General features: G+C 42.8%; 93 protein-coding genes, 3 tRNA genes and 1 other annotated feature (2 of these 97 cut by a window edge). Of the genes, 87 read left to right on the top strand and 9 right to left on the bottom strand.

What is annotated here, in order from left to right; all coding sequences use genetic code 11:
• The 25 genes from feoB to BM294_RS01975 form a co-directional block, all read left to right on the top strand.
• Nucleotides 1-2,083, top strand: the 3' portion of a protein-coding gene (gene feoB, locus BM294_RS01855; protein ID WP_091204352.1) for a ferrous iron transport protein B. 83 nt of this gene lie to the left of the window's left edge; the window shows 2,083 of its 2,166 coding nt (coding positions 84-2,166); the start codon falls outside the window, past its left edge; the stop codon is at nt 2,081-2,083.
• 201 nt (nt 2,084-2,284) lie between these two features.
• Nucleotides 2,285-2,671 carry a heavy-metal-associated domain-containing protein gene (locus BM294_RS01860; RefSeq protein WP_091204354.1) on the top strand — a complete coding sequence of 129 codons (387 nt, stop codon included), beginning with the start codon at nt 2,285-2,287 and terminating at the stop codon, nt 2,669-2,671.
• An 86-nt stretch (nt 2,672-2,757) separates the two neighbouring features.
• The gene (locus BM294_RS01865) at nt 2,758-3,003 is read left to right on the top strand and encodes a FeoB-associated Cys-rich membrane protein (RefSeq protein WP_091204356.1); all 246 of its coding nucleotides are present in this window, start codon (nt 2,758-2,760) and stop codon (nt 3,001-3,003) included.
• Between the two features lie 929 nt (nt 3,004-3,932).
• Nucleotides 3,933-5,015, top strand: coding sequence for an ABC transporter ATP-binding protein (locus tag BM294_RS01870; RefSeq protein ID WP_091204357.1), 1,083 nt, complete (start codon nt 3,933-3,935; stop codon nt 5,013-5,015).
• Entirely contained in the window at nt 4,987-5,835 is an 849-nt protein-coding gene (locus BM294_RS01875) for an ABC transporter permease (protein WP_091204359.1), read from the top strand. The genes BM294_RS01870 and BM294_RS01875 overlap by 29 nt, the downstream gene beginning before the upstream one ends.
• Complete coding sequence (locus tag BM294_RS01880) at nt 5,835-6,626, top strand: ABC transporter permease (protein WP_091204360.1); 792 nt, start codon at nt 5,835-5,837, stop codon at nt 6,624-6,626. The genes BM294_RS01875 and BM294_RS01880 overlap by 1 nt, the downstream gene beginning before the upstream one ends.
• Nucleotides 6,627-6,717: 91 nt before the next feature.
• Nucleotides 6,718-7,869, top strand: coding sequence for an ABC transporter substrate-binding protein (locus BM294_RS01885; RefSeq protein WP_175494418.1), 1,152 nt, complete (start codon nt 6,718-6,720; stop codon nt 7,867-7,869).
• Between the two features lie 306 nt (nt 7,870-8,175).
• The gene (locus BM294_RS01890; RefSeq protein WP_091204362.1) at nt 8,176-9,252 is read left to right on the top strand and encodes a lactonase family protein; all 1,077 of its coding nucleotides are present in this window, start codon (nt 8,176-8,178) and stop codon (nt 9,250-9,252) included.
• Between the two features lie 113 nt (nt 9,253-9,365).
• Nucleotides 9,366-10,580, top strand: a complete 1,215-nt coding sequence (gene aroC, locus BM294_RS01895; protein ID WP_091204364.1) for a chorismate synthase — start codon at nt 9,366-9,368, stop codon at nt 10,578-10,580.
• A gap of 268 nt (nt 10,581-10,848) precedes the next feature.
• Nucleotides 10,849-12,285: a proline--tRNA ligase gene (proS, locus tag BM294_RS01900; RefSeq protein WP_091204366.1), complete on the top strand. Its 1,437-nt coding sequence runs from the start codon at nt 10,849-10,851 to the stop codon at nt 12,283-12,285.
• 106 nt (nt 12,286-12,391) lie between these two features.
• Nucleotides 12,392-14,635 carry an AAA family ATPase gene (locus BM294_RS01905; protein WP_091204368.1) on the top strand — a complete coding sequence of 748 codons (2,244 nt, stop codon included), beginning with the start codon at nt 12,392-12,394 and terminating at the stop codon, nt 14,633-14,635.
• Complete coding sequence (locus BM294_RS01910) at nt 14,626-16,122, top strand: SH3 domain-containing protein (RefSeq protein WP_091204370.1); 1,497 nt, start codon at nt 14,626-14,628, stop codon at nt 16,120-16,122. The genes BM294_RS01905 and BM294_RS01910 overlap by 10 nt, the downstream gene beginning before the upstream one ends.
• A gap of 27 nt (nt 16,123-16,149) precedes the next feature.
• Nucleotides 16,150-17,487: a CCA tRNA nucleotidyltransferase gene (locus tag BM294_RS01915; protein ID WP_091204371.1), complete on the top strand. Its 1,338-nt coding sequence runs from the start codon at nt 16,150-16,152 to the stop codon at nt 17,485-17,487.
• A 244-nt stretch (nt 17,488-17,731) separates the two neighbouring features.
• Nucleotides 17,732-19,414 carry a phospho-sugar mutase gene (locus BM294_RS01920; RefSeq protein WP_091204373.1) on the top strand — a complete coding sequence of 561 codons (1,683 nt, stop codon included), beginning with the start codon at nt 17,732-17,734 and terminating at the stop codon, nt 19,412-19,414.
• Between the two features lie 260 nt (nt 19,415-19,674).
• On the top strand, nt 19,675-20,754 hold the full coding sequence (locus tag BM294_RS01925) for an acyltransferase family protein (RefSeq protein WP_091204375.1): 1,080 nt from the start codon (nt 19,675-19,677) through the stop codon (nt 20,752-20,754).
• Nucleotides 20,755-20,789: 35 nt separating this feature from the next.
• A complete protein-coding gene (locus BM294_RS01930; protein ID WP_175494420.1) occupies nt 20,790-22,049 on the top strand; it encodes a putative ABC transporter permease in 1,260 nt (419 codons plus the stop codon).
• Nucleotides 22,050-22,707: 658 nt separating this feature from the next.
• Nucleotides 22,708-23,691: a nucleoside/nucleotide kinase family protein gene (locus tag BM294_RS01935; protein ID WP_242944388.1), complete on the top strand. Its 984-nt coding sequence runs from the start codon at nt 22,708-22,710 to the stop codon at nt 23,689-23,691.
• Nucleotides 23,692-23,789: 98 nt separating this feature from the next.
• Nucleotides 23,790-25,454, top strand: a complete 1,665-nt coding sequence (locus tag BM294_RS01940; RefSeq protein WP_091204379.1) for an alpha-amylase family protein — start codon at nt 23,790-23,792, stop codon at nt 25,452-25,454.
• Between the two features lie 243 nt (nt 25,455-25,697).
• Nucleotides 25,698-27,077 carry an ABC transporter substrate-binding protein gene (locus tag BM294_RS01945; protein WP_091204381.1) on the top strand — a complete coding sequence of 460 codons (1,380 nt, stop codon included), beginning with the start codon at nt 25,698-25,700 and terminating at the stop codon, nt 27,075-27,077.
• 191 nt (nt 27,078-27,268) lie between these two features.
• Nucleotides 27,269-28,159: a carbohydrate ABC transporter permease gene (locus BM294_RS01950; protein WP_091204382.1), complete on the top strand. Its 891-nt coding sequence runs from the start codon at nt 27,269-27,271 to the stop codon at nt 28,157-28,159.
• Complete coding sequence (locus BM294_RS01955; protein ID WP_242944389.1) at nt 28,156-29,058, top strand: carbohydrate ABC transporter permease; 903 nt, start codon at nt 28,156-28,158, stop codon at nt 29,056-29,058. The genes BM294_RS01950 and BM294_RS01955 overlap by 4 nt, the downstream gene beginning before the upstream one ends.
• Nucleotides 29,059-29,225: 167 nt before the next feature.
• Complete coding sequence (locus BM294_RS01960; RefSeq protein WP_091204383.1) at nt 29,226-30,206, top strand: LacI family DNA-binding transcriptional regulator; 981 nt, start codon at nt 29,226-29,228, stop codon at nt 30,204-30,206.
• Between the two features lie 117 nt (nt 30,207-30,323).
• The gene (locus BM294_RS01965; protein ID WP_091204384.1) at nt 30,324-31,328 is read left to right on the top strand and encodes a rod shape-determining protein; all 1,005 of its coding nucleotides are present in this window, start codon (nt 30,324-30,326) and stop codon (nt 31,326-31,328) included.
• A gap of 92 nt (nt 31,329-31,420) precedes the next feature.
• Nucleotides 31,421-33,814 carry an SF1B family DNA helicase RecD2 gene (recD2, locus tag BM294_RS01970; protein WP_091204385.1) on the top strand — a complete coding sequence of 798 codons (2,394 nt, stop codon included), beginning with the start codon at nt 31,421-31,423 and terminating at the stop codon, nt 33,812-33,814.
• Nucleotides 33,804-34,634 (top strand): ComF family protein, encoded by an 831-nt coding sequence (locus BM294_RS01975; protein WP_242944390.1) that lies wholly within the window; start codon nt 33,804-33,806, stop codon nt 34,632-34,634. The genes recD2 and BM294_RS01975 overlap by 11 nt, the downstream gene beginning before the upstream one ends.
• Nucleotides 34,635-34,830: 196 nt before the next feature.
• On the opposite strand, the gene BM294_RS01980 is transcribed toward BM294_RS01975, so the two are convergent.
• Complete coding sequence (locus tag BM294_RS01980; RefSeq protein WP_091204387.1) at nt 34,831-35,745, bottom strand: LysR family transcriptional regulator; 915 nt, start codon at nt 35,743-35,745, stop codon at nt 34,831-34,833.
• Between the two features lie 240 nt (nt 35,746-35,985).
• On the opposite strand from BM294_RS01980, the gene rpmG reads away from it, so the two are divergent.
• From rpmG to BM294_RS15780, 12 genes are all read left to right on the top strand, one after another.
• On the top strand, nt 35,986-36,135 hold the full coding sequence (rpmG, locus tag BM294_RS01985) for a 50S ribosomal protein L33 (protein WP_036606748.1): 150 nt from the start codon (nt 35,986-35,988) through the stop codon (nt 36,133-36,135).
• Nucleotides 36,135-36,332: a preprotein translocase subunit SecE gene (gene secE, locus BM294_RS01990; RefSeq protein ID WP_091204388.1), complete on the top strand. Its 198-nt coding sequence runs from the start codon at nt 36,135-36,137 to the stop codon at nt 36,330-36,332. The genes rpmG and secE overlap by 1 nt, the downstream gene beginning before the upstream one ends.
• Before the next feature lie 11 nt (nt 36,333-36,343).
• The gene (gene nusG / locus BM294_RS01995) at nt 36,344-36,874 is read left to right on the top strand and encodes a transcription termination/antitermination protein NusG (RefSeq protein ID WP_091204390.1); all 531 of its coding nucleotides are present in this window, start codon (nt 36,344-36,346) and stop codon (nt 36,872-36,874) included.
• Nucleotides 36,875-36,938: 64 nt separating this feature from the next.
• The gene (rplK, locus tag BM294_RS02000) at nt 36,939-37,364 is read left to right on the top strand and encodes a 50S ribosomal protein L11 (protein ID WP_036606756.1); all 426 of its coding nucleotides are present in this window, start codon (nt 36,939-36,941) and stop codon (nt 37,362-37,364) included.
• 18 nt (nt 37,365-37,382) lie between these two features.
• On the top strand, nt 37,383-38,075 hold the full coding sequence (gene rplA, locus BM294_RS02005; protein WP_091204391.1) for a 50S ribosomal protein L1: 693 nt from the start codon (nt 37,383-37,385) through the stop codon (nt 38,073-38,075).
• Between the two features lie 43 nt (nt 38,076-38,118).
• Nucleotides 38,119-38,255 (top strand) — a sequence feature (ribosomal protein L10 leader region).
• Between the two features lie 38 nt (nt 38,256-38,293).
• Nucleotides 38,294-38,788, top strand: coding sequence for a 50S ribosomal protein L10 (rplJ, locus tag BM294_RS02010; protein ID WP_091204393.1), 495 nt, complete (start codon nt 38,294-38,296; stop codon nt 38,786-38,788).
• Between the two features lie 145 nt (nt 38,789-38,933).
• On the top strand, nt 38,934-39,308 hold the full coding sequence (gene rplL / locus BM294_RS02015; protein ID WP_091204395.1) for a 50S ribosomal protein L7/L12: 375 nt from the start codon (nt 38,934-38,936) through the stop codon (nt 39,306-39,308).
• 363 nt (nt 39,309-39,671) lie between these two features.
• Entirely contained in the window at nt 39,672-41,669 is a 1,998-nt protein-coding gene (locus tag BM294_RS02020) for a flavocytochrome c (protein WP_091204396.1), read from the top strand.
• 472 nt (nt 41,670-42,141) lie between these two features.
• Nucleotides 42,142-42,639: an FMN-binding protein gene (locus BM294_RS02025; RefSeq protein WP_091204398.1), complete on the top strand. Its 498-nt coding sequence runs from the start codon at nt 42,142-42,144 to the stop codon at nt 42,637-42,639.
• A 416-nt stretch (nt 42,640-43,055) separates the two neighbouring features.
• Nucleotides 43,056-43,514 (top strand): FMN-binding protein, encoded by a 459-nt coding sequence (locus tag BM294_RS02030; RefSeq protein ID WP_091204399.1) that lies wholly within the window; start codon nt 43,056-43,058, stop codon nt 43,512-43,514.
• A gap of 18 nt (nt 43,515-43,532) precedes the next feature.
• Nucleotides 43,533-44,819, top strand: coding sequence for a replication-associated recombination protein A (locus tag BM294_RS02035; RefSeq protein ID WP_091204610.1), 1,287 nt, complete (start codon nt 43,533-43,535; stop codon nt 44,817-44,819).
• A 271-nt stretch (nt 44,820-45,090) separates the two neighbouring features.
• Nucleotides 45,091-46,002, top strand: coding sequence for a hypothetical protein (locus BM294_RS15780; RefSeq protein WP_091204400.1), 912 nt, complete (start codon nt 45,091-45,093; stop codon nt 46,000-46,002).
• A 76-nt stretch (nt 46,003-46,078) separates the two neighbouring features.
• Here BM294_RS15780 and BM294_RS02045 read toward each other — a convergent pair whose 3' ends face one another.
• On the bottom strand, nt 46,079-47,206 hold the full coding sequence (locus BM294_RS02045; protein ID WP_091204402.1) for a cation diffusion facilitator family transporter: 1,128 nt from the start codon (nt 47,204-47,206) through the stop codon (nt 46,079-46,081).
• Between the two features lie 465 nt (nt 47,207-47,671).
• On the opposite strand from BM294_RS02045, the gene dtd reads away from it, so the two are divergent.
• A complete protein-coding gene (gene dtd, locus BM294_RS02050) occupies nt 47,672-48,127 on the top strand; it encodes a D-aminoacyl-tRNA deacylase (protein ID WP_091204403.1) in 456 nt (151 codons plus the stop codon).
• 60 nt (nt 48,128-48,187) lie between these two features.
• On the opposite strand, the gene BM294_RS02055 is transcribed toward dtd, so the two are convergent.
• Nucleotides 48,188-48,364: a DUF4250 domain-containing protein gene (locus BM294_RS02055; RefSeq protein WP_091204405.1), complete on the bottom strand. Its 177-nt coding sequence runs from the start codon at nt 48,362-48,364 to the stop codon at nt 48,188-48,190.
• 266 nt (nt 48,365-48,630) lie between these two features.
• Between BM294_RS02055 and BM294_RS02060 the strand changes: the two genes are divergently transcribed.
• The 3 genes from BM294_RS02060 to BM294_RS02070 all read left to right on the top strand — a co-directional run bounded on the left by BM294_RS02060 (nt 48,631) and on the right by BM294_RS02070 (nt 51,065).
• On the top strand, nt 48,631-49,044 hold the full coding sequence (locus tag BM294_RS02060; protein WP_091204406.1) for an HIT family protein: 414 nt from the start codon (nt 48,631-48,633) through the stop codon (nt 49,042-49,044).
• 16 nt (nt 49,045-49,060) lie between these two features.
• Nucleotides 49,061-50,146, top strand: coding sequence for an undecaprenyldiphospho-muramoylpentapeptide beta-N-acetylglucosaminyltransferase (locus BM294_RS02065; protein ID WP_091204613.1), 1,086 nt, complete (start codon nt 49,061-49,063; stop codon nt 50,144-50,146).
• Between the two features lie 226 nt (nt 50,147-50,372).
• Nucleotides 50,373-51,065, top strand: a complete 693-nt coding sequence (locus tag BM294_RS02070; protein WP_091204408.1) for a 5'-methylthioadenosine/adenosylhomocysteine nucleosidase — start codon at nt 50,373-50,375, stop codon at nt 51,063-51,065.
• 135 nt (nt 51,066-51,200) lie between these two features.
• Here the strand turns inward: BM294_RS02070 and BM294_RS02075 are convergent, their stop codons facing one another.
• The gene (locus tag BM294_RS02075) at nt 51,201-51,467 is read right to left on the bottom strand and encodes a hypothetical protein (RefSeq protein ID WP_091204410.1); all 267 of its coding nucleotides are present in this window, start codon (nt 51,465-51,467) and stop codon (nt 51,201-51,203) included.
• A 289-nt stretch (nt 51,468-51,756) separates the two neighbouring features.
• Here BM294_RS02075 and BM294_RS02080 point away from each other — a divergent pair, with 289 nt between their 5' ends.
• Nucleotides 51,757-52,863, top strand: a complete 1,107-nt coding sequence (locus tag BM294_RS02080; protein WP_091204411.1) for a hypothetical protein — start codon at nt 51,757-51,759, stop codon at nt 52,861-52,863.
• Nucleotides 52,864-53,065: 202 nt separating this feature from the next.
• Here BM294_RS02080 and BM294_RS02085 read toward each other — a convergent pair whose 3' ends face one another.
• The 3 genes from BM294_RS02085 to asnS all read right to left on the bottom strand — a co-directional run bounded on the left by BM294_RS02085 (nt 53,066) and on the right by asnS (nt 57,640).
• Nucleotides 53,066-54,988 (bottom strand): ATP-binding protein, encoded by a 1,923-nt coding sequence (locus tag BM294_RS02085; protein ID WP_091204413.1) that lies wholly within the window; start codon nt 54,986-54,988, stop codon nt 53,066-53,068.
• A gap of 2 nt (nt 54,989-54,990) precedes the next feature.
• Nucleotides 54,991-56,070 carry a metallophosphoesterase family protein gene (locus BM294_RS02090; RefSeq protein ID WP_091204414.1) on the bottom strand — a complete coding sequence of 360 codons (1,080 nt, stop codon included), beginning with the start codon at nt 56,068-56,070 and terminating at the stop codon, nt 54,991-54,993.
• Between the two features lie 181 nt (nt 56,071-56,251).
• Nucleotides 56,252-57,640: an asparagine--tRNA ligase gene (asnS, locus tag BM294_RS02095; RefSeq protein WP_091204415.1), complete on the bottom strand. Its 1,389-nt coding sequence runs from the start codon at nt 57,638-57,640 to the stop codon at nt 56,252-56,254.
• Between the two features lie 310 nt (nt 57,641-57,950).
• Between asnS and BM294_RS02100 the strand changes: the two genes are divergently transcribed.
• From BM294_RS02100 to BM294_RS02185, 17 genes are all read left to right on the top strand, one after another.
• The gene (locus tag BM294_RS02100) at nt 57,951-59,225 is read left to right on the top strand and encodes a glucose-1-phosphate adenylyltransferase (RefSeq protein WP_091204416.1); all 1,275 of its coding nucleotides are present in this window, start codon (nt 57,951-57,953) and stop codon (nt 59,223-59,225) included.
• The gene (gene glgD, locus BM294_RS02105; protein WP_091204418.1) at nt 59,222-60,343 is read left to right on the top strand and encodes a glucose-1-phosphate adenylyltransferase subunit GlgD; all 1,122 of its coding nucleotides are present in this window, start codon (nt 59,222-59,224) and stop codon (nt 60,341-60,343) included. Before BM294_RS02100 ends, glgD begins: the two co-directional genes overlap by 4 nt.
• Before the next feature lie 256 nt (nt 60,344-60,599).
• Entirely contained in the window at nt 60,600-60,875 is a 276-nt protein-coding gene (gene spoVG, locus BM294_RS02115; RefSeq protein ID WP_091204421.1) for a septation regulator SpoVG, read from the top strand.
• Nucleotides 60,876-61,103: 228 nt separating this feature from the next.
• Nucleotides 61,104-61,688 (top strand): aminoacyl-tRNA hydrolase, encoded by a 585-nt coding sequence (pth, locus tag BM294_RS02120; protein WP_091204422.1) that lies wholly within the window; start codon nt 61,104-61,106, stop codon nt 61,686-61,688.
• Nucleotides 61,689-61,709: 21 nt separating this feature from the next.
• On the top strand, nt 61,710-65,258 hold the full coding sequence (gene mfd, locus BM294_RS02125) for a transcription-repair coupling factor (RefSeq protein ID WP_091204424.1): 3,549 nt from the start codon (nt 61,710-61,712) through the stop codon (nt 65,256-65,258).
• A gap of 191 nt (nt 65,259-65,449) precedes the next feature.
• A complete protein-coding gene (locus BM294_RS02130) occupies nt 65,450-65,722 on the top strand; it encodes an HU family DNA-binding protein (RefSeq protein WP_091204425.1) in 273 nt (90 codons plus the stop codon).
• Between the two features lie 161 nt (nt 65,723-65,883).
• Nucleotides 65,884-66,123 carry an RNA-binding S4 domain-containing protein gene (locus tag BM294_RS02135; RefSeq protein WP_091204426.1) on the top strand — a complete coding sequence of 80 codons (240 nt, stop codon included), beginning with the start codon at nt 65,884-65,886 and terminating at the stop codon, nt 66,121-66,123.
• A 66-nt stretch (nt 66,124-66,189) separates the two neighbouring features.
• Entirely contained in the window at nt 66,190-66,501 is a 312-nt protein-coding gene (locus BM294_RS02140) for a hypothetical protein (RefSeq protein ID WP_091204427.1), read from the top strand.
• A 120-nt stretch (nt 66,502-66,621) separates the two neighbouring features.
• On the top strand, nt 66,622-67,791 hold the full coding sequence (locus BM294_RS02145) for a tRNA lysidine(34) synthetase (RefSeq protein WP_207648039.1): 1,170 nt from the start codon (nt 66,622-66,624) through the stop codon (nt 67,789-67,791).
• Nucleotides 67,760-68,290 (top strand): hypoxanthine phosphoribosyltransferase, encoded by a 531-nt coding sequence (gene hpt, locus BM294_RS02150; protein ID WP_091204430.1) that lies wholly within the window; start codon nt 67,760-67,762, stop codon nt 68,288-68,290. The genes BM294_RS02145 and hpt overlap by 32 nt, the downstream gene beginning before the upstream one ends.
• Nucleotides 68,291-68,392: 102 nt before the next feature.
• Nucleotides 68,393-70,477, top strand: coding sequence for a glycoside hydrolase family 13 protein (locus BM294_RS02155; protein WP_091204432.1), 2,085 nt, complete (start codon nt 68,393-68,395; stop codon nt 70,475-70,477).
• A gap of 144 nt (nt 70,478-70,621) precedes the next feature.
• A tRNA-Gly gene (locus BM294_RS02160) sits at nt 70,622-70,692 on the top strand.
• 5 nt (nt 70,693-70,697) lie between these two features.
• Nucleotides 70,698-70,770: transfer RNA gene (locus BM294_RS02165), tRNA-Phe, on the top strand.
• Between the two features lie 102 nt (nt 70,771-70,872).
• A tRNA-Gly gene (locus BM294_RS02170) sits at nt 70,873-70,944 on the top strand.
• Nucleotides 70,945-71,278: 334 nt separating this feature from the next.
• Nucleotides 71,279-73,249 (top strand): zinc ribbon domain-containing protein, encoded by a 1,971-nt coding sequence (locus BM294_RS02175; protein ID WP_091204434.1) that lies wholly within the window; start codon nt 71,279-71,281, stop codon nt 73,247-73,249.
• 135 nt (nt 73,250-73,384) lie between these two features.
• Nucleotides 73,385-74,824 (top strand): SH3 domain-containing protein, encoded by a 1,440-nt coding sequence (locus BM294_RS02180; protein WP_175494422.1) that lies wholly within the window; start codon nt 73,385-73,387, stop codon nt 74,822-74,824.
• 495 nt (nt 74,825-75,319) lie between these two features.
• Complete coding sequence (locus BM294_RS02185; protein ID WP_091204438.1) at nt 75,320-75,913, top strand: hypothetical protein; 594 nt, start codon at nt 75,320-75,322, stop codon at nt 75,911-75,913.
• A gap of 958 nt (nt 75,914-76,871) precedes the next feature.
• On the opposite strand, the gene BM294_RS02190 is transcribed toward BM294_RS02185, so the two are convergent.
• On the bottom strand, nt 76,872-78,251 hold the full coding sequence (locus BM294_RS02190) for an MATE family efflux transporter (RefSeq protein WP_091204440.1): 1,380 nt from the start codon (nt 78,249-78,251) through the stop codon (nt 76,872-76,874).
• Between the two features lie 184 nt (nt 78,252-78,435).
• On the opposite strand from BM294_RS02190, the gene BM294_RS02195 reads away from it, so the two are divergent.
• From BM294_RS02195 to BM294_RS02325, 27 genes are all read left to right on the top strand, one after another.
• Complete coding sequence (locus BM294_RS02195) at nt 78,436-78,855, top strand: DUF2752 domain-containing protein (protein WP_242944391.1); 420 nt, start codon at nt 78,436-78,438, stop codon at nt 78,853-78,855.
• A 99-nt stretch (nt 78,856-78,954) separates the two neighbouring features.
• The gene (locus BM294_RS02200) at nt 78,955-80,970 is read left to right on the top strand and encodes a DUF4234 domain-containing protein (RefSeq protein WP_091204442.1); all 2,016 of its coding nucleotides are present in this window, start codon (nt 78,955-78,957) and stop codon (nt 80,968-80,970) included.
• Between the two features lie 82 nt (nt 80,971-81,052).
• Nucleotides 81,053-82,009 carry a nucleoside phosphorylase-I family protein gene (locus tag BM294_RS02205; protein WP_091204444.1) on the top strand — a complete coding sequence of 319 codons (957 nt, stop codon included), beginning with the start codon at nt 81,053-81,055 and terminating at the stop codon, nt 82,007-82,009.
• Nucleotides 81,981-83,045, top strand: coding sequence for an SPL family radical SAM protein (locus tag BM294_RS02210; protein WP_091204446.1), 1,065 nt, complete (start codon nt 81,981-81,983; stop codon nt 83,043-83,045). The genes BM294_RS02205 and BM294_RS02210 overlap by 29 nt, the downstream gene beginning before the upstream one ends.
• A 170-nt stretch (nt 83,046-83,215) precedes the next feature.
• On the top strand, nt 83,216-83,938 hold the full coding sequence (locus BM294_RS02215) for an SDR family oxidoreductase (RefSeq protein WP_175494424.1): 723 nt from the start codon (nt 83,216-83,218) through the stop codon (nt 83,936-83,938).
• Nucleotides 83,939-84,252: 314 nt separating this feature from the next.
• Nucleotides 84,253-85,200 carry a ketopantoate reductase family protein gene (locus BM294_RS02220; RefSeq protein ID WP_091204448.1) on the top strand — a complete coding sequence of 316 codons (948 nt, stop codon included), beginning with the start codon at nt 84,253-84,255 and terminating at the stop codon, nt 85,198-85,200.
• Nucleotides 85,201-85,934: 734 nt separating this feature from the next.
• A complete protein-coding gene (locus tag BM294_RS02225) occupies nt 85,935-87,086 on the top strand; it encodes an NRAMP family divalent metal transporter (protein WP_091204619.1) in 1,152 nt (383 codons plus the stop codon).
• Nucleotides 87,087-87,202: 116 nt separating this feature from the next.
• Nucleotides 87,203-87,931 carry a 5-oxoprolinase subunit PxpB gene (pxpB, locus tag BM294_RS02230; RefSeq protein WP_091204451.1) on the top strand — a complete coding sequence of 243 codons (729 nt, stop codon included), beginning with the start codon at nt 87,203-87,205 and terminating at the stop codon, nt 87,929-87,931.
• Nucleotides 87,932-88,939, top strand: a complete 1,008-nt coding sequence (locus BM294_RS02235) for a 5-oxoprolinase subunit C family protein (RefSeq protein ID WP_091204453.1) — start codon at nt 87,932-87,934, stop codon at nt 88,937-88,939. It abuts the gene before it with no gap.
• A 124-nt stretch (nt 88,940-89,063) separates the two neighbouring features.
• Nucleotides 89,064-89,522: an acetyl-CoA carboxylase biotin carboxyl carrier protein gene (gene accB, locus BM294_RS02240; RefSeq protein WP_091204620.1), complete on the top strand. Its 459-nt coding sequence runs from the start codon at nt 89,064-89,066 to the stop codon at nt 89,520-89,522.
• Between the two features lie 9 nt (nt 89,523-89,531).
• On the top strand, nt 89,532-90,881 hold the full coding sequence (accC, locus tag BM294_RS02245; protein WP_091204456.1) for an acetyl-CoA carboxylase biotin carboxylase subunit: 1,350 nt from the start codon (nt 89,532-89,534) through the stop codon (nt 90,879-90,881).
• Complete coding sequence (locus BM294_RS02250; RefSeq protein WP_091204458.1) at nt 90,878-91,645, top strand: LamB/YcsF family protein; 768 nt, start codon at nt 90,878-90,880, stop codon at nt 91,643-91,645. The genes accC and BM294_RS02250 overlap by 4 nt, the downstream gene beginning before the upstream one ends.
• Before the next feature lie 254 nt (nt 91,646-91,899).
• Entirely contained in the window at nt 91,900-92,778 is an 879-nt protein-coding gene (locus BM294_RS02255; RefSeq protein WP_091204460.1) for a hypothetical protein, read from the top strand.
• A gap of 343 nt (nt 92,779-93,121) precedes the next feature.
• Entirely contained in the window at nt 93,122-94,177 is a 1,056-nt protein-coding gene (locus BM294_RS02260) for an NAD(P)H-dependent flavin oxidoreductase (protein WP_091204461.1), read from the top strand.
• 322 nt (nt 94,178-94,499) lie between these two features.
• Entirely contained in the window at nt 94,500-96,998 is a 2,499-nt protein-coding gene (gene lon / locus BM294_RS02265) for an endopeptidase La (protein ID WP_091204463.1), read from the top strand.
• Between the two features lie 232 nt (nt 96,999-97,230).
• Nucleotides 97,231-97,719, top strand: coding sequence for a thiamine pyrophosphate-dependent enzyme (locus tag BM294_RS02270; protein WP_091204464.1), 489 nt, complete (start codon nt 97,231-97,233; stop codon nt 97,717-97,719).
• A gap of 189 nt (nt 97,720-97,908) precedes the next feature.
• On the top strand, nt 97,909-99,792 hold the full coding sequence (locus BM294_RS02275) for a flagellin (protein WP_091204466.1): 1,884 nt from the start codon (nt 97,909-97,911) through the stop codon (nt 99,790-99,792).
• A gap of 150 nt (nt 99,793-99,942) precedes the next feature.
• A complete protein-coding gene (locus BM294_RS02280) occupies nt 99,943-100,803 on the top strand; it encodes a GDSL-type esterase/lipase family protein (protein WP_091204467.1) in 861 nt (286 codons plus the stop codon).
• Nucleotides 100,804-101,080: 277 nt separating this feature from the next.
• Nucleotides 101,081-102,277 carry a leucine-rich repeat protein gene (locus BM294_RS02285; RefSeq protein ID WP_091204468.1) on the top strand — a complete coding sequence of 399 codons (1,197 nt, stop codon included), beginning with the start codon at nt 101,081-101,083 and terminating at the stop codon, nt 102,275-102,277.
• Nucleotides 102,278-102,432: 155 nt separating this feature from the next.
• On the top strand, nt 102,433-104,094 hold the full coding sequence (locus BM294_RS02290; RefSeq protein WP_091204470.1) for a DUF2201 family putative metallopeptidase: 1,662 nt from the start codon (nt 102,433-102,435) through the stop codon (nt 104,092-104,094).
• Nucleotides 104,095-104,261: 167 nt separating this feature from the next.
• Nucleotides 104,262-105,824 carry an AAA family ATPase gene (locus BM294_RS02295; RefSeq protein ID WP_091204472.1) on the top strand — a complete coding sequence of 521 codons (1,563 nt, stop codon included), beginning with the start codon at nt 104,262-104,264 and terminating at the stop codon, nt 105,822-105,824.
• A gap of 138 nt (nt 105,825-105,962) precedes the next feature.
• Complete coding sequence (locus BM294_RS02300) at nt 105,963-106,520, top strand: 4Fe-4S dicluster domain-containing protein (RefSeq protein WP_175494428.1); 558 nt, start codon at nt 105,963-105,965, stop codon at nt 106,518-106,520.
• On the top strand, nt 106,513-107,703 hold the full coding sequence (locus BM294_RS02305) for an NAD(P)/FAD-dependent oxidoreductase (RefSeq protein ID WP_091204476.1): 1,191 nt from the start codon (nt 106,513-106,515) through the stop codon (nt 107,701-107,703). The genes BM294_RS02300 and BM294_RS02305 overlap by 8 nt, the downstream gene beginning before the upstream one ends.
• Nucleotides 107,704-107,715: 12 nt before the next feature.
• Nucleotides 107,716-110,523: a DMSO/selenate family reductase complex A subunit gene (locus BM294_RS02310; protein WP_091204478.1), complete on the top strand. Its 2,808-nt coding sequence runs from the start codon at nt 107,716-107,718 to the stop codon at nt 110,521-110,523.
• A 100-nt stretch (nt 110,524-110,623) separates the two neighbouring features.
• Nucleotides 110,624-111,226 carry an ECF transporter S component gene (locus BM294_RS02315; protein ID WP_091204479.1) on the top strand — a complete coding sequence of 201 codons (603 nt, stop codon included), beginning with the start codon at nt 110,624-110,626 and terminating at the stop codon, nt 111,224-111,226.
• 90 nt (nt 111,227-111,316) lie between these two features.
• Nucleotides 111,317-112,090: an energy-coupling factor transporter transmembrane component T family protein gene (locus tag BM294_RS02320; RefSeq protein WP_091204483.1), complete on the top strand. Its 774-nt coding sequence runs from the start codon at nt 111,317-111,319 to the stop codon at nt 112,088-112,090.
• Nucleotides 112,091-112,138: 48 nt separating this feature from the next.
• A complete protein-coding gene (locus BM294_RS02325; protein ID WP_091204484.1) occupies nt 112,139-113,818 on the top strand; it encodes an ABC transporter ATP-binding protein in 1,680 nt (559 codons plus the stop codon).
• A gap of 240 nt (nt 113,819-114,058) precedes the next feature.
• Here the strand turns inward: BM294_RS02325 and BM294_RS02330 are convergent, their stop codons facing one another.
• Nucleotides 114,059-114,724 (bottom strand): uridine kinase family protein, encoded by a 666-nt coding sequence (locus BM294_RS02330; protein WP_242944392.1) that lies wholly within the window; start codon nt 114,722-114,724, stop codon nt 114,059-114,061.
• A gap of 170 nt (nt 114,725-114,894) precedes the next feature.
• Between BM294_RS02330 and BM294_RS02335 the strand changes: the two genes are divergently transcribed.
• On the top strand, nt 114,895-115,343 hold the 5' portion of the coding sequence (locus BM294_RS02335; protein WP_175494430.1) for a cysteine hydrolase family protein. It continues 277 nt past the right edge of the window; 449 of the gene's 726 nt are visible here — the first part of the coding sequence; it begins with the start codon at nt 114,895-114,897; the stop codon falls past the right edge of the window.

Below are 115,343 nucleotides of genomic sequence, written 5' to 3' on the forward strand. Positions count from 1 at the left end.
TGTTGGTAACTGGCCTGGAGTTACGGTTGAGAAGAAAGAGGGACGTTTAAGAGGGAATCGTGAGGTCATCATTCAGGATCTTCCGGGAATTTACTCTCTTTCTCCATATACTCTTGAAGAGGTGGTTTCCCGTAACTATCTTGTGAATGATAAGCCAGACGTGATCCTGAATATCATCGACGGAACAAACATTGAGAGAAACCTTTATCTCACAACACAGCTTGTTGAAATCGGTATCCCGATGGTCATCGCTGTAAATATGATGGATGTTGTTCGTAAAAACGGCGATAAGGTTGATATAGAGAAGCTTTCACAGGAACTTGGATGTAAGTTTGTTGAGATCTCAGCACTTAGAGGTGAGGGAATTGACAAGATTTCTGAGCTTTGCCTTGAGGCTGCAAAGAGCGAGAATCGGAATAGCCTTCCATCAGTATTTGATGGCTCAGTAGAGCATGCCATTGCCCATATCGAGGAGCATCTTGAAGGAATGGTTCCCGAGAAAAATCTTCGATGGTTTGCAGTTAAGGTTTTTGAACGTGACTCTGTGGCTCTTGAGCAGATTAGTATTAACGAGGGCACAAAGAAGGATATCGAGGCACACATCGCTGATTGTGAGAAAGAACTTGATGATGATGCGGAATCCATCATTACTAACCAGAGATACAACTACATCAAGAAGCTTGTTGATAAGGCAGTTGTTAAGAAGAGAAAGGCAGGAGAGCTTTCTGTATCGGATAAGATCGATCAGATAGTAACAAACCGGATTCTTGCTCTTCCGATTTTTGCGGTTGTAATGTTCCTTGTTTACTATATTTCCGTAACAACACTTGGAACTGTAGTGACAGACTGGACCAATGATGTATTTGTGGGAGAATGGATTCAGCCGTTCTTCGAGAATCTTCTTACCAGCGCCGGAGCATCTGACTGGGTTATCTCCCTTGTTGTTGACGGTATTATCGGCGGACTTGGCGCACCTCTCGGCTTTGCACCTCAGATGGCTATAGTATTCTTCTTCCTTACAATCCTTGAAGACTGTGGATATATGGCCAGAGTGGCATTCATTATGGACAGACTTTTCAGAAGATTCGGTCTTTCCGGTAAGTCATTCATTCCATTCCTTATTTCATCAGGCTGCGGCGTTCCGGGAATCATGGCAACTCGTACCATCGAGGAGGAAAAGGATCGTCGTATGACCATGATAACAACAACCTCTATTCCATGCGGAGCCAAGCTTCCTGTAATTGCAGTTATTGCAGGCTACCTTATGGGAGGTGCATGGTGGTTCGCTCCGACGATTTACTTTGCCGGTATTGCGATGGTTATCATCATGTGTATCATCATGAAGAAGACAAACATGTTTTCAGGTGATCCTGCACCGTTTGTAATGGAGCTTCCTGCTTACCATATTCCTTCTGCAAAGAATGTTTTCCTTCATGTCTGGGAGAGAGTATGGGCATTCCTTAAAAAGGCCGGAACTATCCTGTTCCTCTGCTGTGCGGTTATGTGGTTCCTTGGAGCTTTCGGTATAGTAGAGGGGGCATTTACACTGGTAGAAAATGTAGAGGATTCCTTCCTTGCTTCCATCGGTAATGTTTTTGCATGGATGTTTGCTCCTATCGGATTCGGCAGCTGGCAGGCAGTCGCAGCATCACTTTCAGGCTTTGTTGCCAAGGAAGGTCTTGTTACCACACTTTCAGTTGTATCCAGTCTCGGAGAAGAGCTTGAGGAGTATGATGAGGCCATGAATGTTGCTTTCCGTGCGTTCTTCCCAACCAGCATGGCAGCAGTATCATTCCTTATCTTCAACATCTTTGATTCACCTTGTCTTGCAGCTATTTCTGCAATGGCTAAGGAAATTGGAAGCAGGAAGTGGTTCTGGTTCGCCATCGCTTTCCAGAATATCAATGCTTACCTTATCTGTCTTATGGTTTACCAGCTTATCGGTTTAATGGTTGGTCAGGTTGCATTCAGCGTATTTACAGTTGCAGCGGTTCTTGTGCTTGCGGGATATCTTTACCTCCTTTTCAGACCGGATCCAAATGCAAGAAAAGCAGTTTCAGGTGTTAAGCCTGCTATGGCTTGATTATAAAATGTTATTATCACAAAACGGGTCGGAGCAGATGCTTCGACCTGTTTATTTATATGAGAAAAGATATCAGATATTCAATCAGAAGTGACTTAAAGTCATTGACATATTTGATTAAGTGCAATATATTAGTCGTTACTAACTTGCGCATACCCCAGTGGGGTATACTCGGAATTGTATTGTCGGAGGATAGATGTTATGGTATCGGATATTCCTTTTAATAAAACTGATATGATTGTGATTGCTATTCTTGCAATTCTTTTTCTGCTTGGAGTCAGAGTCGTGATCAGCTTTTTTCAAAAACCTCAAGCACAGGGACTGCCGCAGAATTTAGATGCTGTTTTTGATGCCGGCAGACGTGTTACGGTTATTGTAGATGGGATGATGTGCGGTATGTGCGAGATTCATGTTAAAGATGCAGTGAGAAAAGCATTGCCTGACGCGAAGGATGTAACAGCTTCTCACGAGTCGGGAAAAGTGAAGTTTACACTCGGTAAAAAAACAGATATGCCGGAGTTGTTGGATGCACTCCATGCTGCCATAGATCCGGAAGGATACAGGATAACAGAAGTTACTTCAAATTAGTGAGTTATATTTATTATTTAGACATGTATTCATGGTCTTTGATTAAGACTATGCGGATAAATGAAGGTTTACAGAAAGAGGTTTAAATGGCAGATTTTATCATTATAACTATACTCATAGTTGTCGCATTACTTATTATAAGAAAGCTTTACAGAGATTATAAAAAGTATGGGACCTGCGCAGGATGTGCAGAGGCACAGTTGGGACACTGCAATCATGTGGGGCATAAGGAACTTGATGAGAGGCGTGCTGAGCTTGACAGAATAAAGTTAAACGAAGTTCAGAAGGCTATACTGGCGAAGCATGCGAGAAATAAATGTAAAAATAAATGATCGGATGATGCATCGGGATGCATCACTTTAGATATAGAAGACATTTTAAAGATGATTTAAAAATGTATGAATTTCTGATTAATTTTCCGTTGACGATATGACTATTTACTGTTAATATCGCAAAGGAAAAATGCGTGAAACAGAGATGTTTTACAAATGATTTTATTGATTGAGTAGCCGGCGGCATGCAAAGGTTCCCCGGGGAACTGGATACATGAAAGGTGGGCCCTGATAGAAAGGTCAGGAGGACTCAAATTTTATAAGTATTTAGCGGTATCTTATAAGGCGTTGCCGATAATCAGGATATCTGTCACCTAATACTTGCTGGGTGTAGATATTGAGATTAACTGCTGAACGGAGCATATATGCTCCATCTTGTGAAACGATCAATAGGGTTGCCTTTGTAAGCACTCTGGGTGGACGAAAAAGAAATTAAACAGAAGATAAGCGGATATTATTTTTTGATATGACCGTTGTTGTCAAGCCGGATAGAAAAGTGTGGCTTTACGATATTCTTCCAGGACAAGAACCTGCTTATACAGGTGAGCATTTTCGTATGAGGTCGTTATACAGGCTGGAGCTTATATAGTTCCAGCCTGTTTTTTTTCGCGATAAGTCCGTCAAGCGGTTCTTGGGCGTTGTGCTCGCACAAAAGACCAAAGTGGCATTTGACGGGCAACGCGGAATCGACCATCACTGATGGGAGATTGCGATAAGTCCGTCAAGCGGTTCTTGGGCGTTGTGCTCGCACAAAAGACCAAAGTGGCATTTGACGGGCAACGCGGAATCGATAATCTCCGATGGGAGATAATGATAAGGCGGTCTTCAGGACATCGTGCTTGCATGATCGTACATATGGGCCGCCAACGTTAAATTTACCATCTTCGATGGTAGATCGGCGATTGATATATATCATGGAGGAAAATGCTTTGAGTAGAAATCTTTTGGAATTACAGAATATCACCAAGTCTTATGACGGACAGTTAATACTTGATGATCTAACACTTGATATACATGAGAATAGCTTTGTTACATTTCTTGGTCCTTCAGGCTGTGGGAAGACCACAACTCTCCGTATCATCGGCGGTTTTGAAAAGCCTGATAAGGGCAGGGTACTTTTTGACGGTAAAGACATTACCAATCTTCCGGCGAACAAGCGTCAGTTAAACACTGTGTTTCAGAAGTATGCACTGTTCCCTCACATGAGCATCGAGGAAAACATTGCCTTCGGCCTGAGGATAAAGAATAAGTCTGAAAGCTATATTAAAGATAAGATAAAATATGCTCTGAAGCTTGTTAACCTTGACGGTTTTGAAAAGCGTTCCATCGACTCTCTTTCCGGTGGACAGCAGCAGCGTATAGCTATCGCGAGAGCTATAGTAAATGAACCCAGACTTCTGCTTCTTGACGAGCCTTTAGGGGCACTTGACCTGAAACTTCGTCAGGAGATGCAGTATGAACTTATCAGACTTAAGAATGAGCTTGGCATCACATTTATATATGTAACTCATGATCAGGAAGAAGCTCTGACTATGTCTGACTATGTTGTAGTTATGAACCAGGGATATATCCAGCAGGCAGGAAGCCCTGAGCAGATCTACAATGAGCCGGAGAATGCTTTCGTTGCGGACTTCATCGGAGATTCCAATATCGTTCCAGGCGTGATGCTTGAGGATTATCTGGTACGTATCTTTGGAGCGGAGTTTAAGTGTATCGATGCGGGCTTCGGAACCAACAAGCCTGTTGATGTTGTTATACGTCCCGAGGATGTTGAGATAGTTGATGACGATGATCCTAGAGCTATTCTTCACGGAGAGATGACACACATCATCTTTAAGGGGGAAATATACGAGATGGAGTGTACAACACCTGATGGTTTTGAGTGGCTCATTCACTCAACGGAACTTCATGAGCCGGGAAAGAAGGTTGGACTTTATGTTAAGCCTTCCAACATCCAGATCATGAACAAGCCTGAATCTGAAGATGAGGAGGCATTGGGAGTTGAAGAATAAATCATCAAGATATCTGGCATCGCCATATATTATCTGGATAGTGGGATTCATAGTTATACCGCTTCTCACCATCGTATATTACGGTTTTACAGATAAAAGCGGAGCATTTACCTTCAGCAATATCGCGGAGATACTTGTATGGGAGAACTACAGACCGCTTTATCGTTCTCTGATTCTTTCTGCTGTAAGTACGCTTGTATGCTTCCTGTTGGCTTATCCTCTGGCGATGATTCTCCGCTGGTACAAGATAGGAAGAGGGTCCATCATAGTGTTTATATTTATCCTTCCCATGTGGATGAATTCACTGCTCCGTATACTTGCGTGGCAGACTCTTCTGGAACGAAAGGGAGTCATTAACGGAATACTTACAGCCATGCATCTTCCGGAGCAGCATCTTATAAATACTACTGCAGCTGTACTTATCGGAATGGTTTACGATTTCCTTCCGTTTATGATATTGCCGCTCTATAACGCTCTTATGAAGATAGATGACAATACCATTAATGCAGCATATGATCTTGGTGCAAGCTTCTGGCAGGTACTTACTAAGATCATGCTACCTCTGACAGTTCCCGGTATAGTATCCGGAGTTACCATGGTATTCGTTCCGGCCCTTACAACATTTGCTATTTCCAATATGCTGGGTGGCGGCAAGATTTACCTTATAGGAAATGTCATCGAGCAGGAGTTCATGCAGGATTCGGACTGGAATCAGGGCTCGGGATTGAGCCTTGTGCTGATGATGTTCGTTATTGTTTCAATGCTTATCGTTAATCATTTTGACGATAAGAAGGATATGGGAAGAGGAGGAGTTATCTGATGACAAAAATAAAAGAAACTCTTTCACAATGTTATCTTGCCTTTATAGTTCTGTTCATGTATGCGCCTATAGTTACACTTGTGGCGCTGTCTTTTAACAGTGGACGTTCAAGAGCGCAGTGGTCAGGCTTTACATTTGACTGGTATGCAGAGATGTGGGCTGATCAGGCTATCATGGCGGCATTGAGAAACACCATAATCATAGCTTTTGTATCGGCTTTTATCGCTACAGTTCTTGGAACTATGGCGGCAATAGGCATTAATAATATGAGATCAGTATCCAGAAATACTGTAATGAGCATTACAAATATTCCGATGCTTAATGCGGATATAGTTACAGGTATATCCATGATGCTGTGCTTTATTGCATTCAGAGTATCACTGGGATTTCATACCATACTTATTGCGCATATTACATTTAACCTTCCTTATGTCATCTTAAGTGTAATGCCTAAGGTGAGACAGGCCAGCAAGGATACTTATGAAGCTGCACTGGATCTGGGAGCGACTCCGGTTCAGGCCTTCTTTAAGGTTGTGCTTCCTGAACTCATGCCTGGAATAACTTCAGGCTTTATGCTGGCATTTACCATGAGTCTTGATGATTTCATCATCACTCACTTCACAAGAGGGGCGGGAATCGACACTATATCAACTCTCGTATATAGTCAGGTAAGAAAGGGAATCAAGCCTACAATGTATGCCCTGTCAACAGTTATCTTCCTGACAGTATTTGTGGTATTGATGATTGGTAATTTTGCTCCGGAATGGTTTAAGAAAAGAAGGAAAGCATAAGTTTGAAGTGAACATTCAGACTTAATTGGTGGGTCAGATACGAGTCCGTATAAATCCGGAGCATGACTGGCTCATGGGGGTAATAACGAAAATGGATGGAAGAGAAAAGACCGGGCTTTTGAGAATCTTTGGAAACAGAGCCATCATGGCAGCGGTTTCTGTGTTTGTCATAGCCGGTGTATCGGCATCTGCGGTAGGATGCGGTACAACAGAGAAAAACATTGAGGAGATACCGACTCCACTCAAGGATACATTATATGTATACAATGCCGGTGAATACATTGATCCCGAGCTTATCGATATGTTTGAAGAAGAGACAGGGATAAATGTTGTATATGATGTCTTTGAGACTCTTGAAGAGATGTATCCGGTTATCGAAGCGGGCGGAGTAATCTATGACTGTGTATGTCCGTCGGATTATATGATTGAGAAAATGCTCCAGAACAATCTTCTGCAGGAAATCAACTATGATAATATACCTAATATTAAGTATATCGGTGAAGATTATATGAAGATGGCTTCAGAGTTTGATCCGGGCAACAAATACGCAGTTCCATATACATGGGGGACAGTCGGAATCCTTTACAATACAAGGATGCTTGATGAACTTGGAGTGCCATACCCTACAAAGTGGTCAGATCTGTGGAATCCAAAACTTAAGAATGAGATACTCATGCAGGATTCTGTGAGAGATGCATTTATGGTGGCTCTCAAGAAAAACGGTTTCAGCTGTAATACAGAGAATCCGGAGGAACTTGATAAGGCAAAGCAGGATCTGATAGATCAGAAGCCTATAGTACAGGCATATGTTATAGATCAGGTAAGAGATAAGATGATAGGCGAGGAAGCTGCTGTCGGAATCATCTATTCAGGTGAGATCCTTTACGTTCAGGATGAACTTGAAGGAACCGATGTTAATGTTGAATATGCTATCCCTGAAGAGGGAACTAATCTTTGGATCGATGCATGGGTTATTCCGAAGAATGCAAGAAATAAAGAATATGCAGAGAAATGGATCAATTTCCTCTGCAGACCTGATGTTGCGGCAAAGAATTTTGAATATATCACCTACTCAACTCCTAATACAGGCGCTCTTGAACTATTGGATCAGGAGTATCTTGATAATAAGGCTGTATTCCCTGACACCAAGGAACTTCTCAAGACTTCTGAGTTCTATCATTATCTTGGACAAGAGGGAGATGCTCTATATAATGACCGTTGGAAGACAGTGAAATCAAGCTGAGAAAATCACGGTTACATTAATCATAAAACACAAGATGATATTTTCAGCATTGACTTTCAAATAAATATTTTTAATAAATCTATCAAATAGAGATAAGACCTCTTTTCCGGATTACATGCCGGTAAGGAGGTCTTTATTTTTATATACAGAAGTACCATAAAGAATAGAAAGTTTGAGGGATTATAATAAGATTTTTATGTCAGCTATTATCTGATAATATTGTAACAATGACATGAAATGTGTTAAAATTGAGAATATTTTATGTAGAAGTACGCCCTTAATTATGGACGTCAGGAGAGGCAGATCATGAAAGAAAAGTATATGGCATATATTGGCTCATACAGCTACACCGGACATGCAAAGGGGATTACAGTATGTGATGTTGATGTAGAGAAAGGAATCCTGACAAAGAGAACAGAGATAGAAGTTAACAACTCTTCCTATCTTGTTGCTTCAAGAGACCAGAGAACCTTATATTCTATCGCAGACGAAGGTATAGTTTCCTTCCGTATCCTTGAGAACGGAGCCCTCAGCAAGCTCAATACAAGGAATATCAGGGGTATGCGTGGATGCCACCTTGCAGTGGATAAGAATGATGAATATCTGATGGTATCCGGTTACCATGATGGAAAGGCGACACTTCTTAAGCTTGAGAAGGATGGTTCAGTAGGCCCTATCGTTGATGGTGTTTATGACAAAGGCATAGGTTCAGTTGCAGAGAGAACTTTCCGTCCTCATGTTTCCTGTGCGAGAATGACAGACGATCAGAAATATATTCTCGTAGCTGATTTGGGAATAGACCAGGTTAAGGTTTTCAGATTTGATAAGGCTGACGGAAAAATGCGTCAGATTGACACTATCAGATGTCAGCTTAAGTCAGGTCCAAGACATTTCCGATTCTCTCCTGACCGTAAATTCCTTTATCTCATGTACGAGGTGAAGAATGTTATTGATGTTTATCGCTTTTCAGAGGGAAAGGGACCTAATGAGATAAGCATTGAGAAGATTCAAGAGATATCAACTTATATAGAAGAGGCAGATTCTTCACTTATTGCGGCAGTTCAGATGAGATTTTCTCCTGACAAGGATGCAAAGCATCTTTTCTGTTCAAACGCAGGAAATGATACGGTCACAATATTTGATCGTGACGTGGAGACTGGCCTTCTGACCATGAAGGGTAGTCTTCCTATCGGTGGCGTTTATCCTAAGGACTTCTGCATTTTCCCTGATGAAAAGCATATTGCAGTTGCAAACCATGAGTCAGGTTCAGTCACATTCTTTAATGTTCATTATGACACCGGTCTTTTGGTTATGAGCGCAAGAGATATACAGGTGGATGAACCAAACTGTATCTGTATGGTTAAACTTCCCGCAAACCGCTGATAAATAGACATACTATCAGGCTTCATATATGATTTTGCAGTAACTCGTATATCATTTTTTAGAGATGATATATGAGTTACTGTACTATTGATTTAATATTTCAAGAGGTTTAAATGGCTGGTAATACATTCGGAAAATTATTTAGGATAACAACATTCGGAGAGTCTCACGGACCTGCATTGGGAGTTGTGATTGATGGCTGTCCCGCAGGACTGGAACTCAGTGAGGCTGACATTCAGCCTTATATGGATCGTAGAAAACCGGGACAGAATGCTAAGACAACTGCAAGAAAAGAAGATGACAGAATAGAGATACTTTCCGGTGTATTTGAGGGGGTCACCACAGGTACACCCATAGCAATGATTGTCAGAAACAGTGACCAGCACAGCAAGGACTATTCCGATATAGCCCATGTTTTCAGACCCGGACATGCGGACTACGGATTTTTCCAAAAGTATGGACTCAGAGACTATCGTGGCGGAGGACGTTCAAGCGGACGTGAGACTCTGGCCAGAGTCGCAGGCGGAGCGGTTGCGGCCAAGATCCTTTCAGAACTTGGCATAACTGTAGACGCCGAAGTTACAGAGCTTGCCGGCATTGATGTAACGACTGAAGCGGGACGTGAAGCTGCCGATGCCAGAATACTTGAACTTAAGGGCGAAGAGGATAGTGCCGGTGGTGTTGTTACTTGCTTTGTGAACAACATGCCTACAGGAATCGGAGAGCCGGTTTTTGACAAGCTTGACGCGAATCTTGCGAAAGCGGTTATGTCTATAGGCGCGGTAAAGGCTGTAGAGATAGGTGACGGTACAAAGGTTGCAAAGATGCGCGGTTCTGAAAATAATGACGGTTTTGAAGCGGTTGCTATTCCAATCGCACCTATGGAGGACGATGAGGATAACGAGGATGTGGAACACCATCCGACACTTTCGGAGATTAATAGCTTCAGAATTTCCGCAGGGCAGGAACCTCTCAGTGAAGAAGAGTATGAGGAGCAGCTGGCAAACGGCGAGTTTGACGGAACCGAAGAGGTATTTCAGGTTACCAGTAACCACGCAGGAGGAATCCTGGGAGGTATGTCAGACGGAGCAGAGATAGTGCTCAGAGCTTACTTTAAACCTACGCCATCTATAGCCCGTCCTCAGGAAACTGCCAATGAAGAAGGTGATAATGTCACAATATCTATAAAAGGCAGACATGATCCGACAGTGGTTGAGAGGGCCAATGTTGTTGTGGAATGCATGGTGGCTGTTACCATACTTGATGCACTTCTTGAGAATATGGGATGCAGGATGGATAACTTAAGAGATATTTATCCTGAAGATTGATGTTCAGCAGCATATTGCACACGAATGTTTGCATTGGCGATAATTTGTGAGTGGCAAATACTTTTGACACTCACGTCATAATATGGATTTTTATTTAATGAAAGCATACCGGATTATACAGGATATATGAGTCTGTATTTTCCTTATAAAGGCTTGTAAAAAAAGGATCACGTTGTTACAATGAACGGGCAAAAGAAACTCGCAGCGGCAAGGCACAACGGAAGTGCGCTGATGTCCTGCAAATTTATAAACAAGAAAGGCTATTATCATGGCAGACAAGAAACTTGTTGAGCAGATAACTCCTATGGAGGAGGATTTTGCCCAGTGGTACACTGATGTTGTTAAGAAGGCAGAGCTTTGTGATTACAGTTCCGTTAAGGGATTTATGGTCATTCGTCCAGCCGGTTATGCTCTTTGGGAGAACTACATGAATGTTCTCGACAAGATGTTCAAGGAGACGGGCGTTCAGAATGTAGCTATGCCAATGCTCATCCCTGAGTCTCTTCTTCAGAAGGAGAAGGATCATGTAGAGGGATTTGCTCCTGAGGTTGCGTGGGTAACTGAGGGTGGACAGAAGAAGCTTGAGGAGAGGATGTGCGTTCGTCCTACTTCTGAGACACTTTTCTGCGATTATTTCGCGAAAGTAGTTAAGTCTTACAGAGACCTTCCTCAGGTTCTTAACCAGTGGGTATCTGTTGTACGTTGGGAGAAGACAACAAGACCATTCCTTAGAACAAGAGAGTTCTTATGGCAGGAAGGTCATACTGTTCATGCAACTGCTGAAGAGGCAGAGGCACGTACAGTACAGATGCTCAACATTTATGCGGATTTCACCGAGAAGTATCTTGCGATCCCTGTAGTAAGAGGACAGAAGACCGAGAAGGAGAAGTTTGCAGGTGCTGTAGCTACATATACAATTGAGGCATTGATGCATGACGGACAGGCTCTTCAGTGCGGAACTTCACACAATTTCGGTTCTGATTTTGCAAAGGCATTTAATGTTCAGTTCCTTGATAAGGATAATCAGCTTAAGCCTGTACATGAGACTTCATGGGGTTATACAACACGTATGATCGGTGCACTTATCATGGTACACGGAGATGATTCAGGACTTAAGATTCCTCCTCGTATCGCCCCTGTACAGATCTGTATTGTTCCTATTCAGCAGAAGAAGGAAGGCGTTCTTGATAAGGCGGCAGCATTAAAGGATCAGCTTATTAAGTCAGGATTCCGCGTAAAGGTGGATGACAGTGACAAGTCTCCGGGATTCAAGTTTGCTGATTGTGAAGTAAGAGGTATCCCTCTTCGTATCGAGATCGGACCTAAGGACATCGAGAACGGTCATGCGGTTCTTGTCCGTCGTGATACAAGAGAGAAGATTCAGGTTCCTTTTGAGAATCTTGATGAAGAGGTTGCAAAGGTTCTTGAGCAGATTCAGAACGATATGTTCGAGAAGGCCAAGCAGTTCCTTGAGGAGCATACTTCAGAGGCTTTGGATATGGATCAGCTGGTTGACATCGTTAACACCAAGCGTGGATTCGTTAAGGCTATGTGGTGCGGATGCCGTGAGTGTGAAGATAAGCTTAAGGATATGTCAGGTATTACATCAAGATGTATTCCATTTGATCAGGAGCAGATCAGTGACAAGTGCGTAGTCTGCGGAAAACCTGCAACCAAGATGGTTTACTGGGGAAGAGCATATTAAGATATGCCCGATGAAGGGTGTATTTTTTTGAAACGGGTTCTCGCTTAGAGAACCCGTTTTTGGTATCATCAGTTTATGAGTTCATGAGTTATGAAAGGGTTTGACAATGAGTCTTGATGAAGGAAAGATTTTACGTTTCCAAAGAGATAAGGTTTTATATAATGCCTTGAAAAAAGAGGATGAAAATCTTAAGGATGCGGGAATCCGTTTTCTGGATGAGCTTCACCGGAATCTGCTCGATGAGTACTTGAAGAAACTGAAAAAGGAAGCTGCCGCTATCAAAACTCAAAGACTTCGTATGCCGTATTGTATCTGCATAGCCACAAGATATGCAGATACAAAAAAAGAATATCTGGATACACTATTTCAGGGGGATATCACTATTCCGACAGTAGCTATGCGTTCTTATGTTATAGATCCGGATATGAAGGAAATGCATCTCTTGATCGGAAGGAGTGAAGGCGTACAGAATGCTTCCTTTTCTGCGGATAAGGATATTGGAATCGACTTAAAGAAGAGAATATTTTCATCCGGAGAGGCAACGGTTTATTTTCATTATCTGGAGGCTTCAAGACTTATAGTTGAAGTTTTTGACGGAGAGAAATGCGTCATTTACGAAGATGTGGAGTTGAAGTCGCAAGAGTCCCGAAGTGGTGCGCATCTTTTGAATACGGTTAAGCCTCAAAAGATCTATCCTGATATCATAGAGAAAGAATTCTACGAAGCTGGAATAGTCGGAATGGACATGGTCAAGGAGGAGTTGGCTAAGTTCTATAGACAGCTTGAGAATGATAAGGTTAGAGGAACCGATACCGCATCGAAAAAGGGATATAACTTTGTTCTTACCGGAAATCCGGGTACAGGTAAAACGACGGTTGCAAGGGTTATAGGGAAAATACTTCATCAAATGGGGCTTCTTCGTTCGGAAGAGATGAAGGAAACAGACAGATCAGGTCTTGTTGCTGAATATATCGGGGGATCGGCCAGGAATACCAGGATTCTTCTTGATGATGTTCGTTCGATGGGAGGAACACTGTTTATCGATGAAGCCTATGAACTATACAAAAACAGTGACAGGGACTATGGAGAAGAAGTCATCACAACTCTTCTTAAAGATATGGAGGATCACAGAGGAGACTATTCTGTAATTATTGCCGGCTATAAAAACAAGATGGAATACATGATGGAAAATGCTAATCCCGGATTCCGTTCACGTTTTCAGTATCATATAAATATTCCTGATTATACCAATGAAGAACTTGTGGCCGCGGGTGAACTGATGATGGAAAGGGAGCAGTATTACATGTCGGAGGGAGCTAAGAAGGCTCTTCTCAGATCTATTGAAAAAGAGCGTCTCGGCGATTCTTTTGCCAATATTCGTACTGTTCGTAATATATTAAGTCGTGCCAGGGAGCGTATGGACGGACGTATAGCAGAGCTTCGTGACAGAGGTGCTGACGTAAAGATAGAGGACTACTACATTCTCACTGATAAAGATTTTGGCAGTGAGGTGGCTAAGAAGAAAACGGATGATCTGCAGACATATCTTGCTGAGCTGGACAGCCTTACAGGTCTTGAATCCGCAAAGCAAAGTGTGCATGAAATGGTTAATTCTGTCCGCATCAATAAACTTCGGATGCAGAGAGGGATATCCGATACTGCGGATGTCGGAACCATGCATCTTGTATTTAAGGGCAATGCAGGTACTGGTAAAACAACTGTGGCGCGTCTCATGGGTAAGATTTATCTTGCTTTGGGAGTATTAAAGCGAGATAAGTTTGTAGAGGTAAGTGCCAGTGATCTGATACAGCCTTATGTGGGACAGTCAGCGACAAAAACCCGTGAATATATAAAGTCGGCTCTTGGCGGAGTATTATTCATTGATGAAGCCTATATTCTCGGGCAGCGTGGAGACTTTAATAAAGAGGCACTTAATGCATTAATTACGGATGTAGAAAACTATCGCAAAGATATGATGGTTATAGTGGCAGGCTATGGAAGAGAAATGGACGAATTCCTTGATGCCAATCAGGGGCTCAGAAGTCGTTTTGCAAATGAAGTTCTGTTTGAGGATTACAGTGATGAGGAACTTCTACTGATAGCAAAGTCATGTATAGCTTCTCAAAAGTTTATACTTGAGGAAGGAAATGATGCTCTGCTTATGCAGCTTATCAGAAATAAGCGTGAAAACTCTAAAGATTTCGGTAACGCAAGGGGGGTAAGAAACATTACAGAGCTGCTTTTAAAATCAGTGAGCAACAGAATTGTACTCATGATGGATGAGGGAAAATATATTTCCGATGATGAAATAGTAACTATAAGAAGGGAAGATATTGAATCATGTCTGTAGATATGAACAGGTGGGCAGAATTTGATCGTAGATATGGGATAACCGCCATGGATGACAAACTGTCCGCAACTATGAAGGTTACGAATTACTGCAACAGTCTTTTGAGTAAGGAAGAACCTTCAGAGGTGGATAAGGAAAATATACAGAGAGCAAAGGTAGCTCTTATGCTCATTAGGGAAAGATCCTTTGACAACACAAAAAGTGATTCAAAATTTCCTGTGGGGGACATGAAACAAGATGGAACTCTCAGTATAACCCGTATGACCAATGACAGGATGTATCTTCTTGCGGTGAATCTGATAAAAAACCGGGAGTATAAAAAAGCAGAGAAGTGCCTTCAGGACCTTGCATCAAAAGGGTTTCCGAAAGCCAACAATCTTCTTGGCTATTTATATGAGAATGCGTTGACAGAGATTAGTGACAGAACTCTTGCAAAAAAATATTACGAGAAGGGAGGATCTGAGGGGCAGTTCCTCCTTGATAACTATGAAATACGTACCGGAGAGCAGAAAAAAGAAGCCGGAACCATGTATGGAGACCAGCTTGAGAAGGTGATGAAAGAAGGCAGCGATTTTTCGCTTCTTGAGAAATTACTGTCCATGATGGGACAGGATGAAGAGTTTAATCTCAGAGCAAAGGCAGAGTTTTTCAGAAATGCAGGTGACGAGAAACAATTCATATATTATCTCAGTGAATTATCTGCAAGAGGTGACGATAAGGCATCTTTAAGACTTGCTGACTTTTACGTTGAAAAGAATGATGCACAGTCGCTTCTCAGGGCAGAGGAAGTGGTTAAAACTCTTCGTAAGAGGAGGCTTTCAGTTGCTGATTTCATTCAGGGAGAGTGCTATATAAGCAAAAAAAGCACAAACTATAATCCGGATAAAGCTCTAAAGTTCTTTAAAAAATATCTGTCTGACAACAGTGACGATAAATCAGACGAGAGGTACATCATTGCGGCCCATTACAGTGCATTGATCATTTTCAACAATCCTAAAGCTGACTCTTCTGCTCTTAAAGGGGCATTGGAATTTGCACAGGATGTTAAGAGAAAAAAGCCTGCGGATGCTAATGTTGCAGGACTGATAAATGATATTAATGACCGCATTACACGTGTGGGTGATGCCGAAAGAAAGAGACTGATAAAGAGAGCTGTGATTTTGGCAATTACAGTTATCGCCTCCCTTTTTATTTTTATCCATATTAAGAAAAGCATAGACATACATGGCGGTGCATCTTCGGTAGTCGGGATTTCCTCAAGTGCCGGTGGTTTGAATGAAAAGATTCTCACGATAAGTGTGGATGCGGCAAATGTCAGATCCGGACCGGGGAAAAATTATGATGTTGTAGACACTGTGAAACAGGGAAAAACATTTACGGCTACAGGAAATAAGGATGATTCGTCCGGTACTGTCTGGTATGAGATATACCTTGATGAAGCAAGGAAAAGGACAGGATGGGTCAGCTCAAAGGTTGTGTCTGAGTGATGTTTAGCAATTTGACAAGAGGATGATATGAACAGGATAACATTACCGGTAAATGTAAAATATATTATTGAATGTCTGGAAAAGGCTGGGTATGAAGCTTATGCTGTGGGAGGGTGTGTCAGAGACAGTCTTCTTGGAAGACTGCCTGAGGACTGGGACATAACTACCAGTGCAACACCTGAACAGGTTAAAAGTGTTTTCAGGAGAACTATAGATACAGGAATACAGCATGGCACTGTGACAGTACTCATGCCGGTGCATAAGAGTAAGGTACCAGGAGACACACTCTCTGAGAATGAGAATATCTCGGATGAGTTGCAAAGCATGAATAAGACCGGCGGAGGCTTTGTGGGATATGAGGTCACTACCTACCGTATAGATGGAGAGTATCTGGACGGACGTCATCCCAGCGAGGTGACATTTACACCATCTCTTCATGAGGATCTTGCAAGAAGAGATTTCACCATAAACGCTATGGCTGTGAATGACAAAACCGGAGTTGTAGATGATTTTGACGGTCTTAAGGATATGGAGGCCCATACTATAAGAGCTGTCGGAGATCCTCTGCAGCGGTTCACAGAGGATGCACTGAGAATGCTTAGAGCCCTCAGGTTTTCTGCTCAACTTGATTTTGAGATAGATCATGACACTTATGAAGCGGTTAAAGCATTGGCGCCAAATCTCATGCACGTGTCAAAGGAGCGGATCAATGTAGAATTGACAAAGCTTCTTATGTCAGACCATCCGGAATATATCGCACTGGTGTCTGACAGCGGACTTTCTGCCTATATATCCGATCACTTTGATGATGCATTTGATGTTTCCAATGAGCAGGGGGCACCATATCCTGATATCCGTCAGTGGATACCGAGAAACATACCGAAGGAAAAGTATGTCAGATGGGGCACTTTTCTCAGAGCGGTGCCGGAAGAGGCTAAGACTATACTTAAAGAACTTAAGATGGACAATGATACTATAAATAAAGCTAGAATCATTGCGGCACTTTTCAGTGAGGAACTTCCGGAAAGCATCTATGAAGTGCGAAAGACTCTTTCTGTTATAGGCTTTGACACCTATTATGCATTCCTGGAAGCGGATGAATGTCTTTCTATACAGTTCAACGGAGAAGAAGCGGTTAGACGTCTCGACAGGATAAGAGCTACCAAAAAGCATGTGGATGCCATTCGTGATGCCGGGGACTGCATTAATCTGAGCGATCTTAAGGTTACAGGCAGTGATCTTATGGAAATCGGAATACCAAGGGGACCCGAGATAGGACTCACACTTCACAGACTTCTCGATGAGGTGCTCAAAGTTCCTTCAAGAAATGAAAAAGAAGTTCTCCTTTCGCTGGCCGGAAGATAATGAGGCGAAAATGCTGAAATCTGATTTCGGTATTTTATGATGGGTGGCAGAATTGCCACTCATTTTTGTTTTTATCTCAGCTTCTTGGTCTTGATGGAGGTACTTAAAATTGATATATTTATAGACATGATTAATTTTATTTTATGCAAAGTGACAAAAGTATGAATCTTCACCTGCTATGTTCCATCGGTAAGTGGATGACCCTTTTGGCGCTTATATCATTTTAAGAAAAGAGGGGTATTACATGTATAAGGAAGATTATGAGCGTTGGCTTGCTGCTGACCTTAAAGATGTTGATCTTAAGACCGAACTTCAGAATATCAAGGGAGATGATGAGGCAATAAAGGAGCGTTTTGCCGTTGCCCTAAAGTTCGGTACAGCAGGACTCAGAGGAACTCTCGGTGCCGGAACAAACCGTATGAATATATGGGTAGTTCGTCAGGCAACTCAGGGTGTTGCTGACTGGGTGAAGACTCAGGGAGGAACACAGACAGTGGCCATCAGCTATGATTCTCGTCTTAAGGGATGGAATTTTGCGCGTGAAGCGGCAGGAGTTCTTGCTGCCAATGGAATCAATGTTCGTATCTATGATGAGCTTATGCCGGTTCCTGCACTTTCATTTGCAACACGTTACTATCACTGCAATGCAGGTATCATGGTTACAGCATCTCATAATCCTGCAAAGTACAATGGCTACAAGGCATACGGACCTGATGGGTGTCAGATGACTGACGATGCGGCATCAGTTGTTTATAATCAGATCCAAAAGACAGATGTTCTTACCGGTGCAAAGTACATGAGCTTCGCAGAGGGCGTTGAAAAGGGACTTATCAAGTTTGTGGGAGAAGACTGCAAGAAAGGACTTTACGATGCTATTGAATCTCGTCAGGTTCGTCCTGGTGTTGCAAAGACTTCCGGTCTTAAGCTTGTCTACACACCGCTTAACGGTACAGGACTTGTTCCGGTTACAAAGGTGCTTAATGATATAGGCATTACTGACATTACTATAGTTCCTGAGCAGGAATATCCGAACGGTTATTTTACAACATGCTCATATCCGAATCCTGAGATCTTTGCAGCTATGGAGAAAGGACTTGAACTGGCAAAGAAAGAAGATGCAGATCTTCTTCTTGCAACAGATCCTGATGCAGACCGTGTTGGTATAGCCATGAAGTGTCCTGACGGTTCATATGAACTTGTAACAGGTAATGAGATGGGTGTACTTCTCCTTGATTATATCTGTGCCGGACGCAAGGAGCAGGGAACTATGCCGGAGAAGCCGGTAGCCGTTAAGTCTATCGTTTCTACACCGCTTGCCAATGCTGTTGCCGAGCACTATGGTGTTGAACTTAGAGAGGTTCTCACCGGATTCAAGTGGATCGGTGATCAGATAGCGCAGCTTGAAGCAGCAGGTGAGGAAGAGCGTTTTATCTTCGGATTTGAGGAGTCCTACGGATATCTTTCCGGTTCATATGTAAGAGATAAGGATGCGGTCGTAGGTTCAATGCTTATCTGTGAGATGGCGGCTTACTATCGTTCTATCGGATCTTCAATCAAGCAGAGACTTGAGGAAATCTATAAGGAGTATGGACGCTACCTTAATAAGGTTGATTCTTTCGAGTTCCCGGGATTAAGCGGCATGGATAAGATGGCTTCAATCATGGAAGGCCTTCGTAAGGATGCTCCATCAGAATTTGCCGGCAAGAAGGTTGTGAAGGTGACGGATTATGAGAAACCTGAAGAGACAGGTCTTCCAAAGGCCAATGTTCTCATCTATGGTCTCGATGACGGTTCGACTATTGTTGTAAGACCTTCGGGAACAGAGCCTAAGATCAAGACATATTTCACTACTCTCGGTAAGGATCTTTCAGAAGCTGAATCAGAGAAGGAGAAGCTTGCAAAGGCAATCGCACCTATTCTTGAGTGATGCTCACAGATATTTTGAAAATTTGACGATTGTATAAAGATTCGTTCGGAAAATATTATATGGTTTTTCTTAGAGGTATTACTATAATACTTCAATTGAAGTGAAGAATTTAAGATGTTAAAATGAGGCTGTCGCTTAGCGGCAGCCTTTATTTTGCACGGATTTACAGAAGGTGATGGTTCGTCTGGCGTTGAGGGAACAAGCGGTGAGCGATGGGGAGAAATCTGTTTCGCTTGATTATCGCATAGGGAGATTGTGTTATGCCGAAAAAAAGATATCTAAGAATGGATAATGCAAAGGGCATATTGATAATACTTGTTGTATTGGGACATTTTCTTTTGTTTTTACAGGGGAAGACAAAACTGTGTACTAATTTTTTTTATGAGATCTACGCATTTCATATGCCTGCGTTTACTTTTTTGTCAGGTATTTTCTCTCAGGGTATTTTTGCTAAAGAAAAGGGTGGATACAGCTTTTGGCATTTATCAAAGGTATTATGGCTTTACGTGATTTACGAGATTATAGTGTTTTTTTCGGAAATTCCGGCTTACGGTATGACTACAATGATTCCGGACTTCTTTTCGGAAAGTGGTGCGCCCTGGTATCTTTTGGCATTATTCTTCTGGTATATGGGTATACCTCTAGTAGATTGTTTCGGGAGAAAGGATATTGCGTGGCTTGCGGTGCTTGTATCAGCTCTTGCCGGAGGTTATATTTCCGGACTTGAAGACTTTCTTTCTTTGAACAGAGTTATTGCATTTGCACCGTTTTTTTATGCAGGACATATTGTGGGACCTGAAAGACTTGAAAACTTTCTTAAAGGACGGGATGTTTCAATCAAGGCTAATGTTGTCAGATACATTACTCTTGGTATAGCAGTCATAACAGTGGTTATCATCGGGGGGTTCATGTACGATTATTTTCTTCCGTATCATGATGCCATGTTCGGTGTCTCCTATGAAAGGTTCAGAGTTCATGAGAATCAGTTGAGTTTTCCCGGTATACTGTCGGATAATGTCTGGATACTCAGGCTTATATGGTATATGACGTCAGGGGCTCTCACGTTAACATTTTTACGACTTTTACCTGATAAGGAACTTCCGTTGATTACAAAGATGGGACAGAGAACGCTTCAGATATATATTCTTCACAGGCCTGTCAGAGATCTGATGCTTGCGTTCGGACTCATTACATGGGGTGATCCCGAAAATCCCTTTATTCTAATTGCAGTTATACTGTTTTGCGTTGCTTTGTCAGTGGTGCTTTCAATGCCGGTATTTACAAAACTGTTTAATCTGATATTATTCCCTTTTAGGAAAAAACAGAAATATACTATTTGATGATCCGGATATTTTCGGATAAAAAAGGAATTAATATGCTGGAAATCATAAGGAATCTGTGTATCTTTGATGATTACACAGTGCTTCAGTGGGCGTTGCTTTTTATGTTCTACTGTATTTTTGGATGGGCTTTTGAGTCTGTGTACTGTTCGCTAAAAGAACTAAGGTTTCTTAACAGAGGTTTTTGTCATGGACCGTGGCTTCCGATATATGGTGTGGGAGCTGTTATGTTCCTGATGTTTGCGTGGCCCTTTCGGGACAATCTTATAAAGGTGTATTTCATGGGAATGTTTGTGGGCACAGGACTTGAACTTGTTACAGGTTTTCTCATGTTTAAAATATTCCATATGAAGTGGTGGGATTACAGTCAGAATCCATTCAACTTCCATGGATACATATGTCTATATGCGTCTCTCGCCTGGGGAGTGCTGGCTGTTGTCTTTACAAAGCTTATTCATCCTCATGTGGCTGCTATTTCTGAGGATTGGACATATACAGGCTTTGTTGTAGCTGTGACCATGCTGTACACATTATTTGTGGAAGATCTTGTGTTTTCTGTCATAGGTGCCCTCGATCTCAAGAAGAGAATCGAGCAGCTTGCTGCTAACAGTGAGGAGATTCAGAATCTTAAGCTGAATATCAGTGAGGTGAGGGAGCGTATTATTGAGATGCAGGAACAGGCACGGGCCAATGTTTCTGAAGTAAAATCAATCGCTGAAACGGAAGGGAATCTTGCTGCGGCAAAGGTTGTAACAGAGGAAACAAAGCGTGCACTTGCGACGGGAGGTACACTTGTAGCAAAGACTATTGCAAACAGTAGTGTCAATGCGGCAAAGGCCGCTGTTAAAACAGTCACAGAAGCGGGAACTGCAACAGGAAAAACTGTTATAAATGTGGGGGCTACCGCAGGAAAAACAGTTATTGATGCAGGTACCACTGCCGGCAAGACAGTTGTGAATGTAGGTAAATCTGCAGCGAGAAAAGTGGCTAATGCTGTTCCGGGTTCGCGACACAATGGACTCAGACATTCAGAAAACAAGGAGGGTCTTGAGATACGCCGCAGACGTATGGAAGAACGTCTCAGGATACTTGAGGATGGAGGAGACGCAAATTCAGGGCGTATGAACTGGTGGGTAGGAAGCATGCTCAGGAACAATCCTACACTTAAGGGTAAGTCTGAAAACTATGATAAGCTCAGGGAAGCAGCCAGAAGATATGCGGAGAGTTTTGAAAAGCTGGAGGCTCGTATTGAAGAAGAGTACAAAAAATTCGAAGATGATGGAATAGAAAAGTAAAACAGCAGGAAGCGTCCATTGCGATGCTTCCTGCTGTTTTGCTTTTGACAGGGTTTCAGATAATTATAGATTTTTTTACTAACTCTGTTTGCCCGGGCAATTCTTATGTCACAGAATGCGAATGACCCCGCCGAAGTTGTTGCGCTCCGACGGGGTCTTCTTGTCTCTGCTTTATATCTATATATGTCAAGAGCTCTTACAAGGGGAGAAAAAAGAACTCTTACTAAGTATATGTTAAACGGTCATGCTGGATAGGAACAATAAGTATAAAACTGTTGATATCATACGCATATGCGACCGTTGTTTTTGAAGGGGGCTCCGAAGTGTATTACAACTCCGGAGTATGAGTATGAAAAGCTTTTTTTGTGTTACATCTCTGTAACTGTTTATATGATACCCAAGTTATGTGACTGAATTATGTCTCATAGCTTAAAGAAGTCTAAAATTTATAAAGAAATAATAAATACGACGTACTATTTATGAAGAACTGCATATGTAAAATCTTAAGAAGATGAAATGAAGCAGGGACGATAATGTTCCGGAATATACATGTTACAAAAATATCAATAGACTCTTTACAGACGTTGACAAATCTGTTAACGTATTTATGTCAACCGATTAACATATTACAACATATGTTAGGAGAAAGAAAAAAGAAATGAATAAAAACTATAAGAAAATCAATAAGTCAACGACCAATTATGCTGAGGAACTCCTTAAGGTTCTTCCATGGGAAGCAAAGGAGGTTCCTGCAGAGATTCCTCACGGCGATATGCCGGGAGATAAGATTGAGATAGACGATTCTCATGTTCAGAAGGCAAACACTATTTTTTCTGTTCTTGCAAAGGAAATAGCAGAAAAGATTAAAACAAATCCATATCAGCGTACAGTCATAAGTGTATGTGGTGGTTCAGGCGTAGGAAAATCAGAGATAGCTTCTGTTCTTGGCTGGTTCCTCAATCAGGCAGGGATAGGTACATATATTCTTTCAGGAGATAACTATCCTCATCGTATTCCTATGTATAACGATGCTGAACGTCTTCATATCTTCCGAGAGAGTGCTGTTAGGGGCATGGTTGATGCAGGCGATTATACTGACGAAAGATTCGCTGAGATCAGAAAGTGGCAGCAGGAGGATACAGATGCTGACAAGGCTCATGCAGAGGGTAAAGAATGGTTTATGTCATATCTTGCGGGAGGTCGTGAGGGACTGTCGGGTTATCTTGGTACTCCAAACGAAACCGATTTTGATGAGGTAAGCACTATTATCAGCGCATTCAAGGATGGAGCGGCTGATCTTTGGCTGAGACGTATGGGAAGAGATGCATCAAGTCTCTGGTATGACGAAGTTGATTTCTCTGATAAACAGGTACTTATCATAGAGTGGACACATGGAAACAGTGATTTCCTTAAGGGAGTGGATATCCCGGTTCTTCTTAACAGTACACCTGCCGAAACTCTTGCTCACAGAAGAGCGAGAAACCGTGACGGAAAGACAGATAGCGCATTCACAACCATGGTTCTTGAAATTGAACAGGCAAAGCTTCACAGTCAGGCTCATAAGGCGAAAATTATCTGTGCCAAGAATGGTGAACTGATAAGCTTTGATGAGTATACCGAGCGAATGAAGGATCAGTTCTGATCATTCTGAAGTTTTTAGAATGAGTAAACTTTGGCGTAGCACATTGCACTTGAGTGTTTGTGCTACGCATAACTATATCTAGATAACAGGAGTATTAAATGGAGAAACATTATACAGATAACGGTCCTATGCTTAATGCTTATCCTGATAGTATGGGCGGACGTCTCAGTGATGTTGTAGGTTTTCTTGAGAAGCCTGAGATGAAGGATGCATTTCAGTCTTTCTACATTCTTCCGAGTATTTTCAATACAGACCTTGATAGAGGATTTTCGGTTATTGATTACAATATTAATCGTGAACTTGGAAGCGAAGAAGATCTTGAAAGACTCAGAAATCTTGGGGTTAATCTGAAACTTGATTTCATACTTAATCATGCTTCGGTTCTTTCACCACAGTTCCAGGATCTCATCAGAAATGGTGAGAATTCAAAGTATGCTGATTTCTTTATCAACTGGAATAAGTTCTGGGATGGAAAGGGTCAGATGACTGAGGAGGGCTATATTCAGCCGGATGAAGAGTATATCAAGGATATGTTCTTCCGCAAACCGGGTCTTCCTATCCTTATGGTTCGCACTCCGGGCGGTAAGGATGTACCATATTGGAACACCTTTTATCAGGAGGTAATCTATAAGCGTCCTGATGCTATGGATCTTATGAGCGCTATGGATATTCAGTATCTTAGTGCAGAACGTATCTGTGAAATTGTGAATACTGCTCTTGATGAGGGCAAAAAACCTTCAGAGATCGATCTTTCGGGTTATGAGGATTATCGTGATAAGGTTGTGGATTATCTTGAATCCAACCGCAAGTATCTTGGACAGATGGATCTCAATGTTAAGTCCCCTCTCGTTTGGGAGCATTATGAGAATACATTGAAGGCTCTTTCTGACTATGGTGCATCTATTGTACGTCTTGATGCGTTTGCCTATGCCCCTAAGGAGCCTGGTAAAAAGAATTTCATGAATGAGCCTGATACATGGGATTTGCTTTCTAAAGTGCGTGAGCTTGCGGATAGATATCACGTGACGCTTCTTCCTGAAATTCACGCAAGCTACGGTGAGAAGGTCTACAAGAAGGTTGCGGACATGGGATACATGACTTACGATTTCTTTCTTCCGGGTCTTCTTATCGATGCAATTGAGAAAAAGAGCGGTAAGGATCTTGCGCGTTGGGCTAAGGAGCTTGTGGATGACAAGATTCGTACAGTAAATATGCTTGGCTGCCATGATGGTATACCTCTTCTTGATCTTAAGGGGTTGCTTCCTGAGGAGGAGATTCAGAATCTTATCGATACCATAGTTGGAAGAGGTGGACTTGTAAAGGATCTTCATGGTAAGAAGAATATGTATTATCAGGTCAATGCTACCTACTTTAGCGCTCTTGGCGAAGATGAACGCAAGATGCTTCTTGCGCGTGCGATTCAGATGTTCATGCCTGGTAAGCCACAGGTATGGTATCTTGATCTTTTTGCCGGTAAAAATGATCATGAGGCGGTCAAGTCTGCCGGACCTGCCGGACATAAGGAGATAAACCGTACCAATCTCAGCCTTAAGGATATGGAAGGTAGACTGACTTCAGACATAGTATCTAGGCAGGTAGAAATGCTTAGGTTCCGTAACACCTGCCCTGCATTCGGCTTTGATGCAGAGTTCGCTGTTGACAGTGATGGTACAAAGATGTCTATGACATGGAAGAAGGACGGTCATACAGCTTGCCTTAAGGTGGATTTTTCGGATTACAGTTATGAGATTTCATCAGATTAAACTATTTGCTTTTTAAGCATTCACTATGCATACCGCCAAACCGAAAAAACGGTTGGCGGTATTTTTGTACAAAAAAACGCACAAAACGCCTATGCAAATATTGCACAATATACACAAAAATGTGTTATACGATTGACAGAAATTGTGAAAAGCGTTATATTCACATCAAGTTAAGTGTCAAACGGTTGACAGAATTAAAGCAACGACACGAAGGTATATTTATTAGCCGAAGAGGAGAAAACCATGAAAAAGAGCATTAACAGATTGGCTGCTTTACTTATGACAGCAGCTTGTGTAAGTTCACTTGTAGCATGTGGCGGTAGCACAAAGACAGAGACCGCTACAACAGCAGCTGCGGCAGAAGGAACAACTGCAGCCGCAGAGAGCAAAGAGGCTGTAGCACCTACAGAGAAGTCAGACCTTGCAGGGCAGTCTATCACAATCCTTAACTCAAAGGGTGAGATTCAGACAGCACTTGAAGAGCTTGCAGCAACTTTTACAGAAGAGACAGGAATCGAGCTTGAGGTTCTCAGCTGTGGTACCGGTGAAGTTCCTTACACAAAGGTTACTTCAATGTACAGCTCAGGAACGGCTCCAACCATGTCAATACTTGATACAACTGATGTTATCGCACTTGCAACAGAGTATGGTCTTGACCTCAGTGATCAGGATTGGATTCAGTATTGCGATAGTATGACAACCAAGGTTGACGGTAAGGTATACAGCTTCCCGTTCTGCGTTGAGGGAAGAGGTATCATTTATTCAAAGAAGGCTATCGAGGATGCTTTAGGAAAAGAGTTTGATCCTGCAAGCATCAACTCACTTGATTCTTTCAAGGCTATATGTGAAGAACTTAGAGCAGCCGGTATGGAGAATCCTGTAGTTCTTTCAAAGGAAGACTGGTCACTCGGAGCTCATCAGCTTGGTTATATCTATGATACAAATGATGGAACAACAGCAGGCGCTGACAAGATCATGGCAGCTCTTAAGGATGGTTCACAGAAGGTTGAAGATTATGACCGTTTCAACCAGTTCATGGATACAATGGATGTTATCCTTGAGTATAACTATAATAAGGAAGATCCGCTTGGTGCTATCTATGATGAGGATGCTATGCATCTTGTAGATGGTGATGCAGCATTCTGGCCTAACGGTAACTGGGCTTGGCCAAACATCGAGACAGCAGGTGCAACAACAGATGATGAGTTTGGTTTCATCTCATTCGTACTTGGTAATGATACAGCTGATTTTGCAAACACATCAATGCAGGCTTCTCCTACAAAGCAGCTTATGGTAGACGCTAAGCAGTCAACACCTGAGCAGCAGGCAGCAGCACTTGAGTTTATCAACTGGCTCGTAAATTCAGAGTCAGGCCAGAAGGGTCTTGTTGAGAAGCTTCAGATTATCCCTGCATGCTCAAATAACACTGTAGCTCCTCTTGATCCTCTTAGCCGTGATATCGTTGCAAAGATGGCTGACGGACATACATATTCATCAAGCTTTGTAGCTCCTTCAGACCATTGGTCAGTAGTGGGTGCTATCATGCAGAAGTATGTAGCAGGTGAGACAGACCGTGCAGGTGCAGCATCTGAGATCGATGCTTACTGGCAGAAGCAGGCATAATCAATGCTTTAACCTCCACGATAATTGTACTTAAAGTGATACTTAAATTCAGGACTGATTGATCTTATCCGAGTAGATCGGAGAGACGGAAATGAGACAACAGGTACGTTTCCGATTGCGAACCGAGAATTGATTTCAGACAGTTCGCAACTCAGCCCTGAATTTTTTTAGAATTAGAAAGGCAGATCATTATGAATTCTCTGGGCCGGACTACCGGTGATAAAATTAAAAGTTTTCTTATGTTTGCACTTCCGGGGACATTTGTCTTCGTATGTGTTGTTATCATTCCGTTCCTTTACGGATTTTATCTGACATTTACGGATTGGAACGGTGTAGCTGCTGTAAAGAATCTTGTGGGATTTGATAACTATAGGGCGCTTGCCCAGGATAAAGAATTCTGGAAATCCATGGGACTTACATTGAAGTACGTTGTTCTTTCTGTTCTTCTTGTAAATGCATTTGGCTTCCTTTTTGCATATTTCCTATCCGGAAGAATTAAAAAAGGACAGAATCTTTTCCGTGCAGGTTTCTTTACACCTAACCTCATCGGAGGAGTAGTTCTCGGATTCATCTGGCAGTTTGTTTTTTCTCAACTTCTTGTAAAGTTTGGAAAAAGCCTGGGTATAGCTTTGTTTTCGAAGTCATGGCTGTCCGATCCAACAAAGGCCTTTTGGGCACTTGTTATAGTAACTGTTTGGCAGCTCAGCGGTTATATGATGCTTATCTACATCGCAGGTTTTACGGGACTTTCTGAGGATGTTCTTGAAGCTGCTTCCATAGACGGAGCACATGGCTGGTCAAAAATGCGCCATATCGTACTTCCTCTTATGGTGCCTTCATTTGTTATCTGTATTTTCCTGACTCTCTCGAGAGCATTCATGGTTTATGATATTAACCTTACATTGACAGGCGGAGAGCCTTACGGAAGTACAAGACTTGTTGCGATGCATGTTTATGAAAAGGCATTTACAGCAAGACAGTACGGCATAGGACAGGCAGAGGCGGTTTTCCTCTTCTTCGTTGTTGCCGTTATCTCAGGTCTGCAGGTATATATCGGTAAGAAACAGGAGGTAGAGGCATGATGAATGCTAAGGAAAATGTTTCCGCTGCAAATCTTGAACCAAAGGCTCAGGATCGTGTTGGTGGAACAAAAAAACTTGTCAAGGATATATGCATCTACATTCTTCTTATCATCGGTGCATTATTCTATCTTGTTCCATTCTTTATGGTTATAGTAAACTCCTTTAAGCAGAAAAAGGATATCATCAAGGCACCTATGGATCTTATCGGAGCCGGTGGTATGAGTCTTGATAACTATGGAAAGGCATTTAAACAGATGGAGTTCATGAAAGCCTTCGGAAACTCTCTCTTTATCACAGGCCTTTCAACAATTGCAGTTATTGTATTATCTTCTATGGTGGCATATTATATCGTTCGCGCAAACACCAGTCTTGCCAAGGTGATATTTGCACTTATGATTTCATCGATGATTATACCGTTCCAGTCAATCATGATACCCTTGGTTTCTATTTACGGCGCAAATCTCGGACTGCTTAACCATCGTTTTTCATTAATATTCATGCATACCGGTTTTGCCATGAGTATGTCGGTGTTTATGTATGCGGGATTTTTGAAGAGTGGTGTTCCGAGATCATTGGAGGAAGCTGCATATATTGACGGATGTACGAAGATGGAAACTTTCAGAATGATTGTATTTCCTCTTTTGAAACCTACTACTGCAACACTTGTAATTCTTAATGCGATGCAGTTCTGGAATGACTATCTGCTTCCGAGTCTTGTTCTTGGAAAGAAACCGTTATATACACTTCCGCTTTCAACTTACAGCTTTTATGGAACATACAGCTCGGATTACGGTCTCATTATGGCTGCACTTGTACTTACACTTCTTCCTATCCTTATTCTGTACTTCTTCTTACAGAAGCAGATCATTGCAGGTATGGTAGCCGGAGCCGTTAAGTAATTGGTTAAAAACACTTAAAATTAATTATTTTCAATGTTATATTTCTGTATTTTGCGGAAAAACATAGGAACTATAGTATAATAAAGCCGGACATTTGAGATGTCCGGCTTTTGTGTTATACTGCTAGTTCATGACTAGAAAAACGATAATAGTAAAGGGAATAGAATATGGCAACAACATTAAAAGATGTGGCAAAAGAGGCCGGACTGGCAGTGGAGACTGTTTCCAGAGTTCTGAATAACAGAGGATATATAAGCGAGAAGACCAGAAAGAAGGTTAATGACGCCATGCAGAAGATAGGCTACAGGCCTAACATTGTTGCGAGAACCCTCTCAAAAGGAAGATCTGATGCGATTGCTGTCATTGTTCCGCACATGGTCCATCCGTATTTTTCGCAGATGTTAAGCGAGATAGAGCAGTATGCGGCAGAAAAGCAGTACCAGATATTTATCAGCAATTCTACAGGTGATCTTCAGAAGGAAACCAGTATTCTTGAATTATGTGAGAACAGTCTTGTGGCAGGAGTACTGATATTCAGCAGACGGGTTAAGCCGGAGATACTTAAAAAGTTCAATCTTCCTATTATTACGATTGAGCGATTCATTGAAGGCGGAACAGGCTGTGTCCTTTGCGATAACTATAAGGGCGGACAACTTGCTGCAGAGGAGCTCATTAAAAAGGGATGTAAAAATCTCCTGATGCTTGGAAGCGTATGGCAGAGCAAGATGCCTGCGGATGTGCGTGAAGACGGATTCATGGATGTCTGCCGTAAAAACGGAGTAAATGCAAAAGTACTCACCAGTAATGCTTTTGAATACGAGGAAATGGAGTATCATGAGAGTATAAGAAAAGCATTGAATGAGTTTCCTGATACAGACGGCATATTCTGCAGTTCGGATCTGATTGCGGCCCAGGTTCTGCAAGTGGCTTCGATGATCGGAAAGAAAGTCCCGGAGGATCTCAAGATTATTGGCTTTGATGATACACAGTTATCAAGACTGACCACACCTCAGCTCACAACCATACATCAACCCATCAGGGAAATGGCAAGGCTTTCTCTGGATATGATATTTGATACATTGGAGAATAAGGAAGTAACAGAGCGAAATGTTCTTGATGTAAATCTCGTTGTGAGGGGAACTACTTGATAAGCCTGATTATTAGGTGTGACAATTATTACTTTAAAAATCCTATCCTATCTATTATACTATACAGGATTATGGGTTATTGCCTGTTTATAGTTTGGCGATTATTGGGAGAGTTTAATGTTTTCGTTGATTTCAAATGATATTGGAATAGATCTTGGAACTTCAAGCGTTCTCGTATATATAAAAGGAAGAGGCGTTGTTTTGAAGGAGCCTTCGGTTGTGGCTGTCAATAAAGAAACAAACAAGGTTCTGGCATATGGAGAGGATGCTCGCCTTATGCTTGGAAGAACACCTGAAAATATAGTGGCGGTACGTCCGTTGCGTCAGGGCGTTATATCTGACTATACTTTAACTGAGCAGATGCTTAAGCATTTTATCAATAAGGCTGTCGGAAAGCGTACCTTACGTAAGCCGAGAATATCTGTATGTATTCCTTCCGGTGCAACGGAGGTTGAGAAGAAGGCTGTTGAAGATGCAACCTATCACGCAGGTGCAAGAGAGGTAACGATCATTGAGGAACCTGTTGCGGCTGCTATCGGCGCCGGAATAGACATCAGTAAGCCTCAGGGTAATATGATCATTGACATTGGAGGTGGCACTTCCGATATCGCTGTCATCGCACTTGATGGACCTGTTGTTTCGGAGTCGATCAAGGTGGCAGGTGACGATTTTGATGAAGCCATCCTTCGGTATATGAGAAAGAAGCACAATCTTCTGATCGGTGAGAGAACTGCGGAAGATATCAAGGTGAATATCGGTTGTGCCAGTAAGAGACCGGAGAATATCACTATGGAAGTCAGGGGACGTAACCTTGTTACGGCACTTCCGAAAACAGTGGTTGTCAGTGCGGACGAGATCATGGACGCGCTTCTGGAGCCGGCCACTATGATAGTTAATGCTGTACATAATGTACTTGAACGTACTCCGCCGGAGCTTGCGGCAGATATCTATGAAAGAGGTATCGTCATGACAGGTGGAGGCTCTCTTCTCTACGGACTTGATAAGCTGATGCATGAGAAGACAGGTATCACATGTATGCTTGCTGAAGATCCGCTTACTGCGGTTGCTATAGGAACAGGAAAGTTTATTGACATTGCAAACGGCGATGATGATGACCTGTAACAGATTATAAGGATAGGGGGTGGCCTTTTGGGCTGCCCTTTTGTTGTATGACAGACGCTTTTTAATTGCGGGATACATCTGAGGAAACAAATTTGAATTTTTTTGAAGGCTATATTGATCATATTATATTCAGAAGTGATTCTACCGGCTATACAGTTATGGTTGGTGTGATGAATGGTAAGGATTATACTCTCGTCGGAACTGTTCCGGGTATCGAACCCGGTGAAAATATAAAGGCAGACGGACATGAAACCACACATCAGATCTACGGTACGCAGTTCGTGATAGATAAATATCAGGTGGTTGCACCTGAGAGCAGCGAAGCGGTTGAAAGATATCTTGGTTCGGGTGCCATAAAGGGAATAGGCGCAGCCATGGCTTCTCGCATTGTAAAGAAGTTCGGAGATGATACAATGCGCATCATTGAGGAGGAGCCGGAACGTCTTGCTGAGATAAAAGGAATATCAGAGAGAAAGGCTATCGATATAGCTGCATCTGTCAATTCAAAAAGAGAAATGCAGGATGCGGTCATGTTCCTTCAACAATACGGCATTTCCATCAATATGGCCGGAAAAATCTTTTCTCAGTATGGGAATGAAATGTACGATATAGTACGGGACAATCCATATAAGCTTGCTGAGGATATCGAAGGAATGGGTTTCAGAACCTGTGATGAGATAGCCAGAAATGCCGGAATAAAAGTGGATTCTGATTTTCGTATAGAAGCCGGAATCCAGTATGCGCTTACTATGGCTGAGGGAAACGGTCATTGTTATCTGCCTTTGCCGGAATTGCTCAGAACAACTGAAGTTCTACTTAATATTACTATCCATGATATAAACCGTTATCTTCTTGATCTTCAGATGCAGGGAAGAGTGATGGTTAAAAGTAGTGGTAAAAAGAAAACCATAGATGATTTTCTGAATGAAACGGCATTTTCGGAAGGGAACGGACAGGATGGAACATTTGCAGCTCCGGAATCTCAACCGGGAATTAATCCGGAAGCCGAATGTCATATAGTTTTCGATGCCGATAACAGAAACGTGGATCCCGGTACCAGAGTGTACAGGTCGCTTTTGTACTACACAGAGCTTCAGGTTGCGACAAAACTTCAGGAACTGAATATCTCTAAGGGAAAAGATGACGAAGCGTCTCTTGAAGATGAGATCGACAGGATAACGGATAAGGAAGGAATAGAGCTTGATGAACTTCAGCGTCAGGCTGTCTCTTATGCAATGAATTCAGGACTTTTGGTTATAACCGGTGGACCGGGAACCGGTAAAACGACTACCATAAACACCATCATCAGAGTTTTTGCTAATGAGGGGAAAACTATTCTTCTTGCTGCACCGACGGGAAGAGCGGCAAAAAGGATGTCAGAATCAACAGGATGGGCGGCATCGACTATTCACAGACTTCTCGAGTATCAGGGAAGACCGGAGGATGATGGAGATGAAGGCGGCGAACAGATAAGAGGTCATTTTGAGAGGGATGACAGTAATCCGCTTGAATGTGATGTGGTTATCATTGATGAAATGTCTATGGTTGACATCTTTCTAATGAATTCTCTGCTTAAAGCTATTCATAAGGGAACAAGATTGATTATGGTGGGAGATGCAAATCAGCTGCCATCGGTTGGCGCTGGAAATGTCCTGAGAGATATCATTGAATCAGGCAGTATACGTACTGTTAAACTCAATCATATTTTCAGACAGGCGGCCGAATCGGATATTGTTGTTAATGCACATAAGATAAATGAGGGAAAATCTGTTGATCTCAGTAAAAAATCAAAGGATTTTCTATTTATCAGAAATCAGAACCCTGATCAGATATTCAATTCAATAACTGCGCTGGTGCTGGATAAGCTTCCGGGATATCTTGATGTTGATCCGTTTGAAATGCAGATTATGACGCCTCAGCGTAAAGGGGCCTTGGGCGTTGAGAGATTGAATCAGCTTTTGCAGGACAGAATAAATCCCAAGGATAGTAAGAAGCCTGAAAAGGAAATCAACGGAACATTGTTCAGACTTGGTGATAAAGTTATGCAGATAAAGAATGACTACAATCTTATATGGGAAATAAGAGGCAGATACGGGGTTCCTGTCGAAAAGGGTGAGGGAGTGTTCAATGGAGATATTGGCGTCATAACTGAAATCAACAACTTTGCTCAGAATCTTACAGTTCAGTTTGATGACAGATTTGTTGAGTATGAGTTTAAGCAGTGCGACAGCCTTGATCTTGCATATGCCATAACTATACATAAGTCTCAGGGATCAGAGTATCCAGCTGTCATTATTCCGATGTATCAGGGACCTCAGATGCTTATGAATCGTAACCTTTTATACACTGCTGTTACAAGAGCTAAAAGGTGTGTGTGCCTGGTGGGAAATCCGCAGATCTTTGAACAGATGATAAGAAATGAATCTGAGGCTAAACGATATTCGTCTCTTGCAGAACGTATTAAGGAGATATCCTATGCGGGATGAGAGAAGTTATGGAATCGCCAAAGATTTATGTATGACGAAAATCTGTGGTGAAAAGAGTGCAAAGCGAGGCTGCAGTTATAAAAGCGTGAATATTACTATGTTTTTGGATAAACTCTCGCAATGCGCCGGGGATCTCATATTTCCCAGGAGATGCCCTGTGTGCGAGGAACCGGTCTCTCCATCCGGAGCCCTGATATGTCCGGAGTGTGAGGGAAAGCTTCATTTTATCAAAGAACCGGCATGCAAGATATGCGGAAGAGAGATAGCTGAAGAAGAAGCGGAGCTGTGCTGTAACTGTAAGCGCCACAGATTCAGCTTTGAATATGGTTATTCACTTATGAATTACGATGATGTGGCAGCCAGATCCATTAGCAGGATAAAATATACAGGAGCAAGGGAATATCTTGACTATTATGGAAAAAAAGCAGTTGAACTCTATGGCGAGAGGATAAAAAGTATTGGGATTGACGCATTGGTACCGGTGCCTGTCCATAGGTCAAGGTTTATAAAGCGAGGGTATAATCAGGCGGAAGTTCTTGCTTCTGTTATGGGAAAAGAACTGGATATACCCGTTTATGAGGATGCTATGGTAAGAAACAAAAAGACTACGGCGTTAAAGGAACTTAGCGCTTCGGAAAGACTGAAAAATCTTACCGGGGCTTTCTCTGCCGGAGAAATCCCGTATGATATGCATTCGGTGCTTCTTATAGATGATATATTTACGTCAGGTGCTACCCTTGAAGCTATAAGCAGATGTCTAAAATCAGCAGGTGTCGATAGGGTGTATTGTTTTACTTTAGCGATAAAACCTGAAGATTGAGGGTTTGCCCGGTTAAAACGGGCTGATTTCTGCGCATAATTATATGACTTATCTGATATGTATGGATTTGTGAAGCGGATTCCGATAAAGAAGACGGGGGTGAATATAAGTGATTTATGACCTTTGATAAATATACTTTGAACAATGAAAAAAGTCTCAAATCATTCCATGAGGGATGATCTGAGACTTTGTACTGTTAATCTATTTCATCTGTCCAGTAATCTCTTGCAAGATCTATGAGGTTGCGCATGGGCTCTGAAAGATATTTGTCCTTACGGTATACTGCATATGCATTCATCACAGGATGAGTTTTCAGTTTAATGAGTTCTACATCCCCGGGAATTTCTACGTGGTGAGAGGCACCTATCAAAGCTGCACATTCATCGGCAGCAACCAGGGCAAGTTCATAGTTTATTCCTTCTGCGTCCATATAGATATCCGGTTCAAAACCAGCCTGTTCAAATATCTGTTCTGAAACGTAGCGTTCGGTGGAATCCTTGGGGCCGAGGAAGAATGGAACATCCTTGAACTTGTGAATGTCTATGACTTTGGTTCCGTCTTCTTCGACCTCAACTTCATTAACAAGAGGGTTGGAAGAAGCAATGGCTACAACCATCTCTACATGACTTAAGAATTCGTACTGAAGACGGTAGTTCTGCTTGTCGCCCATGAGGATGATTCCGAGATCGATGGTTCCGTTCTTTACCAGTTCCTGGGCTTTTAAACCCTTCATGATGTTAAGCTGAAGCTTAACTGTAGGGTTCTGTTTATGAAATTGACGGTATATGGAAGTCATCATATAATCAGCTTCGATACCGGCAGCACCTACAGCGATTTCTTCATTATGTAATTTGGCGATATCGGAGATGCGGGAATAGCAGTCCTTTTTCATTGCAATCATTTTACGGGCGGTATCTACGTATATCCTGCCGGCATCTGTGATGGCCCATTCATTGCCTCGTCTGTAGAACAGCTTGGTGCCAAGCTCTTTTTCGAGATTCAGAAGCTGAAGATTGAGGGCGGGCTGAGAAATAAAGAGTTTATCGGCCGCACGTGTGATATTTCGTTCTTCCGCGATACGGATGATGTTTTCAATACGTCGTAGATCCATGGATGACCTTCTTCCTGTAGATGTGTACAATTTATAAATAGTATATAAACTATTATAATTATTTACAATAGAAAGCCACAATGAGGCTAAAAAAATTAAATAACAAAGCAATTGACTCAATATCTTGACGGGTAAATGAGGACATGTTATAGTTTGCAGGTAAACAAGGGGCTAAGCCCTATTTTTTATGCACTAATTTCGTAGTCATGCGGAGTTAAGAATCATTGGAGGTGAACAGCCGTGCGCACAAAGATTATTTTAGCATGTACAGAATGTAAGCAGAGAAATTACTTCACGACTAAGGAAAAGAAGAACCATCCTGAGAGAATGGAAGTTCGTAAGTATTGCAGATTCTGTAAACAGCACACGCTTCATAAGGAGACAAAGTAATGGACGAGAAGAAGAGTTCCAGTATTCAGGGCTTCTTCAATGGTCTCAGGACGGAATTTAATAAAATTATATTCCCGAATAGACAGGACGTTATAAAGGAAACAACAGCGACTATCGTTGTAAGTTTACTTATAGGAGTTGTTATCGCAGTTCTTGATCTCATCATGAAGACGGGACTTGGCTTTATACTTAAGTAAAGGGGATATCGATGTCAGAGACAAATTCTGCAGCTCGTTGGTATGTAGCTCATACCTATTCAGGCTACGAGAACAAGGTTAAGATGGATCTTGAAAAAACTATCGAAAACCGTGGTCTTCAGGATCTTATTCTTGAAGTCAGCGTTCCAATGCAGCCGGTCATCGAAATGAAGAACGGCGTTGAAAAGAAGACTGATAAGAAAATGTTCCCGGGCTATGTTCTCGTAAACATGGTTATGAATCAGGAAACCTGGTACGTTGTGAGAAATACACGTGGCGTCACCGGTTTTGTTGGCCCAGGATCAGAGCCAACCCCTCTTTCAGAAGAGGAGATCTTAAACCTCGGATACAGAAAGTCAGAGGTTCTTATGGATTTCGCTATAGGAGATTCAGTATCTGTAACTTCCGGAGCATGGAAGGATACTGTTGGTGTTATCAGCGAGATCAACGATCAGAAGAAGACCGTTACTATCTCAGTAGAGATGTTCGGCAGAGAAACTCCGGTAGAGTTATCATACGGAGAAGTTCAAAAGCTTAGATAACAAAGTTTGGGAGGGTTAGCGACATTTTGTGGCTACCCCGCAATTACCACAAGGAGGTGCCTCAATGGCAAAGAAGGTAGAAGGTTACATCAAGTTACAGATTCCAGCTGGTAAAGCAACACCAGCTCCACCAGTAGGTCCTGCTCTTGGACAGCATGGTGTAAATATCGTTGCATTCACAAAGGAATTTAACGCAAGAACAGCTAACGAGGGAGACGTTATCATCCCTGTAGTTATCACTGTTTATGCAGATAGAAGTTTTAGCTTCATCACAAAGACTCCTCCAGCTGCAGTTCTTATCAAGAAGGCTTGCAAGCTTCAGAAGGCTTCTGGTGAGCCAAACAAGAACAAGGTTGCTACAATCAGTAAGGCTGATCTTCAGAAGATTGCAGAGACAAAGATGAAAGATCTTAATGCTGCATCACTTGAAGCTGCTATGTCTATGATCGCTGGAACATGCAGATCTATGGGCGTTGAAGTAGAGAAGTAATAGGGAGGTCAACTGATTATGAAAACAGGTAAGAGATATAATGCAGCAGCTCAGGGCGTTGACAGATCTGTAAAGTACAGTGCAGTAGACGCTATCGAGCTCGTAAAGAAGAATGCAACAGCAAAATTCGACGAGACCGTTGAACTTCACATCAGAACAGGTTGTGACTCACGTCACGCTGATCAGCAGGTTCGTGGTTCCGTTGTACTTCCTGCCGGCACAGGTAAGAAGGTTAGAATCCTCGTATTTGCAAAGGGCGCTAAGGCTGATGAAGCTCAGGCAGCTGGTGCAGATTTTGTAGGAGCAGAGGAGCTTGTTCCTAAGATCCAGGGTGGCTGGTTCGATTACGATGTAGTAATCGCTACACCAGACATGATGGGTGTTGTTGGACGTATCGGTCGTCTCCTCGGACCTAAGGGTCTCATGCCAAACCCTAAGACAGGTACTGTTACTATGGATGTTGCCAAGGCAATCGCTGATACTAAGGCCGGTAAGGTTGAGTATCGTCTTGACAAGGCTAACATTATTCACGTTCCTGTAGGTAAGGCTTCATTCGAGACAGAGAAGCTTCAGGAGAACCTTAACACACTCATGGCAGCTATTGTTAAGGCTAGACCTGCAACACTTAAGGGTCAGTACATGAAGTCAGCTACTTTGACATCTACAATGGGTCCTGGTGTTAAGATCGATACTGTACAGTTCGGTGCTTAAAAAATACATTTTAGCTATTGACAATCCGAATGACGGATGTTAATATACGCAACGTATTAACCCGAAGACAGCAGGTGGTGCCGTAAGGTACCGTAAGACAGAACGCCTGCCGAGGAAAGATACAAACTATTATGTTTGTTCAACCCCGTGTCTTTTGGCATGGGGTTTTCCTTTTAGAAAGGTTTATACGAAATCTTATAAGGAGGAAAAACCGTAAAATGGCAAAGGTTGAAATTAAACAGCCAATCGTTGACGAAATCAAGGCACTTTTTGATGGTGCTGTAGCCGTTACTGCCGTTGATTACCTCGGACTTACTGTTGAGCAGGATACAGATCTTCGTAAGCAGTTAAGAGAGGCTGGTGTTCAGTACAAGGTTTACAAGAACACTCTTATCAAGAGAGCAGCAGAGGGCACAGATTTTGCACAGCTTGATGACGTACTTGAGGGACCTACAGCTATTGCAGTATCTAAGGATGATCCTGCTGCAGCTGCTAGAATTATCGCTAAGTTTGCTAAGACTGCTCCTAAGCTTGAGCTTAAGGCAGCTGTTGCTGAAGGCAAGCTTTATGATAAGAACGAGGTTCAGACTCTTGCAGCTATCCCTTCAAGAGAAGAGCTTCTCGGAAGACTTTGTGGTTCTCTTCAGAGCCCAATCACAAACTTCGCACGCGTTATCAATCAGATTGCAGAGAAGAGCGAGCCAGCAGCTTGATTTTGAGCGTATGGCATCATGAGGCCGCATAGTGGTTTCATATCGTAATCGAAAGATTACAAAGCGCAATGTGAATTGCATGGTTTAAAACTAATAAATATTGATTAGTGCTTCGGGCACAAATTTCTAAATGGAGGAAATTAAAATGGCTAAGTTAACTACAGAAGAGTTTATCGCAGCTATCAAGGAGCTTTCTGTTGTAGAGCTTAATGACCTTGTAAAGGCTGTTGAGGAAGAGTTTGGCGTTTCTGCTGCTGCAGGCGTTGTTGTTGCAGGTGCAGCTGCTGGTGCAGCTCCAGCTGAGGAGAAGACTGAGTTCGACGTTGAGCTTACAGAGGTAGGCGCAGAGAAGATCAAGGTTATCAAGGTTGTTCGTGAGGCTACTGGTCTTGGACTTAAGGAAGCTAAGGAAGCTGTTGAGGCTGCTCCTAAGGTTCTTAAGGAGGCTGTTGCTAAGGCTGAGGCTGAGGATCTCAAGAAGAAGCTTGAGGAAGTTGGCGCTAAGGTTACTCTTAAGTAATTTAAAACCAATCTATATGAAGACGGATGAGAATTTACTCATCCGTTTTTTTTTACAAAAATTATCGATATATATTAGAATTGACTAATGTCTGTCAAGTAAAGATTAGTCGATTAGATGAATTAAACATTTGGAATTCAGATTTAAAAATAATTTTCATTTTTTTTACTTACTTAAGTCCTTAAATGATAAGAAATAATTGTATTCTCAATCTTGCGATGATAATATGAACAACGCAAGATTGACTAAATAATGACAAACAATAAATCAGTACAATTCTTAATATTTAATAAGCCTAAATAATTGGAAACTAAATATAGGACTGAGTACAGTGTCATTATCATTCAACAGAGAGGTAAATTTATGAAAAAGAGAAATCTTGGAAAGTCAGCTACAGCTGTAGTACTTGCAGGTACAATGGTTGCTGCATCACTTGCCGGCTGCGGATCAAAGCCTGCTGAGACTACTGCAGCTGCTACAGAGGCTGCTCAAACATCAGCGGTTGCTCAGGAAGCAGGAACGGCTGTTTCCGGTACTTTTGAAGGTACAGCCGTAGGAATGGGCGGAGAGAGCAATCCGGTAAAGGTTAGTCTTACTCTTACGGATGGTAAGATCTCAGATGTAAAAATCGAAGGCGCAGGTGAGACGGCAGGAATCGGAAGCAAGGCTATTGAAGAGTTTCCGGCACTTATGATTGCAGGAAATACAGTTCAGGTAGATGCTATTTCCGGTGCCACTATTACATCAAAGGCTATAGTTGAGGCTGCTACTGCAGCTCTTCTTGAGGCCGGACTTAAACCTGAAGATCTTGAATCAGTAGAAGTTGAGGCTGCTGCAGGACAGGCTGAAGATATGTCTATAGACACAGATGTTGTAGTTGTCGGAATGGGCGGAGCAGGTATGGCTGCAGCCATTACAGCAGCTGATGCAGGAAAGTCTGTAGTTATCCTTGAATCTCAGGCTATGGGTGGTGGAAACACTGTTCGTTCAACTGGTGGCCTTAATGCTGCACACACACCTGCTCAGGATGAGAATGAGTTCAAGCAGGCAGATGGCGTAGAGAAGACGCTTAAGGCAGCCAAAGAAAACTGGGCAGATAATGAAGTTATTCAGGAGCTTGCCGCTACTGTTCAGAAGCAATGGGATGAGTATCAGGCTTCACCAAGCGGATATTTTGATACAGTTGAACTTTTTGAACTTGACACTATGATTGGTGGTAAGGGAATCAACAATATTGATCTCGTTAAGACTCTTGCTGAGAATAGTGCAGATGCAGTGGTTTGGCTGAAGGAACATGATGCAGACCTCCCTTCAGTAGGAGCGTTTGGCGGTGCTTCCGTAAATCGTATCCACAGACCTGTAAATGCCGATGGGAAGACAACAGCAGTCGGAGCTTATATTGTTCCTGTTCTTACAAAGAATGTTGAGGACAGAGATGGAATTGAAGTTTATTACAACACAACAGCTAACAAGATCCTTATGGAGGATGGAAAGGCTGTAGGCGTTGTTGCAGAAGGTGAGACAGGCAATACTATTACAGTTAATGCTAAGGCTGTAGTACTTGCAACCGGTGGTTTTGGCGCTGATATGAACAGAGTTGTCAAGTATAGATCAGATCTTGAGGGATTTGTATCAACAAACGCAGCCGGTTCACTCGGACAGGGTATTGACATGGCAACAGCTGAGGATGTCAATGCTGATACCGTTGATCTTGATCAGATTCAGATTCATCCTACAGTAACGGTTGATGCCGATGGAAATGCTCATCTTATCACAGAGGGTGTTCGCGGTGATGGTGCTATCCTTGTTAGTATGGAAGGAAAGCGTTTCTTTGATGAAGTTTCAACAAGAGATAAGGTTTCTGCTGCTGAGATCGCTCAGACTGACGGATGTGCATGGCTGATCCTTGATCAGAAGATGCTTGATGCCTCAGCTGTTTGCACAGGATACTACAATTCAGGTTATGCTGTAAAGGGCGAGACATATGAAGAGCTTGCCAAGGCAATGGGTGTTCCTGAAGATGCATTTACAGAAACAATGGAAGGCTGGGCAAAGATTTGGGCTGACAAGTCAGATCCGGAGTTCGGACGTACATCTTTTGCAGATGATATTGACCTTTCAACAGCACCTTTCTATGCTATCAAGGTTTCTCCTGGAATTCATCACACAATGGGTGGTCTTAAGATTGACACAGCCGCAGAGGTTATCAATACAAATGGTGAGGTTATCCCAGGTCTGTATGCAGCTGGTGAGGTTACCGGAGGTGTTCACGGCGCTAACCGTCTCGGAGGAAATGCTGTAGCAGATATTATCGTATTCGGCAGAATAGCAGGTGAAAGTGCATCAGCTTACGTTGGATAAACGCAATCATAAGCTAAATACTTATTTTTTCTTGCTCCCGGTATGGTTTACCGGGAGTTAATTTTTTTCTTAAAATTGATGTTTTTGTTCAGAATTTATCTTCTTCCGAATTAATAAAAATGAAAGAAACTGTTCTTTGAAGCAAAAAATAAACAAAAAGAAAGCTTTTTGAAAGAAAAGAAAGCGATTTGTTTGTGCAAACTGTATAAGAGAATGCATTTATGTGGTAATAATGTGGCAAAACATATAACATGTGTCAATGATTGACTCTTAAGAATTCTTTAGAATAAAAATTTTTAATTCGGAAACATATTTGACTTTGATGATGGTGGAGTGTAATATACGTTCTTGTCTTAAACAGATTTGTTCGTTTTTGAAGATACTTATCTGATGGAGCGGACGCAGATAATCAGCCTGATACATATATTCAGATTTATTGTGGCTGATGTTTGATTTTTAGGAGGATTAAATTATGAAGAAGTTAGTTATGATGACTGCATCAGCAGGTCTTATCCTTGCACTTGCAGCTTGCGGTTCAACATCAACACCAGAGGTTACAACAGCTGCTGAGACAACAGTTGCAGCAGAGGAGACAACAGTTGCTGCTGAAGAGACAACAGTTGCAGCAGAGGAGACAACAGCTGCTGCTGAAGAGACAACAGCTGCAGCAGAGGAGACAACAGCCGCTGCAGAGGAGACAACAGTTGCAGCAGAGGATGGCGAGACACTTACAGGTACAGCTAAGGGCTTCGGCGGAGACGTTACTGTAACTCTTACAATGGATGGCGACAAGATCGTTGCAGCTACTATTGAGGGTAAGGATGAGACTCCTACAGTTGGTGGAGCAGCTTTCGAGGAGCTTGAGAAGCAGATTGTTGAGGCTGGTTCAGCTGATATCGATGGTGTTTCAGGTGCAACATTAACATCAACAGGTGTTAAGGATGCTGTAAAGGCAGCTCTTGCTAAGTAATTCATATATCAGATATTAATAGCATTTCATACCGGATTTAATTATTCATCTTAATGAAAGTGTGACAGGATTTCCCTTTCGGAGTATTTGTACAGACAGATATTCCGGGAGGGATTTTTGCATATTAAATAGGTAGTGTATAATCTTAATGATAATTTAGCTTGTTATGATGTGTTGAATTTGGCATCATAGAAGTACGTGATATTATGCTGAATGAGAATAGATTCTCGGAAATGATTAGCTGTTAATTGCCCGTGTGATTGAAAATGATTTTATGATAAATCATATATTCGGTATTTGTTGATAGATCATTTCGTAAGGTGAAATGTTACAGGGATACATTATCAATAGGGTGTCCGAACTGCATATGAGAGATATAAAATGAAAAAGGTTATTTCAGAGGAGGAATTTGTAATATGAAGAGATTAATATTGACATCAGCGGTTGTACTTGTGGCAGCATTAACAGCTTGTGGAGGAAATCAGGTTCCATCACCGGAAACAACTGCAGTGACTGAAACTGTGTCAGAGGCTGTGAATACTGAAACGGGCAATGCAGGTGAAAAGTCAGAAAAAAAGGAAGTAAGCGGCAGTGCAGAAGGATTCGGAGGCACAATCACCGTCAGTCTCGTAATGGAGGGGGATGATATAGTTGAAGCCTCCATCGAAGGTTATGATGAGACACCGGAGATAGGCGGTGCGGCTCTTACTGAGCTGGAAAAGCAGCTTGTAGAGAAAGATGGTTTCGACATAGATGGTGTATCAGGAGCTACGTTTACATCAGAGGGTGTCAGAAATGCAACCAAGGATGCATTGGGACTTTTCCTTACTGATATGAAAGAAAGCAACTCAGAAACAACAGAAGCAAAACAGTGATTGGATTTACGTGATATTATGGATCTTTTTGAATATATGGCAGAAAAAAATAAGGAGGATGATGCTCCTCTTGCATCCCGTATGCGTCCTGAGACACTTGAAGAAGTAGTGGGACAGGAACACATCGTGAGTCCCGGAAAGCTGCTTTATCGTGCCATCAAGGCCGATAAGCTTGGCTCTATTATATTCTACGGGCCCCCGGGAACGGGAAAGACCACCCTTGCAAAGGTTATTGCACATACAACCAGTGCGGATTTTGAGTCTGTCAATGCCACTGTTGCCGGAAAGAAAGATCTTGAGGATGTTGTTTCAAGAGCAAGACAGAATCAGGGCGGTTACGGTAGAAAAACAATACTGTTCGTAGATGAGATTCATCGATTTAACAAGGCTCAACAGGATTATCTTTTGCCTTATGTAGAAGACGGTACTGTAACTTTGATAGGAGCTACAACCGAAAATCCGTATTTTGAAGTCAACAGTGCTCTTATTTCACGTTCCAGAATCTTTGAATTGAGACCCCTGTCAGCGTCAAACATCGCATCTCTTATTGATAGGGCTCTTACTGATAGCAGAAAAGGAGTTGGTTCCTTTCGTGCATATATAGATGAGGATGCGAAAACATTTCTCTCAGAAACAGCCAATGGAGATGCCAGAGCGGCACTTAATGCGATAGAACTGGCGGTATTGACAACTGATAGAGATAATGATGGGCGTATACATATCACACTTCAGGTAGCGGCGGAATGCATACAGAAAAGAGCTGTGAGATATGATAAGGATGGTGACAATCACTACGACACCATATCTGCATTTATTAAGTCTATGCGAGGATCTGATCCTGATGCAGCAGTTTATTATCTTGCGAGAATGCTTAAGGCGGGTGAAGATATCAAATTCATAGCAAGACGTATTGTTATCTGTGCATCAGAGGATGTGGGTAATGCTGATCCTCAGGCACTTCTGGTAGCAACCAGTGCTTTTATTGCTATTGAGCGGGTCGGGATGCCGGAGGCACAGATTATTCTTTCTCAGGCATGTACCTATGTTGCATCGGCACCTAAGTCCAATGCATGTTGCGTAGCTGTTTTTGAAGCCATGAATGAAGTGGAGCGAACGGGAAGCCTTCCCATACCTCCCTATCTTCAGGATGCCCACTATAAGGCAAGTGCAGAGCTTGGGAGAGGAGTCGGCTATAAGTATCCTCATGATTATCCCGGAAACTGGGTGGAGCAGCAATATCTGCCGGATGCGATAAAAGACAGAGAGTTCTATCATTTTCAACATGAGCATAAGAGAGGTAATTGATTTGCCACATGATTGGCAACGTATGGCAGTTGTGATTGTCGAAGTGAATCTCTTTATAGGAAAATGTTTGTCTGGCGCAGAGTAATGTATGAAACTATAGCCATAATTTTTAAAGCTGACATTATATTTTTCGAAATAAATATTTGAAATTTTTAAATTATAGCAGTACGAAACTTAATAAAGAGTTAAGGTGAATGCAGTAGAAGTAAAAGTCCTTTAGTGCTATTTTAAATATCGCTTGATTTTAGATACATTTGAGGAGAGGAAAAATATGAAGAAACTTGCATATACAGCTATTGCATCCATGATGGTGCTTTCACTTGCTGCTTGTAGCGGAGCAAAGAAAGAGGAAACTACTGCGGCAGAAACCACTCGGGAGAATGCAACTCAGGAGGAAACTGCCCGGGATTCCGGATTGGGAGTTGGCGGTGACAGCAGTATTGCGGGTCCTGTTGATACTACCGATATGATGGATTTTCAGGCCACTGTTCAGAAGGTAGACGGAAATAATCTCACTGTGGAATATGAAGATGGAACCAGCGTTACTCTTGATACAAGTGAGGCTTTTATAAATCCTGCATGGGAACTTATGCCGGGTGATGAGATCGATATTTTCTATGAAGGCGAGGATACGGTTCCTGCAGCCGGAACCAAGGTTGCAGAGGTTGTTATGTCGGTCCCTTATGAGTATACCTCTGAAGAGTATTCATCAGAGCCTCAGGTTTATGGCGAGATTGTAAAGCTTGATGAAACCTCTATCACTATCCGTGAGGACGAGGGACTAAATACTGCAGACGGACCTAAGGATGGAGTTGAGTATACATTTAAGATTCCTTCTTATGCTACAACTATTGGGGAACCAAAGGTTGGAGATTACGCTCAGGCTCTTTATATCGGTAAGCTTGATTCTAAGGATGCTGTTTGTTATCGTATCTGCACTGAGGATATGATGGAGGATCCTGCATCTGATGTTTATGAGATCAAGGGAACGATAGCTCAGTTCAAGACAGGAGTTATCTACCTTAAGACGGATGATGGTGATGTGTTTGGATTTACTGTTAACGGAGACGATGATCTTGCTAAGCTCGCCCAGGAATCTACCGGAAAGAAAGTAAAGATAAGCTACACAGATTCTATCCGTATGAGAGTTTCGACCTGTAACGGAATCACAGTTATAGAGTAATATGTTGTAAATTAAAGAGCATGGATGTTCCGGTTGGAGTATCCATGCTCTTGTTGTTTAAATGGTTATAGTAAAGTTAATCGCTGATATCTGAATCCATAGTGATCTCAAGGGTATACTCCGGAAACGCTTTATGGACTTCGTTTTCTATTTCTTCGAATATTTTTTCTCTGTTTTTTATGGCAAAGTCAATGATGACATCGAAGTTTATGTTTTTTCTTGCTTCATCTACATAAAATCCATGCATTTGGAGAACATGATCCCGAGACATAACTATCTCTCTGGTTTTATGAAGCATAGCCTGAGTTTTGTCATCTTTGGTATTGGTTGAATATATACTGATGCCTTCAAGAATCACTTTATGCTCGTTGTAAACCTTATGCTGTATATCTCGCATAAGTCTGTCTATCTCCACCGCATTCATGGTGTCAGGAACTTCTATATGAACAGAACCCATATATGTGTCAGGACCGTATGCGTGAAGTATCAGATCATAAGCGCCCTGAATTTCGGGAAAACTGGCAACAGTCATCTTGATAGCCTTGCTGAAGGATGCTTCCACCCTTTCTCCGAGGATTTGGGAAATGGTATCCTTTAGGATATCAAAACCGGCTTTTATGATGATAACGGATATTACAGCACCTAACCATGCTTCGAGAGATAATCCTGTAAACATATAAATAACTGCAGCTACCAGAGTTGACGCAGAAATGATGGAATCCATAGTCGCATCGGATCCTGAAGCTATAAGTGAGTCGGATTTCACTTTTTCGCCTATTGATTTGACGTAGCGTCCCAGAATTATTTTGACCACTACACCTGCCGCCACGATAATGAGTGCTGTGGTGCTGTAATCAGCCGCTTCCGGGTGAATAATCTTTTTCATGGACTCTGTAAAAGATGTAACACCTGCATAGAGAACAATGACTGCTATGATTGTTGCACTGATATACTCTACCCGGCCATATCCCATAGGGTGTTTTTTGTCCGGCTGTTTTCCTGCTAGTTTCGTACCGACTATAGTGATGACAGAAGACATGGCATCTGACAGATTGTTTACTGCGTCAAGTACAATGGCAATAGAGTTGGACATTATCCCAACCATGGCTTTGAATGCAGCCAGAAAAATATTTGCAAATATTCCTATGATGCTGGTTCTGATGATCACAGCATCCCTGTTATAGTCTTTATTTAATTGTGCCATAAAACCTCCTGATGTTTTGAAATGTGAATAAAATGAACGCTAAAAACAGATACATGACTGCCTCTGTTTTTATGATGCAGGGTAGGATCTTGCATATAAAACAACGTTGTGCGGATGATGCTAAAGTATGAACCCATTGTACCTGCGTATGACGATTATATCATGTAAATTTAATTGCATACAATCATAATTCTTTTTGCATTAAATATAATAATAAAATGTTTCATGATGGCGAACTGGTATCAGATGCAAATAAAATAAACAGATTCTGTCAAGGACCAACGTGTATGTATTTTGACCCTTACTTTGCTATGTGATAAACTTGAAAGGTTCTTTAGAAGCCGACAGGGAAATTGTCAGGATGGCGGAAATTACTGCCATAAAAAGGAATTCGTTTGAACATGTAATCAGTTTTTTATATCATATGGGCTGAAATAGAACGTTATATATAGGAAGAGGATTTTTATGAGATGTGTAGTTCAGGTTGTACAGCACGCTTCGGTGACTGTAGATAATAATGTAATAGGAAAGATAGGAAAGGGATTCCTGATACTTCTTGGAGTTTCTGATACAGATACTGAAGAAACAGCAGATAGAATGGTTAAGAAGATATGCAGCCTTCGTATCTTTCCGGATGAAAACGGAAAGACCAACTGCTCACTTTCGGATGTAGGCGGATCTGTGCTTGTTGTAAGCCAGTTTACATTATATGCAAATTGCAAAAAGGGCAATCGCCCCAGCTTTACAGATGCAGGTGCACCGGATAAGGCAGATGCCCTTTACAGGTATTTTACAGAAAAGTGCAGAGAATTTGTTCCTATAGTTGAGCATGGTGAGTTTGGTGCAGATATGAAAGTGGAGCTACTCAATGATGGCCCGTTTACACTTATGCTTGACTCAAAGCAGCTCTTCAATGAGTAGTTAATGGGATTCAACAGGTGAGACTAAATAATACAAGGAAAAGCTGTATTGTATCGTCGTTTACTTAAACTGGTTGAGCTCCGGATTGTAATGAAAATCAATGGCTTCAAGTGACTTTAGGATGGATATCTTGTCGACATCAAGAGAGTCGCAAAGTCTGTCGAAAGAGTCATAGTTATCGCGAAGCTGTGTGTTTATATAGCTCATAAGCATGAAAGGATCTTTTGGAAGTGACATGATTGCCTCCTGTTTTACCGGGTGATGAGACTATAGTCGCCGAAGTATCAGACTATGATAGTCTTCACTCATTGTAAGCCTTGCGGAAATTTTGTCAAATAAAATAGTTATAAAGCTTTATCGGGAAACTAACCTGTTTTTTGACTTGTTTGTCTACGGTAACCGGATCTGATTTCTTGTCTAAACAACAGCAAGATACTATAATGAATCTAGCTTTTTGCATTTTTGAATATTGAAAAGATTTTACTTCCGAAGGGAGACAAACTATGAGAGACGATAATTGCATTTTCTGCAAGCTTGCTAATGGAGATATTCCTACAACGACACTTTATGAGGATGAAAAATACAGAGTGATATTTGATGCAAGTCCGGCATCAAAGGGCCATGTGCTTATCATTCCAAAGGAGCACTATGAGGATCTTACGGAGCTTCCTGATGAGATTGCTGCCGGAGTTATGCCTCTTGCCAGGAAGATCGGAACAGCCATGAAGCAGGCTATAGGTGCAAAGGGATTCAATGTGGTTCAGAACAACGGTGAGGCTGCAGGACAGACAGTTCATCATTTTCATACTCATATTATTCCAAGATACGGTAATGATGAGATGATTTTATGGAAACCCGGAACAACAGATGCAGAAGAGCTTAAGAAGACTTGTGAGAGTCTGAAGCAGGCTCTTTAAGAAGGAGAAAGTAATGATAGGAAAAGTGGTGCTGACGGGCGGTGGAACAGCCGGACATGTTACTGCCAATATAGCGCTTTTGCCGCAGATGAGACGTGATGGATATGAAGTATATTATATCGGCTCTTATGAAGGCATAGAAAAGAAGATGATGGAGAGCGAGGGCGTGCCATATACAGGTATAGCTACCGGTAAACTCAGACGCTATTTTGACATTAAGAATTTCTCGGATCCTCTGAGGGTTATAAAGGGGTACAGAGAGGCACGTAAAGCGCTTAAGGAGATAAATCCTGATATAGTATTCAGTAAGGGAGGATTTGTGGCGGTTCCTGTTGTATGGGCGGCCCATAGTCTTCATATACCTGTAGTAACCCATGAATCCGATATGACGCCTGGACTTGCCAACAGACTTTGCCTCGGTGCGGCAGATAAGATATGTTGTAATTTCCCGGAGACACTTAAGGCTTTGCCTGAGGGAAAGGCTGTTCTTACGGGTTCTCCTATAAGAGAAAGACTTCTCATGGGAACACGTGAAGAAGGCCTGGAGATGACCGGCTTTGATGGAAAGAAACCGGTACTCATGATCATCGGTGGTTCTCTTGGCTCTGTGGCCATCAACACTGCGGTCAGGAAACTTCTTCCCAGACTTCTTGAAGAGTTTGACGTTGTTCATGTCTGCGGTAAGGGTAATCTGGATGATTCGCTTCAGGATACAAAGGGCTATAGGCAGTATGAATTTATCACCAACGGTTTACGCAATCTGTATGCTATTGCGGATCTTGTTATTTCAAGAGCGGGTGCTAATGTTATTTGCGAGCTTGTGGCGCTGAAAAAGCCTAATATCCTTATTCCGCTGCCGCGTGATGCAAGCAGGGGAGATCAGATACTTAATGCCGAGTCCTTTAAAAAGCAGGGCTTCAGTTATGTTCTGGATCAGCATGAGATGGAGAAAGATATAGAACTGCTTTATGATGCTGTTCATGAGGTGCATCTCAGGAAATCAGGATACATTATCGCTATGCAGAATTCTGATCAGGGTAATGGTGTTGATCACGTAATTCAGGTGCTTAGAGATGTGGCGAAAGCGCATCAGGAAGAATAAGATTTCTGCAGTGTCTATTTAATTGGCATAACGTTTTTTGATTTGCCGGACTTTATTCTGGTTTAGAAGCCTTGAAAGGTTAGTGATTTATCGGTTTGGGTGAATTGAAGATATTATACTGGGAGCTGCAGGATTGTAGTAGGCAGTTTGACTTAATATTTATGGAAGGTATCTCCGTACTGAGAAAGTATTCATGCGGAGCCGATAGTAAAACAGGGAGGTTAACATGATTGGAATTATAGGAGCAATGGATGAAGAGGTTGAGAAGCTCAAGGCTTCTATCTCTGATGCCAGCACAGAGGAACATAACGGACTTACATTTGTTACAGGAAAGCTTGACGGAAAAGACGTAACAGTGGTTCGTTCCGGTATAGGCAAGGTTAATGCAGGAGCATGTACGGCGATCCTTATTGATCGTTACAATGTGGACTATGTGATAAACACAGGTATAGCCGGTTCACTGGATGCGCATATCGATATCGGCGACATAGTCCTTTCTGAGGATGCTGTTCAGTATGATATGGATGCTACGAATTTCGGTTACCAGCTTGGAGAGATTCCGAGAGTGGGAACTATGGCGTTTAAGGCGGATGACAAGCTCATAGCGTACGCCGAGGAAGAGAATAGAAAGGTTAATTCGGACATACATACATTTATTGGACGTGTGTGCAGCGGTGATAAGTTTGTTTCCGACAACGAAAGTAAGGAATGGATAATTAAGCATTTTCAGGGAAGATGCTGCGAGATGGAGGGAGCTGCCATAGCTCAGGTAGCATGGCAGAATAAGGTGCCGTTCATCATCATTCGTGCTATTTCAGATAAGGCCGATGATTCTGCGCATATGGATTATCCGACATTTGAGAAAAAGGCGATTGAACATTGCGCAAAACTTACACGGGCTCTTGTGGGAAGGCTGTAAGCTGTATATAGTTTTATTTTATATGTGTATATGCAGATTTTTTTGATAAAGAATTTCTGCGACGAAGCTAAAGTACAAAACATCCCGGTATAAGGGTGGCTCATTGACCATCCTTTATACCGGGATGTTTTGTACTTACTCTTCAATGACTTCTATACGAAGATAATCAAAATTGATTGGTTCCATAAAGGAGTCTGATCTGAAGCATGTTACAGACTTTCGTTGAAATTCCCGTATATTTGGCTGAAGCCATATGGGAACGGCAAGATCCATATACTCGCAGATTTCCTTAAGAGCCGTAAGAACTCTGTCTGTGCGGGACTTGGAGTAGTCTTCCTGCCTTGAAACACAATCTTTGACCATCCGGCCATCCCTGTATAGAGTTCCGTTCATTCTAAACATAAACCTTCATCCTCCGCAATTCTGCTTAAAAGTAGATAGTGACGAAAGAATGACTTTTCATTTCACTAACCTAAAAAGTGATGATAATTATACTACATAAAATATTGAACGAATGCAACAGGCCTGTGTTCGGATAAATGTCAGGAAGGAAGAAAATGATGTTCCACTTGAACGGGATTTCTTGTAAAATAGTATTAAAAAAAGAAGAAAAATTCTGTTTGTTAATAGATAATTCACAAAATGTATCTATCATTATATTTGCCGAAAACAATAATCAGGAGGCGTAAGGATGGGAATGGAGATAGAGAATCCCCAGTCATTTTTGGACGAGGCTAAGAAGGCCGTTGCTGAGTATCAGGATGTGGTTGCACAGCTTTCAAAGATGAAAGATATGGAGAAGACTACAGCATCAGCATTGGACAAAGCCCGTAAGGAAATTCAGGATAAGATTGAGAAAACCCTGAAGCAGCGAAGTGATGATCTGACAGCCACATATGACAAGCAGATCAGTCAGGTGGAAGTGAGGCTGAAAAAGAAACAGGCTGAAAGGGATAAAGCAAAGAAAGAGGGGGTAAAGGGCCGCATAAAGAATGAAACAGAACCGAGACGTATAGAAAACAAGGAACTCAGAAGACAGATAGCGGCAGTTATGAAAAAGGACAATGCTCCTGCGTTTTACAGCACGGATGTGTTCTATACGCTGTTTCATCCGTCGGGGCTTGGTGAGCTTATGACATTTCTTATGGTCTTTATCATTATTTTTGCATTACTTCCTTTTGGGGTGTATTTCCTGATACCTGACCATAAATTCTGGTATTTGTTTGTAATCTATCTGGTGGATATACTCATCTTTGGCGGAATCTATGTTTGCATCATGAATATCTCCGGAAGACATGCTGATGCGATACGTCAGGGGCGCGATATTAAAAACCGGATAAAGACCAACAGGAAGATCATCAGTAAAATGGAAAAAACCATCAGAAAAGATTCTTCTGAGGCTGGTTACAATCTCGAGGCTTTTGATGATGAAATTGCCAAGATGCAGCAGGAGAGAAGTGACATAATAAGCCAGAAGCAGAGCGCACAGAATACATTTGATACAGTTACAAGGAATATCATCATTGATGAGATTGAGACTGCTTCAAAGCCGAGGATTGATGAACTGTCACAGGCCTTCACGAGTGCGATGAATCAGAGATCCGGACTTGAGACCAGGGAAAGAGAACTGGCATTGAATCTTACAAAGACTTATGAACAGTATCTTGGTAAGGCGCATATGAATGCTGAAGATATAGACAGGATAAAGGCTCTTATGGCAAATCAGGAGGCATCTTCGGTTATTGATGCGGTTACCAGGCTCGATCATCCTTCACAGGATACCACGGCAGCCGGATAAAAAATATATATAAAGTAAGAAGGGACTATTGTGCCTGAATAAGATTTCGGTCTTATTCAGATACGATGGTCCCTTCTTTTTGAGGAGGTGAGTTCTGCGGAAAAAGCCTCTGTATGATGTAAGAGCTGAGAAAAGTCTTGTGGTGTAGAAAAAACTGATCAGAATGTAATAAAAAAGCGGCCACGAAGGGCCGCAAATAGTATTACTTAAGCTCTATAAAGTTGAATTTGTCATTGGCTTCTTTGAGAATACGTTTCTCACGTGTATGACAAGTGAAAAGGAGTACCTGACCCTTATGGATGTTCATGATGAAGTGAAGCGCGGAACTCAATCGCTGCTCGTCGTACATGGCAAATGAATCATCAAAGATGAGTGGCAAACGGTCTTTTTCAACAGTACCGTCAAAATTGGCTTTGTTATTTTGCATGAGGCGGGAAGCGGCAAGGCGAAGTGCCAGATAAATCTGATCCATGGTACCACTTGAAACATCCTCTATAGGAACCAGTTTAGTCGGTGTATTCATAAAGATATCAAGATTCTGATCTATCCACATAGAGTCATATACGCCGCCTGTTATGCCGGAAATGAGATCTCCAGCTTCCTTGTTCAGATAATGCCCGAAACTCATCTTAATGCTGTTTTCGAGCTCAGTCATCGTTTCATATGCAAGATTGATGGCGTCGATTTCTTCTGTGATGGAGTCATTCTCACTTATAGTGCGCTTCAGCATTTCTGCACGGTTTTTGACATTGATCAGATGCTGGAGTTTGCCTTCGAGCTCCGTCTGCTTTTCGTTCTGCTTTTGGAGCTCAACGTCATATTTTCTTTCGTTGTCGTTGAGCCCCTGTATCTTGCGGGTCAATGCATCTAGCTGCTCTCTGTTGCCGTCAAGCTCTCTGTTGACCTTTTGAAGTTCGTCCATATGAGTTCTGAAGCTGTTCACGGCCGTTTCACTTATGTCTGAAGAACCGATATGCCTTGTGAGAAGATCTGTAAGGTCTTTAGTGGATTCTGCAAGTTTCTTTCTACAGGAAATGTTATTGTGAATAAACAGGCATCCAAGCATAAAACACAACACTGTCAGGAAAGTGAATGCGGCAACCGGCATGGTTGCTCCCAGAACAGAATTTTTTACAAACCCGGTGATTACGGGGAACTTTTCCGGGACGAGATTGAGTTTTGCGGCAAATGCAGGAGATCCTGCTGCGGCAAACAGTATATCAAGGATCAGAGACAGCAAAGCACCGGTGAAAAGAACTGCCGGGAGAAGGAGCTTCTTTGGGTTTTTCTGCTGTGTGGATTCTTCCAGATAAACATCATAAAGATGATTTACGGAATCCAGAGTGTTCAGAATCTCTTCTTCGTCATTAAGGCCGGACTGCTGTAATGTGGTTTCCTGAGCCGCTACTTTCTGGAGAAGTTCCTCTTTTTGGGTCTGAAGGTCTACCTGTTCGGTTCTGGCCTCTGTCCGGAGGTTCTGGTACTTCCTGAGATGATTCTCGTACTCCGGTTGCTGGATCTCTCTTTCTATGTTTCTGACCTCACCCACAAGCTGAGCATAAGTCTTTGCTGCATCCGGAACTATCTTTGCTGCAAGACGATTCTTCTGCTTGTCAAGGAGCATAAGCGCGCTGGAACTGTCCAAAGACATATCGCCCGTTGAATTTAAGTTTCTGATGCAGGATTTCAGCTCGTTTATCATACCTCTGCTGGTCGCACTTCTGAGCTGTCCTATGGATACGGTGTTTTCAAAGGCTGTTTCGGAAATGCCGTCCAGCATTTCATTGAGCCAGAGCTCCGGCTCCTTTATATCTTTTCTGTCTGTTTCATTACGTACAGATATTGTATTTTGGTTGAAATCTCTTTGAATGAGATATATCTTTCCTTCATGTTCTAAGCGGAGATAACCGCTATAGTCATCAGGATATTCCCAGGACTGGTACTTCTTTGAAAGCATTCTCCCGGATCGTCTTCCCAGACCATACAGCATGGCCTGCAGGAATGAATGGAGAGTGGACTTTCCGGCTTCGTTGTGACCGTATATGATATTCATACCATCACTGAGATGTAAGTCAAAATTGTGAAATTTACCGAATCCATCTATATGGATATCAATAAAACGCATGATTAGTTACCACCCTTCTGTGATTTAAGCAAGGCATTGATTCCGTAGTACAATGCCTTCTTTTCTACATAACTCATATCATCCGGATCATCGCGTAAAAGCTTGCGGATATAGAAGCCTATGATGTCGGATGGATGTTCTTTGTAGATTGCTGCAAAATCATATTGTGGCTCTGAATCATCATGAATGGAAACGATCCTGTATTTGTTCATGAGAGGGGAAAGGCTGAAGTGAACATCGGGATTATGCTTTCCTGTAATCCGTATCATATAAATGTTGTGCTCGCCTTTTGCTTTGATTTCCTTCTCGACATGTGTCACAAGTACTTCGTTTGATGTTTTGTCTGTTACACTGAATTCCAATGGAATGTAGGAGACTCTTGCCGCATCCATGAATGTCAGACGCTGAACTTTGTGAGTTATTGGGTTGATGTCACCGAAGTAGAATCCGTGAGGACCGGTTTCTGTCATGTCCAGCGGTTCAGGTGAACCTGAGTAAATAACTCTTCGTTCAACTATCTCAACCGGTTTATGGAGATATCCCAAAGCTACGTAGTCGAAAGGAAGCTTTGACAGTGTTTCTACATCAACCGGCATGTGATCATTATCTCCGCCGTGAGCCAAAAGTATATGGATATGGCCGTCGTTTTCCGGTTGGATGGTGTCGATGACGGTTTCTCTCAGTTCACGGGAGTGATATGAGAAACCGTATATTTTTGTATTGATATCATCGAAATAAATCTCCTCGGGCTTATCGCTCAGAATCCATGTAACATTGGCACTCCAATTGAAACTCAACAATGCCGAGTTTGGACTTATGCGGTCATTTGCACCGGAAATAATCACGATATGTGTGGATGGTATGGAGCTGAAAAGATAGTTAAGTTCCTGAAGATCTTTGTTCATCGGCTGGCGGTGAAAAAGATTTCCGGAAATGAATAAACAGTCCACGCTGAAATCACGACACTTTTCGATGATTTTTCTAAAAGTTGTCTTGATATCATTCGCACGATCCTTGCCCCATGGCTGATTGGAATCAGGTACCATACCCCAGTTTATATCTGCTGTGTGTATAAAACGCATTTAATGCTCCTGACAGTGATACATCCGTTTGTACCACGAAAATAAAAAAATATTCTGAGAATATTTTAGCTTAAAAATAATAAATAAAAAAGTCTTTGTTAAGTAAACATAAAAACAGGGGATGGTTCTCATCGTCACTCTGGAAGAGTGACGATGGGGAACCATCCCCATGAAGTATACATCAGATATCGCAGTTTCCGACTGTTCTTGGGAAAGGAAGGACATCACGGATGTTTTGAATACCTGTGATGTACATAACTGCTCTTTCAAAGCCAAGTCCGAATCCGCCGTGACGGGTTGTTCCGTACTTACGGAGATCAAGATAGAACTTATACTGATCCATCTCCATGCCCATCTCATTCATTCGTGTAACAAGCTTGTCATAATCTTCTTCACGCTGTGAACCGCCCATGATTTCTCCGATACCCGGAACGAGACAGTCAACTGCGGCAACAGTCTTTCCGTCAGGATTCTGCTTCATGTAAAATGCTTTGATATCCTTTGGATAGTCGGTTACGAATACCGGCTTCTGGAAGTGCTTCTCTGTAAGATAACGCTCATGCTCTGTCTGAAGATCAACGCCCCATGATACCTTGTACTCAAATTCGTCGTTGTGCTCCTCAAGAAGCTTGACGGCATCTGTGTAAGTGATACGGGCGAAATCGGAATTCATAACGTGAGTAAGACGCTCGATAAGTCCCTTGTCAACAAACTGATTGAAGAATGCCATCTCTTCAGGAGCATTCTCAAGAACATATTTGATGATGAACTTGATCATATCCTCTTCGCAGGCGATAACATCATCAAGATCTGCAAATGCCATCTCGGGCTCGATCATCCAGAACTCTGCAGCGTGGCGCTGAGTGTTGGAGTTCTCTGCACGGAAAGTAGGTCCGAAGGTGTAGATGTTTCTGAACGCCTGAGCATATGTCTCACCGTTAAGCTGCCCTGAAACGGTAAGTGAAGTTTTCTTTCCGAAGAAATCCTGTGAATAATCGATCTGACCATCCACCATCGGAGCTCCATTGATGGGAAGAGTGGTTACCTGGAACATCTCGCCTGCGCCCTCTGCGTCAGAAGATGTGATAAGCGGTGTATGAACGTATACAAATCCTCTCTCCTGGAAGAATACGTGAATCGCATAAGCGATGAGAGAACGTACGCGGAATACAGCCTGGAAGGTATTGGTTCTAGGACGAAGATGTGTCATCGTGCGGAGATACTCAAGTGTATGTCTCTTTTTCTGAAGAGGATAGTCTGGAGTTGTAGCGCCTTCAACAGTAACCTCTGTAGCCTGAAGCTCGAACGGCTGCTTAGCCTCCGGTGTGGCAACAATTCTGCCCTTCACTATGGCTGCGGCGCCAACGCCAAGCTTGGCAATCTCAGTGAAATTGTCCATGTCATCGTGGTAAACGACCTGAAGCGGTGTGAAAAAAGTACCATCTGAGATGACAAGGAAACCAAACTGCTTGGAATCACGATTGGATCTTACCCAACCGCCTACGGTCACTTCCTTATCATAGAAGGCCTCTTTATTTTTGAATATTTCTCTTAAAGCAGTAACTTCCATAATATTCCCCTGTTCTTATTTAAATATCAATCGAGACCAGGTCTCGATTGATTAATGATTATACTTTAAACGTTGTGTGTTTTCAATGTTTCTTAACATTGGTTTCGTTGATTTCAGATGCATTTTCTTAAAAATCACGAAAAAAAATTAAAACCGACAAATAATTTATCATTTATGGATAAATTAAATTGTGAAAAAGCTTTATTTATGGTTAAAATTACCATTTTTGAGTTAACAGAGAGGGAATCCGGTGCTATAATTAAGAAAGCTTGAAATTTTTTACACTTTTATAACTCTAAGAGGTGATGACGTGATTAAAAAAGAAATGATCGCCATGCTGCTTGCTGGCGGCCAGGGTTCGCGCCTTGGTGTACTTACAAAGAATGTCGCAAAGCCTGCAGTTTCCTTTGGTGGAAAGTATTCTATCATTGACTTCCCACTCTCAAACTGCATCAACTCCAGCGTTGACACTGTCGGTGTACTGACACAGTATAAGCCATTACGTCTGAATGCCCATATCGGAATCGGTATTCCATGGGATTTGGACCGTAACAGAGGCGGTGTAACGATTCTTCAGCCGTACGAGTCTCAGACCGGTGCTGACTGGTTTTCGGGTACGGCTAATGCTATCTACCAGAACATCGAGTATATCGATAACTACTCTCCGGAATATGTTCTGATTCTTTCAGGCGATCATATTTACAAGATGGATTATGAGGTTATGCTCGAGTATCACAAGGCTATGAATGCTGATTGTACGATAGCATCCATGCCTGTTCCTATGGAGGAGGCAAGCCGTTTTGGTATCACCGTTACAGATGAGAATAACCGTATCATAGATTTCCAGGAGAAGCCGAAGGAGCCAAAGTCAAATCTTGCTTCCATGGGTATATATATTTTTTCATGGCCTATCCTGAGAGAAGCTCTCATCACAAACAAGGATGTTCCGGGAGAGGATTTCGGTAAGCATATCATTCCTTACCTGTTCCAGGGCGGAAAGCGCATCTTCGCTTATGAGTTTAACGGTTATTGGAAGGATGTAGGAACACTTCAGTCCTACTGGCAGGCAAACATGGAACTTGTAGCCATCATTCCTGAGTTCAATTTGTATGAGGAATACTGGAAGATCTACACAGATACAAAGAATCCTGCACCACAGTTTATTTCTGAGAATTCACATGCAGAGAGATGTCTCATAGCGGAGGGCTGTGAGATTCACGGTGAAGTTCATAATTCTGTTATCGGCGAAGGTGTTAGAATTGAGTCCGGTGCAGTTATCACAGATTCTGTTATCATGTCAAACGCGGTTATCGAAGCCGGTACTGTGGTTGATAAGGCAGTTATCGCACAGAACGTTAAGATAGGAAAGAATTGTGAGATTGGTACAGGTGAGTTTGCCGAAAGTGTTTATGATAAGAGAGTTTACAATGCTGACCTTGTAACAGTTGGAGAGAATTCAGTTATTCCTGACAACGTGAAGGTGGGCAGAAACACCGCTATCTATGGCGTAACAACAGCAGAGGATTATCCTGACGGATTACTCGCAAGCGGCGGAGCAATCATTAAGGAGGACAGCGAGATATGAGAGCGATAGGTATTATTTTAGCAGGTGGTAACAACAAGCGTATGAGAGAACTTTCAAATAAGAGAGCCATCTCGGCTATGCCTGTTGCAGGTTCATTCAGAGCTATTGACTTTTCACTTTCCAATATGTCTAACTCACATATTCAGAAAGTAGCCGTATTAACACAGTACAATTCAAGATCACTCAATCAGCATCTGTCATCCTCCAAGTGGTGGGATTTCGGACGTAAGCAGGGCGGTCTTTATGTATATACACCGACTATTACAGCAGAACACAGTGACTGGTTCAGAGGTACTGCAGATGCACTTTATCAGAACCTTGAGTTTCTGAAGTCATCACATGAGCCGTATGTTATCGTTGCTGCCGGTGATGGAATCTACAAGCTGGATTACAACAAGGTTCTCGAGCATCATATCGAGAAGAAGGCAGATATCACAGTGGTTGTTAAGACCATGGAGCCAAACACAGATGTATCAAGATTTGGTTGCGTTAAGCTCAATGATGACGGACGTATCGTTGACTTCGAGGAGAAGCCTATCGCTACAGATGCCACAACTATTTCCTGCGGAATCTACGTAGTACGCAGACGTCAGCTTATAGAACTTCTTGAGAAGGCACACGAGGAAGATCGTACGGATTTTGTTAACGATATTCTTGTTCGTTATAAGAATGTTAAGAGAATCTACGGATACAAGCTTGAGACATACTGGTCTAATATCGCATCTGTGGAGTCTTACTATAAGACAAATATGGATTTCCTTAAGAGGGATGTGCGTGACTATTTCTTCCGTACATTACCGGGAGTATATACAAAGCTTGAGGACAATCCTCCTGCAAAGTACAATCCGGATTGTAATGTCCGTCATTCAATACTTGCAAGTGGATGTATCGTAAACGGAACTGTAGAGAATTCGGTTCTGTTCCGTAAAGTATATGTAGGAAACAACTGTGTTATCAAGAATTCCATTATCCTCAATGATGTTTACATCGGCGATAACACTGTTATCGAGAACTGTATCGTAGAAAGCCGCGATACTATCCGCGCAAACACTACATATATCGGAAGCCCGGATGATATAAAGATTGTAGTTGAAAAGAATGTTAGATATCAGATGTGACTTATCCGCGTTTCGTAGAAATGCGGATACCGCCCGGCCGGAGGGAACACCAGCCCATTAAGATTTGCTCTGCGATGGATGGTGCTACATGACAGGTCTCTTAAGAGGCCTGCCGCAAGTGTCGAGGCTGGTTTCGGTTGCAGACCGAAATCAAACGAAAATGCCCGCGCGAAGCGCTGTGATATGGCATTTTCTCTTTATAAATCTAAAGACATGACCGAAGATGTGACAACCAGTGGTCAGAGAAGGGAGCAGTATGCAGGTAACAGACGTGCGGATTCGTAAGGTGGATAAAGAAGGCAAGATGAAGGCCATTGTTTCCATCACTTTCGATAACGAGTTCGTGATTCATGACATTAAGGTAATTGAGGGAGAGAAGGGGCTCTTCATCGCTATGCCGTCAAGAAAGACTGCTGATGGGGAGTATAGAGACATCGCTCACCCGATCAAGTCATCTACAAGAGATTCTATACAGAGCATCATACTTGATAAATATCAGGCTGAGATGATTTCAGAGGCTGAAGGATTCTAAGCATTGATGCGTGTATAGATAGGGAACAAAGAATTGTATCCCGGCTAAAGATTATTACTGGAGTCGCTGTATTTTTGCAGCGGCTCCTTTTCTGTGGTGAAAGTATCCTCTATGCGATATTGAAAGCCCTTTTTACTTGATTTTATAGGAAGTAAAATATAAAATTCACAAAAGTTGCATGGAGATTATTGCACTGCAAAGTGTTTACGATATATAGGAGGAGTTATAATGTATCTGATTGCCGGTCTCGGAAATCCGGAAAGAAAATACGAAGGCACACGTCATAATGCAGGCTTTGCTGCGATTGATGCGCTGCTTGATAAGCTTGGAGGACAGAAGCTTAATGAAACAAAATTTAACGGAGCGTATACAAAGGTCCGTTATGAAAGTTCAAAAGGAATGGAGCAGATTGTCATAGTAAAGCCACTTACATATATGAACCTTTCGGGAAACTGTATTGCTCCTTTGGCTAATTTTTATAAGATAGAACCTGAGCATATTATTGTTTTTTCTGACGATATAAATCTTGATGTGGGACGCATGCGAATAAGAGCTGCGGGCTCTGCGGGTGGACATAACGGTCTTAAATCCATCATATCATGCCTTGGCTCTGACAAATTCGGAAGAATCCGGGTCGGCGTAGGGATGAAACCTGATAATATGGATCTAGCGGTGCATGTTCTTGCCAGATTCAACCAGACTGATGAAAAAGTTATGGAGGAGATGTATGAAGAGGCGGCATCTGCGGCACTTGACATTATCGACAATGGTTTAGAACATGCCATGAACAGGTATAATTCGATGAAACTGTAAAACATACGAAAAGGAAGGCACATGGTTAATCCGTTTTTACGAACAAATTCTTATAAGGAACTGCAACAGGCGCTTCAGGAAAGGAGAGGGCCACTGGCTGTGACTGGCACTGTTGATCCTGTAAAGGCACAGATTCTGGTGGCACTTAACAGTGCAGCTCAGGTATCGGCTAAGAATGCAGGGGTGAAATTCGGCGGAAGCTGGAAACTCATGGTGGTTAAAGATGAGATGACCGGCAAGCAGTTCGTAAAGGATATCCATGCATTTTCTGAAAATGCATGGTACTATCCGGCAAAGGATTTTCTGTTTTATCAGGCGGATACTCAGGGTACACTCATAACAAGACAACGTGTGGAAGTTCTGAGGCATCTTATGGAGGATGATGGGGGAGTTATAGTTGCAAGTATTGACGCTCTTATGGACAAGGTTCTTGAAAAAGAGAAGTTTACTGAGTCGGTACTTCGTATAAGCCCCGGTATGGTCATGGAGATGGAGGCACTTACACAGAAGCTCACCAATCTTGGCTATGAAAGAATGACTGAGGTGGAGGCTATGGGAGAATATTCTGTTCGCGGAGGAATAGCGGACATTTACCCGTTCACGGCAGAGAATCCTATCCGTATTGAATTCTGGGACACAGAGGTTGATAATATTCGTTCCTTTGATGTTGACAGCCAAAGATCCATTGAGTCTTTGGAAGAAGCTGAGATATATCCGGCATCTGACAGGGCCAGGGCTAAGAATGGCGAAGAAAAAGAAGTGAGCCTTCTTGATTATTTTGGAGAGGACTCAATCTTTTTTCTTGATGAACCTGACAGATTGAGAGAGCGTGGAGAGACTGTTGAGACTGAGTTCAGAGAAAGTTTTGAAGCACGCCTCACTGAGATGCAGAAACATGCCAGGCTTACAGAAATGCTTGAAGCAAACGGAATGGGTGTACAAGATGAGAAGGATCCTGACAAACTTATCTACAGCATAGACAACATTATGGACAGGCTTTGCGATGGCAGGACAGTGGCATTCAGTACGCTCGGTACTAATTTAAGCAGGATGCAGACTGCCTTATCATTCCGTTTTGATACCGGTGAGGTGGTGCCATATAAGTCCGGTTTCGAACTTCTGATAAAGGATCTTAAACATTGGCAAAAAGAGAACTATGAGATAGTACTTTTGAGCCCTTCAAGAACCAGGGCGTCAAGACTTGCCCAGGATTTGAGGGATTATGAACTCCGTGCGTATTGTCCGGATACCGGGGATTATGGTGGAGAAGCGAAGAATGCAAAATCGGGGGAAACCGGTTATCGTGCAGCAGGAAACGCAAGTGACGGTTCTTTGCGTGTGGCCAGGGAACAGGCAGAACGAGGAGCTATTCAGGTTAGATTCGGAGTTCTGAACAGTGGATATCAGTTTCCGGCTGAAAAGTTCGTTCTCCTTACCGAAGGAGATATGTTCGGTAATGCCAATGTTGTTCGTAAGAAGCGTAAGCAAAAGAAATTCGACGGACAAAAGATATCAAAGCTCAGTGAGCTTTCTGTGGGAGATTATGTGGTACATGAAGATCACGGTATAGGTATCTATAAGGGTATTGAGCGTATTAAGTCTGAAGGAGTGACCAAGGATTACATTAAGGTTGAATACGGTGATGGAGGTAATCTGTACCTTCCTGCAACGAAGCTTGAAGGAATACAGAAGTATGCAAGCCAGGATATAGGTAAGGCTCCGAAACTAAATAAGCTAAACGGAAATGAGTGGCAGAAGACCAGAAGCAGGGTGCAGCATGCGGTCAAGGAGATTGCGAAGGACCTTGTGAAACTATATGCTGCACGTCAGAGTGATTCCGGATATAAATATGGGAAAGATACCATATGGCAGAAGGAATTTGAAGAAATGTTCCCTTATGAAGAGACCGCGGATCAGGAAATAGCAATAGATGCCACAAAGGCAGATATGGAAAGCCATAAGATCATGGACAGACTTATTTGCGGAGATGTAGGTTACGGCAAGACTGAAATTGCTCTTAGAGCGGCGTTCAAAGCGGTTCAGGATTCGAAGCAGGTTGCATATCTGGTTCCTACCACTATACTTGCCCAGCAGGTATATAATACATTTGTGGAAAGGATGAAGGGCTTCCCGGTAAACATTGCCCTCCTTTGCAGGTTCAGGACTCCTCAGCAGATCAAAAAATCCATTGAGGATGTAAAGGCAGGAAGAGTCGATATAGTTATAGGTACACACAGGCTTCTCAGTAAGGATGTTGAGTTCAAGGATCTTGGGCTGCTTATCATTGATGAGGAACAAAGGTTTGGAGTCACACATAAGGAGAGGATAAAGAATCTTAAAAAGAACGTTGATGTCCTTACACTTTCGGCAACGCCTATTCCAAGAACTCTTCATATGTCTCTTGCCGGAATCAGAGATATGTCTGTTCTTGAAGAGCCTCCGATTGATCGTCAGCCTATCCAGACTTATGTTATGGAGTACAATGATGAGCTTATACGTGAAGCTATATCCAGAGAACTGGCCAGAGTTGGACAGGTGTATTACGTTTATAACAGAGTTAACAACATCGCTGATATAGCGGGACATATTCAGAAGCTGTGTCCGGAAGCGAGAATTTCCTACGCGCATGGACAGATGTCCGAGAATCAGTTGGAAGACATCATGCTTCAGTTTATAAACGGGGAGATTGATGTTCTGGTTTCTACCACGATTATCGAAACGGGACTTGATATTCCGAATGCCAACACGCTCATCATTCAGGATGCGGAGCGTATGGGACTATCACAGTTGTATCAGCTTAGAGGTAGAGTTGGAAGATCAAGCCGCACGGCATATGCATTTCTGATGTACAGACGCGGGAAGATGCTGAGCGAAGAGTCTGAAAAGAGGCTGAAGGCTATAAGAGAATTTACCCAGCTTGGGTCAGGAATCCGTATAGCCATGAGAGATCTGGAGATAAGAGGTGCCGGTAATGTTCTGGGGGCTGAACAACATGGACATATGGAAGCAGTGGGATACGATCTGTACTGTAAACTGTTAAATACCGCAGTTATGGAGGAGAAGGGCGAAGCTAAGGAAGAAGCTGAGTTTGATACACAGATAAATTGCGATATAGATGCATTTATTCCGGATTCGTACATATCCAACGAGGCCCAGAAGCTGGATACGTATAAGCGTATATCTTCCATCACCGGAGATGAAGATTTCAGTGATATTCAGGACGAACTTATCGATCGTTTCGGAGAACTGCCGGTTGAGTGTGAAAATCTTCTGTACATCGCAAAGCTTAGGGTTCTTGCTCATCAGTGCTACGCAACTGAGGTTGACATTCAGAAAGGTATGTTCAAGATAGTTCTGGATTCAAAGGCTGACATAAAAGTTGATGCTATCCCCGAGGTGGTGAAGGAGAATCACGGGCATCTGCGATTCTCCGGAGGCGCTGTTCCTATGATGGTGTTCAGACAGAGTACAAGAGAGAAAACGTGGACGATAACTGCAACCATGGAGCACCTGGAGAATACCCTTAGAAAAATCAAAAAAGCTGATACTGATGAAGCTATGATTAAGTGAAGATTACGTTTATCTGAACATTGATGTAAAAAGGGGTCAAAAAGGGCTGAAAACCACGCAATTATGCGGTTCTTAGTTGACATGATGGATTTATAAATATATAATTTCAAGCGTGAAACAAAGTAAAAGATACATCGGTAACCTGTCGTTTCAGGAAATTTAAATCTGATGGTATTACGGAGGAAATTAACATGAATAGAGTGGAGTTAGTAGCAGAGGTTGCTAAGAAGGCTGATCTTTCTAAGAAGGATGCAGAGGCTGCAGTTAAGGGCGTATTTGACGCTATTGCAGATGCACTTGCAAATGGAGATAAGGTTCAGCTTATCGGATTTGGTACATTCGATGTTGCTGAGAGAGCTGCTCGTGAGGGTAGAAACCCAAGAACTGGTGCAACAATGAAGATTGAGGCTTCAAAGGCTCCAAGATTTAAGGCTGGTAAGGCTCTTAAGGATAAGGTTAACTAATTCGGGTTTTGAACTCAAAACATGTTTTATAAATTAAGTTAACATTGAAGGATGGTTGCTTTGCAGCCATCCTTTTTTGGACAGGAGGGTATTGCCGGAGTGTGGCGTGATGAGGCCGTTATCCCTGCGAAACCTGACTTGATATAAAGGATTGGAGATTTATGCGTTTAGACAAATACCTCAAAGTATCAAGACTGATAAAGAGACGTACCGTTGCCAATGAGGCATGTGATACAGGGCGTGTAACCATTAATGATAAGGTGGCAAAAGCGGGGACGGAAGTTAAGCTTGGTGATATTATCGAGATTTCTTTCGGAACCAGGTCGGTTAAGGTAAAAGTTACTGCTATTCAGGAAACAGTTCATAAGGAAGACTCAAAGGATATGTATGAATATATCTGAGTTATGTCGGCTCGTTCCTTGATATTTGGATAGCATGAGATTATAATCCAAGTTAAGGAGTGAAATATGAGAAACAGACGTAGAAATAAGAATACTGTATCAAACCGTCTGGCAATCATCGGAATAACGATAGTTGTACTGTTCATTGCGCTTGCCATACATGCGCGAAGCGTGACATTGAGGGAACAGGATCATAATTATCAGCTTCAGGAGGAAAGTCTTCAGGCTGATATAGAAGAGCAGCAGCGACTTTCGGAAGAGCTTGAACAGAAAAAGGTCTATGTTAAGACCAAAGAGTTCACTATGGAGAAGGCCAGAGAGATATTTGGCCTTAAGATGCCGGATGAAATCATCATAAAACCGGACGCGCAGAAGTAAATTGAGACATAAAGAGAGGGCTTTTGCCCTCTTTTTCTATATTACGGGTTAATGAAATCGGAGTTTATTGGTATAATGGTAGTTATGGAGACAAAACATACGCATGTAAACAGGACTAAAATGGATAAGCAGATGCTGGTGATAAGGGATTATATCTTTAAACACCGACTGATAGATAAAGGCGACTGTGTACTGGTAGGGCTTTCCGGAGGACCGGATTCGGTATTTCTTCTGTATGCATTAAAGATGTTAAGAGCATCGCTTTGTTACAGACTGTTTGCAGTGCATGTACATCATGGAATACGTGGTGAAGAAGCTGACAGAGACATGAGGTTTTCTGAAGAACTCTGTAGGGAGTGGGATATTCCATTCCGGACATGCTATGTTGATGCCCCGAAAGCGGCAAAAGAAAATGGTATGAGCCTTGAAGAGGCTGCACGAATACTAAGGTATGATGTATTTGAAAACGTCAGGAGAGAACTGGAAAGATACGGGGATTTTATAAGAGAAGGCAATTTCAGATACGAAGAAGGCAAAAGCGATATAAAAGCTGATGACGCTGGTTTAAGTTATCTTCCGCTTGAAGATAATACAGAGAAGTTTCATTGCAGGATCGCTGTGGCGCATCATATGGATGATCAGGCTGAAACGGTGCTTCATAATCTGGTGAGAGGATCAGGAATAAGAGGGCTTGCCGGTATGGGACCTGAAAGAGGATTTATCATCCGGCCATTGCTTTCGATAAAGAGAGAATATATACTGAGAAAGCTTAAAGATGAAGGCATTTCATATGTTATAGATTCTACAAATCTCGATGTACAGTACACCAGGAACCATATCAGGAATGATATCCTTCCGGAGCTCAAAGAAATCAACCCCGAAGCCGGTGCACATATAGCGCACACAGCCGAGATGCTGAGAGAAGCGGATGATTTCTTCGCAAAACTTGCCGAAGAGTATATTGAAAAAAATGCTGTGGCAGAGGAGGCAGAAGGAATGACACTTTCGCTGCCTGTTGCCGGACTTAAGAGCTATCCGGAGATAGTGAGACGGTATGTTATGATCGGGCTGGTACGACGTATGGGTACACCGCTTAAGGACTGGAGTTCGGTGCATTTTGGAGATATGGATCGTCTGATACACGGACCCGGTAATGCACATTTGGATCTACCGTACAGGATGAGTGCCGATTATCGAAAAAAGCATCTGATTTTGAAGATAAATCAGGATATTTTGAGTGTTAAAAGGAGAAAGAATAATGGCGGAACATGTAAGAGTTCTGATTCCTGAGGAACAGATCAATGAGAAAATCATAGAGATTGCGGATAAGATTTCAGAGGAGTATAAGGGAAAATCATTACATCTGATCTGCATACTTAAGGGTGGGGCCATGTTCATGTGTGAGCTTGCCAAGAGACTTCATGATGTTGATGTATCCTTTGATTTCATGTCTGTTTCAAGCTATGGTGCAGGAACAACCTCAAGCGGTATAGTAAAGATCGTTAAGGATCTTGATGAGCCATTGGAGGGAAAGAATGTCATGATCGTTGAGGATATCATCGATACAGGACATACACTTAACCATCTCAGCAGACTTCTTTTGGAGCGTAAACCGAATTCTATTGAGATTTGTACATTGCTGAATAAGCCTTCACGTCGTGAAAAGGAAGTTCCTGTAAAGTATTCATGCTTTGAGATACCTGATAAGTTTGTGGTTGGCTATGGCCTTGATTATGATCAGAGATATCGTAATCTTCCGTTCATCGGAGTGGTAGAGTTCGATAAGTGATGCTACAGGCATCTTGTTGAAGTAAAGATGTAACATGGCGGATCGCCCCGGTGATCCGCTTGGTTTTGCCAGTTGTTGTGTTAGGGAAGAGTGTAGAGCTTCATGGGAATGAGTGAAATCAACTGGGATTCACTGTATACTGCGGGTACGGATGACTATCGTTCGCCGTCAGAGCAGAATCCCGGTGATACTGTGAAAATCCGATTCAGAACTAAATATCAAGATGTGGATGCTGTCTACATTTATTTCCACGAGACTGATACCAGAGAGCGTATGAGACTCATATTCAGTGACGATTGTTTTGACTTCTATGAGTATCAGGTTGTTGTCGGAAATGCTATGCTGAGTTACAGCTTTTTTATCGAAAAGCAGGGTGAGGCATTACACTACAACCAGCTTGGAGTGTCTGACGATATGAATCCGCAGATGTCGTTTCACCTGATGCCGGGATTTCATGTTCCCGACTGGGTGAAGGGCGCGATTATGTACCAGATATTTATAGACAGGTTTTATGACGGTGACAAGAGCAACAATGTTATAGATAACGAGTACATTTATCTTGGAAGAGCGGTCAAGGGCATCAAAAACTGGGAAACTCCTGTTGAGCCTTTTGATGTACACAGGTTCTATGGCGGTGATCTGAAGGGAGTTATGGCAAAGTTGGATTATATCCAGTATCTGGGAGTTCAGGTCATATATTTTAACCCGCTTTTTGTATCACCGTCCAACCATAAGTATGATATACAGGACTACGATCATATAGATCCGCATATCGGCAGAATCGTCAGGGATGGAGGCTCCGTTATCGAGGACTGGGAGACAGATAATGCCCGTGCAACAAAGTATTCCATCAGGACGACCAACATTGAAAATCTGGAAGCGAGTGATAAACTGTTCCTGCAGTTTGTGGAGGAATGCCACAAGAGGGGGATGCGTGTAATCATAGACGGAGTATTCAACCATTGCGGTTCCTATAACAAGTGGATGAATAAGTCCAATTTTTATAATTACAGGGATAAGAGCAACGATTATTTTGCGGGAGCATATCAGCTTAAGGACAGTCCTTATCATAACTACTTTGCATTCGGGGATAACAGTGATGAGGCATGGCCCAAGAATAACACATACGAGAAGTGGTGGGGTAATGATACTCTGCCAAAACTGAATTACGAAGGTTCGAGAGAGCTGGAGGAAAAGATCCTTTCTGTCGGTAAAAAGTGGGTAAGTCCACCATACAGTGTTGATGGCTGGAGACTTGATGTTGCAGCGGATTTGGGGCATACCGGTGATTATAACCATCTTTTCTGGAAGAAATTCAGAAAAGTGGTGAAGGAGGCGAATCCGGATGCAGTCATACTTGCTGAGCACTATGGAGACCCTTTCTGGTGGCTTCAGGGAGACGAGTGGGATACCATCATGAATTATGATGCTTTCATGGAGCCTATAACCTGGTTTCTGACCGGAATGGAGAAGCATTCCGATTCAAGAAACGAAGGACTTAAGGGGGATGGAAAACAGTTCTTTGCCGCTATGACATATCATATGTCTCGTATGCCGGAGGTATCAGTACTGTGCTCTATGAATCAGCTGTCTAATCATGATCACAGTCGTTTTATGACCAGAACCAATATGAGGGTCGGACGCATAGCGACTGAGGGCTCAAATGCGGCTGATGAGGGCGTTAATGTGGCTTTATACAGGCTTGGAGCCATGATGCAGATGACATGGCCGGGAGCTCCAACGATATATTACGGAGACGAGGCGGGGATGAGCGGCTGGACGGAGCCGGATTCCAGACGACCGTATCCATGGGGGCATGAAGATCTTGATCTCATAGAGTATCATCATTATCTTTCCAGTGTTCATAAGAGGTACAATGTATTCAGATACGGTTCTGTTATGAAGATCATGGCAGGATATAATTATGTAGTATATGCGAGACTGTATAAGAGCGAAGTGGTGATTGTAGTTATTAACTGTGGTGAGGAGGAATTCTCTCTGCAGATTCCTGTGTGGCGTACAGGGATAAAAGAGGACAATCAGATTGTCAGACTGCTTCTTACGGAAAAAGAACGTTATAATGCCGGTCAGACAAAACGATATCCTGAGAAGGGCATGTATAAGTGTACATGTCGCGCTTATACGGGCAAGATATACTACTGCAATCTGGCAGTGCATAACAAGTGATTGTGGGATACAACAGAAGAAATCAGGCTGAAAAAATAAAAATCAAAATAAAAATCAAAAAAATTATATCTTTTGTTGACAAAGGGGGTTTGGTGGTGTAATATAACACTCGCGTCACCGATAAGCGGTTCGCGAAAAACCTTCGCGGGTGTAGTTCAATGGTAGAATGTCAGCCTTCCAAGCTGAACATGTGGGTTCGATTCCCATCACCCGCTGAGTTGCCCAGATAGCTCAGTTGGTAGAGCAGAGGACTGAAAATCCTCGTGTCACTGGTTCGATTCCGGTTCTGGGCACTCAGAGAGATAATTGAATCAGCGATAACATTCACACTGGTCGGTTGCCTCTTTCAAATAGTTTTGCTCTTCGCAGAAATGAACGTTGAGCAAGCATTATATGCGCGAGTAGTAGAGTGGTACTACGTCGCCTTGCCAAGGCGAAGATCGCGGGTTCGATCCCCGTCTCGCGCTCTTAACACCCTAGAGAGATTCTCTAGGGTGTTTTTTGTTAACTCGCGAATGAATATTCGATTTGCCGTTACGCATGATTCCGGATAGTGGGACGTGACATTGAACTTTGCAAAGGAATCCGGTTGGGATCATAAGTCTCGTCCGCCGGGCCGGTCGGTGCAAAGCGTCTGCCAGAGGGTGTATAGCGCCTTCCGTCTTGTGCTTCTATAGGCCACTGATGTCTTGGAAGGCTCGTATAGAAGCTCTTAAAAATGTTTTAAAACCAGTACAATCATGATAAAATGAAGCTATATAAGTTGCAGTTTGACCCAGTACACCAGTGTGAGGTGAAATCATGAGTAAGTTTTGTGAAAATTGTGGTGCAAAACTTCCTGACGATGCAATGTTTTGCGAGAATTGCGGGGCTAAGGTAGATTTTGCGGCAGATAATAGCGTTAATGATTCTATGGGCGGACATGATGCGGGCGTGAATAATAATGGATCATCATGGCAGTCATCGAGCAGTAACGTGAATTTCCAGGGATCGTACAGACCTGAGGGAGGACCGGCTCCGTCGTCAACACCTCCCGGGGGATCGGGAGGCTTTACGCAAGGACCGGGAGTACCTAACGGTAACTACTATCAGCCTCCGGCCAAGAAGGGCGGATTCCCGGTTGTTATATTTGCCGGTATAGGTGCTGCGGTTGTGTTGCTTGCAGGTGGATTTGCTGCATTTAATCTGCTTAAGGGCGGAGGCGATAAGGGAGTAGTGACGCAGGAGACAATCGCAAAAGAGAGCTCTGCGGACAAAACCGGTTCTTCCGGCGGTAAGGGCAACAACTCTGAAACAGGAGGTGCCAAATCTGATGTAAAGGATTCTTCGGCTAAGGATACGGGAGACGCTTCGAAACTGAAGGTGCCTTCGGGCGTAACCATAAAAGAAGACGCAAAACTTGCAGATTTGATAGGTGAGTATGAAGGCGAGATGCAGGTTACTGTCTGTGACGGATATGAATCTGTGGAGGGGGTTCCTGACGATTTTGAAGAAGAAAAAAAGAAAGCGATGGCTGCGCCTGTTGAGTGTACGCTTGAAATAGATAAGGACGGTAACTGGAACCTTGAATGGGACTTCATGGGCGGCATGAGCTTCGATAGTGATGAATATGATGATCCAAATGAGCTTACTGATGAGCAGATAAAGAATCTGAGGATAAGTGAGGTGGCTGATGGTATTTATCATGCCAGACTATCTCTTACCGGAGACGTGGACGGAGAGCTGAGTGAGATGCATATCGATCATATCGGTGCTTACTGTATATCAGGAAGTGATAAGCAGATAGTTGGCAATATGCTTATGATCGGAAAGATGTCAGGCGCAGAGGTTACTGTTGGCGGAGACTTTACGGTTAAAAAGACAACGGAAGACGTTAAACCGGATGAAAACGGCAATAAGGGTAAGGGTTCCGGTAAGGATAAAATAAAAAAGAATGAAGAACTGCTAAAAGGTGCGAAAAATTCTAACAGCGGAAAAAACAGTAAAGAAAAAGAAACTGAACCTGAGACTGAAGCAAAGCGGGAGATCGGCACGATTACAGGCGGACAGTGGACCAAGATGAAGAGCGGTGCCTGGATATATGAGAAGAACGGACGTCTTGTCAAGGATACCTGGGTGCAGGATAAAGGGAAATACTATTATATTGATGAAGACGGCTACATGATGACCAACGGTTACACTCCTGATGGATATTATGTAAAGTCCGACGGAAGCTGGGATCCGGATGTAAAACAGTTGGGACAGGAAGACTCGAAAAAGAGCTCGGGAAATGATCCTTCCGAAAACTCTATCACAGGAGGAGAATGGGACTATCTTCAGGATGGTGCGGTTCTGTATATGGATTCCAGAGGTGAGTATGTGAGTGATCAGTGGGTAGAGTATAAAGGCAAGTATTACTATCTGGGACCTGATGAAACTCTGATAAAAAACAACTATTCGACTGATGGTTACTGGCTGGATGAGAATGGTGCCTGGAGCAAATCTGTTCCCAGACGAAATGATGATCCTGCGCTTAAGAATGGCTCATATGTAGGCAATGTCTCTACCTGGAAGATAAAACTTCAGAGCGGCAATGCTTATGGAAAGGCAACATTTAGCTATACTTCATTTGGCGGTAAGGAAGAGTATACACTGGAGTCGGTAGGGCATGGCGTCTATATTGCAACATCTGATGACGAGTCTGACTTTAAGGCGCTGATGTCGGTTTCTTCTGACGGTAAGACCTTAACTGTTTCTCAGGCTGGAATCACAGAAGAGTGTAAGCTGAAATAGTATGGGAGTGTTATTTGCTTAACTGATATTTTGGTTTTTAGCAGTGTGTAGCTTGAAATTCAACAAGGCGTTATGATTATGAGCGATGATGTATGCGGCTCAGAAAATGACGCCTTTTTCATTGGGGAGGATCATATGAGAATTGATTCGGATAGTATAAAAACAGGAATAAACAGAATGTTCAGGGGGGCTGCAGCAGCGGCTGTGACGGTAGCTATCCTTGCCGTGCAGCCTGCGTGCACTTATGCCGGAGTTACATATATGCCTTATGTTACTGCAGAGATGAATACAGCTGATTACTGGCTGTCATTACAGGGCGGTAATGTTGACGGGGTGCTTGCAGATGCTGCTGCTATAAAGCGTATCAATGCCGATAATTGTGCCAATGCAGCCACCAACATGAATGATCTTATTAATTATGACAAGACTATTGATACTGATAATCTGAATGAGAATCTTCTTAAGTCTTCAATGGAGGAACTTAAGGCATATCAGAGTAAAGGCTACTATGATCAGTATGGCAACAATCTGACTGATGAACTGATTGAGAGCATTGCGGCTAATACACAGAGCAGAATGGGTACTATGTCCGGAGCGCCAATGTACGGGATAGTTGTGAAGAGGACTTTACAGACGGCATTTCCTACCACGACAATCATCACGGATGAACAGGGCGATCTGAACTTCGACTACAATACTCTTTCAGCTGTCAGAGTGAACGAACCGCTTATCATTAAGTCGGTTTCTGCTGACGGGTTATGGTACTATACATTATCTGTAAACTGCTATGGATGGGTGAAAGCGTCCGATGTGGCTATATGCGCTTCAAAAGTTGAGTGGGAGAATGCGTGGAATATCCCGGATAACAGGGTTTTGGTTGTTACAGGAAATAAAATACATCTTTCGGAATCCAATACAAATCCGGCGACATCAAATCTTATGCTTACCATGGGAACGGTTCTGGAAATGGCTCCTGAAGGCTCCTACGGAGCCAGAGTTACAAATCGTGCGACTATAGGAAACTATGTTGTTTATATTCCGGTAAGACGATCAGATGGAAGCTATACAAAGGAACTTGCGCTTGTGAGTGCCAATGCCGATGTGAACGAAGGATATCTTCCTCTGACAACAAGGAATATAATTACGGTGGCATTTAACATGCTTGGAGAAACATATGGATGGGGCGGAATGCTTTCGTCCAATGACTGTTCAGGATATGTGGGGGACATATACAGATGCTTCGGACTTGTGCTTCCGAGAAATACAACATGGCAGGCGGCGTCCAATGCATTTGGCTTTGACGTTACTGATTGTTCCGACGAACAAAAAGCTGCGATACTGAATAATATGCCGATAGGAAGCGTTCTCTTTTTCAAGGGGCATGAGATGATGTATCTCGGGACAGTCGGAGGAAGGTATTATGTTATCAGTGCTGTGAGTTCCATAGGTTACTATGCGGGTCCTGGCGTTATGAGAACGAGGTCTGTTATGATCAATACTTTGGATACAGAAAGGGCAAACAGAACCACCTGGCTAAGAAATATATATAAATTGCAGATTCCTTACATGATGTAAGTGAAGGGGGGTTTGAGACATCGATTCAACCAAAATGTAAAATATTGATCTTTCTGATTTGCAGAAAGATATTCCAAAAGTTAGTATTTTAAAATTTTGATAGTGAGCCATGGTTAAATCGGGCGAAATATTTGAGAAAAAGGGCTCAAATAATAATTCCGATTTTAACTGTGGCTTAATTTTTGCGCTGATTTATAGAATTATACGTAGAAAAAGCATTAAAAAGAAAATGAAATAAGATATTTTTTCCGGAAATCGCAGAATTTCGTAATTACAATCCTTTTCTCTATTTATTTTATTGTGATGATATCTTTAGAAAAATTATTACGTTTTTCTGCAAATTAAGGTTTATATTAAGTGATTTATATGTATAATTATTACATGATAATTACATTGATCGTGATTGGTGATATTTAGGGATGTAATTGGATTTTGAAATGCTCAGGGGTGAAACAAGTGTTTCAAAAGTCAGAATTATGTAAGGGGATCAGTAAAGTGAAACAATATGAGGTTCGTGGCAATACAGTCAGGGCTGTGGATGCGGAGGAGATGAGCGCTGCAAGCAGTACTGTTGTTATTGAACAGAGAGGTCATAGAGATCAGATACATCTGTACCGTACGGGTAGCGGACAGATCAGGATGGAATATACAAAAGACAAAAGTGTAATTAAACCTATCTTTCGTTGCATTCCGGCTGTGGTTATAGACAGGATATGTTATGTGGCACTTGTGATCTCGCTTATAGTGATATTTGCATCTTCATATCAGTGCATAAGTCTTGATACCAAAGTTTCAACAAGACTTGCAAGTATAGAACGTAAGCGCAGTGAGCTTGAAGATCTTAGACTTAAGAATGAAGAAATTCAGTCACAGATAAACAATGCGCTTGATCTTGATGCTATATATCGCGAAGCGACTGAAGTTTACGGTATGGCGCTTCCTAGTGAAGAGGATGAAGTGATTGTTTTTGAAAAGGGCAATACAGGTTATGTTCGTGCCCGTGATGATCTTCCGAAGAACTACACTGAGGATTCAAGTGTTACAGTGCTGCTGATGAATGAGCTGTCCAGGCTCCTCAATAAAAGCTGAGTATTATGAATAAACATAAAAAGGGGGGTGTCCGTTTGGACATCCCTTTTTGAATACTGATGACGAATAAACAAATGGCATGGGGGGATGTTTCTCTGCGGAAAGGGAACAGGATGATATTTCTCATAATACTTATGAAATGTATTAAATAAAAATAATTTCCACAAAATAAAACTTTACAAATATATCATTTGCTGATATCATAAGTATAACAAAAAAAGAAAAGTCAACAGAAAAGTTCATCTGACGAGAAAGGGTGAAGGGCCGGTTGACAAAAGTGTAGGAGATGAACCTACGAAACTAGATCGAAGAAAGTAAGAGGTACAAAGCGATGACACCAGATCAGTCAGTCGATAGTATCCTCTGGACCGCTTAAAAAAGAAGAAAAACATGAGAACATCATCGAACCGTACATTCGATGAGGCAGTTCAAATCATTAGAGAAGTGCATCTTCGGATTATTTCTTAAAAGTCCAGGTGATATTATCGCAGAAGAGATCGGCATTGAAGGGTTATCAAAAGGATAGCTAAATAGAAAAGTGTAAATTAGTTGAAGACCTTTAAGGGAGGTCATAGAGTCTTAAGAATCTGAAAAGAAGAATACTTTGAAAGATTAAAAAAGAAATTCAAGTAATAAATAAAAGCCGATCGACAATTGAATATCAAAACTGAATAAAGAAATAATCTATTTATAGATGATATCCATAAGATATAAAAGTTCTATCGAAGAGATATTAATAAAAGTAAATAGAAATCTAAGAAACGAGGTACAAACCGAAGTACAATTAAGTAAGGAAACTCGATAAAGAGTTTCAGGGTGTATTTAGTAATTAGGTAAAAATATGGGGCTACCGGAAGGTAGCCCTTTTCTTTTGATTTATTTTAGCGGTGGTTCCTGATTTCGGGAACCGCCGACGAATGTTGTTGATCTGATAAATGCTCATATGAATGTATTGGAGTTATTCCATACGTGCAAGTTCGCGACGCACTCTCTTTATCACGAAAGAGTATGAAACTGCTGTAAAAGTACCGGCGGCTATCCATGCGGCAGGATCACAGAATACTGCAAGCTGGAAGCTTGTGAGATGCATGGCTATAAGGGCTACTATAAGTCTTGCGAAAAACTCGACCACGCCCCCCATCATAGGAAGGAAACCGTGTCCGCAGCCCTGCATGGCATTACGGAAGATGAATATGAAGCTCAGTGGGATGTAGAACATGATAACTGTATGATTGTATGTTCTTGCCCATGGCATCATAAGTGATATGGTGTCGAGAACTTCTCCGTCTGTAACGGAACCGGTGTTGGCAAAAAACAGAGACATTACCGGTTTCAGAAGGAATACACAGAGTATGGCAGCAAGGATGGCGTATGTGACTTCGATAACGATGGCGGCATGTACGCCCTTGTTTATTCGGTTACTGTCACGACATCCGTAATTCTGACCGCAATAGGTGGCAACAGCCTGTCCCATGGCTAGCATTTCCTGAACCATAAGGCTGTTTAGCTTGTTTGCAGCGGTATAGGCTGCAACTGCGGTTGAGCCGAAAAGGTTGATTGCGGATTGCATTACCATGGTTCCGGAAGCTGTGATGCCAAACTGAAGCGCCATGGGAACGCCTACAGCCATCTGATGCTGGGTGTCTACACGATTGATGTGCCAATCCTTTTTATCAGGCCAAAGCACAGTTGCCTTCTGGTGAATGTATACGAGACAAAGGATTGCGGAGATTCCCTGAGAAAGATTAGTGGCCCAGGCTGCACCGGCAACGCCCATCTTTCCTACTATAATAAAGATAAGATCCAAACCTACATTAAGACATGCACTGAATATAAGAAAGTAGAGAGGAACTTTGCTGTTTCCTATGGAACGTATGAATGCTGAGAATAGATTGTAGTAAACGCTGCATACAGTTCCTGCACAAATGATGGTGATGTAAGTAAGAGAATCCTGATAAATATTAGCCGGAGTGTTCATAAGATGAAGTAATGGTCTCATGAGGGAAACAGAAAGAAGTGTGACGATGCAGATGACTATAAGAGCAAGAAGTATGCCGTTTGCAACGCTTCGCTTGACTCTTTTATAGTTTTGGGCGCCGTAAGACTGTGAGGTCAGTACCGTAAAACCTGTACAAAGTCCCTGGGAAAAACCGAGAACCAGAAACATGATGTTTCCTGTGGCTCCTACAGCGGCCAATGCATCAGAGCTTACAAAGCGGCCAACGATGATAGTGTCTGCCATGTTGTAAAGTTGCTGAAAAACATTGCCTATAAAAAGGGGAATCATAAATTTGAGAATAATGGGAAACGGGTTTCCCTTCGTCATAGTTACTTCCATAAAACCTCCAAATGAGATACAAATCCAAATAACAAACGAGCATTATAATATGTTGTTGTTGAATTTCCAATAGAAATGAGCATTTTTCTTTTAAAAACAATCAAACTCTTAAAACTTAGTAATCGCACAGGTAAAATTAATGTTGTATAATAAGTATTAAAAGCAGACAGAATGGAGCAGGATATTGAGAGATTGGAAATCGGATGTCAAAGCAGCATGTGTGATCGTGGCGTTCTATCTCATTCTGGAGATGGTGCTTGGTATCACCTGCCCGTTTAAATTTTTGACAGGTATATCAGACGCCGGCTGTGGTATGAGCCGTGCATGGTTGTGTGTACTGCATTTTGACTTCAAAGGTGCGTTTTATTATCATCCTCTGTGGATATTGCCTGTGCCAGCTGCGGCAGCAATGCTGTTTAAGGACAGGATGCCGGAGAAAATCTACAGGATGTTCATGGGAATGGTTGTGGCGGCATTTCTCATTATCTATGCATATCGCATGATATTTATGCCTGATCAGGACATAGTTGTTTTCAGGCCCCGGGAGGGATTTATCTGGAGAAGTGTGAGAGCTGTTTGCGTTTTTATAAAAGCGAATATTTAGGCGTCCCTGGATTTACGGTATAGAGTATTTCCTTGGAAAAAATCAAACAGGGTCATTGGGGCTTCAATCTAATGCCGATGGCCGGGAGAGGGGTATGAAATGTTTTGCGAGAAATGCGGAACCCAAATAACTGAAGAAGCAAAATTTTGTCCTAACTGTGGCGCACCTTTGAAGAAGGAGGTACCTGTCCAGGATGGACCGATAGCGGCGGAAGCTGAGACAACAGAGAATGTTCCAACTGCGGAAACAGAAGCTGAAGCACATGAAACAAGGGCGACAGAGGATAATTCTGGTACAGCAGAGGCGGTTGTGTCTCCGGTAGAAGGATCCTTTGAGACTGTGGAAGGCGGTGAAATTTCAAATACAGAAATTTCAAATACAGAAGTTTCAAATGCAGAAACTTCAATCAAAGAGACTGCCGTGGAAAAATCCGGTATTGAAGATACTTTAGCTCAGGCTGCAGATGAAGTGGCTTCAGAAGCGGATGCCGGTGGAATATCAAATGCAGAAGTTCCTGCGGTGACTGAAGTATCAGATAGTTCTGTAACTGATCCTGCAGATGTAAATGTATCTAATGAGGAGACTGCTCCAAAGGAGAATCTGACAGAACAGTATGCAAGACGTATAGCAGAGCAAAAGGCTGCCACGGGAGGCGGAGCATTTGCCGGAGCTATGGCATCCGGTGAGCAGAACGGCCAGTATAATGGTCAGCCGGGCCAGTACAATGGTCAGACAGGCCAGTACAATGGTCAGGCAGGCCAGTACAATGGCCAGCCGGGCCAGTACAATGGCCAGACAGGCCAGTACAATGGTCAGACAGGTCAGTACAATGGTCAGGCAGGCCAGTACAACGGTCAGACAGGCCAGTACAATGGCCAGGCAGGCCAGTACAACGGTCAGACAGGCCAGTACAACGGTCAGACAGGCCAGTTTAGTGGCCGGCAGGGTGCCCAGGGTCAGTTTGGACAGGGCCAGCCCGGATATGGAAATAACGGAGGACCTCAGTACAACGCACCAAAGCCGAAGAATTCTCTTGCTACAGCGGGAAATGTTCTTGCTATAGTTGCTTTGGTTCTTGCATTCTTCCAGGTATTTCATGTCCTCGGTTCATTCTTCGGTATAGTGGGAAGCTTTGCGGATGAAGGCGTCCTTGGATTTATATATGGCGTAGGAAATTTTGTGATCCAGCTCATAAAGATGTGTGGTCTCCTTGGCTCGGCTCTGGTAATGTTCCTTATATGGAAGAAGTGGGATGACAATAAAGCAGAACCGTTAATGGTTGGCACACTTGCCGGTGGAATAGTTATAGTTCTTTCGGTTATAGTCCGAGCTGTTTTTGTAGCGATATTTAATGCTGCTTTCGGTTACGATTATGCAAGTATGTTCTCGGGCGCATTCCTGAGCGTCATCTTTGCGATTGTTATGATGGCTCTCACATATGTATTTATGGGAGAAAGACATATCAATCCGCTTGCGGGACTTCAGGGCGGAAATGCCGGAGATACCATTAAGAAAGATATCGAAGTTCTTTCGGATATGGCTGTTGAGGCTAAAAATGAATATCAGTCGGGAAAGAATAACCCGTCCGGTAATGCAAACTACAATTACAATGGAGTTAATCAGAATTATAATCAGTATCAGCAGCAGGGACAGAGCGCTCCTTACGGAGGGGTGAATGGAGCAGGACAACCTAATGTATTTGCGTCAGCACCGCTTGCTACTGACAGAAGTCTTGTGACTTATATCCTCTTGGGATTTGTTACATGTGGAATCTATAGTCTTTACATGCTTCACTGTATCATTAAGGATGTTAACATCACCTGTGCAGGTGATGGAAAGACCACATCAAGTATTTGGGCTTATATAGGCTTTGGTATCCTTACATGTGGAATTTATGACATGATATGGCTCTACAACCTTGGAAACAGACTTCAGTATAATGCACCTCGTTATGGTATGAATTTCCAGGAAAACGGTACCACGGTACTTCTTTGGGAACTGTTCGGTGCAGTTCTCTGCGGAGTCGGTCCTTTTATTGCGGCGCATATCATTATCAAGAATTCAAATGCTTTGAATGCGGCGTATAACAACATGATGTTCCAGCAGAACAGATAAAAGAATAAAAAATATATCCCTGCGGGTCCTGTGATTTGGGCTTGCAGGGATTTTTGTGAGTATGATGTGCCGGGAGGCTTGAATGATATTTATATTTACTGCATTATATCCTGAGGCGAAGCCTCTTATAAGGATGCTTGGACTAAAGAAGCGTACGGACAGGACAAGATTTCAACAGTTCGTGTCTTCAGACTATATGGATATTATGGTGACGATGAAGAGGATGTCATCGGACGGTTCGGGAGCTGATATCAGACCTGATATTGTGCTGGTCATCACCGGAGTGGGACCTGTTAATGCGGCTGCGGCAGTTTCTGCAACTCTTACTGAATATGATGCCGGGTCGGCTGATCAGATGCTGTCCTTTGGCACGGCTGCATTTCTTCACGGAGCGGTGAAATCAAACGGAACTGCCGGTGTTTTTCTTTTGAATAAACTGCTTGATCAGAATGCGGGCAGATGCTTTTACCCGGATATGCTTATAAAATGCGATATTCCTGAGGCTTCGGCAATTACCGGTAGTACGGTGTTAAGTGAACGCGCTGCAGCATTTATGGCGGTTTCTGCAGAGAACTATGATATATATGACATGGAAGCTGCGGCGGTATACCAGACTTCGGCTTTTTATATCGGGCCGCATCAGATGAGCTTTATCAGAGTTGTTACGGATAGCGGGATATCGGATGATATAAAAGACATCAAATCATTGTCGGAGATGGTCGCTGCAACAGTAGAAAAGTATGTGGATCAGATATTATGTTATGTGGATAAGCTTCGAGAGCTTTCTCTGGCGGAAGTGAGAAAGATGAAAGAACCTGATGAAAAAGACTCAGAACTTGTGGATAAGATCATCAATGATGCTCATTTTTCAAGGGTAATGCAGGATCAATTCAGGCAGTATGTGAAATTTGCTGTTCTCAGCGGCATAAACTGGAGAGAAGAGGCCGAAAGACTGTATAGAGAAGGGGAGCTTCCGACCATAGATAAGCGAAAGGGAAAGAAGGTACTTGATGCAATCAGAAACAGTATTTCGGAATAAGGCGTTTTCACATATATACGTTGAAGATAGAATTCTTAATATTGAGCAGTACAGGGGGAGAGCAGAGGAAATATTAAAACATTTTCCGGAGGCAGAAGTTGTCGCCATAGATCACTATAAGGACGTGTTTAATCGCCATAAGCAGAACTATGTGATGCAGCACGAATCACAGGCATTGATATTGGCACTTAAGCAGGGAAATTTTGTATATCCGGGTGCGGAGGTGTGCCAGAACATGGGGAATAAGCATTTTTACTACGCATCCTGCATGATGAACTGTCTTTTTGATTGCGAGTACTGTTATCTTAAAGGTATGTATCCGTCAGGAAATATGGTGATTTTCCTGAATCTTGAGGATATATTTACTGAGGTGCTGGGACTTTTGGAAAAGCATCCGGTTTATCTGTGTGTTTCATATGATACTGATCTCATGGCGGTGGAATCTCTGACAGGATATGTAAAAAAATGGATAGAATTTACATCTGCGCATCCGGAACTCATCATAGAGATAAGGACAAAGGCTGGAAATGTTGACTTCCGAAATCTGCTTCCCGTATATAAAGATGGAATGACAGATGGTGGCGGAAGGGTGATTTTTGCATTTACATTGTCTCCGGAATACGTGGTTTCGCACTATGAGCACAGGACAGGAAGTCTTGAAAACAGAATCAGAGCTGTGAAACAAGCCTTAGAGCTTGGCTTTACCGTGAGACTTTGCTTTGATCCTATGATTTACTGCCCCGACTGGAGAAAAGAATACGGAAGTATGCTGGAACGTGTATTTTCCGAGATTCAAATGGATAGAGTGTATGACCTGAGCGTGGGAAGTTTCAGGCTTTCTGAGGAGTATCTCAAGGCTATGAGGCGTAATATGCCGGATAGTGCCGTGGTGCAGTATCCATATCAGAATGATCATGGTGTATATCACTATAGTGAAAAGCTTACTGACGAAATGGAGAAATGGCTTGTATCACGCCTTGCGGAAAAAGTACCTGTGGACAGGATATTCCGCTGGCAGGATCAGGACAGAGGATGATCCGGTGACGTATGTGTGGTGCTGTACCTGCATTGGGGAGAGGTTCTGAATGAAGATTGAGGGGGAGAAAAATGCATATATGTTTGGAAATTCTTCCGGCTTTAACCTAAGGATATGATACATATTTCAAATAAAGATAAATCTTACGGAAAAAATCAGGATATTATATTATGAGAGATATTTCAAAAAAGAAGACTGCCATAGTCACCGGAGCTTCTTCGGGGATAGGAAGGGCGATTGCCGGAAAACTTGTGGCTATGGGATATGAAGTATACGGCATAGGGAGAACATTTTCTGATGAAACTTCAATGAAAGAAGGGTTTCATCCTGTAATTTGTGATCTGAGAAACACAAAGGAACTTCTTTCTGCTGTGAGAGAAATAGTGAAGATTCGGGATACAGAACTGAAGGTGCTTGTAAACAATGCCGGCGCTGCCTACTACGGACTGCATGAGACTCTTGATCCTGAAAAGATTCAGGAGATGGTAAGAGTCAATCTGGAAGTTCCGCTTGTTCTGACGCAGCAGCTATTAAAATATATAAGGGAAAACAAGGGGAATATCATTAATATTTCATCTGTGACGGCAGTGTCATCAAGTCCTCATGGAGCATGCTATGGGGCTACAAAGGCGGGGCTTATGAGTTTTGGCAGAAGTCTTTTTGATGAAGTGAGAAAGCATGGTGTCCGAGTGACGACTATACTTCCGGATATGACGGATACTGCGCTTTACAGAAATGCGGACTTTGAAGCAGACGATGCCGATGATGCACACCTTGATCCAATGGATGTTGCGGATGCTGTCGGGTATATTCTCGGTATGAGAGGCGGAGTTTCTGTTCCGGAGATAATGTTGAGACCGCAGATTCATAGAATAAAAAAGAAAAAAAACTGAATCGATGTTGATGAAAATCTGCTGTATGCTTTGTGGTGGCTTTAGTAAAAAAATAAGACAGCAAACCCAGCTCCTGGACAAAGGGGGATTTGTCTACGAGTTGGATGTTGCTATCTGATACTTCTGATTTTAATGTTTGAAACGAGAATGTCAAATAAAGAATTTATAAATTGATGAAGTGAGTTTTATAATCCGGCATTTAAGTGTATTTACGCAAAGGCGGGAGACAGTCTATGTAATATGCATTTGACGGAGCCTGTTGTAAGAATCGATGCTGTATCAAATGCTGCGGTGTTTTAAAGAGAGGTGGATGCATGGAAGATTTTAAGATTACAATTGCGGGCGTTGGCGCTATCGGCGGACTGCTGGCCGGCATGCTGGGACGTAAGTATGCGAATCAGATAACACTTATCGCAAGAGGGAAGCATGGGGAAGTGCTGAAGGACAAAGGGGTTGTTCTTCGCAGTGACTTTTACGGGGACAGTACCATGTGCCCTGCCGCGGTGGTTTCTGATGGCAGGGACATACCAGTTCAGGATCTCGTGCTTGTTTGCTGCAAGAACTATTCTGTTGATCAGCTTTCAGAAATTGTGCGTCCGTGCATAGGACCTGATACGATAGTGATGCCTGTCATGAACGGAGTTGAGCCGGGGGATACCCTTCGTGATAAATTTCCTGAAGCTAACTGTATAGATTCGCTTATCTATACCATAACTTCAAAGGAGCCTGATTTCTCTGTAAGACAGACCGGTATCTATACCCATATGTTCATTGGGACAAAGATTAGAGATGAGCGACACATAGAAGCGTCTAAAAAGATATATGAGCTGTTTAAGAGTGTGAATTTTGATGTAAGGTACAGTAATGACATAATGTCTGAGATATGGCAGAAGTTTATTCTTAACTGCGGATTTAATGTTGTTACTGCCCGCTATCTTACAAACACCGGAGGCATGCGCCGTAACAGCGAATGGTCCGGTGACCTTTATAAGCTTATGATGGAAGCCGAGAAAGTTGGTAAAGCTGAAGGCGTAAACATCCCTGAAGGTACGGCAAAAATAAAATATAATTATGTTATGGATAAACAGGGCGATGAAGCTACATCTTCTTTGAAGAGAGATGTTGAAGCGAAACGCCCCGCAGAGTTGGATGCCTTTTTAGGAGCAGTAATACGAAAAGCAGAGAAGTACGGCATAGATGTACCTTGTACAAGGAGATATCATAAAGGGCTTTCTGAGATGATAGAGGCTTATACGAAATGACGCAGGAAAAGGCGCGGTAGTGACCGGGGCAGAAAATAGAAACTGTGGCCTATAGGTGCGAAGATATATGACGGGATATCCCCGGTCTTTACATCAGGATATATCAAATATAAACCAGGTGTATTTCCGAAGATTTCGGTATTGTGATAAAAATGTAATATACAAATCGTGATATAACGACTTCCAATGGCGGAAAATATCCTCTGTTGGAAGTCGTTTTGCGTTAGAGAGATGTGTCCGGCAAATGCCATGATATTTATTATCGGCAGCAATGGAATCAGAAAGCCGGATGATAGCAATTACCTATGATTATGATAGCGTATTACCTATAATTATAACGGACATGAATATACAAGTCTGATAATACACTCGATAACAAAAATTTAACAAAAATAAAAATATTCATAAGAAAAGCCTTGATTTTATTTATATATGCCCGTATCATATAACCATAGACGTGAGTCGATTAAAGAAAATATAACTAATCGTGATGGCGATAATCGGCAAAAATCATAGTGTGTGTCCTTTAATATGTCTTTAAATAAGACTTAAAGCTTTTGCTTTCGGACGCACATTCTTGTGGGAAAACAGTGAAGGGAGAATGAACTATGAACGACAATAAGAACGCTTCTATGGCTGTATCAGCTAAGATCGACGCAGACGCAAAAGGATTTGCCGATACTGCGGTCAAGACAAAGAAAAGCAGCGGAGCATTGCTTGGTGCAGCATTCCTCATGGCTACCAGTGCTATCGGACCGGGATTTCTGACCCAGACCTCATCTTTTACGGGTCAGCATCAGGCCAGCTTCGGATTTGTAATTCTGGCATCAGTTTTACTTGCTGCCATTGCCCAGCTGAATATCTGGCGTGTACTTTGTGCCACCGGCATGAGAGGACAGGACATTGCCAATAAAGTTCTTCCCGGACTCGGATATTTTCTTTCGGCTCTTATTGTTCTCGGCGGTCTCGTATTTAATATCGGTAATGTCGGTGGTGGAGCACTTGGTTTCAATACGCTTCTTGGAATCCCGACAACCGTAGGATATGTTCTTACGGGTGCCATTGCCATCGCAGTATTCCTTTCCAAGAATGCGAAAGGTGTTATGGATACTCTGGTAAAGGTTCTCGGCGGCGTTATGATCGCAGTTATCTTTGTCGTTATCCTTATCGTTAAGCCTCCTATAGGTGATGCGGTTGTCAATACTGTTGTTCCTTCAACGGGTTATGGAGCATTGTTCCCGGCTATCCTTACACTTCTCGGCGGAACAGTCGGAGGTTATATCACTTTCTCGGGAGCTCACAGACTCATAGATGCCGGCATGACAGGCAATGATAAGCTTAATGAGGTTACCAGGAGTTCTGTTACAGGTATTCTTATTGCAGCTCTTGTAAGAGTATTCCTTTTCCTTGCAGTACTTGGTGTAGTTGCGAAGGGAGCAACACTTGATGCAGGAAACCCTGCAGCGGATGCATTCAGACAGGGAGCAGGCGCTATCGGATATCGTTTCGCAGGTCTTGTTCTTCTCTGTGCAGCAGTTACATCAGTTATCGGCGCTGCTTATACATCGGTTTCTTTCCTTAAGACATTTAACAAGAAGATTGCAGATCATGAGAACTTATGGGTCATCGGATTCATCACAGTATCAACACTTGTTATGATACTTACGGGATCACCTGCAGCACTCCTTATCATCGCAGGTGCTGTAAACGGTCTTATCCTTCCGATATCACTTGGTATCTCGCTTGTGGCTTCCCAGAACAAGAAGATTATGGGAGAAAACTATAAGCACCCTACAGTACTTCTGGTACTTGGAATCCTTGTAGTTATCATTTCAGCATACGTTGGAATCACATCACTTGGAAATTTCAGCAAGCTTTTCAGCTGATGCTGAAGAAACACTTTAACTGGTGTTTATATAAAGACAGGGTCATAAGACAGTATTAAAGACAGATGCTCATGCGGTCTCCGTATGGGCATCAATCTATAGGAGAAATAAGGTTTATGCAAAATGTAAGAATTGTGCCGGAGGGCGATTCCTCTCTGCTCATACAGTTTGAGCAGGTTATAAGCCCGGAGGTGAATCAGAAGATAGCTGCTGCGGCAAAGCTCATAAAGGCACAGCAGATATCAGGTATCATTGACATGATACCAACATACTGTTCGCTGCTTATCAACTACAATCCTTTGGTCATAAGCTATGCGGATCTATATAAAAGAGTTGAATCTATAGTGCGTATGGAGTCGCGATCTGAGGCAGGACGCAAGAAAGTCTGGGAGATTCCGGTACTGTATGGTGGAGAGTATGGCCCCGACATCGCGACAATTGCGGATCATGCCGGAATCACAGAGGAAGAGGTCATCAGGATACATACAAGTCGGGACTATCTTATATATATGCTTGGGTTTCTGCCGGGATTTACTTATCTCGGAGGTCTGGATGAACGCATTCATACACCCAGACTTTCAACTCCGAGAGTCAGGATTCCTGCCGGTTCTGTAGGCATTGGCGGATCTCAGACAGGTATCTATCCGATGGACTCTCCGGGAGGATGGCAGCTTATGGGCATGACACCGGTGAAGACCTATGATCCAGAGAGAGAAACACCGATACTTGTAGAGGCCGGAGATTATATAAGATTTGTTCCGGTAACGGAAGAGGAGTATCGGGAGATCAAGGCAATGGTGGATGACGGGACATATAAGGTTAAAGTGCATGAAGGAGATGACTAAATGGGGTTCAGAGTTATAAAAGGCGGATTACTAACCACCGTACAGGATCTGGGGCGGTCAGGCTATCAGAGCCAGGGCTTCAATGTCGGCGGTGTCATGGATCAGCGTTCCTTCCGTATTGCGAACCTGCTTCTTGATAATCCTGAAAATGAAGCGGTTCTTGAATGTACTCTCATAGGACCGACGCTGGAGTTTACTTCCAGCCAGATCATAGCTATCACAGGCGGAGACTTCAGACCGGAGCTTAATGATGATCCGGTACCTATGTATACTGCAATATATGTTAACAAGGGAGATGTTTTGAAAGTTGGTTCTGCAAGAACCGGAAGAACATGTTATATTGCATTTTCAAACTATCTGCAGATTCCGGTTGTCATGGGTTCCAGAAGTACCAATCTGAAGTGCGGTATAGGCGGATTCAAGGGAAGAAAATTAAATGACGGTGACTATATATCTACGAGAATAAAGAGAAGAAAGTATCTTCCGTATTTTCTGTCCAGATCACTTCCTCTTCATGAGTTCGACAACAGTACCGAAACCATTCGGGTTGTCATGGGACCTCAGGAGGATATGTTTTCAGCAAAGGGAATGGAGACATTCCTTAACAGCGAATTCATTGTCTCAAGTAACTTCGACAGGATGGGGGTGCGACTGGAAGGACCTTTCGTTGAGAGCAAGACGGGATCGGATATTATTTCAGACGGTATAGCACTTGGTGCCATACAGGTACCGGCGCATGGAAAACCTATCATACTTCTTGCCGATCACCAGACGGCCGGCGGTTATGCAAAGATAGGAACTGTAGCAAGTGTGGACCTTCCGAAGGTTGTGCAAAGAAGGATAGACGACAAGATAAAATTTAAGGCTATAACAGTGGAAGAGGCGCAGCATCTTATCAAGGTGCAGGAGCATGAGTATCAGGTATTCAGAAATCGCATACACAGACCGTGTAAGGAGGTTTTGGAGGTCAGGCTCACTGCTCAGAGACTTGAGAAGCTGTTCACATAAATATTGTGGGATAAATGATGGAAGTTATGTCGGATTCTCGGCATGAATCTGATGTCAGGGCCGTTTTTCGGGAAGGCTATATCCGGAAAGACCGACGATTCCATATGGAAAGGATTGACCGATGATGGATTTAGATAAGATTGAAGGACTGGTAAAGATTCTTGAGGGGTCATCTCTTAAGACCATGTCAGTAAAGGACGGAGATTTTAAGATCACCATGAGTAAGCTGGATAATCCGCCTGTGATTTCCGGGGGAGCTCAGGTTGCACCTGTTGCTGTTAATGCTTCGGCGGGGGCAGAAACTGTATCGCATCAGGTTAACGGAACCGTTGATGATGAAACAGAAGTAAACATTACATCTCCTATAGTAGGAACATTCTACTCTGCAGCAGGTCCGGATATCCCGGCTTATGTTAAGGTTGGGGATACCGTAAAGGCAGGTGAGACAGTCTGCATAGTAGAGGCTATGAAGATGATGAATGAAATATCTGTTGACTATGACTGTGAGATCGAAGCGGTTCTTGTTTCCAATGAGCAGAAGGTGGAGTATGGTCAGCCGTTGTTCAGAGTAAAGAAGCTGTAGGAGGTCCGGATGTTTAAAAGAGTTTTGGTTGCAAACCGCGGAGAGATTGCGGTGAGAGTCATCCGTGCTCTTCGTGATATGGGGATTGCTTCCGTTGCGGTTTATTCAAAGGAAGACAAGGATGCTCTTCATGTGAGACTTGCGGATATGAGAGTCTGCATCGGTGAGGGGCCGGCCAGAGATTCATATCTCAATATGGATGCCATCATCTCCGCAGCGCTCAATACCGAGTGTGAAGCCATTCATCCGGGATACGGTTTCCTGTCCGAGAACAGTGAGTTTGCAAGAAAATGCCGGGAGAATGACATCGTATTCATTGGTCCTTCTCCTGAACTCATTGATGAGATGGGTAATAAATCAGCTGCACGAAAAAGGATGATGGATGCCGGAGTGCCTGTGGTACCTGGAACAAAGGAGCCGGTTTATGACGCATCTATTGCACTTTCTGAAGCAAAAAAAATAGGTTTTCCTGTCATGATAAAGGCAAGTTCCGGTGGTGGTGGAAAAGGAATGCGCGAATGCTTTTCCGAAGAGGATTTCGAAGATGCATTTAATACGGCTCAACGTGAATCTGCCAATGCTTTTGGTGATGACACCATGTACATCGAGAAGCTGGTGGTACATCCGAGACATGTGGAGGTGCAGCTGATCGGAGACAAGTTCGGTAATGTTGTTACACTGGGAGAAAGAGACTGTTCCGTACAACGTAATCACCAGAAGCTTATCGAGGAGTCGCCGTCGCCTGCCATAGATGAATCTACCCGCAGGCAGATGTATGTAGACGCAGCCCTTGCTGCAAAGACAGTGGGATATGACAGCGCAGGAACCATTGAGTTCATAGTTGATCAGAGTGGAGAATATTACTTCATGGAGATGAACACCCGTATTCAGGTAGAGCATGGCGTCACGGAGATGGAAACCGGAACGGATCTCATGGTGGAACAGATACGTATAGCTGCAGGAGAGATGCTTGGTTTTAAGCAGGAGGATATAGTGCTTCGCGGTCACACCATAGAGTGTCGTGTCAATGCTGAGATTCCGGAGAAACATTTCATGCCGAGTCCCGGAAAGATAACCAATCTGCTTCTGCCGGGTGGAAACGGAGTAAGAGTGGACACTGCTGTATACACCGGATACACTATTCCGTCAGAGTATGATTCAATGATTGCAAAGATCATCGTTCATGCAGATACAAGAGATGCGGCCATCATGAAGATGAAAGCAGCCCTTGATGAAACACTTATCATGGGAGTGGATACAAATCTTGATTTCCAGTATAAAATCATGAGCAACCCTACATTCTGTAAGGGTGAGGCAGATACGGGATTCATCAAGGCGTTTACAGAGGGAGGAAAATGATGCAGGTTGATCTGAACAGTGATCTCGGAGAAAGCTTCGGACGTTATACATTGGGTGAGGACAATGAGATCATTCCACTTATAACAAGTGCCAATGTAGCTGCGGGTTTCCATGCGTCTGATCCATTGGTTATGCGTAAAACCGTGGAGGCTGCAAAAGCTTCAGGCATTGCAATCGGAGTACACCCGGGATATCCGGATCTCATGGGATTCGGAAGACGAAATATGGTGATCTCGAATGAGGAGTCCTATGCATACACATTGTATCAGATTGGAGCACTGGATGCTTTTCTGAAGGCGCAGGGCATGAAACTTCAGCATGTGAAACCTCATGGTGCTTTCTACAATATGGCGGCAAAGGATAGAAGTCAGTCTGAAGCCATCTGCAGAGCGATAAAGGATTATGATCCAGAACTTATCGTTATGGCACTTCCTTCGGGTGAACTATATAAGGCTGCGAAGGACATGGGGCTCAGGGCTGCGGCAGAGGTGTTTGCAGACAGAGCCTATGAAGAAGACGGAACCCTTGTGAACAGAAAGAAACCGGGTGCCATGATCACGGACGAGGAGGAATCCCTAAGCAGAGTCATCCGTATGGTCAAGGAACATAAGGTAACGGCAATAACCGGTAAGGATATAGATATCACTGTAGATTCCATATGTGTACACGGTGACGGTGCAAAGGCTCTTCAGTTTGTGAGAAAGCTGAGGGAGGGACTTGCAGCAGCAGGGGTAGACATTAAGCCACTCAGGGAATTCCTGTAATTCCGTATAAGACAAATTTAATAATTTTTAAAATATGATTTTGAGCCGCTTAAAAACGATGACTATTCATCGCATTTTAAGACGGCTCTTTTTCGACCTGTTTTCTGAAAATATTACATTAAATTTCAATTTTCAGAATTAAATAAAAGGGCTATGTGAGTTAAGGGGATATAATTTTTTTCGCGATTATGCCGATATGTAGGGTATCAGGGGATGAGTATACAGAAACTTTTAATTTATAGGAGAATCTAACCATGATTGATATATATATTCGTATACACCCGATCACATTTGAAGATTGCGGGGTTCTGGGAGGCAGAACAGCTTTTCCGGCAGGAACCGAGATGCGCAGCAAAACAGGAAAGAGTGGAGCTGATTTTATTGAAGAAGTGCTTCATTTGCTCATCAGAAAATCAAAGCGCGGAAAGTTTATCTATCCCTTTAAGAGAATAGCGGTCTGCTTCATAGATATGGACGGAGCAATCAGTCTTGCATATACAGGTGACGGTGATATTGAGAATAATACTTATTCGTATATAGATAACAAAGGGAACACCGGAAGGATATACAGTTACTATGAGATAGGGGAACTATTGAGCCGGAGAAACATTCAGCTCTATGCCGTATTTCAGCAGCAGGATGATGGCAGCTTCAGGGCTATCGGAAATGTGCTTGATAGCAGCATGAGAGATAATGCTGAAGCCGGAGAGTCTTCGAGTGTAAGGGGAGACAGAGGTATACCTGCACGGATCTTTGATGCGGTGAGGTGTCTCGACCTGCGTGGAAGCTGTAAGGCGAAGGTTGTGGAGGCTTCTGATTTTCATAACTATATAAAGTATGAACTTGGAGAGGATTTCTTTATCGAGGCATACGACAATCTGAATACCAATTCCCGGGAGTATTGGCTGGGCAGGGACTATACCAAAGAAAAACAGCTTTTGAATTGCTTTGATCTCGATGATCCTTTCTGTGATGACTATATCGGCAGCGACTGGAAGGTACATATCGATGAGCGGTTTGCAGAGGTTCTTTGCAAGCTTACAGACAGTTATGAGTATCTGTATATCGATAATGACTATAAACTCAGCATGCTGGCTTTAAATCTTGAAAGGGTTGAGAATGGAATCAGGTAACCGTAGGACGGGAGTTTGACAGGTTGCTGATTAAGAGCATATGGATAAAAGATTTTAATTGTTGTGAATACAGTACAAAAATAAAGGATAAATCAGCTTTGATGCCCCGGAGTCTTTGCGGACTTCGGGATTTTTGTGTTTACAGGAAGACAGGGATTCAATTAATCAGGTTGAAGTACGGTGACAGGGGAAGGTTTCGATAAGTGCAGAGGTGTTAATTGTATTTGACTTGTGAGTGGAAAGAGATTAATCTAGAAGCTGATGCGGTTAAAATTATTTAACTAAAAAATTTGAGCAATGTGGCCGGGTTTTAAATATCCGGCTGAGGAACGGAGATAGTATTATGGCTCTTTTGACGATTCATGGAAAAGAGATAAAGATACCCCTTATTCAGGGAGGGATGGGAGTAGGTGTTTCTCTTGAAAAGCTTGCAGGAGCAGTTGCCGGTTGCGGCGGTATAGGTTGTATCAGTACAGCAGACTGCGGTTATCGTGAAGATGATTTTATGAAGAATCCTGAGGAGGCAAATCTGAGAGCTCTAAAGGAAGAGATCCGAAAAGCAAAGGAAATATCACATGGTATGGGACTTATTGCCATCAACGCTATGGTTGCTACGCAGCAGTATGCTGAAGCAGTGAAGACAGCGGTAAAGAGCGGCGTAGATGCGGTTATTTCAGGGGCTGGTCTCCCGCTTGATCTTCCGGAGCATGTACCGGAGGGCGAAGCACTTATCGCTCCCATAGTTTCAAGTGACAGGGCATTCAATGTCATCGCCAGGTCATGGGAGAGACATTACCATCGATATCCTGACTTCGTGGTTCTCGAAGGACCGAAGGCGGGAGGACACCTTGGGTTTAAGGAAAAGGAGCTTCTTGAGGGAACCTGTGGTTCTGTGACGGATATTCTTAAGAAGCTTGTAGAGGCAGTGAAGCCTTATGAAGAAGCAATAGGAAGAAAAATCCCTGTATTTGCGGCCGGTGGAATCTGGGACAAGGCTGATATAGAGGAGGTACAGGATCTCGGTGCAGCAGGAGTACAGATGGCTACAAGATTCATTGCCACAGAGGAGTGTGATGCTTCGCAGGCTTACAAGGATACTCTTCTTAATGCTTCGCAGGATGAAGTTCGCATTATCCACAGTCCGGTAGGCATGCCCGGAAGAGCAGTGTTTACACCGCTTATACAGAAGCTTGAGTCCTTCGGACGTATCCCGCCGGTACACTGTTCCAGATGTATCAAGACATGCAATCCGGCTCAGGTGCCATATTGCATCACAAGGGCGCTCATCGAGGCTGTAAAGGGAAATTACGAAGAAGGACTGTTTTTTACAGGAGATAATGTAGGACGTCTTGATAAGATGACCACGGTTCCGGAACTTATCAGGGAATTGGGATTTTAATTTATAAACTTTTTGTGAACAGGAAACTGACAGATTGACACCGGTTTAGGCCGGTGTTATTCTTTTTAAATGATTAGCACTCAATTCGATTGATTGCTAACAGAACCATGACAGGTAATTACATCATCAGTGAGTGGTAAATGCTTTTGACATTCACCATGGTATCGGCAAAGCATTGATTTGAATGTTTGAAGGTTTGATGTTTTTACAATGATATGGAAGATTATATAGAACTTCGTCTTTCGGGGATTTATCATAGATACAGGGGAGACGGTGACACGCCTTCGGGCGCAGTCCCTGGGAGGGACAGACAGGAGTAAAGATGAAAGTATTGCCACTATACAATGTGTTGGTTTTACCCAATTCAAATATATATTTTCAGACTCAGGCATTCAGGGCGATAGCAGGCAATAATGTTTATCAGGGAGACACGGTGACTCTCCTTATGATGAAACAGCAACAGACCCGTGAAGAGATAACAGAGAACAGTTTTTATCCTATAGGCGTACAGGGAAAGATCGAGGAGATAGCTGCAGAAGGATATGTGATCATCAAAACTGAAGATCGTGTAAACATTACCGAAATTGCAATCAACGAGCAGCATGAGATATTTGTTGAAACTACAAAGCGTGAAGATATAAAGGATCTCAATGTCAATGAAGCTCGTCAGAAGCTTATGAAGATTAAGGCGGATCTTAAGGAACTTCTGTCAAGATTCCGCTGGGGCGCAGTGATGGAGGATTATATCGATCAGTATACCTCGATCGAAGAGGCTGCGGCGGTACTTAGTTCATGGATAACCATCACCAATGAGGAACGTTATCATGTACTGGAGATGGATTCCGAGAAAGAAAGATTCGATGCTCTTGAGAAGATAATTTATGAGTATGCCGAAGTGACTCGTGTGACAACAGATGCACAGTCAGCCCAGCAGCAGGACTATCAGAAGCTTTATAAGGAAAATGCTCTTAAGAAACAGATTGATTATCTCCAAAAGCAGTTGGATGAGATGCATCCGGAGCAGGTTTCCGAGGTTCGGAAGTTTGAACTTAAGATACAGGAATCCGAAATGAATGAAGAGGCTAGAAGAGAGGCCGGGAAAGTTCTGAACCGTCTCAAGAATGATGGTGACAATTCTGCAGAATCCGGAATGCTTTATGATTATCTTGACTTCGTTACGGGACTTTCCTGGAAGAAGGAAGAGCCTGAGCAGATAGATCTTTCGGAGGCTGAAAAGATTCTTGATGAGGATCATTTCGGAATGAAGAAAGTGAAGGAAAGAATCATTCAGCAGATCGCAGTCATGAATCTGAAGAGAAAGCAGTCCGGTTCTATCATCGTTTTCGTGGGAGCTCCGGGTACCGGTAAGACTTCCATAGGCAAGTCCATCGCCAAGGCGCTTCACAGAAAGTATGTGAGAGTATCCCTCGGAGGTGTTAAGGATGAGGCTGATATCAGAGGCCACAGACGAACATATATCGGTGCCATGCCGGGACGTATCATGGACGGAATCAGCAAAGCCGGAGTGTCAAACCCGGTTATGGTTCTTGATGAGATCGATAAGCTTTCAAGCTCATATAACGGAGACCCTGCAAGCGCCCTCCTTGAGGTTCTTGACCCTGAGCAGAATAACACATTCACTGACCACTATATGAATGTGCCGTATGACTTAAGTGATGTACTCTTTATCTGTACGGCCAATACTCTTGACACTATTCCTGCTCCGCTGCTTAACCGAATGGAGGTTATTCAGTTCCAGGGATATACTCCGTTAGAAAAATTCCAGATTGCGGAGAAACATCTGCTGCCTAAGGCGCTTGATGCTGTAGGACTCAAGACAAAAGACATTAAGGTTAATGATGATGCCATGGAGACCATCATTTCCGACTACACACGCGAAGGCGGAGTAAGAGGCCTCAAGAAGAGACTTGATACGCTTTGCCGTATAGCTGCTGTGAAGTTCGTAAGAGAAAATGGTGTGCCGGAGGTAGAGGAAAATCAGGATGACAAGTCTGAGACTCTGACAGACAATATGGCATCATTAGAGAAAAAGTCTGTAGAAAAAGTTCAGTCTGATGTAAAAGATGAAATAAATGATGACCTAACGGAAGAGAAACATGAGAGTTCATCCGACGATGGCGCACAGAAACCTGTGGAAGAGAAGCAAACAGTGTCTCAGGGAGAACCAAAGATTGTAGTGACTAAGGAAGAACTTCGTGAGTATCTGGATATGCATGCCCTCACCCACAACAAAGTGAAGGATGAGGCGCGTCCCGGTGTGGTTACAGGTCTTGCATGGACTCAGGTAGGTGGCGAGATTCTTTATATAGAAACTCTGTTCAACAAGGGTGAAGGTAAGCTCAATGTAACCGGACAGCTTGGTGATGTGATGAAGGAATCGGTTCAGATAGCATTATCTGTAGTTAAGTCGAGATTTCCTGAACTTGCTTCAAAATTTAAGGAAAATGATCTTCATATCCACGTACCTGACGGTTCGACACCTAAGGATGGTCCTTCTGCGGGCATTACCATGACAACGGCACTGGCTTCGCTCGTAACAGGACGTCCGGTTTCTCCGCATATCGCCATGACAGGTGAGATTTCACTTGAAGGTACTGTCAATGCCATAGGCGGACTTCCCGAGAAGCTCATGGCAGCAGAGCGAGCCGGAGTCACAAAGGTATTTATCCCTAAGGACAATGTTGAAGACCTTCGTGATGTGGCTTCCGAGGTAAAGGACAAGCTGGAGATCATCCCTGTGGAATATGTTGAGGAAGTGCTCAAAGCGACAGGAGTCATGACAGAGGAAGATAATAAATAAAATTCTGTTATGGCTGACATTAAAAACAGGGTGATACGTTATAAATACATGAGTTAAAATATATATTATACAGACTGCAACGGAGCAAATGAACTAACAGGTCATTTGCTCCGCTTTTTTTGCGATAAAGCCTTCACGCGGCCGACGTGCCTGCACGATCGGACATGGGAAGGCTAACGCAGAATCGGGTATGGGGACCCCTGCCCGATTACGATAATAAGGCCCGGGATGGATATCGAGACATTATGAATGCTATAAGCCCAACACCTGTATCATATCGAACGGATTTGCCACCATGGGCATATCTCTTCCGGGAGCTATCGCGGCGAAACTGATACATCCGGAAAACAGGGTCATGGCCATAACGGGAGACGGCGGATTCATGATGAATTCCCAGGAGTTGGAAACGGCGGTGCGTCTTAAGCTTAACATCGTTGTTATGATACTTAATGACAGCAGCTACGGGCTCATCAAATGGAAGCAGAAGGACCGTTTCAATGAAAGCTTCTGTGTTGATTTTACAAACCCGGATTTTGTAATGCTGGCTGAAGCCATGCATGCAAAAGGATTCAGAGTGGAAAGCACAGAGCATCTTATAGAGACTCTGGAAGAAGCATTCCGGTGTGAGGGACCTGCGGTTATCGACTGCCCTGTTGATTACAGTGAGAACGAGAAACTGAGCATGCATCTCAGGGAGGTCATGGACAGATACCGGATATAGGGAAAGATATGGATTATCAAAGTGACATTAAAAACTTTTTAAAATGGTAAATATCAGTATCTAAGGGGTATATAAGGACTAAATAGCATAATATGTTATTTAGTTGCGTCGATATATATTTCGATAAATTGCTATTCATTTTATTATGAGTTTCAGCGTTGGAGTATATGTTAAGGAATTTAGTCCGATATGAGAATAAGACATAATTTATCTTCGGTAACTGCATTAAGATATTTCGGAAATAATCAAGGTGAACTTTGTAAAAATCTTGAGAAACTGTCCTCAGGCTTTAAGATTAATAAAGCAGGAGACGATGCTGCAGGGCTTGCGGTAAGTGAAAGCATGCGTGAGCGTATCAAGGGGCTTGATCAGGGACATAATAACATTGATGATGGCATTTCACTTATTCAGACGGCTGATGGTGCCATGGCAGAAATTACAGAGATACTTCAAAGAATCAGTAAGCTATCTGTACAGGCTGCAAACGGAACCTATAGTGAAGACAATCGCCGTGAGATTCAAAATGAGATCAAAGAACTGAAGGTAGAGATAATAAGGATTACGGATGACACTGAGTTCAATGACATCAAAATCTTGAAACAGAGTAATGAGGACAAGTATGTGAACTATACAAAAGATCTTCCGGACTGGCTAAAAGCACAGTCCTCTTCAGAGATGTCTATAAACAATGTTTCCGGCCTGAATTTTGTTCAGGATCAGGATGCGTATTTTGTGAAGAGGACAAACAATACTTCCCCGGAAACTTATGATTACTATGGACCGGATGAAAAGTATGCGGGTGACAGTAATTATACATATAAAGGCACATGGACTCCGGAACTTAATGATAACTTAAGTGCAATCATAGATTTCAGCGGACTTATGACAAAGTATGATGGTTCAGGTTCCTTGACAGCGAAAGATCTGTATAATGATGTTTTTGAGCTTCTTGGAAGCAGTATAGGTATGTCCTGCGCGACCTGTAATGCAACAGGGGTTGCACATCCACAATACTATGGAGTAGCTTTTTATGGAAGTGTCAGAGAGTTGGATAGTGATGATATACGTGAGTACTCATTAGACTCCATGAGATATTCCGGGGGGAAGAGTGTTACGGGTAATGCCATAGACCTCGGAACCCTAACATTGTCAGATGAGACTTCAACAACGGTTTTTGACTATTTATCATATCTGGTGGATTCCAATGCAGACCAGGTAACTCTTTCTGAAGCGGCAAAAACTGTAGCTAACAGACTCTACAGTAAAACCTATGAAAGTCTGTCTGGATATGTTGAAGCAACGGATCACTATAACAGAATGCTGGATATGAATGCAGATGGCAATACCCCGGCCATAGCTATATATGATTACAGAGACGTAGGCAGTCTGGATAGCTACAGTAGTGTATCCATCAACAGCAAAACAACAGGGACATATATAAAACATCCTGAAAAATTCTGGATACAATGCAGCAGTGTGAAGGATGATCGTATTCCATTAGACCTGCCATATTTGGATCTTGATGAACTCGGGATTAAGAATTTTAGTGTTGATACCTATAAAACAACAAGGACTCCTATATACTCTCCGGAAGATCTTGCTAAGCTTGACGATCCTGCCAATTACGAAATTACCCATCATTCAGTCCCATATCAGGCTGTTGTGGGTACTACCACTAATGGTAATGGTGAGACTGTTTATGTTTATGAAACAAGGTATAGTGAGTATGACACAAAGAGGTACATAGGACCAGCGGTTTCGCCTACAGGTTATACAACGTCTTCTACATATGCCCCAAGTAACATTAAGGATATAAAGGATGCCATAGATAAGGTCTCATACTACAGAGCAAGGCTTGGTGTTCAGCAGAATCGGCTTGAGTATTCGCGCAACAACAATGAGATAAGGTATGAGAATATAACCGATTCTGAATCTCGTATCAGGGATACTAACATGGCGGAAGAGATGTCAAAATATGAGAAGAATACCATACTTATCCAATCGGCGCAGTCAGTACTTGGACAGATTGATAAGGTTACGCAGGGGATGATGAAGATGATTGAAGGATTGTGATTAGAGAAGGACAGGTGTAAGGACAATAGGCAGTCATTTAATTGTAAGAGGGTTTCATAGAATCTATACTTGTTTTGAGAGGTCGATGAATCTAGAATAACTGTTAAGTTAGAAAGATTTTTATGATAATAGTTTACTAGGAAGGTGAATATGAAACTAACAAATAAAAGATTTTTTGGTTTAGCTAAGATATCTGTTCTTATGGCTACGGTTCTGACTGTTGCGGCAGGATGTGCCACTACAGCTTTTGCAGAAACGAAGGTGGCCTGCATAGGTGACTCCCTCACCAGGGGATATCTTCTCGAGAAGGAGAGCGATTCCTATCCGGCTCAGCTTCAGAAGATACTTGGTAATGAATATGAAGTGAAGAATTACGGTCAGACGGCAACGTATGTTATAGATGACGGTCCAAATGAGTACGTGGATTCAGAGATGTATCCTAAGAGTGTTGCCTATGATGCGGATGTGCTTGTATTCATGTTTGGTGCGAATGACATAAGAGCCTATGACTGGACTCCGAAGTATTTTGAGAATCAGTATGCGGAGGTTGTAGCAAGCTATCTTAAGAGTGGGAAGAAGCCGAAGATATATTTTATCATCCCGCCTGAGGCAAGGGATGAGTATTTCGGACTTCAGAGAAATGCTGTTGAGGCAACACTTTCGCTTGCATCAAAGTTCGATGCTACAGTTATCGACAGCTACAATCTGGCTATCGGGCATCCTGAGTATTATATGGAGGATAAGGTACATCTCTACGGAAGTTTTTATGGCAAACTGGCTGATCTTGTTGCTAAGACTATAAAGAGAGAGTCTGCAGTAGAAATGATTGATGGCGCCCAATATGTGACTGCACCGAATGAGGATGTATCCGAGGAAATCCTGCAGGAAAACAATCGTCTTTTTGCAGCGGCAGAAAAGGCTAAGGCTGAAAGAGATGAGATGTATAAGCCATATATTGAGAAGCTGTTGGCCGAGCATCCGGATTATGAAACCACAGGTTTATATGATTGATCTAAAAAGAAGCGAAGAGATTCGCTTCTTTTTAGTTTCATAAAAGTGTAGTTGTTAAAGAGGAATGATTCTTGGATTATAAAAGATGCAAAAAAGATTGAACACAATCTAACTATATTTACTGATATGTGCTATGATGATTCAAAGATGAATTATTAAGAAATGCATTTCATTCATTGCGTCGTGGACTATATATTGCGATTGGTGAAATATTGTATATTCATGATGTGTAAATAGGCATGAGAGAAGTGCAGCGGAGCATATAGAAGGAAATATAATGGCGTTAACATATGAGGTTAAAAACGAAAAGGGAACATTCATTGCGTCCGTGACAGGCTATGAAGGGCCTGTGCGGACGCTTTTTGTGCCGGAGTATCTGGTTGAGAATCCGGAGTGTGAAGCTTCCGGAAATATATATGATGATAAAAAAACGGACAATGAGAATCGTCCTGCAGGTGCTGAAAATGATGAAGTTTCTGCCGGAAATGCCATTGACGGCAGAATGAGTTTTCCAATAGCCGAAATTAATAATCAGGCATTTGCATCCCGTGATGATATAGAGTCTGTAATACTGTCCGATAAGGTAAAGAGGATACGTCCATATGCATTTCATAACTGCCATCACCTTCATTATATGAAGCTTACCGACAGTGTTATTGATTATTATGACGGAGCCATACGTCAGTGTCTTGAGTTACAGGAAATTGACATTACGTTTAATCAGAGAGGTAACTTTAGGCTTCTGAAGGAGATAATAGGTGACAGTGATGCCATGATTCCCGTGCTTGTACATTTTCCTGTGGATGAAGAGTACCTAAGGGCGGACGAAATGCTGAAGGATCTTCCGGATAGAGCAGTAAAGAGGGAAGAGGTCGAGAAACCGGATGGAAGCTTCTTTATGAGAACCATGGTGACAGCTGCACTAACATTTCCATCCTATGCTGATAACTATGAGGAGGATACCTTTAGCAGGGCTTTTCATGAGCATATTGAGGGGTCGGGGTACAATACGAGACAGCTTGTGACGAGAACCGGGATTGATTTTTCCGGTTATGACAGACAGTTTCAGAGGTTTACCTATGACGAACCGGCAAGTGCAGTAAATGCAGCATTCGGAAGGCTTATGTATCCCTGGAGACTTTCCGAAGAAAATAAAGAGCAGTATCGTGAGTATCTGAGAAAGCATAGTCCTGAAATTTTGCCAAAGCTTATCCGGGGTCAGAAAGCACCACGTTTCGGGCATGAGGGGGAGCTTGTATGGATACCTCAGGACAGGCGGAGAACAGATGAAAAGATAAGATTTATGGTGGATGAAGAACTGATCGCAGAGGATGCAATAGCTCCGGCCCTGGAGGTGGCTTCGCAAGAGGGTGCGGTACTAACCTCAGCAATGCTCATGGACTATCAGAACAGATACTTTAGAAGTGGCGTGATGGGTGGAATGACAGCAGGGCCTGAGACATTTGAACTATAAGAGGGCTGGAGTGTGGCTTGTTTTCGTTATGAGATGATAAAGCGGAGATGAAATGCTATAACAATTATCTTTTAGGCATAAGGGTGTTCTGTTAAAGGACAGGCTGTGCAGAACTTTGGTAGAAGTTGGCTGGTATTGTTTTTTATGGTGAATTTATGGCGGAGCAGAAACTGATGAAGGCCCATCAGGACCTTAATGATTTTGGAAACAGAATACTTACTGAGGCACGTACAGAACTGTATCTTGCCATGAGATTTATGGGAAGGGCACTGGACAGCCTTGGATATACACTGGATCTGTCCACGCAGAGGATGGGAACAGATGCAAGGACGATACATTACAATCCTTCTTTCGTGTTTCATCTTTTCATAGAGAGTCCACAGAAACTTGACAGGTTGTATCTGCATATCGTGCTCCACTGTATCTTCAGGCATATGTTTACATCGGATCAATATGAAGATAAGGAGCTTTGGGATCTTGCGTCAGATATACAGGTTGAGTCGGTACTGGATTCCATGGATTATGACATCATTAACCGTCCGGCTTATCCTTTTCGCGAGGAGTGGTATGAGAAACTGAAGTCGGAGTGCAAGGTGCTGACTGCCGAGAGGATATATCATTATCTTAAGAGCATCAATCTTGATATAGATACCAGACTTAAGCTCCATCAGGAGTTCTACAGATGCGACCACCGGTTCTGGAAGAGGCTGGAGGAGAAGGATGATGAGGACATGAGCGATGGAACAATGCCTCCGGAGATGCCGGAGGATATGAAGCCGCCATCCGGTCCTTCTGATAGAGATGATGCTGATGACGGCGATTCAAGTGGACGGTCTCAGCAGGGGAATCAGTCCGGGACAGATTCGGGAAATCAGGATGGTAATGACACTGAGGCGGGTGATGAAGAAAACAATGGAGATTCCGGTGACGGAATGAACCGGGATACAGGCAGTGACAGTGCATCGGATAAAGAGTCGAAAGATAATGGAAATAACGGGCCGGGAGGTGATGAACCTTTTGGCGATGAAATAGAAGAGAAAAATCGGGATGAATCAGGAGACGGAACACAGTTACAGCAGATTCCTCTTGAAGAACTGGATGAAAACTGGAAGGATACGGCGGAGAGACTAAAGACGGAACTTGAGACATTTGGTGCTGAAGCCGGTGATGAAACCGGAAGTCTTGCGTGGGTTCTTTCGGCACAGTATCGTAAAGAGACTGATTTCAGAGAGTTTCTGAGAAAACTTACAGTGGTGAGAGAGGAAACCAGAATCGATCCTGAGAGCTTTGATTACGGCTATTATAATTACGGCATGGAAGTCTATGGAAACATGCCGCTGATAGAGGAAAATGAATTCTGCGAGGACAGAAGGATTTCGGATCTGGTTATCGTCATCGATACTTCAGCTTCTACAAAGCAGGAACAGGTACAGAAGTTCCTGAATGAAACGGCGGCACTTCTCAGAAACCGGACAAGTTTTTTTAAGCAGATAAGAGTTCATATTGTGGAGTGTGACGATCAGATTCAGAAGGATGTAACGCTGATGAAGCCTGAGGAAATAGAGGAATATGCGGAAGGTTTTCAGATAAAGGGAGGCTATGGCACCGACTTCAGACCTGCATTTTCGTATGTTGAGGATCTGAGAAAGAGAAGGGAACTCCCTGATATGAAGGGAATGCTTTATTTTACTGACGGTTACGGCGAGTTTCCGGAAAAGGCACCTGATTATGATACGGCATTTGTGTTTGACCCTCTTTCTGATATCAATGACAAGGGTGTGCCGGACTGGGCCATGAAGCTTTACTTGAAAGAATAAGCAGAATAACGGTTTAGGCTCTTTACAAAGGAAAGGCTTATGTGATTAGTGTTTAGTCGGATGTGGCGGGAAGAACTTCTGTATACCTGGAGTTATACAGCATGCAAAACATTATTTGATGTTGAAACATTTCGGAACAGAATAGAGCAATATTGACAGAGGTTTATATGAATATAAAGGAAGCAAAACAGGAAGTTGTAAATACAGTTAAGGCTTATCTCATGAAGGATGATACGGGAGCCTACAGGATCCCGGTGGAGAAGCAGAGGCCTGTGCTTCTTATGGGGCCTCCCGGAATAGGAAAGACTGCCATCATGGAGCAGATAGCTGAGGAACTTAACATTAATCTGGTGTCCTATACAATCACCCATCATACAAGGCAGTCAGCTATAGGCTTGCCGTACATAAGTAAGAAGAATTATGGCGGGGAAGAGTATTCGGTTACCGAGTACACCATGTCAGAGATCATCGCGGCAATCTATGATCAGATTGAACGTTCGGGAGTTTCAGAGGGAATACTTTTTCTTGATGAAATCAACTGTGTGTCAGAGACATTGGCGCCCACTATGCTGCAGTTCCTTCAGTACAAGACCTTTGGCTCCCACAGAGTGCCGGAGGGATTTGTGATAGTGACTGCCGGAAATCCGCCGGAGTATAACAAGTCGGTCAGAGATTTCGATATAGTAACTCTCGACAGAGTGAAGCGTATTGATATTGCGGAAGACTTCAAAGTCTGGAAGGAATATGCCTACAAGATGGAGGTTTGCGGCGCGATTCTTGCATACCTTGAGATAAAGAAGGATAAGTTCTATTCTGTGAAGGCGGGCATAGAGGGTAAGCATTTTGTGACAGCCAGAGGATGGGAGGATCTCAGCCGTATCATAAAAGTATATGAGGATATGGAACTGCCAATCACCAGAGATCTGGTGGCTCAGTATATAGGTGATCCGGAGATTGCAAGAGACTTTGCAACCTACTATGAACTATATAACAAATATCGTGTGACCTATCAGGTTCCTTCGATTCTTGCGGGAGAGTTCCCGAAGGATATTGCTTCTATTGTCAAGGCACCGTTTGATGAGAAGCTTTCACTTCTTGGACTGATGATCGAGACCCTCAACAGAGAGTTCAGAAAGTATGCCGAGAACCTTGATATTCAGAGAGAAGTATTTGCTGAAGTGAAGAAACTTAAGGCGGCGGCAGGCAATGTTTCGGGAAATGCCGGCATTGAAAAAGATTCTGTGCAAGGGGGCTATAGTGCAAATGTTAATGGACTTTACGAAACTCTAAGAACCGGTCATGATTTTCTTAAAAACCGGATGGATAAGAATATGAAAGCACATATGCTTAGCCGCTATCAGGCAAAGATACAGAGGAAAATCCTTTTGGCTTTGGAGGAGCTTGAAGAAAAACTCACTCTTTCCGGAGGAAACAATGAAGAACTTTTCGCTGCTGCAAAACAGTGGTTCACCGAAAGAGAAGCTTCAAGAACGCAGGCGATAAAAACTACAGGTGATCATCTGACCAATGCCTTCGAGTTTATCAATAAGACCTTCGGAGAAGGACAGGAACTGGTTATTTTCCTTAGTGATCTTAATGCCGGTTTCTATTCACTAAAGTTTATCTCCGAATGCGGAAACGATGCCTACTACAAGTACAATCAGTATCTTCTTTTGAAGGATCAGAGGGCGAAGCTCCGGGACGAAGTTATGAAAGCAATGGAGTTGTAAGGATTAAAAATGAACACTTCATAAGCAGGCATAAAAGTGATTTTTGTGCTCATGTTATGAATGTTATATAAACCGTCAAACCACCGCAAAACTATGGTAATGCGGTGGTTAATTAATGTAAGTAAGGAGATTATTACTATGGCAACCTATGGTTTTATATACGATCAGTCCAGGTGTATCGGCTGTAATGCCTGCCAAATGGCATGCAAGGATGGACATGATCTTGAACCCGGACTGTTTTTACGAAGGGTTGAGTCCATCGAACTTACGGACGAAAAGGGGAATTTCAGGACAGTGCATTATTCCGGTGCCTGTAATCATTGCTCCTCAGCGCTCTGCGCCGCAAACTGTCCTACAGGTGCCATGCATAAACAAAGCGACGGAACCATTGCGCCGGATCCGGAGATGTGTATAGGGTGTGGGACTTGCACCTGGGTGTGTCCATATGGCGCACCAAAGCTAAGTCGTGTGACCGGTCGATCCATGAAGTGCGATGCCTGCATTGACAGAAGACAGGAAGGTAAAGAACCGCTGTGTGTGGAAGCCTGCATTACACACTGCCTTAAATTTGTGGATTTCGACACTCTAAGTGAAGAGGAAAAGAGCGGGTATACAAGTGCGTTATCGTTTCTTCCTGACCCCGATATGACAAAGCCGCATCTTATGATACTGAAAAAGGAGGATAAAAATGGCTGATAAGTATTTGATACTTGGAAATGGAATTGCCGGTTTCTCGGCTGCCCGCTCCATACGTCGTGAAGATCCCGATTGTGAGATCACGATGATCGGAGAAGAAAAAGAGAATACATATCTTCGGCCGCTCCTCAGTAAAACGGATTTTTCAAGATTCAGAAGAGATAAAATATATACTGCTAAAGACAGTTGGTATGAGGAAAATCGTATCACTGTTCTGAAGGACAGGAAGGTATCTGAGATTGATCGCAGTAGTCATACAGTACGGTTTTCGGACGGAACAGAGCTTACATATAAGAAATGCATTTATGCTTTGGGGGCGACCTGCTTTGTCCCGCCTATTTCCGGAAAGGAACGAAAAGGTGTACTGACTCTTCGTACAGTAAAGGATTTCCACGAACTTCGACGTAAAACCATGACTGCTAAAAATGCTGTCTTCATAGGCGGTGGGATCATAGGAATAGAAATGGCGTGGGAACTTCATAAAACGGGGATACAATGCATTATTCTTGAAGCGGCACCACGACTGATGGCCCGCCGGATTGATGAAGAATCATCCCGGAGACTTCGTGAGCATATTGAAGGAGCCGGAATTGAATGTCATACAGGTGTGGAGATCTCTGAACTGACCGGAGATGAAAATGTTACCGGCGTTCGTCTTTCAGATGGCAGATGGTTTCCGGGGGATATGGTGGTACTTTCCACTGGTGTGTGTCCGGTGATTGATCCGGCTAAGAATGCAGGTTTGGATTGCGATCGCGCAGTCAGGGCCAATGAATATCTTTTGACCAGTGATCCGGATATCTTTGCTGCCGGTGACTGTGTTCAGTGTAGTATTCCTAATCCGGGACTCTGGAAATACGCCAAAGTTTCGGGGGATACGGCAGGATATAATGCGGTACATACCGATGGCATGCGCTCATTTCGTACAGGTAGTTTTCCTATGATACTGACTGCTGTGGGGATGGGAATGTTTGCAAACGGTATAACACAGGAAGGTCCCGGAATCACAACAGAAGTAAGAGTGTCGGGCGCTTCTGAGAATGATAAACCTGAGTTTCTTGTGAATCATAATGAGTGTGGATCAGAGAACTATCAGAAACGTTTTTACCGTGACGGAAAACTCTGCGGTATCGTACTTATGGGGAATATCAGTGAAATACGGAATGTCCCGATTACACTATAATGAGGTTAAACCATGACTAGAACAACAATCCTGAATAAAATAAAAACCGGTGCTGATTTTCTGGAGAGTCGTGAAAAGGCCATGGAGATATGCATGGGATTTTCCGATTGGTCTAATCATAGTACAAGGCAGTGGGAGCTTGACTATGATTTCTGCTTTCGAGGAACTGATGCTGATTTTCATGCGCCATTGTGGGCTTCAGAGTATCTGGGAGAGAAAGTTCTCCTGAATCACACCACACTCGAGATCATTGAAATCTATCATCGCTGGGGATATGAACCTGAGTGGTATGAAGGTAATCCTCCGGACTATCTCGGCGAGCAGCTTAGATTTCTTGAATATCTTGTCGGGGCAACAGATAAGGTTTCTTCACTTCGGATAGATGAAGTTAACGATTTTTTGGATAACTATCTGCTTCATGGGTTACGTGCCTTATATAGAAGTCTCTGTGATTATACAGATGCATTTTCGGGAATCAGGAAATTTTTTAAAGAACTATTAGAAGTGCTGAGCAGTTGGGAGCCGGAGAGTGAAGATTTCTCCGGAGGCAGTCATACATTGAATCCGGCTGTTGAAGATGAGCCGGAAAGGATAGTTCCCACAGGTGGAATGAATAACTGCGGAGGAATCTGTGTTATCCGTCCTCATGTAAAGGAGAACTGTCTTCTTCAGATAGAATCTGACTGCTGCAAGGAACATTCGCCTCAGATTCGGGCCTGTGTGCGCGGAAGAGGATACCGAAAGACATATTTGAATCCGGAGAGGCTGCGCTACCCTATGCGGAGAATAGGAAAAAGAGGCAGTGGAAAATTTGAGAGAATAAGCTGGGATGAGGCTACGGGTATTGTGGCGGAAAATATCAGACGTACACAGGAACAGTATGGACCGGAAAGCAGGTTTCTGCTCTATGGAACAGGTGTATGCGGAATCATGAATCCCGGGTGGATGACGAAAAGGATACTTAGTCTTACCGGAGGGTTTCTTGATGACTACAATTCCTACAGTTCTGCCTGTGTTACAAGCATCTCTGAATATGTATACGGGAATGCTTTAGGAGGCAGCAGTGCGGCATGTCAGCTTGACACGAAGCTTATGATCCTTTGGTCAAGCAACCCCGCTGAAACAATTTTTGGCCCGGAACGAAACTATTATCTTTCTCAATTGAAGAAAAAGGGGATTAAGATCATTGTCATTGATCCGAGACTCAGCCAGACCGGTGCAAGCTATGCAGATGAGTGGTTTGCATTGCGCCCCTCTACGGATGCTGCGCTTGCAGATGCATTAGCCTATGTCATCTTCGAAGAAGGTCTGCAGGATCAGAAGTTCATGGATACCTACTGTATCGGATTCGACGAAGAACATATGCCGGAGGGGATTCCAAAGGAAGAGAGTTACCATGCATATTTGTTCGGGAAAAAGGATGGCATTGCAAAAACGCCTGAATGGGCGGAGGCAATCACGGGAATAGAGGCGGATAGAATACGCAGGCTTGCCCGTGAGTATGCCACAACGAAACCAGCCTGTATTGATGCCGGTTTTGGAGCTCAGAGACATGGTAACGGTGAGCAGTCGGCAAGAGCCATGATGATGCTATCGTGTCTCACAGGTAATGTCGGCATCAGTGGAGGCAGCAGCTGCGGCAATACCAGCAGAATCATGGAGCACACACAGATGAAGAATTATCTTGATCCGGTGAAGAATCCATATCCTGGAAAAATTCCTACATTTTTGTGGACCAAAGCTGTTGAAAACGGTACAAATATGGATTATGCAGAAGATGGAATCAAAGGCATAAGGAAGCTAAACAGTAATATTAAACTTCTGTTCAGCATGGCAAGTAACATTCTCATCAATCAGCACAGTAATGTTAATGATACTCTGCGTATACTCGGTGATGAATCAAAGTGTGAGATGATAATATGTTCAGACGTTTTCATGACGCCAAGCGCCAGATATTCTGATCTGGTACTTCCGGCGACATCCTTCCTTGAGGGCGAAAATATCATCGGTTCCTGGGCCGGAACAAACTACTATCTAAGACATAACCGTGCGATTCGTCCTTTCTTTGGCTGTCGTTTCGAGTGGGACTGGATGAAGGAAGTGGCAGCAAAGCTTGGAATATATGATCTTTTTACAGCGGGCAGACCGGAGCTTTCAGACTGGCTGAAAGGAAACTATGACTATATCCGGAGTCGGGAACCGGAACTTCCTGATTATGAAACATTCTGTAAAGAGGGAGGCTGGCAGTATAGAAATCAGATAAAGTGTGTGGCTTATGAGAATGAGATAGCAGATCCGGAGAATCATCCTTTCCCGACACCGTCAGGAAAGATCGAGATTTTTTCTCAAAGACTGTATGAGATGAAACGCACGGGTGTTCCGGCGATCCCCATGTATGTACCATGTCCTGAGGGACCTGAGGATCCCATGCGCAAAGTTTACCCGTTACAGCTTATCGGATGGCATACCAGAAGGCGTACACACACCATACATGATAATAATGAATGGCAGGAAGAGGTGGAAAAGCCGGGAGTATGGATTCATCCAGAAGATGCCGGGGAGAGAGGGATAAAAAATGGCGATACTGTGGAAGTGTTCAATGACCGCGGGCGGATACGGATTCCGGCAGTTGTTACCGGAAGAATACGACGTGGCGTTGTGGCCATGGCGCAGGGCGCCTGGTATACTCCTGACAAAAACGGAGTGGATACAAGAGGCTGCATCAATGTTCTGACCTCAACCGCACACCCTACACCTCTTTGCAATGGAAATCCGCAGCATACCAATCTGGTTCAGATTATAATTTCGGAAAACTTGTGAAAAATATAACCTTTTGCTCGCAAATTCATAAAAATAGGATATAATAATGGCGATTTATTTATCCATGATCTAAAAAACAAATTGAAGGGGAGATAACATTATGGGTAAGCTTTTCAAGACTAATTTTTCAACTGCAGTTATTGTTCTGATTCCCGCATGTATAGGAATCAACTACATCGGTAAGCTTTTTGCTCAGCTTTTGAAGCTTCCACTCTGGCTTGACTGTATCGGAACATGCATTGGTGCAATACTTGGAGGCCCGATCATCGGAGGTATATGCGGTGCAGCCAACAACCTTATCTACGGTTTCACTACCGGAGATAACATCACACTGGTATATGCATTAACATCACTTTTCATCGGTATTTCCGTAGGCATCATGGCAAGACTCGGCTTCATGGAGAGTTTTCCGAAGGCGATGCTTACAGCATGTGTAGGCGGTCTTGCGGCAGTTGTTGTTTCTACACCACTTAACATTATGTACTGGGGCGGACAGACCGGAAATGTCTGGGGTGATGCAGTATTCGCAGCCACTCAGGCAGCAGGACTTCCTGTATGGATCGGTTCTCTTCTTGATGAACTGGTTGTTGACGTACCTGACAAGCTTATCACCGGAATCATCGTTTACCTTATAGTGAGCAAGCTTCCTCAGAAGCTTACAACACTCTATGATGCAAATGCTGTTATCGAGTCACTTGATTAAAAGTTTGTTTTTGTTAAAATAAAAACCGAACATTGAAAACTTAAGCGGTCATGGGAACATGGCCGCTTTTTTGCGGGGAATTATCATATTATGAAATCAATATCACTATACACTGACAACGGATCATGGATCGTCAGGCTTCATCCGTTTTCCAAACTGTTTTATCTTATTGCAGCTATACTCATCCCGTTGATATCCGGTCATCTATGGATGTTCGCAGTTACGGTGCTTGCCAGTATCAGCTTTCTTATGAGTTCGCATATGCTGCGAAAGGCAGTGCCGCTTATAGCATTTTCCTTCACCATCATCCTGACCATATTCATCATTCAGGGAATCTTCTTCAAGGATAATACTTCAGTGCTGCTTACTCTCGGACCGCTTTCATTTTATAAGGAAGGACTCTTATACTCTTCCCGTATCGGTCTCAATATTCTTAATATGCTGCTGAGTTTCTCAATTCTGGTACTGACCACCAGCCCTTCAGAACTTGTGGAGGAACTTGAGAAGAAAGGATTCAGTCCGAAGTTCGGATACATCATCAATTCGGTTTTTCAGATAGTGCCGGAGATGATGGGCACCATGCACACCATTTCGGATGCCCAGCGAAGCCGTGGAATGGAAACAGAGGGAAAGCTTGTCACAAGAATGAAAGCATTTATCCCGCTTATATCACCGGTTGTCATGTCTGCACTTACATCATCCAGAGAACGTGCCATAGCACTGGAAGTCAGAGGATTTGGTGCTAATGTAAAAAAAACCTACCTCTATAGCCATCCTTACACTAAACAGGATCAGATGATGAAATGGGGAAGTCTGACAAGTCTTGCTGCAGTTATAGTACTGCGCGTGCTGCATGTTCTGTAGGGGATTGTGGGAATTCCGAATATATTCTCGAAAAAGGAGAGAGCTTTCATGTCTCTTATAGAAATAAAAAATCTTAAATATCGTTATCCCGGTGCCGAAAGGCTTTCCCTTAACGATATCACCATGAATATAGAAAAAGGACAGTTTATCGGGATCGTCGGTGAAAATGGTGCCGGAAAAAGTACTCTGTCACAGGCATTTCTCGGACTCATACCTCAGTTTTACAAAGGTGCCTATGGCGGTTCGGTAACAATTGACGGTCTTTCAGCCAAAACCACTCCGGTTGGCGTACTTTGCAGGAAAGTCGGTCTCGTGTTCCAGAATCCATTCAATCAGCTTAGCGGTGCCAAGGATACGGTTTATGATGAGGTTGGATACGGTCTTCAGAATCTTGGAATACCGGCCGAAGAAATTCATAAACGTGTAGAGAGTGTGCTTAGGCGCTTTGGCATATGGGAATATCGTAAGAGGAATCCGTTTGATCTTTCCGGTGGACAGCTTCAGCGGGTTGCCATTGCATCTGTTCTTGCCATGAATCCCGAAATTCTCATCCTGGACGAACCGACATCGCAGCTTGATCCCGCAGGATCTGAGGAAGTGTTTCAGGCTGTTGATGAACTCACCGCCACAGGTATCACTATCGTGATGATAGAACATAAGCTTGAAAAGCTGGCGGAATACTGCGATAAGATAGCATTGATGCATCAGGGGGAAGTTGTTGCATTTGATACGCCCAATATGATTTTCTCAAGAAAAGACATTTCTGAGCTTGGTGTCAACGTTCCCGCTTATACAGCATTTGCTCTGAAGTACGGACTCAGGAATCAGGATGGAACCTATCCGGCAACCCGAAGAGATCTCCTTAAGATTATAAAAGCGGATAATGCTGATATCAGATCGCTTTTGAAATCCTGTAGAAATGATTTACCGGATGCACAAAGGAATAATCCGGTAAAAGCCATTGTGGGTTCAGAGACATTTTCTTTATCTGACCTTCATTTTTCTTATATCGAAGGAGCAGAGATATTCAAAGGTATAAACATTGGCTTTGACCGCCGGCCTACTGCAATTATCGGACAGAACGGTGCCGGAAAAACCACTTTGGTTCGCATAATGAAAGGGCTTTTAAAACCGGGAAGCGGCAGCGTCAAACTTGCCGGCGAAGACATTTCAAAGAAGACTGTGGCTGAGCTTGCGAGCAGGGTAGGATATGTTTTTCAGAACCCTGATGATCAGATATTTAAATACAATGTTCTTGATGAAGTCATGTTCGGCCCGCTGAATATCGGAATGTCTCATGAAGAAGCCGAGTCACATGCTCATGAAGCGCTCCAAACCGTTGGACTTGAAGAATTGTGCAGAAAAAATCCGTATGATCTTGAATTGTATGACAGAAAGATGGTGGCCATAGCATCTGTTCTTGCCATGGATACAGATGTCATCATTCTTGACGAGCCCACCATTGCTCAGGATTATAAAGGCAGGGAGAAGATAAAAGAAATCATCAGAAACGAATCAGGAAAGGGTAAGCTCGTGATAGCCATACTGCATGACATGGATTTTGTGGCAGATTCATTTGAACGGGTTATAGCTATGGCTCATGGCGAGATACTTCTTGACGGAACGCCTCATGAGGTGTTCAGAAACAGAGAAGTCCTTGAGAAGGCCGCTCTTGCGCCACCGCATATCGTTGGTCTGATGGAAGAACTGGAACATGAAATAGACTAAAGACACCGGTTGGCTATAAGAATCATCCGGGAATCAGCAAAACTGTTTTAAATAGAATGTAGTAATCCGGAGGATTGATTCGTTTTCCCGGCAGATTAAGTATTGATAGATAAAGCGCAGCAAACCATGATTGGAATGCTGCGCTTTATTGATTTTGTTTCGCTTTTCCGGACTGAAAACGTTCTTACGTGATCATTGTGAACTGCGGGTTTTAGGTCTGTCAATGGCCATACAGGTGTATCATTCTTTTGAAAACTCTATGGTGATATCACATTTATCCTGAATTCCCATGCGTTCTATGTAGATATCGGTTTTCGGTATCCACTTGTCGATATAGTCGTCAAGCTCTGAAGTGCCCTCGCGATCGATGACATTTTCAATCTGCTGATCGTATTCTACATCCATGAAAATCTTAAGGTCATAACGATCTCCGAAGTAAGGATTCAATGAATATGTTCCTTCGATTATATTGAGCCGCTTCGGAGGAATATCTCTTGCGAACTCTGCATCAAAATCCATGGTGTGATAATTGAAGGGACGGTAGTAAACTGTTTCCTTTCGTTCAATCACATCCAGAACTTCTCTTTTGAAACGTTCATAATCCACATTGCCTCCGACCTCCTTCAGACGTTCTTTGGTACGCTGATGACTCTGAAGATAAAAGTCATCCATATGAAAAAGATTACCTCCGAACTTCTCGTGAAGATACTTCGATATGGTGGTTTTTCCGGCTCCTGTGCGCCCGTCTATGGCGATGGTGAGACAATCATCACCGTTTCGGATAAGTTCCTCTATAGCTAACACTGCAGGCATGAATCTTTTGCAATTTCGGTTCTGCCTTTGTTTTAAATTATTCATTACTTTACCATCAATCCGGAATCCGATAATGTTCTTTGGATGCTTCATTGCAAACCTGCCAGGCATTGTTTTTGTGTCAAATTCCGGATTTTGTACTTAAATATACACAATATGAGTTAAATCTTAGCTGTTTGACATAAAGATGTCAAGCGGACAAAACGGTCGAAATTGTCTATAATAAACAATAGAAGAAACTGATTTAAATGGAGGGGTGTCTCATGCAAAAGGACGATCTGATACTTGTTATAGATATGCAGAAGGTTTATCTGGAAGGAAATCCTTGGGCCTGTAAGAATATTAAATCCGCATCCGGAAAAATAGCCGGACTGCTTGACAGAATCATAGAACTTAAAGAAAGTGCAGAAAGTGGAAATTCAGGCAGTAAAGTGTGGATAAGTAATGTTTCCGGAAACATTAACGTGATTTCCGGTACGGATAATACGGTAAAAGATCAGGAATCCATGGTGGAAAAAACTCCGGATGTGATGCTTACACGTTTTATAGCGGCGTCAGATGAAGATACAGTTGGGACCTGGACAGAGTACAATGAGGTCAACAGGGATATAAATGATAATCCGGTGATGAATGAATTTATACCGGAGATTGCAAGATATGTGGAAGATTTTCCGTATTTTGACAAGTGTACATACAGCTGCTTTTCTCATCC

Source organism: Oribacterium sp. WCC10 (genome assembly GCF_900113415.1).
Taxonomy (GTDB): Bacteria; Bacillota; Clostridia; order Lachnospirales; family Lachnospiraceae; genus Oribacterium.

Excerpts from the sequence above, each read along its gene's own strand:
- BM294_RS01860 (WP_091204354.1), top strand. The coding sequence starts at position 2,285 with ATGGTATCGGATATTCCTTTTAATAAAACTGATATGATTGTGATTGCT.
- BM294_RS01865 (WP_091204356.1), top strand. The coding sequence starts at position 2,758 with ATGGCAGATTTTATCATTATAACTATACTCATAGTTGTCGCATTACTT.
- BM294_RS01875 (WP_091204359.1), top strand. The coding sequence starts at position 4,987 with ATGAGGAGGCATTGGGAGTTGAAGAATAAATCATCAAGATATCTGGCA.
- BM294_RS01880 (WP_091204360.1), top strand. The coding sequence starts at position 5,835 with ATGACAAAAATAAAAGAAACTCTTTCACAATGTTATCTTGCCTTTATA.
- BM294_RS01885 (WP_175494418.1), top strand. The coding sequence starts at position 6,718 with ATGGATGGAAGAGAAAAGACCGGGCTTTTGAGAATCTTTGGAAACAGA.
- BM294_RS01890 (WP_091204362.1), top strand. The coding sequence starts at position 8,176 with ATGAAAGAAAAGTATATGGCATATATTGGCTCATACAGCTACACCGGA.
- aroC (WP_091204364.1), top strand. The coding sequence starts at position 9,366 with ATGGCTGGTAATACATTCGGAAAATTATTTAGGATAACAACATTCGGA.
- proS (WP_091204366.1), top strand. The coding sequence starts at position 10,849 with ATGGCAGACAAGAAACTTGTTGAGCAGATAACTCCTATGGAGGAGGAT.
- BM294_RS01905 (WP_091204368.1), top strand. The coding sequence starts at position 12,392 with ATGAGTCTTGATGAAGGAAAGATTTTACGTTTCCAAAGAGATAAGGTT.
- BM294_RS01910 (WP_091204370.1), top strand. The coding sequence starts at position 14,626 with ATGTCTGTAGATATGAACAGGTGGGCAGAATTTGATCGTAGATATGGG.
- BM294_RS01915 (WP_091204371.1), top strand. The coding sequence starts at position 16,150 with ATGAACAGGATAACATTACCGGTAAATGTAAAATATATTATTGAATGT.
- BM294_RS01920 (WP_091204373.1), top strand. The coding sequence starts at position 17,732 with ATGTATAAGGAAGATTATGAGCGTTGGCTTGCTGCTGACCTTAAAGAT.
- BM294_RS01925 (WP_091204375.1), top strand. The coding sequence starts at position 19,675 with ATGCCGAAAAAAAGATATCTAAGAATGGATAATGCAAAGGGCATATTG.
- BM294_RS01930 (WP_175494420.1), top strand. The coding sequence starts at position 20,790 with ATGCTGGAAATCATAAGGAATCTGTGTATCTTTGATGATTACACAGTG.
- BM294_RS01935 (WP_242944388.1), top strand. The coding sequence starts at position 22,708 with ATGAATAAAAACTATAAGAAAATCAATAAGTCAACGACCAATTATGCT.
- BM294_RS01940 (WP_091204379.1), top strand. The coding sequence starts at position 23,790 with ATGGAGAAACATTATACAGATAACGGTCCTATGCTTAATGCTTATCCT.
- BM294_RS01945 (WP_091204381.1), top strand. The coding sequence starts at position 25,698 with ATGAAAAAGAGCATTAACAGATTGGCTGCTTTACTTATGACAGCAGCT.
- BM294_RS01950 (WP_091204382.1), top strand. The coding sequence starts at position 27,269 with ATGAATTCTCTGGGCCGGACTACCGGTGATAAAATTAAAAGTTTTCTT.
- BM294_RS01955 (WP_242944389.1), top strand. The coding sequence starts at position 28,156 with ATGATGAATGCTAAGGAAAATGTTTCCGCTGCAAATCTTGAACCAAAG.
- BM294_RS01960 (WP_091204383.1), top strand. The coding sequence starts at position 29,226 with ATGGCAACAACATTAAAAGATGTGGCAAAAGAGGCCGGACTGGCAGTG.
- BM294_RS01965 (WP_091204384.1), top strand. The coding sequence starts at position 30,324 with ATGTTTTCGTTGATTTCAAATGATATTGGAATAGATCTTGGAACTTCA.
- BM294_RS01975 (WP_242944390.1), top strand. The coding sequence starts at position 33,804 with ATGCGGGATGAGAGAAGTTATGGAATCGCCAAAGATTTATGTATGACG.
- BM294_RS01980 (WP_091204387.1), bottom strand. The coding sequence starts at position 35,745 with ATGGATCTACGACGTATTGAAAACATCATCCGTATCGCGGAAGAACGA.
- secE (WP_091204388.1), top strand. The coding sequence starts at position 36,135 with ATGGACGAGAAGAAGAGTTCCAGTATTCAGGGCTTCTTCAATGGTCTC.
- nusG (WP_091204390.1), top strand. The coding sequence starts at position 36,344 with ATGTCAGAGACAAATTCTGCAGCTCGTTGGTATGTAGCTCATACCTAT.
- rplK (WP_036606756.1), top strand. The coding sequence starts at position 36,939 with ATGGCAAAGAAGGTAGAAGGTTACATCAAGTTACAGATTCCAGCTGGT.
- rplA (WP_091204391.1), top strand. The coding sequence starts at position 37,383 with ATGAAAACAGGTAAGAGATATAATGCAGCAGCTCAGGGCGTTGACAGA.
- rplJ (WP_091204393.1), top strand. The coding sequence starts at position 38,294 with ATGGCAAAGGTTGAAATTAAACAGCCAATCGTTGACGAAATCAAGGCA.
- rplL (WP_091204395.1), top strand. The coding sequence starts at position 38,934 with ATGGCTAAGTTAACTACAGAAGAGTTTATCGCAGCTATCAAGGAGCTT.
- BM294_RS02020 (WP_091204396.1), top strand. The coding sequence starts at position 39,672 with ATGAAAAAGAGAAATCTTGGAAAGTCAGCTACAGCTGTAGTACTTGCA.
- BM294_RS02025 (WP_091204398.1), top strand. The coding sequence starts at position 42,142 with ATGAAGAAGTTAGTTATGATGACTGCATCAGCAGGTCTTATCCTTGCA.
- BM294_RS02030 (WP_091204399.1), top strand. The coding sequence starts at position 43,056 with ATGAAGAGATTAATATTGACATCAGCGGTTGTACTTGTGGCAGCATTA.
- BM294_RS02035 (WP_091204610.1), top strand. The coding sequence starts at position 43,533 with ATGGATCTTTTTGAATATATGGCAGAAAAAAATAAGGAGGATGATGCT.
- BM294_RS15780 (WP_091204400.1), top strand. The coding sequence starts at position 45,091 with ATGAAGAAACTTGCATATACAGCTATTGCATCCATGATGGTGCTTTCA.
- BM294_RS02045 (WP_091204402.1), bottom strand. The coding sequence starts at position 47,206 with ATGGCACAATTAAATAAAGACTATAACAGGGATGCTGTGATCATCAGA.
- dtd (WP_091204403.1), top strand. The coding sequence starts at position 47,672 with ATGAGATGTGTAGTTCAGGTTGTACAGCACGCTTCGGTGACTGTAGAT.
- BM294_RS02055 (WP_091204405.1), bottom strand. The coding sequence starts at position 48,364 with ATGTCACTTCCAAAAGATCCTTTCATGCTTATGAGCTATATAAACACA.
- BM294_RS02060 (WP_091204406.1), top strand. The coding sequence starts at position 48,631 with ATGAGAGACGATAATTGCATTTTCTGCAAGCTTGCTAATGGAGATATT.
- BM294_RS02070 (WP_091204408.1), top strand. The coding sequence starts at position 50,373 with ATGATTGGAATTATAGGAGCAATGGATGAAGAGGTTGAGAAGCTCAAG.
- BM294_RS02075 (WP_091204410.1), bottom strand. The coding sequence starts at position 51,467 with ATGTTTAGAATGAACGGAACTCTATACAGGGATGGCCGGATGGTCAAA.
- BM294_RS02080 (WP_091204411.1), top strand. The coding sequence starts at position 51,757 with ATGGGAATGGAGATAGAGAATCCCCAGTCATTTTTGGACGAGGCTAAG.
- BM294_RS02085 (WP_091204413.1), bottom strand. The coding sequence starts at position 54,988 with ATGCGTTTTATTGATATCCATATAGATGGATTCGGTAAATTTCACAAT.
- BM294_RS02090 (WP_091204414.1), bottom strand. The coding sequence starts at position 56,070 with ATGCGTTTTATACACACAGCAGATATAAACTGGGGTATGGTACCTGAT.
- asnS (WP_091204415.1), bottom strand. The coding sequence starts at position 57,640 with ATGGAAGTTACTGCTTTAAGAGAAATATTCAAAAATAAAGAGGCCTTC.
- glgD (WP_091204418.1), top strand. The coding sequence starts at position 59,222 with ATGAGAGCGATAGGTATTATTTTAGCAGGTGGTAACAACAAGCGTATG.
- spoVG (WP_091204421.1), top strand. The coding sequence starts at position 60,600 with ATGCAGGTAACAGACGTGCGGATTCGTAAGGTGGATAAAGAAGGCAAG.
- pth (WP_091204422.1), top strand. The coding sequence starts at position 61,104 with ATGTATCTGATTGCCGGTCTCGGAAATCCGGAAAGAAAATACGAAGGC.
- mfd (WP_091204424.1), top strand. The coding sequence starts at position 61,710 with ATGGTTAATCCGTTTTTACGAACAAATTCTTATAAGGAACTGCAACAG.
- BM294_RS02130 (WP_091204425.1), top strand. The coding sequence starts at position 65,450 with ATGAATAGAGTGGAGTTAGTAGCAGAGGTTGCTAAGAAGGCTGATCTT.
- BM294_RS02135 (WP_091204426.1), top strand. The coding sequence starts at position 65,884 with ATGCGTTTAGACAAATACCTCAAAGTATCAAGACTGATAAAGAGACGT.
- BM294_RS02140 (WP_091204427.1), top strand. The coding sequence starts at position 66,190 with ATGAGAAACAGACGTAGAAATAAGAATACTGTATCAAACCGTCTGGCA.
- BM294_RS02145 (WP_207648039.1), top strand. The coding sequence starts at position 66,622 with ATGGATAAGCAGATGCTGGTGATAAGGGATTATATCTTTAAACACCGA.
- hpt (WP_091204430.1), top strand. The coding sequence starts at position 67,760 with ATGGCGGAACATGTAAGAGTTCTGATTCCTGAGGAACAGATCAATGAG.
- BM294_RS02155 (WP_091204432.1), top strand. The coding sequence starts at position 68,393 with ATGGGAATGAGTGAAATCAACTGGGATTCACTGTATACTGCGGGTACG.
- BM294_RS02175 (WP_091204434.1), top strand. The coding sequence starts at position 71,279 with ATGAGTAAGTTTTGTGAAAATTGTGGTGCAAAACTTCCTGACGATGCA.
- BM294_RS02180 (WP_175494422.1), top strand. The coding sequence starts at position 73,385 with ATGAGAATTGATTCGGATAGTATAAAAACAGGAATAAACAGAATGTTC.
- BM294_RS02190 (WP_091204440.1), bottom strand. The coding sequence starts at position 78,251 with ATGGAAGTAACTATGACGAAGGGAAACCCGTTTCCCATTATTCTCAAA.
- BM294_RS02200 (WP_091204442.1), top strand. The coding sequence starts at position 78,955 with ATGTTTTGCGAGAAATGCGGAACCCAAATAACTGAAGAAGCAAAATTT.
- BM294_RS02205 (WP_091204444.1), top strand. The coding sequence starts at position 81,053 with ATGATATTTATATTTACTGCATTATATCCTGAGGCGAAGCCTCTTATA.
- BM294_RS02210 (WP_091204446.1), top strand. The coding sequence starts at position 81,981 with ATGCAATCAGAAACAGTATTTCGGAATAAGGCGTTTTCACATATATAC.
- BM294_RS02215 (WP_175494424.1), top strand. The coding sequence starts at position 83,216 with ATGAGAGATATTTCAAAAAAGAAGACTGCCATAGTCACCGGAGCTTCT.
- BM294_RS02220 (WP_091204448.1), top strand. The coding sequence starts at position 84,253 with ATGGAAGATTTTAAGATTACAATTGCGGGCGTTGGCGCTATCGGCGGA.
- BM294_RS02225 (WP_091204619.1), top strand. The coding sequence starts at position 85,935 with ATGGCTACCAGTGCTATCGGACCGGGATTTCTGACCCAGACCTCATCT.
- pxpB (WP_091204451.1), top strand. The coding sequence starts at position 87,203 with ATGCAAAATGTAAGAATTGTGCCGGAGGGCGATTCCTCTCTGCTCATA.
- BM294_RS02235 (WP_091204453.1), top strand. The coding sequence starts at position 87,932 with ATGGGGTTCAGAGTTATAAAAGGCGGATTACTAACCACCGTACAGGAT.
- accB (WP_091204620.1), top strand. The coding sequence starts at position 89,064 with ATGGATTTAGATAAGATTGAAGGACTGGTAAAGATTCTTGAGGGGTCA.
- accC (WP_091204456.1), top strand. The coding sequence starts at position 89,532 with ATGTTTAAAAGAGTTTTGGTTGCAAACCGCGGAGAGATTGCGGTGAGA.
- BM294_RS02250 (WP_091204458.1), top strand. The coding sequence starts at position 90,878 with ATGATGCAGGTTGATCTGAACAGTGATCTCGGAGAAAGCTTCGGACGT.
- BM294_RS02255 (WP_091204460.1), top strand. The coding sequence starts at position 91,900 with ATGATTGATATATATATTCGTATACACCCGATCACATTTGAAGATTGC.
- BM294_RS02260 (WP_091204461.1), top strand. The coding sequence starts at position 93,122 with ATGGCTCTTTTGACGATTCATGGAAAAGAGATAAAGATACCCCTTATT.
- lon (WP_091204463.1), top strand. The coding sequence starts at position 94,500 with ATGAAAGTATTGCCACTATACAATGTGTTGGTTTTACCCAATTCAAAT.
- BM294_RS02275 (WP_091204466.1), top strand. The coding sequence starts at position 97,909 with ATGAGAATAAGACATAATTTATCTTCGGTAACTGCATTAAGATATTTC.
- BM294_RS02280 (WP_091204467.1), top strand. The coding sequence starts at position 99,943 with ATGAAACTAACAAATAAAAGATTTTTTGGTTTAGCTAAGATATCTGTT.
- BM294_RS02285 (WP_091204468.1), top strand. The coding sequence starts at position 101,081 with ATGGCGTTAACATATGAGGTTAAAAACGAAAAGGGAACATTCATTGCG.
- BM294_RS02290 (WP_091204470.1), top strand. The coding sequence starts at position 102,433 with ATGGCGGAGCAGAAACTGATGAAGGCCCATCAGGACCTTAATGATTTT.
- BM294_RS02295 (WP_091204472.1), top strand. The coding sequence starts at position 104,262 with ATGAATATAAAGGAAGCAAAACAGGAAGTTGTAAATACAGTTAAGGCT.
- BM294_RS02300 (WP_175494428.1), top strand. The coding sequence starts at position 105,963 with ATGGCAACCTATGGTTTTATATACGATCAGTCCAGGTGTATCGGCTGT.
- BM294_RS02305 (WP_091204476.1), top strand. The coding sequence starts at position 106,513 with ATGGCTGATAAGTATTTGATACTTGGAAATGGAATTGCCGGTTTCTCG.
- BM294_RS02310 (WP_091204478.1), top strand. The coding sequence starts at position 107,716 with ATGACTAGAACAACAATCCTGAATAAAATAAAAACCGGTGCTGATTTT.
- BM294_RS02315 (WP_091204479.1), top strand. The coding sequence starts at position 110,624 with ATGGGTAAGCTTTTCAAGACTAATTTTTCAACTGCAGTTATTGTTCTG.
- BM294_RS02320 (WP_091204483.1), top strand. The coding sequence starts at position 111,317 with ATGAAATCAATATCACTATACACTGACAACGGATCATGGATCGTCAGG.
- BM294_RS02325 (WP_091204484.1), top strand. The coding sequence starts at position 112,139 with ATGTCTCTTATAGAAATAAAAAATCTTAAATATCGTTATCCCGGTGCC.
- BM294_RS02330 (WP_242944392.1), bottom strand. The coding sequence starts at position 114,724 with ATGAAGCATCCAAAGAACATTATCGGATTCCGGATTGATGGTAAAGTA.